The sequence below is a fragment of the Streptococcus huangxiaojuni genome (genome assembly GCF_040930515.1).
GTDB lineage: Bacteria > Bacillota > Bacilli > Lactobacillales > Streptococcaceae > Streptococcus > Streptococcus huangxiaojuni.
In genome coordinates this window covers 1-115,343 of the sequence record NZ_JBFQEG010000002.1, presented here as the reverse complement: position 1 = coordinate 115,343, position 115,343 = coordinate 1, and the positions used below count along the sequence as shown (strand labels likewise).

Below are 115,343 nucleotides of genomic sequence, written 5' to 3'. Positions count from 1 at the left end.
CTAGGACAAAAAAATCTTCCGGCTGTGAATCCTTAACTAAAAACATATCATCATTAAAAAGGACAAAGTGCTCTGCCAAATTCGGTATACGGTGTAAATTGAGTTCGATCGCAGCAGAATTAAAAGTCGGAAGGTATTCCGAAGGTATAAAATCATCGTGCTTAACCAAATTTAATTTAGGATGAGCAGTATTTAACCATTCAGGAAGCTGACCATTGGTGACAAGGTGAATTTTATTAACCCACGGAGCATGCTGCTCTACCATGCGGAACCAATAATAAAAAGTCCCATAATCTCTGTAAAGCTTTGGGTTTTCAGCTGCAGAATCAGCTCCCTGAACCCATCTCGCTTTTTCTTTTAACCAATTATCATCACTGTCATCAACCCATAAAACAACAAAATCAATCTTTTCGATGGCTCCCATACCTCCATTTAGATACAAAGACCGTAAAAAAAGCAAAGCAAAAAGACGGTAAGTCCGAAATCTTCGATTTCGCAGACGCACCTCAGGCAGGTCGGCTAGAAGGGGGCAGTCGGCTAACTGTGAAGTCAGCACTTAAAGGCAAGTCTTTTTGCACAGCTCTTAGGCCGTGTTAGTTTCATTAAGATACAAAAAATTGGGGAGTGAGGGAGCATACAGGCGCTATTAAAGCTCAACATTTCCCACTCTCCAAGTAAAATTCCTTCATCAGACAGGATAGAATTAAAGATACTGACTGCTTATTCTTAAAAAGCTTAAGCTACACTCATCTTTAAAATCTTCAAAAGTTTTTAAGCTGTCTTTATAAGTATATACAAACGCCAGTTTTAACACAGTTTTTTTATGAAGCTAAACTGTATTATCTAAAGCACAAATGAACAAGTTCATAAGAGTTTTAAATAATAATCTGTATAAACTTTATAAAACTTTTTTTAAGTGCTCTTTTAGTTTAACACATAAGTTAACAAAATGTGCGAAAAATATATAATTCCAGCTATAAAGTCTGATGAGGAGTTTTCGGCTGATAGGAAGAGGCGCACTTAGTAAATTAGTCTTATTCTGCTTCAAACGCTGCGATAAGAGCCTTATCTCCTGCTCAAATTCATTTTTAAGAGCATCGAATTTGGGGGATAAAGACAGCTCTGTCAAAAGAGCGAAGTCGGCTCGCTGGCGGTTTAGCTCTGCCCAAGTCATGTAGTCAGCATGTCCTGAATGATTAGCAGCTTCTACGACCATATCCCAAGCCTGTAAAACATCAAATTTTTTTGCTGTAAACGTTGCCGTTAAACCATGGTTGTTGATAAAATAATTGTAAATAATTTTATCAGTCACAACAATTTTTTGAGCGTTTAAAATATATCGAAAAGTTGCTGGAACATCTTCAGCATAGAGGCCTTCAGGAAAAACAACCCCTTCTACCACCTGACGCTTATAAAGTTTATTCCAGACATAATACTCAATAGACTGACTATCTATTTTAAAATACTTTTTGGCGTAAGCTTCCTGTGTCAGCAGTACTTCTTTAGGAGGAGCATCTTGAGACAGTGGACTTTTTTGGGCTGCCCGTCTGATTGCTCCAACGCAAATATCAGCGTCTTTTTCCATTAAAAGCTGTAACATATAAGCATAGGCATCTTTTTCCAGCCAGTCATCAGAGTCTAAAAAAGCAACGTAATCACCGGTAATATGCTGTAAGGCCGTATTTCTGGCAGCACTAAGACCGGCATTTTCTTGATTAATAATGTTGATACGCTTATCTTTTCGAGCAAAACTTTCTGCAATAGCCAATGAGTGATCCTGACTGCCATCATTAACAATAATAATTTCTAAATGCTCATAAGTCTGATTGACCAATGAGTCCAAACAACGTTTGAGATACTCTTCAACATTATAAACAGGAACAATAACACTAATCTTGTGATTCATTGTCTGCCTTTCCTTAGGTTACATCTGTTAAGCGCACTGACTTTATCCTTCTATCTCTGCCTTGCACAAAATCAGCCAGCAGCAAGATTGAAAAAACATTATAATAGGGCTCAATTAAGTGGTGAGCAACCATACTGTTAATGGCAACGGCAATGAGAACAGCTAAAGTATAGTAGTCATTGCTGATTACACTTTGAATAGAACGAACAGTTGTTAAAACAACAAAAAGAATAATAAAAACTGAACCATACAGCAACATTACTTTTAAGTAGGAACTGTCCACAAAATTATAATTTGAAACGGCCTCTGTGCTGCCGCCATTGCCAATAAACTCTATGACTTGGCCAAAAGGTCTAACCCCATATAAATCAAGTGCACTTTTTCCTAAGGACAAGCGCCCGGAAGTCAGGCCATTTATTCGGGCATAAAGCCCCTGTCTGGCATTAAAATGAGTTGTCAGATAGTAAGAAAGATAAGCAAGAAACACTGTCGTTAATGCAGAAAGCGATAAAATCTTATGAAAGCGTCCTTTTTGCAAATAACGAATCGTTACAAAGATGAAAGCCGTAATCAAGATTGTCAGTGCATCCAGACGTGCATCAGAAAATCGAATCAGGAATAAAGCAGTGAGAACACCTATCACTGACATCAGCCAAGGTCTCTTCCATAAGAACAGGTAGACTGAAAACAGGTAAAGATAAAAGATATGGGCTGCAAAATCTGTCGGATAAATGATGCCAAAAGAATTACGGACAGCACCGGTATCCGGCCTGATATACTGTAAATTGGGAATAAGATCAAGTAAAGAAAAGGCAAAAGCCAGAGCAGTTATAAGCCCAGCAATAAGCAAATAAACTGTTATGATTTTTCTAACATCAATCTTGTAAGCCCCCATCATTAAAATAGTTAATACTAAAACACCTGTATCACTTGTTGCATTCCAAACCAATATTCCCGTCAGAGAAAAGACAGCTGACACAAGAAAAAAGTAAACAGACCAAGTCTTCTTAAAGAAGACACTGATGACTGCAAAAATCAAAACAGCCTTCGCCACAGAGTGCAAGAAATAAGGCATTGGAAACATTGTCGTTCCAAACATTTCAATAATTAGGTAAGGGACAAATGACATAAAAAACAACAGTTCATCTGTCCTTAAAAAATCCAGACGTGTTTGTGCATTAACCATTTAACACTTCCTTAACACAAGATACAAAGGCCGTTTAAAGAGCAAAGCAAAAATAGGAAAATTGACGAAGAGTCGCTAAGACTCTAGGAAATTTTATCTTTTTTGCACAGCTCTTAGGCCGTGTTCAGTTCACAAGATATAAAGGCTGTAGAGAAAAAGGGAGTTCAGCTGAAAAACTGTAAGTAAAATCGGGGTACTTCGATGGCTTCAGCAGCTAAAAGCTTTTTCCGTACTTTTCTCCGAAAAATTTAGCCTTCAGGAAAGCTTTTCCTTTTTGAAAGTGATTGATTTTTTCCAAATAGATAAAAGGGACTTCTCTAGGAGTCAGCTGCCTTTTTGCCAGCCAGACATTGAACAGCAATTCGCTGACACGGCCAAACAATCTCGCTTCAAAAGCTGACAGCTGGCTGATATCAATTTTTTGATACAGCTCATCAAGAATAAGAAACAGCCAAGAGAGATAATCATCTACAAATTCCTTCTTCATAATAAACATATTGAACATATAGCCACTTCTTTGCTGCATCACCTGATCAAAAGCTAAAAGGTATTCTGGCGACAGTTGAGAGATGATTTGTCTCGTCAGATCTAAGTGACTGCCATCTAAAGTATGGTCATAATGAGAATACAGCGTCTCAATATAGTATCGGCGTTTTTTAGGAACAATAATCTCACTTTCATCAAGTAGATCATTAACTTCCTCCTGTGACAGAACGACCTCATCAATTTTCAAATCTTCATGATAATGCCGAGTTTTGGCAGTGAAATAGCGCCGATAATGAACAAGGCCCAAATAATCATAGCTAAGATTTTTCCAAGCCCAGTAAAGCCCTGTCAGCTCGGAATAGTAAGGATTCAAATGTGAAATATTGTCACCCGTATCATCCCCCTGATAACCTAAGTCTTCCTTGTCTGCTCGGCCGACATGAAGCGGGAGATAAAGTTCTCTATCAGCAGGCATCTGAAAGGGTTTATGGGTCGCCACAAGAATCTTTATCTGTTTCACAGGCTTCCTCTCTATCTTACTTCTTTTTTCACACACTGTAAGGCAGCAGCAATGACTTGGTGCATATCATAATAGCGATACTGCCCCAAACGGCCGCCAAAGATAACCTGCTGCTCTTTATCCGCTAAAGCTTTATAAGCCTTGTACAGCCTATTGTTACGCTCGTTGTTAACAGGATAATAAGGCTCATCTCCCTGCTTCCAAGTTTTTGGAAATTCCTTAGTAATAACGGTTTTTGATTGAGTGCCGAATTCAAAGTGCTTATGCTCAATAATACGTGTATAAGGTGTTTCAGCATCAGTATAATTGACGACTGCATTTCCCTGATAATTTTCCTTATCCAGAACCTCTGTTTCAAACTGCAAACTTCGATATTCCAATTCACCCAATTGATAATCAAAGAACTGGTCAATCATCCCGGTGAAAATAATTTTAGGAAAATGTTTAAGGTAAGCGGCCTTGTCTGCAAAGAAATCAACATTAACTTCAAGGTCTATATTTTGATGTTCCAGCAGCTTTTCGACAATTTGTGTATAGCCGCCGATTGGAATTCCCTGATAGGTATCATTAAAATAATTATTATCGTAAGTCAGACGAACAGGTAAGCGGCGAATGATGAAAGCTGGAAGGTCACGACAGGCTTTTCCCCATTGTTTTTCTGTATAATCTTTAATCAACTTTTCGTAAATGTCAGTTCCGACAAGAGAAATCGCCTGTTCTTCCAGATTCTCCGGCTTTTTGCCATCAAGCACTGCCCGCTGCTCTTCAATCTTGGCCATCGCCTGCTCGGGAGTTACTACTCCCCACAATCGATTAAACGTGTTCATATTGAAAGGAAGATTGTAAATCTCTCCCTTGTAATTTGCAATAGGTGAGTTAGTGTAGCGGTTAAACTCAGCAAATTGATTAACATAATCCCAAATGGCTTTATCCGATGTATGAAAAATATGAGCACCGTATGTATGCACATGGATATCTTCCACTTTTTCGGTATAGATATTCCCCGCAAGGTGGCTGCGCTTTTCAATAACTTTAACTCTTTTACCCTTAAGTGCTGCCTCATGAGCAAAAACAGCACCAAAAAGACCTGCACCGACAACTAAATAATCATATTGGGACATTTATTCACTGACTCCTTTAAACAAGTTTCAAAGACCGATTCAAATCCATATAAAAAGAGGAAGGACGATGCTAGGCACCGCAAGGGATACTATCTTTTTCACTAAGATTTTAGGTCGTATTTAGGTTATTTTTTCTAAAAAAGAAGTGACAATCTCTGTTGTAAACGCATCTTTCATAAGCAGCAAGAGGATACCATAGACTACAAAGAAACCAAAGGCTGTGCAGACAAGCATTAAAAAGGTACCGACATCAAGCAGTCCTTTTAAAATTAGGGTAAATAGCAAGGCAGATCCTGCACTGACAGCAATTTTACTTAAGCTAATATGTTTAAACATAGGCAAGACCAATTCCCGCAAAAAATAGAGCTGCACTAAAGCGACAGAGAGCTCAGCAGCTGTACTGGCCATCGCTGCCCCGCTGGCTCCCAGCAAAGGGATTAAAAATATATTAAGCAAAATATCAACGACTGCACCCACAATTGTCGAGACCACAACTAATTTTTCTCTATTAGTCGGAACCAATATCTGCATGCCCATCAGATTGGAAAGGCCAATGAATAAGACAGTCGGCAGAATAAGCTGCATAGGCAGTACTGCCGGTAAAAAAGCATCACCTGATAAAAAGAGGATACTTTCTTTAGAAGTGATAATAAAATAAACAACTAAAGGCACCGCAACAACAAATACAAAGTTCAAAGCTTTTTGTACTAGATATTTGAAATCTTCATGACGTTTTTTTTCGAAATAGAAAGATAAACGGGGCAAAAGAACAGCTCCCAAAGATGTCACGATACTGACAAGAATTTGTTTGACCTTAACTGCCGCAGAATAATAACCAACCTCTGTGTCTCCTTTGACAAAACCCAAAATAGTGGTATCAACATTTAAATAGATTGTTGAAGAGACTGTGAGCAAAAAGAAAGATAAGGTTGGCTTAAGATGCTGTTTCAGATCAAGATTCTTCAGCGGCTTTAAATGAACAATTCGGCGAAGATTCAGAAAGTTTAAGAGATTAGACCCTACAGCAGCAAACACAGTCAATCCGCCGTAAATGACATAATTCCCAGAATTTTTCACTAATAAAAACATAAGTATCAGTGAAAGCAACTTAAAAACAATTGAACGAACAGTAATATAAGAATAACGTTCTAAAGCTTTATAAAGCCAATCAACTCCGAGAACGTTAAAAACCAAAGTTGATGACATCAGCAGATAAAGCAGCTTCTCCTGAGACAATTTTGGGACCATCGCTACAGCTATGGTAAGAGCAATTAAGGCTAAGAGCATAACAAGAGCATTTAACAGCATAATCTCTTGTACTGTTTTATCCAGTTTTTCTTCATTATCCCTTACCTTAGCACAGGCCCTGATTCCATAAGTAGGGATACCAAGCATGCCAACCATTGAGAAATATGAGATAATCGATGTTGCAAAGGTGACTGTCCCAACACCGCTGGCTCCGAGTACTCTGGAAACATAAGGGAAGGTGAGCAGAGGAAAAATAAAGTTTGATATTGTTAAAATAAAATTCATCAGAAAATTAAATCTAACAGAATTATAGCGGTTCATTTCATCTCCATTTATGAATTTAAGGAAGATGAAAGTACTTTATTTACTCCCATCTCTCATTAACACGACTTTGAATGTTTTCAAAATAATCTTTATATCCAGCCAAACTGACCAATGTTCAATATAAGCCAAGTCTAAAGCAACCACTTTTTCAAAATCTTTTATATTACTGCGGCCGGACACTTGCCACATACCGGTAATACCAGGCTTCATCGCCAAACGCTTAAAATGGTGAAGTTCGTATTTTTGGTATTCATCAACTGTCGGCGGCCGTGTCCCCACCAAAGACATTTCCCCCTTTAATACATTGATAAACTGGGGCAGCTCATCAATTGACCAGTCCCTAAGTTTACGGCCGAATGGAAAGACTCTGGGGTCATTATCCATTTTAAACATATGAGCCGTAGTCACATTATTAACAGCCAGCAGATCCTTTTTGCGCTCCTCTGCATCTATATACATGCTGCGAAATTTGTAAATCTCAAATATTTTGCCATTCTGCCCGACACGCTTTTGTTTAAAAAACAAAGGTCCTTTAGACTGCTTCTGCACAATCGGATAAATGCACAGAGCTACTGCAGCAGTAAAAACAAGACCAAATAAGGACAAAAGCACATCCAGCATCCTTTTTAAGCATAAAAAACGGTAATCGGCAGAGGTAAACGAATAGGTTAAAATTTTGGGCCAGCTGTAAGGATTAATGGAAACTTTTCTAAAACCGTTTTTTTGCAATTCCAACGCTTCTGCAGAAACCGGCAGACCTAAAATCGTAAAGTACTCCTGCCATAGTAAATAGTCCTGTTTGGCATCACTATCAACATAAACTGCGTTTACTTCATGATGCCGCAAAAAGGTTTTAACAGCTGCAAAATCCTGTAATAGGGGCAAATCAATTTGAGCAGCTCTTTGCTGACGGCTCATATAGGCTGCAACTTGACAATTTTGCCTTTTCAGCAGCGCTTCAGTTTTAGCCTGATCAGTAAAACGAGTTAGTAAAATAATCTTCTTTTCCGTCTGATTGATCTTTTTGCTCAGATAGTGCACAGCTAAACGACAAAAACTTGTCAGCAGAAAAACCAAAAGCAGTAATGTTAAAAGCCAAAAAGGAGACAGTGTGAATGACCGTTCAGGAAGATAAGCCACTGTGAGAACCATTATAAAAGCGAGCAAAAACTCCCCAGTAAACTTAAAAATATAAGGAATTTCCTGAATGCTGCTTCTCTGATGGATATAAGTATAATCATTTGCTAACAGGGAAAATAAGACAGATACAAAAGCTACGACAAAAGGCAGCAGGCCTTTTAAATTGGAAATCGAAACAAAAGAAAACGGCCATGACAGCAAATAAAATGAACCAAGGATACTGACAATATCTGAAATAAAAAACAGAATCTTTGAACCTGATGATTCACTGTACATTAGCCACTCTCCCAATCTTTTACTTTTTTCCCTTTTTAGCCGGCTGTTTTTTGATAGGCTTGCCGTAAGCCCCATATGGGCCATAGCTGTCCGAATCTATCTCCGCTCGATTCAAGACAACACCAAGAAATGCTGAACCGCTTTGTAGCAGTTGATTTTTAGCTTTAATTAAAAAACGCCGTTTAGTGCTGCCTGCTTCTGCAACAAGAATACTGGCATCAGTACTTTGGGCAATAACTGCAGCGTCAAGTCCTAAACCGATGGATGGAGTGTCAATGATGACATAATCATATAAATCACTCACCGCTTCTACCAGCTGACTGAAATCCGCACTTTGCAATAAATCTAAATCCGCCTGATCGGCATTTGGACTGCCTGCCGGAAGAACCACCAAATGCTCAGCATCCGTTTCACAAATAATATCTGACAATTCAGATCTACCTGCAAAAAAATCAACAAGACCTTTATTATCTTCTGCCGGAGAAGAAAAAAAGTTGCTAAAAGCAGAATTTCCTGCATCAGCATCCAGTAAAAGCGTTTGAAAACCTGCTCTGGCAAAAGACAAAGCCAGATTAAGCGAAACTGTTGTTTTCCCTTCGCTCGGCGAAACAGAGGTTACCACAATTGTTTTGCAGTTCCGCCCCTTAAACTGAACAGCCTTGCGAACCCTGTTATAATAGTCTTTAGTCAGCTGAACAGCTTTGGCCTGTGATTTTACCAATTCTAATTGTGCCATTTTAAACTCCTTATATATAAGCCCGTATAGAAATCCGATTTCAATAGAATTTTGACAAATACTCTATGACATCTTGTCTGTATCAGGAATTACCCCAAGCAAAGACATTCCGAGAGCTTCTTCAATATCTTCAGGGCCTTTGACACGATCGCTTAAGAGTTCAAACAAGAGTACACCGACAACTGCCAGAAAGGCGCCGCCAGCAAAACCTAAAACAAGATTGCGCTTAACACTTGGTGAAGACGGTCTTGCCGGTTTCTCTGCTTCTTCCAGCGTTGTCACTTCCTCTACCTTAGTTACACTTTCGATTTTATCAGCTGCCGCTTTGCGGACTGCGTTGGCCAAATCAGCCGTTTCTTTAGCATTATGCCCTTCGACTGAAATAGAAATAACCCGTGTATCGGTAGGAACAGAGACAGAAACCATGCCGGACAGTTCTCCAGGTGTCAGCGAACTGTCTCCTTTTTCAATAGCATCTGCTAAAACATCACGCGATACAATGATTTCTTTGTAATCATTAACAAGATAACCAACTGCCTGAAGGTCGTCCGGAGTTAAACTTTCGCTGCTTTTATTGACGATATAAAAGCGAGTTGTCGCGGTGTAGGTCGGTTCAATTAAGAAAAGTGTTCCCAAAAAAGCAAGTGCCGCACAAAAAAGTGAGACAAAGGTAATAAGGAACTTTCTGCTCCAGAGTTTTTTAAGGAGATAAAAAACATTAATTTCAAAGCCAGTATTTTTATTCGTATCCATTCTTTCTCCTAAGTATAATGTTTTTCAGTCATTGTCTGAGCCAAAATTTCTGCAAGTCAGGGAAATAAACTTAAGCTGCAGGAGCTGTTGTTATTTAAAGCGATCAGGGTTTGTCAGACATGATGTCTTTAATAGCCTGCGAAGCCTTTTCCACACTGGACTGATCTAACTCCAGCATATAAAGATTTGCTGTCGGCATCGCATAAGAAGTCAGCTGACCGGTGGACCCTTCTCCTGTCACTTCTTGCTGAGTAACCGTAAATCGGCTTCCTGAGTCCAGCTGAGTGTTAGCCAAATCCATCATTGTATTTAAGGACATATTAGTCTGCAAAGAATCCTGCAAACTGGAAATAACAGCTGAATAAGCCGACAAAGAGTTTAGACTGGTCAGTTTATTTAAGATAGCTGACACTACTTTCATTTGATTCTTGCCGCGGTCATTGTCGCCGCCATCAAGAGCATAACGTTCCCGTACAAAAGCAAGAGCCTTTTCGGAATCTAAAGTCACATTTCCAACTTCAAAGGTATAGTTACTGTCCGTATAGCTTGTAAAAGCCTGATCATTATACACTGTGATACCGCCGACAGCATCGACAAGATTCATAAAAGAGGTGAAATTAATTCTAGCGTAATAATCAATATCAATATCATAAAGATTTTCAAGAGTCTGCATCGAAGTCTCAACACCGTATATTCCAGCGTGAGTCAGCTTGTCATATTGATTGGCACCGCCATTAGGAATTTGAACATAAGCATCTCTAGGTGTTGTTGTCATCAACACTTTATGGGTTTTCATATTGACAGTCAAAATGATATTCACATCCGAACGGGACACAGTTGAGATAGAACCATAGGTATCAATACCGCTGACATAGATATTGAAAACGTCTGAGTCCGCCGACTGGGCTCTGGAATCTTTAATCTTTGTCTTTATAGTATAACTGTAAACTTCTTTGATATTTTCCTGATAGTTTTCGTCAGTTAACTCCAGCAGGCTCGAATAACTGCTGTTCATCACCATAGCCTGGCTGCTGCCGTCACGTAAATGTTCATAAGCCTCTTGATAAGAAGCCACATTGACAGTGTTTAGAGCAACTCCTTTATCGGACTGAATGTGTGCAAGCAAATCAGCAATGTTTGTCCCATCGCTTTCGGTAGGAGCTTCAACATCGGACAGCTCGCTGACATCCGAGACAGAACTGTCAGCTGGTACAACAACGCTCATCTTAATTTCCGAATAAGCCGCTGAGTTATTCAAATCATCCGCAATATTAATTGCCGACCTGAATCCGTAAAGAATACCGGCTGACAAAAGCGAAAACAGCACCAGGCCCAAACCGGTCAAAATCTTACCCTTTTTTAGAATAATCAATATTAGGCTGGTAGCAAAGACCAAAAGCAGGACCACTGTCAGGATAATATTGATATGGCGAAAAGCTAAAAAATTATGGGAAAACATGGTGAAAACAACCATCCCTGCAAGCAAAGCATACAGGACAGATAAAATAAGATTAACAACAGTCCAAGTACTGTTGTTTGACTTTGAATTTTTTCTTTTACTCGAGCGTGTCGCCATAAAGATTTCTCCTGCTTTCCCAAAAATCATTTATCCTATATAGTATACCATTATTTTGACGTCTTTACAATTTTTCCTGAAAAGAATCCTAACTACTTATAGGGATTCTGCTAGGTTTTGCAATACAAAGTTATCGGATAGTAACTCTATTAAAAAAACAGCAATAGATCACATTTTGGATTAAAGTGCACTGATTTGCTTGCCCGACAGGCGTTTTTGAGCTAAAATAAAGTTATGCGAATTCAACAATTACACTATATTATCAAAATCGTAGAAACGGGAAGCATGAATGAGGCTGCCAAACAGCTTTTCATCACTCAGCCCAGTCTTTCTAACGCTGTCCGGGACTTGGAACGCGAGATGGGAATTGAGATTTTTATCCGTAATCCTAAAGGGATTACTTTAACCAAAGATGGTGTTGAATTTCTCTCCTATGCACGTCAAGTTGTCGAGCAGACGGCTCTTCTTGAGGAACGTTATAAAAATAAAGAGACGTCGCGGGAACTTTTCAGTGTATCGGCACAGCATTATGCCTTTGTGGTCAATGCTTTTGTTTCTTTGCTTAAAGGAACCGATATGACTCAGTACGAACTCTTCCTTCGGGAGACCAGAACCTGGGAAATTATTGATGATGTTAAGAATTTTCGCTCAGAAATCGGCGTTCTCTTTTTGAATAACTATAACCGTGATGTCCTGACAAAATTGCTGGATGACAGCCATTTGCAGTATACTACTCTCTTTAAAACCCGCCCCCATATCTTTGTCAGCAAAACCAATCCGCTGGCCGGCAGAGAAAAAGTAACAATTGAAGATTTGGAAGACTTTCCCTATCTCAGCTACGATCAAGGAATTCATAATTCTTTTTATTATTCTGAGGAAATCATGTCACAAATTCCCCATTCAAAATCTATTGTGGTAAGTGACCGGGCAACCCTTTTTAATCTCTTAATCGGACTTGATGGTTATACTGTTGCTACCGGCATCTTAAACAGTAATTTAAATGGTGATAATATCCTTTCTATTCCTTTGGATGTCGATGATGAAATTGAAATCGTCTATATCAAGCACGAGAAAGCCAACTTATCTAAAATGGGTGAAAAATTTATTGATTACCTTTTGGAAGAAGTACAGTTTGATGGTGTTTCATTGGAAGATGATGAGAGATAGCTTAAGTAATTTTTTGAGATTAGGTAACTGTCCTTGTCTCCTTTTATTAAAATAGTCGAAACGCCCTTAGCCTTGACAGACTAAGGGCGTTTCAGTATTAAAAAAGTTTGGTTTGTGAGGACTTTTTAGGTAAAGACCGCAGCCATAGCCTAATATCAGTCTTCACTGTCAGCAAGCAAGGTTTCCAGTCCTACTGTCATCATGTCAGTAAAAGTTGTCTCACGTTCCTCTGCTGTTGTGTCTTCCTCAGGGTGAACCAGACTGTCAGATATCGTCATAACTGCCAGCGCCTGAACATGGTAACGAGCCGCTAAATAATAGAGAGCAGCTGCTTCCATCTCAATGGCCTTTACCCCGTACTCACCTAACTTCATATTGCGCTCAGGCATGCTCGAATAGAAAACATCTGATGATAAAACAGTCCCCACATGGCTTACCAGTCCTAAATTTTCGGCAATATGGTAAGCCTTATCCAAGAGCGTAAAATCAGCAATTTGCGGAAAATCATATTCAGGCCAGTCATTGCTTATTATGCGAGAATTAGTTGCTGCGGCTTGGGCTAACACCAATTCCCGTACATGGACATTCGGATCGATAGAGCCTGCAGTCCCCACACGGATAAGTTTTTTGACCCCATAATCGCGAATAAGCTCATTAACATAAATGGAAATAGAAGGCATCCCCATCCCTGTACCCATTACAGAGACAGCCTGTCCTTTATAGAAGCCTGTATAACCCAGCATACCTCGGACAGTATTAAAACAAGCTGCTTTCTCTAAAAAGTTTTCGGCAATAAATTTAGCCCTTAATGGATCCCCAGGAAGAAGGATTTTATCCGCAATCTCACCTGATTTTGCTGCAATATGAACTGACATCTGCTTCTCCTATACTATAATTCTACCAAGATTGTTTTAATCAAATTTTTAAAATCGTGTTTAATCTGCTCAGTCACTGCAACCACTTCTTCATGATTAAGCTCAGACTGAAAGCCGGCCGCAAAGTTAGTAATAGCTGAAATTCCCAGCACTTTCAGACCAGAATGGGCAGCTACAATCACTTCCGGTACAGTGGACATACCAACTGCCCCGGCACCTAATGTTTTAAAAGCCAAAATTTCGGCCGGAGTTTCATAAGAAGGGCCGGTAACCCCAAGATAAACCCCCTCAGACAGATTAAGCCCCAGTTTTGCGGCTGCAGCCTGAGCTGTCTGGCGGTACGTCTTGGTATAGGCATTTGACATATCCGGGAAACGCGGACCAAACGAATCAAGATTGGCACCAATCAACGGATTATTCCCAGTCATATTAATGTGATCGGTAATCAGCATCAGGGTTCCCGGGCCATAGCCAATCCCCCCTGCTGCATTAGTCACTACAATGCCTTGACAGCCGAGAGCCTTCATCACCCGAACCGGAAAAGTTACAACTTCTAAACTGTTGCCTTCATAAAAATGAAAACGCCCCTGAAGAGCCAAAATTTTGCGGCCGGACAGGTTGCCATAAACCAACTTCCCAGCGTGCCCAGCTACAGTAGACTGTCCCCAATTAGGAATATCAGAATAATCCAATACAATCTTCTGCTCTATTTCTTCTGCTAAACTTCCCAAGCCAGACCCCAGAATCAATCCAAACTCAGGATTGACCATCCCTTTGGATTCAAGAAAAGCTTGAGTTTCTTTAATCTTTACCAATAATGACATAACTCCTCCATAAGATACAAAGACCGTTTAAAGCTCACAGCAAAAATGGCGGTAAGCCAGAAATCTGTGATTTCGTAGGCGCACCCCTGCCAGAACGACTAGAAAGGTGCGGTCGACTGTTAAGGCGACAAAGCTTTCAGACGTTTATGGCTGCCCAATTTGAAATCAAGTCTAAACTTAGCCTTGTCTTCTTTGCACAGCTCTTAGGCCGCGTTCAATTCACAAGATACAAAGCCCGTTAAAAGCTCACAGCAAAAATAGGAGCCTGACCGCTGAGTCACTAAAGACTCGAGGAAGGGCTATCTTTTTTGCAAAGAGCTTAGAGCGTGTTCAGTTCAACAAGATACAAAGGTCATTAAGTAGTGAAAAACTCTGCCGCTAATCTCTTATTCTGAACTGAACCTGCTGTAAAAAAACTAGATTAAGTTTTTCAAAAACGACTCCCCAATCATTGCCTTTTCAACGCCAAAATTATCTGCAATTGTCGCTGAAATATCTGCAAAATGCCCAATCGGAAGCACTCCGCTTCCTGTTAAAGACGGACTGTAGGCTAAAAGCGGAACGTATTCACGTGTATGGTCTGTGCCGGCATATGTTGGATCATTACCGTGATCAGCCGTAATAAGGAGCAAATCCCCCTCTTTCATTTGATCCATGATTTCAGGAAGACGTTGGTCAAATTCCTGCAAACAATCGCGATAGCCTTCTGGATTACGTCGGTGGCCATAAACCGCATCAAAATCCACCAAATTTGTAAATGAAAAACCTTGTTGGAACTCGGGTAGGGCCATGGTCTTCAGCAGCGTATCAATCCCATGATTGTTTGATTTATTATGTCCCATGTCATAAACAATGCCTGAGCCGTTAAAAATATCATTGATTTTACCCACACCATAAGTCGCTATACCAGCATCAGCCAAGTGGTTAAGAACCGTAGGTGCAAAAGGTGAGACAGCATAATCACGGCGATTAGCAGTACGGGTAAAATGGCCTGGTTCTCCAATATATGGACGTGCAATAATCCTTCCCAGAAGGGCAGGGCGGGTAAGCGTAATAGACCGTGCATACTCACAAATCTTATAGAGCTCTTCCAGAGGGATAAGGTCTTCATGAGCCGCAATTTGTAGAACAGGGTCTGCCGATGTATAAATTATAAGTTCGCCGGTTTTTAACTGCCGCTCGCCAAAATCAGCAATAACTTGTGTTCCAGAATAAGGTTTATTAGCCTCACGGATAACTTTTCGCCCAGAAAAAGCCTCAATCTTAGTCAAAATCTCTTCTGGGAATCCATCCCAAAACGTATCGAACGGTTCAGTAATATTGAGTCCCATAATTTCCCAATGGCCTGTCATTGTATCCTTTCCCAATGACACTTCTTCCAACTTGCTGGCATAGCCGGATGGCTCCTTCTCAGCCGGAACTGTCTTTAAATGCGAAGGACGCGGGATAAGGCCTAAGCCAAGCTTAGCCATGTGCGGAACCTCAAGCCCTGCATTTTCAGAAATATGGCCCAATGTATCTGACTGGCTGTCCGGTGTCCCTGCATTAAAAAAATTGCCTGAGTCCGGAGCTGCACCAATCCCCACAGAATCCAAAACAATAAGATGAATACGCTTAAATTTTGACATTTGATACTTTCTTTCTAATTTTATTTTTTAGGAGCATTTAAATGTTTAATCCCATCTTTACCAGCAACAATGACTTGATCAACCATACCATTAAACAGTCCGTGTTCGACAACACCGACTGTGTGATCAAGACTGTCAGCCAAAGCCTGAGGATTTTCGATCCTTTTTAAATCGAGATCGATAATATAATTTTGCATGTCTGTGACAAAACGCTCGCCCTCATACTCTCGAAAGGCTGGTTGGTAACCTTGATCCTGAAAATGTCGAAAAAGACACTCAGCGCCATACTGAACAACTTCAATCGGCAATTTAAAGGAACCAAGCTTAGTAACAAGCTTTGTCTCGTCCACAACCCAAATATATCTTTTTGTGAGCGTAGCAACTATTTTTTCCATAAGCAAGGCACCGCCGCCACCTTTAATGCCATTGAAATCAGAATCGACCTCATCTGCTCCGTCAACAGTCAAATCAATCGCCCTTACAGTATTGATATCTTTTAAGGGAATCCCTAAACTCTCAGCCTGGGCCGTCGTCTGACTGGATGTAGTTACACCAGTAATTTGAAGACCGTCTTCCTGTACACGACGGCCGATCTCATCGACAAAATGACGAGCTGTTGAGCCGGTCCCAAGACCAATAATCATCCCATCCGAGACATACTGAGCAGCAGCAATACCTGCTTGTTTCTTAAGTTCCTCCATATACCCTCCTTACACCAAGATACAAAGGCCGTTAAAAGAGCAAAGCAAAAATGGCGGTAAGCCAGAAATCTTTGATTTCGTTTGCGCACCCCTGCCAGAACGACTAGAAGGGTGCGGCAGGCTGTAAAGACTGCAAAGCCTTCAGACGTTTACGGCTAGCTAACTTGAAATCAATTCTAAACTTAGCCTTGTCTTTTTTGCAAAGAGCTTAGCCCGTGTTCAATTAACAAGATACAAAGATCATAAAAAGCAAGGCCTTATCATGTATTCAAATGACTCTTTCCCAATAAACTATTATAGCAGGTTATAATGAAATTGAAAACATTTTCTTATTTAAGACATAAGACTCCTAATGATTTTCTCTGCCTTATCAGGTTTACTGTATCCTGTGCAGAACCTATTGCAAATAATTGCGCCTAAATCCAGTTTGCGTTACAATAAACCTATGACTATCACTAATGATTTTGACACAATTGCTGCAATTGCGACTCCTCTAGGGGAGGGAGCCATTTCTATCGTAAGACTTTCTGGCAGTGAAGCACTGCCTGTTGCCAGAAAGGTATTTAAAGGAAAAGATTTAGCTGCCAGTTCTTCTCACACCATCCATTATGGCCATATCGTTGATCCGCAGAATGATGCTGTATTAGATGAAGTTATGGTCACTGTTATGCTGGCGCCAAAGACTTTTACACGTGAAGATGTTATTGAAATCAATACGCATGGCGGTATCGCAGTTACTAATGAAATTTTACAGCTTATTTTACGGCAAGGCGCTCGGCTGGCTGAGCCGGGCGAGTTTACAAAACGCGCCTTTCTGAATGGCCGTGTTGATTTAGCTCAGGCAGAGGCTGTGATGGATTTGATTCGTTCTAAGACAGACAAAGCTATGCATGTAGCGGTAAAACAGCTCGATGGTTCCTTATCCCAGCTTATCAATGACACCCGTCAGGAAATTTTGAATACATTGGCTCAGGTTGAAGTTAACATTGATTATCCAGAATACGATGATGTTGAAGAAGTCACAACCGCCTTGATTCGTGAAAAAACACAAGAATTTCAGCATCTTTTGGAAAATCTGCTGCGGACAGCCCGTCAAGGCAAAATTCTGCGGGAAGGTTTAGCAACGGCCATTATCGGGCGTCCTAATGTTGGGAAATCCAGTCTCTTAAATCAGCTTTTGCGGGAAGATAAGGCTATTGTAACAGATATTGCCGGAACAACCCGAGATGTCATTGAAGAGTATGTCAATATAAAAGGTGTTCCGCTTAAACTAATTGATACTGCAGGCATTCGTGAAACCGACGACTTGGTCGAAAAAATCGGTGTTGAACGTTCGAAGAAAGCTTTGCAAGAAGCTGATTTGGTCCTTCTTGTTCTTAATGCATCGGAAAAACTGACCGACCAGGATCGTATGCTGCTGGATTTGAGCCAAGACAGCAACCGGATTGTTCTGCTCAATAAAACTGACCTCCCTCAGACTATTGAAATAGAGGAACTACCAGCTGATTACCTGCCTATTTCGGTCCTGAAAAACCAAAATACAGAGCAAATTGAAGAACGGATTAGTCAGCTCTTTTTCGATAAAGCTGGGTTTAGCGAACAAGATGCCACTTACCTCTCCAATACCCGCCACATTTCCTTAATTGAAAAAGCACTGGAAAGCCTACAAGCGGTCAATGAGGGATTAGAGATGGAAATGCCGGTTGATTTACTGCAGGTGGATCTGACACGGACCTGGGAAATTTTAGGTGAAATCACAGGAGATGCAGCTCCTGATGAGCTTATCACCCAGCTTTTCAGCCAATTCTGTTTAGGTAAATAAATTAAATCTATACTAAAAAAGCGAGAGGTCTGCCTCTCGCTTTTACATTACAATGCTTTACATTTTTTATCCGGCTGAAAAAATACGGACTGGCCGGACAGCTCATTAATCATTTTTAGATTTTCCGACACGGTTTCTTTTAGATTTTAAGGCCATGCCTAGAGCAAGGCTGACAGCCGCAGTGCCAAAACCAACCAAATAAGCCTGATTCTTTTCTCCTGTTTGAGGCAGAGCTGCCTCCTGCTGAGCAAAGGCTTCTGTCTGGTAATGTACGGGAACAAAACTATTACCTTCTTTCTTAGCAGTCCAAGCAGTTTTTGAAGGATCTGTGTTTGTAGCTATTGCAGCTCCGCTATCTTTTGGAATAGCGACGATTTCAACATAAAAGTCATACTGATCAGTAACCACTTTCAGCAGACGACCTCTACTTGCTTCAACAACCCAGGTAGAAATATCATCTGACAGAGCTGTACTAAAGTCAGAAGATATATCAATAAAGATCCCTCCAGTGCTACTTACCAGCGGCATATAAACATCCTGATCATAATTTCCGGCAATAACTGTAGCGCTGATATTTGCTGCATTCAAGGCCTGAATTGTCGATTCCAGACTTGGCGAATCGTTCAAGTAATCGATATCTTCATCAGTAATTAATATAACAAAACGTCTGGCGTTAGGATCTTCAGACCAGTCATAATTTCCCGGTGTTGCGATATAAGTCAAAGGCACAGTCGCTTCCTCAAACCCACCGGCTGTAGTAATAGCATCTAGAGCAGCGATAAACTGTGCAACATCACTGGTAAAGTATGAGCCACCAAAATCAGCATAATTGATATCTTTGTTATATTCATAATCTGCCAAACCCAGTCTGACTGAAACACTCCTGTTTTGCAGGCCATTTACAAAGTTCCGGACATTTGTCTTAACTTGATCAATGTAAACGTCCATAGAGATAGAATGGTCGATGACAAAAACAATATCAGCATTGGTTGTTTCAGTCTGTCTGATCTGATCAGCCTCTTGAATAAACTCTTCTGTGCTCGTCTTAGTAACTCGTTCATAGATGGTATAGCTGTAATTGTCATCTTCACTGTTCGAAGTTGACTCCGTTACCGTCACACTTGGATTGGGGTCAGCAGGTGTTTCGGCAGGGTCGGCAATACTGGTTGTGCGAACAGTAATCGTGTTTTCAGCTTTACTGACATTACCTTCTTCACTGGCAGTCACGCCGCTCTCTGTGACAGAAACATCAATAACATCTCCGGCAGCAGCGTTTTCTTCTGCCACAACAGGGACTGCTGCTTTTTCAGCAATTTCTGCTGCTGCAGCTTCAACAGCGCCGGTATCAGTTTCTGCAACTACAGATGAAGCAGTTTCTGACACAGCTGTTTCCTCTGCAGCAACCTGTCCCGCTGCTCCAAAAACAAAAGCAACCGTAACTGAAACCAAACCGATTTTCAGCTTTCTAAAAGCAAAACGATTTTGTTTATCCAAAACTTTTTTCATTTTCAACTCCTCTAATCTGTTTTATATAATTTTTATATAAAAATAAGGAAGGGAAACAGCTGAAATATTCAGCTGCAACCTGCATAAGAAAGATAATCTGCTTAAAAAATCACATCTGCAAAGATAAAGAGGGATGTCACCATTTACATTTTGCCAATTGTCATTTAACAGACTCTGTAAAAACTATGCCCTCATTCTAGCACTTAAAAATCAGAAATTCAAGGGCATTTGCGGAATTATTTCAGAAAATACATAAAATTAATAATAGTCTTATTTTTCTGAATACTATTCTCTTAAGTGCACTCCATTTAAAATGAAAAAGAAGGCTTACAGCCTTCTTTTTCACTCTTATTTTATCAATTCATAAATGGCTTCAGCATAAATAGCTGCCGCTCTGTACAGGTCATCAACATTGGCAAATTCATTAGCCTGATGCATAGTATTCTCATAGTCAGGAAACATAGCACCATAAGCTACACCGCGTTCCAAGAGACGTCCGAAAGTTCCGCCCCCGATAATCTGCTCATGTCCCTTGAGACCGGTCTGTTTCTCATAAACTCTAAGCAACGTCTCCACTAAAGGATCTGAAGGCGGCAGATAGTGGGGTTCATGCAGATGTTCACTGACTGTTACAGCTTTCGGACCATCTATCTTAGTTAGCTGCTGATAAATACTTTCTGAACTGACCCCCTGCGGAAAACGGAAATTAAGAGCGATCGTATTGTCATCAGCTGCTTCAGCAAAGCGAAAAACTCCGGGGTTCATGGTCAATGCTCCCATTTTGCTATCTTCATAAGCAAGACCAATCTTTTCACCATAATAATCTAAATGCAAAACCCGACCGGCTGTTTTTAGAAAATCACCGGCCGCTCCGCCAAAGGAAAAACGTGATAGAAAACAAGCCAGATAAGTCGCTCCATTAACACCGGCCTGCGGAGACATTCCGTGTGCAGATTTTCCAATTACAGTTACCATAATCTGATCACCATCTTGACTAAGGTCTGTCTGCAGATTATTTTCGGCAGCAAATTGCTGTAATTCGGACTGAATTTCGGTAAAACTAAGACTTTCTGAAGAAAAAACAGCTCGGGCCGACTCAGGAACCATATTTTCCCGCAGGCCTCCCTCAAAAGAGTGCAGAACAAAACCACTGCCGTTACTGCCGGAAAAATGCAGATACTGTGTGATATTGCCTTTTTCACCATTGATAATTGGAAACTCTGCATCTGGTGAAAAACCAAAGTCCGGCTTTTTTACACCGCTGTGTTTAAAATAATAATCCATATCGGCCCAGCCGGATTCTTCGTCTGTCCCTACAATAAAACGGACTTTTTTCGAAACCGGCAGCCCTAATTCTTTAATTACTTTTAATGCATAATAACAAGCCACAGTCGGCCCTTTATCATCAGAAGCGCCGCGAGCGTAAAGTTTGCCGTCTTTGATTACCGGTTCATATGGATCCGTTTCCCAGCCGCTGCCAGCAGGAACAACATCTAAATGGGCAAAAATTCCTAAGACTTCTTCACCCTGACCGTACTCGAAATGACCGGCATAGTTATCAATGTTGCGACTTGTATAGCCATCGCGCTCCGCCATAGCCAAGAAAGTCTCCAAAGCCCGAACAGGCCCGGGACCAAATGGATGCTGCGCATCAGCCAAACTGTCATCACGTTCGGAATTAATCCGCAGCAAGCTAAATAAGTCTGCCAGCATATCATCGCGCCGCTTTGCTATTTCCGCCTGAAAATCAACTGCCATATCCTTTTTGCCTCTTTCTAACGTTTTTCAATGATTTCATCAACCGGCAAGCGATAGCTGGGCTCCGGCTTAAAGTCACTGTAACCGGCTGTAATCAAAAGTTCAGGGCGAAAGCGCTGATCAATTTCCAAAACAGCCTGAACCTCTTTTTTATCAAAACCAAGAATAATGTTTGATGCAATGCCCTGATCAGTGAGCGCCAGCACCAAATTCATGGCCACAATACCAGCATTGACTGCCAAAAACTCTCCCTTAGTTGCTTGATCAAACTGAGCATAGCGGGCGGGCAGAGATTCCATATAATAGCTGATCATATCATCAGATAAGTTCTTACTGCCGATTCGAGCAATTTTGCGGGCTCGCTGCTGCAAATCGGTATCTGTGAAAAGAGCGATAACACACTGGGCTTCTTCTACTTGTTTTTTATTCAGAGCAGGCAGCTTTTCAGCCAGCTTCTCTTTTTTCTCCTGCACCAAAACAAACTTCCAAGGCTGAATGTTATGGGCACTGGGTGCTAAGGCAGCAATTTCAATGGCCGTCCGCACGTCTTTGATATTGAGTTCCTTGTCATTAAAGGTTTTAATAGCATGACGTTTCTTGTTCAATTCTAAAAATTTCATAAACCGATTTCCTATTCTAAATAATTTACTCTCTTATTTTACCATAAATAAAAGAAAACTAGCTGATTAGTCCAGTAGGAAAATACCACTGCCCATCCTGACAAAAACAGCACCTGCCAAATAACCGAAAGGCAAAAAGAAAGGCAGGACAGGATAACTGTAAAATGTCATCAAACCGCATCTCTATTGGACAGCATCTTTAAAAAATTAAACGACTTGTGTAACAATAGCATCAGTCAGCAGAGACAGCTCTCTCTTGCTTCAATGATTCTTTAATATTTAGGGCAACATTTCTTGGAACACCGCAGTTGACAATGTCATCAAGACTGGCCTGCTGAATATTATGCAGACTTTTAAAATGTTTTAACAGGAGCTGCTTGCGCTTAGGTCCGAGACCGGCAATGCCATCCAGTTTTGATGAAAAAGAATTTTTTGATCGGAGCTGTCTGTGAAAAGTAATGGCAAAGCGGTGAACTTCATCCTGAATACGCTGCAGCAAAAAAAATTCTTCAGAATTTCTCGGCAGTTCAACCACAGCCAAAGGTTCACCAAAAAGCAGTTCGTGTGTTTGGTGTCTGTCATTTTTCTGCAGACCGGCAATCGGGATATCCAATTCCAGCTGATTGGTAATAACATCGCGGGCAACATTAACCTGCCCTTGGCCGCCGTCAATAATAATAAGATCCGGAGGTGTCAGCCCTTCCTTCATAACACGGCTGTACCTGCGATAGATAACCTCCCGCATACTGGCATAATCATCCGGGCCGACAACCGTTTTTATCTTGAACTTACGGTAGTCTTTTTTACTTGGTTTCCCATCTACAAAAACGACCATGGCGGCAACCGGATTGGTTCCCTGAATATTAGAATTATCAAAGGCCTCAATTCGAACAGGTTTAGGAATATTCAGTAAATCCCCAATGTTTTCAACTGCCCCGTGTGTCTTCTTCAAATCTTTTTCCAGCAAATCAAATTTTTGCTGCAGACTGACCCGTGCATTTTTTACAGCTAGGTTAACCAAATGCTTTTTTTCTCCCCGCTGAGGTTTGATGACCTTACTGTCCACAACTGCTTTCACCAGTTCTGAATCAATGTCTGAAGGAATAAAAATTTCTTTGGGAATGAAATGTTTTTTGTCTTGGTAAAACTGCCCAATGTAGGTTAAAAAGTCTTCTTCGGCCTCATTGTAATAAGGAAACATGTTAACATCCCGCTGAATCAGCTTCCCTTGACGGACAAAGAACACCTGAACACACATCCAGCCCTTGTCCACTGCATAGCCGAATATATCGCGGTCTATCATATCCTGACTCATAACACGCTGTTTAGTCCGCAGCGTGGCGACAGCCTGAAGTAAGTCGCGGTACTCAGCCGCCCGTTCAAACTCCATAACTTCTGCTGCTTTTTGCATTTTATCTTTAAGATTATCAACAATCTGGTTGTTATGGCCATTAAGAAAACCTTTAACATCCTGAGCCATATCGAAGAAATACTGCTGACTTCTATGACAGACCGTATGCGCCTGACATTGCCCCAAATGGTAATAAAAACAGACCTTCTCAGGCGGATTCTTGCATTTTTTAAAAGGAAAAATCCTATCCAGGAGACGCTTAATTTCCGTTGCAGCTCCTGAGTCAGGATAAGGGCCGAAATAGAGCCCTCCGTCTTTTTTAACCTGACGGGTAATCAGCAAACGCGGATAGCGCTCATTGACTGTAATTTTGATAAAAGGGTAGGATTTATCATCTTTCAGTCTGATATTGTATTTAGGTTTATTTTTCTGAATCAGATTGATTTCAAGCAAAAGAGCTTCGGTGTTAGAACCTGTTACAATATACTCAAAATCAGCGATTTCAGATATCAGAAGTTCGGTCTTTGTGTTGTGGCTGCCGTGAAAATAGCTGCGCACACGGTTTTTAAGATTCTTAGCCTTTCCCACATAGATAATCGTGCCGTCTTTATCCTTATGAATATAACAGCCGGGACTGTCGGGCAAGAGCTCCAATTTATGCTTTATCAGTTCATTCATAGCTTTATTATACCACCACCCAAAAAAATTATCTAACACTACCTACAATATACTATTATAACAAAGCACTATCCCAAAAATAATTCTTCTTCAAAAAACAACAACTTACTATATATTTTTACTTCTTTCTACATTTTTTGGTTAATTTTTGGTTACTTCATTCCTGAAAATCTAACTCTACTTTACTTAGTTTTTTAATACTATTTTGCTGCATTGTCTGAGTTACATGAGTATAAACACCAACAGTTGTAGTTTCATCGCCATGTCCAACACGCTCCATGATTTCTTTAATGCTAAAACCCAACTCTGTAAGCAAACTAATGTGGCTATGTCTAAATACATGACTGCTCAATCTAAAACTATCCGGTTTACCCATCTTTTGATAATCAAAATACCTTTTTATATAAAGATTAAAAGAATTTAATAATATAAAATCACCATCATCATTACAAAACACCAATCCTTTATCTCCATTTGAAAATCTCTGAAGCCTCTTCAACAACTCCAATACTCGATCTGTAAAATAAACATCTCTATAAGCATGTATCGTTTTTGGTGTTGTAATACGATTCTCTTTTCGTCTCGCCCCTCGAAACAAAGTATGACTAATATGGATTACTTTATTTTCCAAATCAATATCAGACCAGCGTAAAGCCTGTGCTTCGCCTATCCTCAAACCAGTCAAATATAAAAATTCAACTAAAATATTAAAAACCTGATTTCCACCATTTTGATAAAGTTCTTTAAGATAGCATTTCATCTGCTCTTGCGTTAAATACTTCTCCCGTTTCTTTTCCCTTTCTTCATAACTAACTTTCACTCTCGGTAAAACTACTCGATCCATAGGATTATCAGTAATATAGCCAACTGTCAATGCATATTTAAAAAATAATACCAAATATGTTTTGACTAAATTACGGTAAGACGAAGACCACTTCTGATTTATTAAATAACTCTGCAGATCACTTGATTTTACTTTAGCGATATTAAATATACCAAACTTTTTTATAAACGATACTAAAATACCAACTTGCGTTGAAAAGGTACTAGGTTTCAACTCCATCTTACGAATAAGCTGCCACTCATCAAATACCTCTTTCACACTCCCGCTCTTTCTTCGATAAACATTATTATACTTCTCAATTTTGGCCTCTAATCTTCTTTTAGCCTCTGCTTGAGCCGCTCTTGTCTTCGAATTAAGAGTAATCGAAACTTGCTTCCACTTTTCCTCTTGCTTATGCCAATATTTTTCATAATACCGATATTTACCATTATCTAATCTTTTAAAAAACATATATACTCCTATTTCTAGCAAGCATATTTTTTAGTTAATGCCTACATTATATCACTTAAATTTATTCTCTTCACACCATCTTAAATACAAATAAAATCCTTTAACATTTATCATAGTCATCCTTGTAGATGGCCGCAACAAAATGTTCTTAAACTTTTCATTTTTACTTACTAGCAACAAATATTTATTAAGAGTTGCTATTTTAAAATAAGGAAAATAATTTTCAATCAATTCTGTTTTATTCACCATCTTATCCGGAAAGTTATTGATATCTTCTTTCATCCTTTTACTCCTCATTCATACACAAAAAACAGGCACTAATCCAGCACCTGTAAAATTACAATAAACCATACCCTTCATTGCAAAAATGAATTTCATGTCATGATTCCACTTCTTTATCATTTTCTAACAACCACTTTTGTCTCCCTAACTCATAAAGAACGGCAATCCTAAAATCATCAATATCACCAATCCTTTTATCATCTTTCCAAACGGAAAAACAATACCAATAGGCACCATCAGTCGTTATATTTTGCCTATACATTTCTTCAATGGATACAACTTCAACCTCTATTTCACCACCAAGAACCGATCCAGCCGTAGCAGAATGTCTGCCATTATAAACATAAAGTAAATCCAGTTCCTTGTAATAATAGCCATCATGTGTCCTATTCTGTTTAAATCCTGTTTTTCTTACTTTGAAGAAACTATCTATTAATGAATTAGCTTTCCATGTTGCAATATAAGCCCATTCATCTAATAGCATCTTTTTAACTTTACCAGTTTTTTGAGTAGGATAAATCATCTCAGCTCCAATAGCAAATGGATCTGGTAAAAAAAACTCTTCAAAATCTTTTCCCCAAAATGCACTGAGTTTTTTACTGCTCACCAAATCAATTTTAACTAATGTTATATAATAATCAAGAAAGGCTAATTGTTCTTCTTTACTATCTGAAACCAACTTATTACTTCTGGCCATTCCTTCTTCAAAATATCTCATCGCCTTATTATAAGCCATTCGTTGACGAAATAAATCCTTTGTCATTCTTCCATAGGTTGATCTCTTGGATAAATTAATCATAACTTGCAACCACTTTGCCATCAATTTCATGTAAACAGTATAACATATTATTAATGACACCTTCCGTTATTTTACAAAGTTCCAAAATATCTTTCAACAAATGACAGCATTCAATATAGTCTCCAACCTCACTATATATCTTAAAGCGAGTTAAAAAATTAAGATATAATAATGATCTGCCATCTACAGCTGTTTTTTCAACTTCAATATCATCTTTATTTTTTAATAATAACTCATAACAGTTCTTTAAACAGCAAAACGCTTGATTTTGATTATCATTATCAATCACTTCACTTAATTTATCACTAAAAATACTATTCAAATTCATCTTCTTTCCCCCAATATTAAACCTTACAACTAAAAAAGACCTGCACTTCCTACAGGTCTATTCTAATTTTTGTCTATTAAAATAGACATTTTTTATTTTGTCTATTTTCAACCAACTACTTTTTATTGCTCAAACAATGGAAATATTTTAATAATAGCCATTAATCCTATTAGAAATTTCAAAATATCTATCAACATAATCAGTATATTCATGGAATAACTCACTAATATCACCATATCTGATTTCATCCGCAAATACTTCTAAAATTAATTCTTCATTTTCTTTATAAAAAGAATAAGCTTGTATAAAATCCCAATACCAATAATATTCATTTTCATCACATGTATAGATATCACCACTTAAATCAGTTATTGATTTATCATTTTTACAATAAAACCATTTCCTACTATTAATCATACTAAGGATAATATCATCAAATAATCTCAAAGTCCTATGATCACCCTGTAAAATAACATGTTTATCCATTAAATTTCCTCCTACTAGCTATTCATAATTCATTATTTCTTCTTCTCTACAATCATCTAAAAAAAATCCTAAACGATTATAAAACTCAATGCTAAAACGATCTTCATAATTATAAAGCAACTCATCAATATCTTCCGCAACAGTTGGTAAATCTCTGAAATCTTTCATTGAATAGCTTAAAAAATCTAATTGAATAGATTGAATATCTGAAATAAACTCTTCTAATGCCTCTTTATCTTCTTCATCTCCAAAAGAAGATAGAAAATCAAGCACTTTCTTTTGTGTTTCATTTTCCAAACGCCAATTTGTTATCTTCTCCGATAACCATTCAGCTATTGTGTCATTAAATGTACTAGAAACACGATCAACATTACCCTCAAAAACAAGAACAACATCTAAATGCTTATCAAATTTTCTCAAATCTAACCTTGAAACAAAATCAAATTGTACCCGAACGTCCCATAAACGAGTTGTCCGATTATAAAAAACATCATAACTCAAATCATTATACTCTGTTTCATCTACTGCATATTCCGAAATAAAATCCAATAAATCATCATATTTATCATCATTTGCATCAATATAATCAGATAACTCACTGAGAAGATAATCTTCATCAAAGGCAACCGAACGAAGACCATCGTCATATTCATCACTTCCAACCCATTCTTCCCAAGCAGAGATATGATAAACTTTCATTTTTTCTCCTCCAAAATAAAAAAGCCATGATTTCAATCATGACTTCACCCCAATGATAAAACTAATTCACCTTCAAGATAAGGAACTTCACAATCCATGGTAACATCTTCGAATTCATCTCCATCACCCCAAGCAATTGAGTAACCATTATACTGCAAATACACTTTACTAAAGGCACCCTCATCTTTCAAATAATGAAAAGCTTTTATTGTCCTTATATCTTCCTGAACATTATAGATAAATGTTTTACCATCCTCATAAGTAACCTGAATACAATAATTAGCCAAAGCCTTTACTGCAATTGCTCTCACTCTCATATTAAAACCGCCTTTCAAAAATCAGATTGCCACAAAGTTTCTAAATAATCCTGATGGTTTGATAAATATAGCTGCACTTCTTTAAACTGTTTACGAGGCAATTTCCCTCCCGCTAACTGTTCCCCATCAAAAGCAAAAGAATAATCTTCGTCTTTATATAAAACATGAACATGAGGACGATTATGCCCCTTCTCTCTATTATTCATATAAATTCTCAATCCATTATTAAGATATATCGTTGGCACTATTATACCACCTTTCTAAACAAAAAGAAAAGCCATGATAATCCATCATGACATACGTTTATTTTCCTCAATAATTCTTTTATTCTGTGATAAAATAAAATCATATCTAGGCTTACTTAGCTTTTCATCAACAATAGCTATCGTTTCAGGAGTATCTACTATGCCAATTAAATCTCTTAGACACTCAATATCTTCTCTTAAATTAGCAAAAAAATCGAGCTCAGCTATTTTTAAAGATTCTATTCTTTCATCACTCATTTCACGATATTTTGATTCTGACGTCAAAAACAACGCTTTAATTGATTCTAACATTAATCCCTCTCCAAAATCTGCTTACTATAACACTTTATACAAACTAATTAAAGGTAATGAATCTTCACCATCAAAAATTTACTTTAAGAAATTCTTTAAAACTCTTAACCCAAATAGGAATCTCTTTAATTGCAAACCGGTGTAAATCCACTGCCGTCTCAATATTATTAATTGCCTCTACCAATTCATCAACAACACATGAAAGTTCATCACTTATTTCAAATGTTAGTCCTCTTGGATCTAAGGTTTCAAATGCAAAACCCATCATTGAATGATTTTCTAATTCTTTTTCTGTAAAAGCTTTTACAAGTTCTTCATCATAATGACTAAGAATAAACTCTCTGCTTCTTCCTAAAGAATAAATCACTAATTTGATATATAATTGTTCTTTCGTTGCCATTCCTTACCTCACAGATAATCAAGCCTTTATTTTCCTCATTATCTTTTTAAAGAAACCAATAATATTTTCTTTAAAACTCAACCATAAACCAGCCATAAAAACAACTAGACCTAATAAAATTAGTCTCAAACTATCATTTTCTCCTGTCTCCGGAAGCGTCACTTTTTCTCCAGAAAGTGTAGTTGCTGAATAAGTCCCATCTTCATTTGTATCTACTCCCTCAAGCTCAGACATATTAGCTTTTGAGCCATCTCCCAATGTTGCAACACCTGCCTGGATATCCGTAATAGCAAGACCACTAGCTAATACTACTGGCTGATTTACCGTCACGTCTTGCACAATTTGCCCAGTTACCAGAGAAGTTGTACCAACCTGACTAGCGCCTGCATCATAAGCTACTTGAGCACTTACATTAGGATTATTAGTTGGTGTTGTCTTATCAATATCTACAACAATCACCGAACCATCAGTTGTAGGAACTTCAACTGTACCTTCTTGAGATTCTTCCTGTTGCTCAGCCGTTTCTTGCGGTGTTGACGATTCATCATCCTTCCCATCTGTTTCTAAAGGCTCTGATGGCTGAGATGATGAAGTATCAGGCGTCGAAGGTGTATCAACTGTAATTCCCGACTCATCATCAACAGGCGTTGAAGGAAGCCCCTCATTATCTGAACCAATAACTGCACCCGAATCTTCACCGCCTGTTGGCTCAGGTGTGGGTGTCGAAGGAGTATCGACTGAAATACCAGAATCTCCTGTTTCCGTCACCACTTCCGTTTGTGCCTCACCGACAGTCACCTCATCCGCAAAAGCAGTTAAGCCTGTGCCTGATAAAATCAAACTTGAAAGTGTCACCATTGTTAAAATTTTTTGTTTATTCATTATTTTTCTCCTTAAAATTAATATTGTATTCCTGTCGGAATACCGTGTAAACTAGTGATTTCCAACTGTTCCGTCCCCGTCACATAATTGCCAACAAGGGAAAGATTATCTGAACCCGATTTAACCAAATCTACTGTAAACTGATAAACATTATCATTATCACTGGCATAAACCATTACAGTATCCCAATCAACTGTATAACCGGCTAAAAACATAGCTACTACCGTCTGTGCCATAGAACGTTTGGTAATAGCCAACTTATCCTGATAAGTAACAGCAACCTCTGACTGCTTCTTCACCGTCCTTAAATAATCAAATGCTGTGTGCAAAGAAGCCGCCACAGCAGCTGTTTCCTTATCACCCAAAAGACTATCATTCCTTTCCAAAGTTTCCTCTGCCTCATCTCTTGCTGAAAAAAATGATTGTTCATCCGAATTCGATGAAATAACACTAGATTTTTCAGATACCGATGAATCATTTCGCAGTCGTGTTTTTTGTTTGGAACAAGATCTTAAAGCCATAAAACCAATTCCAAGAACTAAAAGTAATAAAGTTACCACTATTTTCTTTCTCATCTTTCCCCCTTTCAGACAAAAATAAAAAAGCCATGATTTCTCATGACTTTCTTCTAGTACTTAAATTCCTATCTTTTCACGAATTTTGTGCTATAACGCCCATTCCAACACAAATTATCACAACACAAACCGATTGTAAAATAGGATTACTAATAAAAACAATAGTAAAAATAAATGACACAAAAATAATTAATGTTAATCCAATAAGCACCCAAAAATCTTCAGCATCATAAATATGTCTCCTCGACTTCCAAAACCAATAAATAAACAATAATCCTATAAGAATTAATATAACAGACCAACCTAAATAATTCCAAGAAGCACCATTTTTATATAGCACAACTTCAATACTGTTTAAACCTTCTAATTCTTGATTGAATTGCTTTAACTTATAATTATGAAAAATAACATCAATAATATATAAAACAGTAAAAATTATTTTCTCGCCCAATTTCAGTAACCCCTGACTTATTTTTTCTCTGAATGTCGTTCTTTACTATATTCTTTCATAAAAAGAAGTTTCTGTTTTGTATTAGCCAATCCATTATAAAGAATAAATAGCAAAATACTTAAACTAATAGCTATTAATAAAAAAATTTTTGATACACCTTTAATGATAATAAATGCTTCAACATCATTATATAACTCAAATGAATGAATTATGACATCATACAAAAATTTCCCTAAAAAACCTAAAGTCGCAATAATTACTCCAACTAAAAAATAGGTTAAAATCTTATTCCATTTACTATATTTTGTTTCCAAATCAACCTTTATGTCAACTAACTCATCATCCGTTTTAGTTTTTAAATAGGCCTTATAATCTTTATAATTTGTTTTACCCATTGCCTTTATCTTAATGAGATTAACCTTCAACCTTTTAACCAAGTAAATTCCTCCATTACTAACTAACAACTAATCAGTCTTGCTTCCAGTTAGCAAATATAATCAATACTTCGTAATACTATCTTACTAAAAACTCATTATATCAACTGTTAAACCAAAAAGCAAAAATACAAACCTCTCACTTAACTGATGAAGCATTACTTACAATGCTATACCCTGCTTGCGATAAATCATAAAATGTCCAGCCACTGCCATACTGACTTGTTGGCACATAGCGATAAGACCATGTATACTTGCCATAACCACCATCTTCACCTGAAAGAGAAGAATAATTTTGTTCAACAACCAAAATATCACCATTTTCAAACACATGAGATACAAGCCCTGTATGCCCAGCACTATTTCCTGCACTGGATGGCGTCTGACTAAAGACCGCACCGGCAGTCGGTGTACTAGATGTTGAACCGCCAAATTGACTAGCCCAATTTCTGGCAACTGCCTCACCATTACCATTTGTCATAGTCGGATGACTCCCATCCTTCTCCCAGATGGCATACATAAGACTAGCCGAAAGATCAGTACACTGACCGCCAGACCAAGCAATAGCATTCCATCCTCCAGCTCCTCTAAATGTTAAACCAACACTAGCAGGATCAAGAGCGTATGACTTCAAATCCTCTGGCAAATCATCACGAGACCAAGCATTATAAGCCCCATAAGACACTATACCGCCATCAGTCGACCATTCACCAGAACCGCCACCAGAAGAACCTGAATGAGAACATTTAGAAGTTTTACTGCTAGTAGAAGTAGAAACAGTCTTATTTTCTGATGAATCACTATTTGAAGAATCTGTAGAACCAGAACCAAAAGCTGCATCAAATTTTTTCTCATCATATGAATAACTTGAACCGTTGAATAAATCATAGGCTGTTTGGGCATCCGTCTGTTTCTGAGACTGATTGATGTGAGCGACACTCCCCCGTTCATAAGCTTGCCAAACTAAAGTAGCCTGTTTCGGATCTGTCATCTGAGCCATTTCCCGGAAACTATGATTGCCACCGGTCAAATCCATAGAAGAATTCCAATCTCCACCTAAAATAGCCTGAGCTACAAAGGTATTTTGAGCATCAACATCAAGCCACTTACTATCGCCCGCAGCCGCAAATTTGGTATATGGAGTGAATTGGTAAATACCTCCCCCACCACCAATAGGAATAACTCCTGCAGAAAGTCCATTTGTCGCAACATCTGAGCCATAATAGCCTTGTGCACGGTCAACTAAAGAAAAACCGCCTTCAGAATTAACCCAGCCCACAATACCAGAAGCAGAAGCTCCACTCAAGCCTTTTGATACCCAAGAATCAAATACAGCTTTAGCATTGTTATAAGCTGTTGAGCCTTCTTTAGTCCAATCACTATCCGAAGCACCAGAACTAACAGTAGATACAGCAGTTGAAGTTGTGCTTTCTGAAACAGAACAACTATTGCTAATTGTGCTATGAAACAACAACGTTGCAACAAGTATAAAAAATACAAATGGCAGCAACAAAACACCAAGACAGCCTATGTATTTTATCTTTTTGAGCTTTTTCTTCTTCCTCATCTATCACCTCATTAAAAAAACACAAGAAGTTTCTATTAAACTTCTCGTGTCTTCACTTGCTTAACCTTTAGCTTGTGAGTACTCAAACGATCAGGTTCGCCTTTCAAAAGACGCTGCTTTCTGATGCTGCTTGAATAGTCTTTATAAGCCTTTTTAGGCGATATACCTTTCTTCTTACTCAAAGCAGATACCTGTTCTTTCACAAACCGATTATTTGTTTCTTGACGTCTCCGTTCCACACCTGCATTTCTCTTAGCAACTTTTTCTAAGTGCTTTTTATGTGCTTCACGCTTAATCTCAGCTCTTTCTAAAGCCTTATTAGGTTTAACAATACGATCTTGATATTTTTGCGAACGATTAGCCAATTCTTCACGAGCCCATGAATCAGGAGCACCTTCAGAAAGTGTTCGATAAGCAGACGCTCTTTTCCGATTAAGATCATTAGCTAATAACCGTTTAGTTTCTTCACGTTTAGCCTTCTTATAATCCGATTCCGCATTAACAAAGGGCCTTGCTTGTTTTTCACTCACACCCCGCTGTTTAGCCAAGCGCTTAGCCTTATAGTTCCTAGCAAACTCTTCCCGTTTACGATTTAAAGACTGCATGCCTTTTCTTATCGCACTATTTCTAGCGCCTAGCATACTTGCTCTAGCTAATGCTAACTTAGATAAACCACGGCCACCAGAAGAGCCTGCTCCTCCTCTTCTCCTTCTGTATGCAGACCACCTTGAACGCATTCTGCTGCCAGCACCAGTCAAATTAAGTCGATCACCTGTAATAATCCCAATAATCTGACCTCGGAAACGATAGGTTAAATATAAAATGACAAGGTTCAGAAAAACAGTCAATATATAATCCGAAGTTTTTTCCATAATAAAATTAGATATAAGTTCATAAATATACATAAAAATAACAGTGAAAAATGTCATAAAACCTGACAGCCCTGTTAAAATTATCGTACGCTTACCAAAATTTATCAAAACACCAGATAATGTTGGAAACAGGCTGATAATCAAATAAAGCCAAGAGAAGGCAAAGATAATCAGCAACATAACATTTAGCACAAAAGCCACTAAGCCAAAGAAATCAATTACTACTCCTAATACCAAAGCATTAACAATTGAACCAAAGGCATAAGAAGCCTTCTCTCCCCAATTGTTTGTAAGATTAATAACTTTAGGATCTTTTTCATCTGCCAATTTATCAATACGATCATCTCCTACTTTAAAACCTCCATCATCTTGTTCATAACCAAGCAGGGTTTTAAGGTCATCATCTGAGAGATTAAGACCTAGACTAGAGCCTTCTGCCGGCTTATCTGTCCTATCCGCATTCATGTAAGCATAAGGCTGCCAGATGACTTTTTCAAAGTAACTATCCAATACAGCATCTTCACCACTGCCATAAACATCTGTAGAACCCGATACATCAGCTGCTATATTAGCAAAAACACTATTAACATTATTGTATGCTCTAGTCAGATAGTAATCACCAGTAGGTGCCTTAGAAAAGAAAATAAAGGTTGCAGCATAAACAACAAGCAGCTTAAAAAGTGTTTTAAAAAAACTGCCACGGCCAGTCGCATAAAGAAAAAAAGCATAAACCACAAACAAACCGCCAATAAAACCTAACATTGCAGTAGACATCAGATTATTGTAAATTTCAGCCGAAGCGTCAATCACAGTCGTAATAGCACCATCTATTGACCCAAAGTCAGATACAGCACTATAAATACTGGCACAAATACCAAAGATAAATTTAGTAACCCAAAAAATACCTTGTATAATGGTGTTAAAAAGATAATTCGTTTCAGACGATAATCCAAAAAAATCATTTTTAAAATAAACCTTAGAGGTGAAATATTTTAAATCATCTTTAAAATTCGCATAAGTCAACTCACGACTAGCAAAATCCTTACCTGATTTTTCTTCAGCAAGCGCCTCAAAAACTGGAGCAGAAAAAGGCTCTAATGACGAATCGATTGCTTCTGAAAGCGCCTTACCTTTTTCCTCTTTTAATTTTTCTTCCTTTGTCTTTTTAGTATTTCCTGATGGTGCTTTAGCAAAAGAATCAACTGTATCTGGAAGTTCCACACTTTCAGTACTCTCTGATGGTACTTGAGCAAAAGAATCAACTGTATTTGGAAGTTTACCAGAACTCGAATCAATAGCTGTCTTTGTATCCCCAAAAATCATAGCAGAAGGAAAAAGCAAAACCAAAACAGATAATACTAAGATAAGCCATAATGTTTTCTTAGCTTTCATATTTTTTCCTCCTTTCTAGCTAAACAGCTTTCAGCTCCGTTTGTACCGTATTAAACAAGACGGTTATTTCATCAAACATACCATCAACAGTGATACGCTCCTTACGGCCAAAAGTATCATAATAAATGCACTGACCCATTGTCATGTTGCCCATCCAGGCACGGGTCGTATCATTCTTTTCAATCCTAATATAATCAAGCACATCATCAATTTCCCGTTCTTCCAAAAAGGCAAAAACCGTACCAAACCCAGTATCATCACTTTCAGTTTGAGTATCATGAACAGACTGCGTACCCAAAATCATAAAGTTATTATAAGCGCGGCCGACACGTTTGATATTGGTAATCAACTCTTCACCTGCAGGAGTACCTTCCAACATCCAACATTCATCAAAGACCGATAACGTTTCAACTGCTGGATTTCTTTCGCCAAATCGCTTACAGAAATATGATAAACCATAGATTACAACCATAGATTTCAACTGACTTTTAGAATATTCCCCTTTTTGAGCGGCCTTAGGTAAATCTAAGCCCAAAACACCTAAAATAGTGATTTTATGATTTAAATCAAGCGCCGGATTACGGCCATCAGAAAAACATAACGATAGTATAGAATTTTGGGATTTACGCCACAGATTACGGCCAGCATTCACAACATTTTTCGATTCAGAATTCATCATATCTTCAAATACATGCAGCATACCAACCTTCTCACCAGCTTCTTTTCGATTCAGAACCCGTTCTATACTAGCAAGATAAGCTTCTTCAATTTCATCTGTATTATTTTTCAACATCAAATCAATCATCGAATCCGCCAAATCAGTTGCTTCCTGCCCATCCAGAAAAACAATTGGATCTAATGCCCCATAGTTTTCTGGAGATTTAGCATCCAAAGTAATATAATTGATAGATTTAATATATTGCTGCAACTCCGGAAAAGTATCTGTTTCTTCCAACTCTTTAAGTATCCTGTGATACTGTACTCGTATTTCATTTTTAGGATCAATATACAAATACTGCCCCTTCAAAAGACTGTGATATGTGAAAAGCAACTTAATCAAATAAGACTTACCTGACCCTGTTTCTCCCATCACACCAGCATGAGGATTACTTGTAACTTTACCTTTAATGCCAGTCTTATTAGCCTGTAAAAGATTCGCCAAAACTAGCTTAGAACTAGATGCAATAGCCGACTTATAATCTCCCTTCCATGATTCAATCTGATTATCCACTCGGCCAATAGGAAAACCAATATCAGTCCCGACCTTGTGAGTGATAAAAAAGAGATTTTCACAAAATCCTTCTAAAGGTAAAGGCTGAATAAAGTTTTTATCTGAACTTGTTAAAACCTCACCAAAACGATTTTTATAAAAAAGATAAAGTTGATCCGCTTGAGCTTTCACCAATTTAACTCCCATAGATTTCAAATGCGTCAGCAACATATCAATCTTATATTTTAAAATATCAATCGTCTCACCTGTAATAATCAAAGTGTGTAGATAAGAAACCAAAGGTTCTCCTTCATCCACCTTTTCTTTCAAATCTTCCAGCAAATAACGACCTCTAGCCACCTTACTGTTCTGACTATCACCAGCGTCCTCAGCTTCTTCCTGCGTATTTTTTAAACGCCGACGACTACGTTTTCCTCTGCTTGGTAAAGAGAAAAATCCAAACTTGCTCGAAAATTGCACTTTAAATCGAGATTCTACAGGAAAATTCAACCCCTGCAAAGCTTCCTCTAAATGCAAATAAGAGACATTTTCAGGAATTTCATCAATTGGAAGACAGGCTACATAAGAACTATCATTATAATTGCTTAATTTAATAACGTTAACATTCTCAAATTCTAAATTAACATCATCAATATTTTCAACAGAGGCCTCAACCGCTCTCACTTCTTCGGCTCTATTAAGAACCATTCCTCTTCTGTATTGCCAAAGATTAATGAAAATATTTTCCTCTGTGCTAATCCTCTCCACATCTAGCAAACCCAAAGAATTGAATAAAATTTCTTCACCACGAGTGTATTTCTCATACCAGTCAACGGGAACTTTTTCGCCCATACCTATAAATGATAAAGTCGTATTCCTTACCGTCCTATAACTTTGCGAAACAACCTCTTTTAAATCCGTAGAAATATGAATAGATTTTAAAGGTACAATCAAATAATAAATATCATCATAAATATCCCCCATAGAAGTATAGAGATGATCTATCATCTGATTAAGCAAATATTCAGCTAAATCTGCCGAATCCGCTGCCCAATCAATATCCTCAGAGAGTTTATTCAACATCTCTGTGAGGTCTTTATCCATAGGTATACGGGCAATTTCAAAATCTTTATATGATTCTAAGCCAGAAAGCACCGAAACTCCCAAACTTTTAAAGTTTTCTTTCTCTTTATCATCAACACTATTAATAATCTCAGAAGGAACTCGATAGATTGCAAAAACACTGCCATCTTTTTTCAAAAACAAGTTTTCCTTAAAATCCCAAAGATTATTCAACATGTTGCTATCAGCAACATTTAACACATCAGATAAACTCATTTAAGCTCCTTTCCTTTTGGCTTCCTGTAAACTTGCCCTTTGTTAATATAAATACTATCCTCACGAAACCCGTAACGAACATAAAATAAAAGGTAATCTTTTAAAAAAAAGATTACCCCTTTTCCATCAATCAGCAGCTCAGACAAAAAATGCCCAGCATACCAACCAACGATCCCACTAAAAACTGTCCGTGCCCCCCATGGAGTAAACGGCAGCAATAATAACAACAACAGCCACAATAATCCACCTACAGCTATACCATACGCAAAGAAAGATAATCTAAAAGCAGAACTAAGTGAAAAGGTATTAGTTAATCGCTGTACCCAATAAGGTTGTGATAAGGCTTGTTTGTAGCTATAAAGTTCTTTATCTTTCTTCTTCAATCATTACCCCCTATTAAAAATCTTTTGAATAACACCGCCTACCTGAGACATCACCTCCGATGGACCATTCGCAAATGTATAAGCTGCCGCTCCAATAATGAGAGTTGTAATAATTTTACCTATCTGCCCTTTAGCAATAGATTTAACAAATTCTATAGCGACATAGCCATAAATACACCAGTTAATAAAATTTTGAACCAAAAAATCCCAAAGATTTTCTAAAGTCATTCTTTCCTCCCAATCTAATCAGCATAATCTGCCGGAATAACATGTTTCAAATCATCAACATAAAAATCACCATCTTTTTGGATCAGCTTCAAAGTAAAATTCTCATTGTGTTTTGCACCAGCAATATCAAACTTCACTTGTACATAAGCCATCATGGCATTATCAGTTTCCTTGTAATAGACATATTCAACCTTCTCAAATACAACGCCTGTAACAGCCCGCAATTGATTGGAAATCAAATCCAAATTTTTCTGACTGGTGGTGTAATTAACGAAAAACAGATTGATGAAATCATCTAATTTAGCACTTTCCGAATCAGAAAATTTATCAGCAGCTGATAATTCCAAGGCCTTATCTGTATCAACATCACTAGCCTTTAAGTCAGAAACAGCTTCAATCCAAGGTAAACCTGCTACATAATAGCCTTTATCTGTTTCACCATAAGGAATCGAAAACTTAACAGTTACTCGGCTCATTTCTTCATAGCCAACATCATATGTAATCTGATAAGCAGCCACATTATCCTTAATAGTCTGCAGTCTTGCAGAAACAAGTGTAGTTGGCTGCTTATCATCAGATGATTCATTTTGTGTTGGAATCACATCATAGTAACCATTCAATGTTTCCAATTCCTCTTTACGTGTCTCATAATCATCAGATACGGTGAAATAAGCCGTAACATAGCCATCTAAAAACTGCTGCAAACGATAATCCACATTATCTGTTCCAAAAACAACAGAACTCTCAACAGATTCCTGACTATCATCAGAAGACCCCACAAGATTAGAAACAATAACAAATAAAGATAGCAGTACAATTCCGGCCAAACCTCCAATAAAAACAGCATTCATTTTGCGTTGACTAACCAAACGCATTTCATTCTTAGATTTCTTATGCTGCTTTTTTAAAAAATGTTTACTTGCCTTTTCTTCCTTACTTTTCCTTTTAAACAATCTTTCCTCCTTTCTTCTAAAGAACAGCGACATCTACATAGAAGCCTCTTTCAGTGTTCAGCAAAAAACCTTGCTCAATATAGTTATTAACCGCATTGACCCAAGTATTTGCCTTCATGAAATACTCAATGACTTCAGCTACATCTACATATCTCAAAACATATTGCATCACCTCCAATTCATCTTTAGAAACAAACTGATAGTAGTGAGAAAAAATGTGAACCAAAGGCTTACGCTGCCTCAGCTGATGAACAACCAAAAAAGCATCACCATCATAGATTTCGGTAATGCAACGTTTAATCCCATAAGCTTCTGATAAGCTAAATTGTGTATCTATCCCCCAATCAGAAAAACCACAAACAAAAAAGGCATCGTCTTCGATACCTCTTTCTGCCATTCTTTCTCTCACTTGCTCCTCAGTAAATTTCATTAAATCTAACTCACAGAGCGGATAACTTCTGCCATCACTGTACACTCTAATACTCGCCAGCATAGCTTCTCCTTTACAACAAACCTCTCAAAACGCTTTCTAAATCTTCAATATAGGTAAATCCCCTGCCTCTTTTCATCTCAACTTCTTCACTTTCGCTATTTACAAAACATTTAGCAAACAATCGCTCAGGAATTTCCTTGCCAAAGTCACTTCCAATATAGTAATCAACAGCTACTGTAAAAGAATTAATAAACCTAGCCATTACGAAAATTGTAGAAGATGCACCAAAATCATCAAATTCAACAACTCTATCATAAGCATTTGTGTTTAAATCAAGCATTCTTCTAACAATATCCATAGAGTTATATTTAACAACATAATCACTGCCGCCTCCATTGCCACCATTACTGACTTTTTCAAATTCCGCAATCCTATTCAATTGTTCCAATTCATTCAAATCAAACAAACCAACAGACCACCTATCAGTCCCATCAATTTCCCGAATTTCAACCATCTCATCATAAGAACCAGAATGACCTATACGTGTTAATTGACCGAAATATAAAGGAAAATCAAACCAAGCCCCTTGTCTAGTAGTAGGATTAACCATATAAGCTCTAACCATCATAATTCCTCCAAAAACAAAAAAGCAGTTAATGCACTTCTACATTAACTGCTCCTCACAGAATCAAAACCATCTAATAATCACACCATTTTCAGCCTTATAGATAAAGCCATCGTCCAATAAAGCTTCAAATATATAATCATCATTCAAAAACATATCTACAGTCGTCCACAAAAATTTAACATCATACAGCCCATAATCATCGTACACTTTCACTATAAAGTCAGCTTTAGAATCATAAAAATGGACATCATCAAAATGACTGACATCTACATAACAACAATATTCAAAAACCGCAGCAGCATATTTTTCACTCACCGAAGCAACTTTTTCCAACTCCTGAGCTATTTTATTTGCTTGTTCAAATGAATATGTAGAACCTTCCTCACCATAATCGCTATACAAGCCCCAACATGTAAAATCATCTTCAGTTCTAGCACGACATTCTCCGAACGCATTTTCAAATGATTGTTTGGCTACTTCAATGGTTAATGGCAATTCAAGAGTTAATTCATTCCAATCAAGCGTATCATGCATAACTGTCTTTAGCACCTTCGTTCCTCCTTAAAAACAAAAAAGCGGTTAATGTACTCTCACATTAACCGCCCTGCTAACTATTAAAGCCACTCAATAACAATACCATTTACAGCCTCTCTGACACTTCCATCTTTAATAACATCATCGAATATGTAATCATCATTTAAAAACATATCTACAGTCGTCCATAAAAATTTAGTATCCCTTAAACCATAAAGTTCATACAAATCATCTAAATAATCCATCCTAGAATCATAAAATCTAATATCATCTAAATTATCAAGATCTTCATAATCACAATACTCAAAAAAAGCAACAGCATATTTTTCACTCATCGAAACAAGACTTTCCAACTTTTTCGCCAAACTATTGGCATAATCTAAAGAAAAAGTCTCTCCATTTTCACCAACATCATACTGGCTAGATAAACCATAGCATTCAAAATCATCCTCATCTCTTGCATGACATTCACCATATCGTTCCTCAAAAATGATTCTAAGCTCATCAAAGTCTACCGGCAAATCAGCAACTACCCTATTGTTATCCTGTTTATTAACAATAGTTGTTTTAAGCACACCCATTTTTAAACTCCTTTAAAATAAAAAAAGCAGCCAAAATAAATTGACTGCTTACTCTTCCTATTTGACTAAATCAACAAAGGTCGCCCCATTCTTACGCAAGCCGCCTTGGAACATCCGCATTTGACGATTATTGTACCAGTAACGCTTCAAGGTCTTTTTGATATCCTCAAACTGCAAATCAGCTAGTTCTTTACCAGTTAAACTCATAAACTCATCGTTTTCTACCTGTTTTTGAAGGCTATTAGCTAATTCATAGGCTGCTTCAAAATCATTAGCCTGCAAGCTTTCACCAAGTTCTGATACTGTTTGTTTCAATTGCTTTGTAAGAGCATTCTTTTCTTCTTTATTCATTCTAATTTCCTCATTTCATTACTTTCATCTTCTAAAATTCAACTACAACAGCCTACATAGTCAACTATCAGTAGGCGATCTAATCCGATTATCAATAACTATCATCATCTACCTCTTCAACGATTTCTTTCTATGATGAGTTTTCTTAAAAACATCATAATCAATGGGTTCAATTTTTGACCTTATATAATCTATAACTTCAAGCAAATCATCAAGACCTATTAACCCACCATGATACATACAATTTGACATAACTTTCCAACGATATATTCATCTGAAAAGTATGATCAGGAAACCAATTTTGGTAAACCGAATCAGTTATCCCAAGCTATGCCAACTGTTTTCCAATAGGAACATTTGTATCTTGTTTGCGTCTTTTCAGCTCACATTCAACCGCTTTAATAATACGATTTTGTGGATTTTCCATCACTCCTCCTCAAATCTTAATATAAACAAACCTATTATTTAACTCGACCACATTCCAAAATAATCAAACAAACCATAAAAACCCATCAAAGCATTCATCACAAAAATCCAATAATGTAAAAGCCAAAATCTATCTCCATTTTTTAAATCAACAATATATATAGGATAATGTGCTACAGCTAAAATGATATTCAATAGACAAAAAAAATTCATTTTTTACACTCCTTTCGACTTTAATACATGTATCTGTATTCGATATTTTTTAATAAAACTCCTTAAAATAACTCGCCTTCTAAATTCACTTTCTAAAAGGATTCCAAAAACCAACAACTTCCTTTTAAGGGTCACAAAATACTCAACTTCATCCTTATATTCTTTTCTTAACTGCTCATAATTTATTGCCGAATACTCATCTAATCTTTTTTTAGCTTCATCTATCAATCCATACATACCTATATTTTGATGAAAAATCGGAAAATAAAAACCAGCAGGAGCAGAGCCATAAAACACTTCATCTGGTATCTCATCTACAACAGCCTTCACAAAAGCCTTTGTCAATTCTTGACTTCTTAAAAAAACAGTCACCTCATCAGCCTTAAAAAATTTCATAATCGATAGACCTCTTTCAATTTCAATACACGCTTCTGCAAATGATTCTCATGGATTAAATTAAAAAGAATTTCACGACGCTTATCCTCTTCCTGCATCATGAGACCAAAAACAAGAAACCGTCTTTTTAAAGTAACTAAATCCAATAGTTCTGCATTATACTCTCTCCACAAACTACCATATACTATCCAACTCTTCCTATCATCTTTACTACGTGCCTCTTCAAGCAAATCATTCAAGTCAACACGATAAGACTTAAAAACATCATTTTCAATATCATCACCATAAAAATAACTTTTAGGCAACATAAATACAATCCGCTCTATCAATTCCTTTGTCATCTCACGTGCAAACAAAAAATCAAGCACCTTCTCGTCTTTAGGCAGTAACATCGTATTCATCATAATCACCTCGTTTAACTTGTACGCTAGAAATCACATCCAATAATATTTTTTCTGCTCGTTCATTAATTTCACCAGATTCCAAAATAAACTTAAAATTATCCTCCCCAACAATTTTATCGAACTCCTTTACCATCGCCAGAGAATCAGAAACTTGATAACGAAGCCATTTAATGGTAGACCTAATATCATATGGTTCCGGCCGCATCGATAAACGCAGAGGTTCAGTTCCACCAAAAAGCCGCTGCCACTTCCGATCAACTAGAAATGCACCAAAGCTATTCACACCATCATAAACAGTCAACCGGCTATTAATAAGACCACGGCCAATTTCAGCCAAATCAACCCCAGCTATATATTCTTCAACTACACTATCTGCCTTCTTATGAGCTAGCCGTATCTCATATCTGTTCCAAATATCAAAAATTTCTAACGATTCTTCTACAGAGATTCTCTCTTGTTTTGCCAACTCATATCGTTTTTCATAAAAATTAAAATACATTTCAGATTGTCTTGACCCAAAATAAAGAGAGATACCTTGCCGTACCTCCTCATAATTATCATCTTCAAATTTCAATGACCCACCGCCAATATAATTCCATGACCGCATCTTTTCAAAATCAAGCTCCTTTTTGTAATATTTAGCAATCAAATCTGATAATTGATAATGCTCATCTTCTCTCTCATAACCCTGATACACTTCATCAATAGCAATATCCAAGCGTGTAACCTTCATACCATTTCCAAAGCTACGAGACATTTCCAAAAGCAACCTCTGCCAAGTCCAACCATAATGCTCCAATAAAACTTCCATCTGACGACAGCCAGCCCCCGAAAGCTGCAAAGTAATCTGATAATTTTTAGTTTCAAATTTATCATGATAATCAAATATCCAAATATCCCCTCTCTTCCATAAATGGTTATACATCATCAACCTCGTTTCATAGGAGCCAAATTCTTTAAAAGGAATTAATAAGTGCTGCCTTGTAAAAACTTCCAAATCCATAACGCTTTTAAATGTAATCCTGAGATAATCAATCATGAATCGCAATCTAGACGGTTCACATTCATCATAGCCAAAAGCTGACTTGATTTTCCTAAAAGTTTCTAAACTCAGAGGCTTCTTCCCAAGTTCATATTGAGACACCATTTGTTGAGATATACCAATACTTGAAGCAAACTCCTTTTGTTTCAAGCCTGTCTTTTTTCTAAACTCTTTCAAATAAATCGGATCCAATAATAACCTCCTGCTTTTATAAAAAATACAACCACTTTTTTGCGAAAATACAACCACCTTCAAAATCTTGTAAACCCTTGATACATATGGAGTTACGGGGGGTGAAAAATGCCATTTTCTCATTTCTTACCCCCCTATTAGAATATAGGGGGTTGATTCTCTTTACCAGGGATGGATAACCGCAGATAACCGTCAATTTGAGGGGGCTACGCCACCTCAAATTGACTATCTGCTATCCATCCCTGGTAAAGAGAGAAAGGCAAAAAACCTTACTCCATAAAATACTTTTCAATAGTTTTCGGCCATGATAAGTCACTCTTCTCCTTATATTCATAAAGGCTTTTCAAAAAATCCAAATCATTTTCAAAAAGCAAAGTTTTATCATTAGCATCCCTACCAAAAGTATGATAACCCTCACTTTCAACAAGTGATAAAACTTTAAAAAGTTGAGGACGAGATACACCTAACACTCCAGAAGCAGCAGTCAAATCATAATGTTGCTCTTCTAAATTATCATCCATAAACCCCTCTCCTTCCTTTTTTTCAACCTTTTCTCTAACCGGAACGACATTACTCAATTTCTCTTTAACAACAGACACACCTTTATCATCATCAACAACACCAGGCAAAACATTCTTATTTTCTGATGGATCAAACTGATTTTTAATACGCTTCAATTTCGCAAAATGATCATAAAACGAAAAGCCTTTTTCCAAAACAGGAGAATAAAATTCACGTGCCACTTCACCCTTAACAGCCGCATAACCTCGACCATAAACACGATAACCAGAAACATACTTTAAAAATTTAAATTCTTTATTCCGATTAACCTCCTCAAACATAATGTTATAACCATCATCATCCAAACGACCAACAACAAGACGAAACATCATACTACTCTGCAGAATAGAAGGCAAATCAAGCCGAGAAGGTTTTTGCATTGCTGGAACAAAAAAGACACCAGCTTGTCTACCCTTAAGAACAATACCTCTTAAAACCACTTCAAAAAGATCTCTATCCTTAATAGACATACTATCAACAACTGATTTAAAAGAATTATACTCATCACAAAACAAAAAACAAGGCTCCAAACCATATTCCCAATAAGTCCTTAACTCTTTATCATCATGACAAACCCGCTCTTTATTCATGTATTTATAGCGATCCCCCATAATATTATGAACCTTCACAAAAGTGTCAATTATCTCTTTAGCATCAAATACTATCCGACCTTTAAACGCCTCCATTTCTGCCATTGTTACAAAATCAGCTTCTTTAGGATCACATATATATACCGTACCTATCCTAGCCAATGCTAAAATCAAAGTACGTAACAAAACAGTTTTACCGCCACCAGTACCACCAGCAACAATCATATGTGGATCAGAATCAAAATCCCAATAAAAATTTTCCATGAGTTTTAATCCTTTACCCTTCACATATTCTACATCGGGCACTTTTATCCGATTCAAAAATGCAGAATAAGCCATAGTATAAGTTTTAAACTTAGCACTATCAACTGTTTCCATATAATCCATAGCTAGACTAGTCTCAAGATCACCGCCAATTTTCTTAAACTTATCCTGAAATTTATTTCCAGCCATCTCAAATGCAATATCCAAATCAAATTTTCGCTGCCTCATATAAATTTTAGGAAAACGATAGGTAGTACCGCCATTCTTACCTTGCTTACGTTTTTCATAAACAAAGCCATGTTCAAACAAAAAACGAGATATAATCCCCAAACGATCAAGTTTCTTTCCAAAAGGCGTACACTCACGGAAAAACCAAGTCAAATAAAAAGAAAAAGCCACAACAAATATTATCAAAATAACTGATAAGCCTATTGTCCATTTATTTAAATCAAGAAAACCCTCATAAATAACTTCAAAATTAAAATAAAGAAATAAAACAACGGGTATTAATAATAAAACAAAAAAAGAGGTAAAAAAAATCACATTCATATACCTCATCCAAGGTCGGACTCTTCTACCTCTATATTCAGGTAATAATTTCATCTACTACCCTTCTTTCTTTTGATGCTCCTGCTTTTGATTATTATGCTGCCCTAACTTACGTACACCAGTCGCAAATACCTTAATACGATCAGAACGCTTACCAATCGAAACATAAGCAAAATTAAGATTATCAAGCTCAATATTCTCTCGGTATTTAATACCTAATTCATTAAAACGCACCTCAGTCATATCTAAAACAGTCACAGCAATCGACTTCTTTAAAAAAGAAGAAGAAACTGACAAAACAAGACCACGAGTCTCACCCGTAGGAATTTGAGGATAAGTACCGTCTTGACGACGAGGCTGAGAAGTGTCGTCCATATAATCCAAATCATCCCCAACCACCTTAATAAACCTTAAATCCCCAAGAATTTCTTTAGGATTAACCAAACCATCATCTAAAACACGATACGAACGATCCGCAAACTGTTTTTTTTCACCAAAATCCAAACCTACTTTAGCCATTATTTATTTCCTCCCACACGTTTTAATTTTTTTGCAAGCACATTCATAGCCGGAGAAACATCTTGACCGTTCCAAGACGTATCTTCCAAAAAGTAACACTCCCCATCAATTTCAACCTCATCATCAAACTGAAAAACTTCAGGAAGAGCAGGTGTAATGATATGAAACACACCATGCCTCTCATTATTTACAATGTGCCTTTGATAAGTGCCAGCAACACCATTTACTCTACGAGGAGCAGTCCCTAACTCTTCATAAAAAACTTTTCCCACAAAATCAGATTTTAACTTCAAATTATCAATAAGTTCCATCTTTATACCTCACATTTTTAAAAATAAAAAAGCTTCCGAACTGTCTTATCGTTTATTTGCTCAGAAGCTAAACACAACTAAGCCTTTTTACGACCTGCCCAGGTCAAAAAATTATTTCTTTTCAAACTTTCGAATACCTAATAAACCAAACAACACCATAAACAGACCAACAACCACACTCAAAATCGTTGCTTCATCTCCTGTTTTTGGCAAGGCTGCCGCCTGAACAACTGGCGCCTCTGGCACTACTTCTGCAGGCACATATCCATCTACTACAACCTCTTCTGGTTCCTCAGGAGTAATAGTTTTAACTTCATTAGATTTCACAGGATATTCAATAATATTCCCATCAACATCCTTAAAAGCAATATTAGTTGTAAAATCATTAAAGACTTCCCCAGCCTTAATACGCACAAAATCAACATCTACACCAACTTGAAAATCACTATCTTTAGCAACACGTGCCAAAAAATCAGAATTCAGATTAACGACAAAACGACCAGTTGATTCATCATAAGTTTGTTGTACAAAGGCCACTAAATCAGCTTGACTTTGAAGAACCGTACCATCTGTAAGTTTAATTGGAACAAATGCATAAACACGATATCCTAAATATTTATCATGCTCAACATCCAAAACATCTACAATTTCATATTTAACAAGCTCATCTTGTCCATTAGCCAAAATAAGAGGCGCTTGTAATGTGTAAGTCGCTGTTTCACCAACACGCAATGTACCATTATCAATAGAAACACCATTTTTAACAACATCTTTCACCGAAACCAGCTCATTCTTAAAAGCATTAAGATAATAAAAAACAGTTACACCAACAGGAGCCGTTGGCAATGGTTTTTCTTCCTCATATGTAGGTGTTACAGGAATTCCAGTTGCCTTCACTCGAGAATTAAATGAAAAAAGTTGATTACTGTCATTTGTCCCTCCAAAAGTAAAGGTTACTTTATCTCCTGTCAATTTAAGAGCACCTGCACCATAATAAGCAAAATCAGAATCCTCTTTATCCCACTGATCTCCTAATATAGCATTATTTGTATCCGAATAAACTGAACCATTATGCATATCTACACTTGAACCGGTAATTTTAATAAACTCTCCACCAGAAATCTGTGAAACATATTCTCGGTAAACTGATGCTTCCGCTGGATCATCACTCGGACTAATTCCTGTACTATCAGAAGAAGCATTTAAAGAACTCAAAGAAATAAGCGCAGAACCTTCTGAAAAATCAACCTTAGAACCATCCGAAAAATAAAATTCTGCTTCAAAGTCATAAGCAGTTTCTCCACCAGCAAAATTAGAACCTAATTTTATTGTATTCGTTGGATCTTTAAAAATATATGCAGTTACCAAATCATTCCTATTAGGCACTTCACGTGCAGTATAAGTATAAATAACTTTAGTAATTTGTCGCCCCATAAAATAACTATTTTCAAGACCATCATAAATAACCGTTACTGGTTGGTCTTTTTTAATAAGGACTTTATAAGACTGTCCTTGATCAGCCCCTTCATTAATAGTATCTGATAAAATAGGGGCAGCAACAAAATCACTTTCAGAAAAATTATTTGAATTTAAATAAAAAATATTTCCAACTTTATCCTGTCCATTAGTCGATCCAACACTTAAATTCGCATACTGACCACTAATTGTAACCGCAGCATTTGTTTCTTTATCAAAAATTAAATCCTGAGCCTCAACACGAGAAAGATATCCATCTTTATCTTTATTACTTTCAGCCTCAGCTAACTGCTGCTTATAAGCCGCTTCCTTCTCAGCATTACGTCGAACAATCGCTTCATTTTCAGCTTCAACTGCCGCTTTCTCAGCTTCATAATTAGCAATCTCTTGCGCCCGAACCTCAACTGCAGAATTAATAACTTCCGCCTGTCCAGCATAATCTTCCTCACCAGCTATACTATCATCAACAATAGCCATCTCTTCTTGAACAACAGTCAATCCCAAACTTTGAGCACTTTCAATCGCAGAGCCCAAACCATCAGTTACCGGAACAACTACCGTCTGAGTAGCCACCTGCTCAGTAGCAACTCCTGTCTCTTCAACATTTCCCACTTCATCAGCTGAAACATGCCCACCCAAAAAAGCAATTCCTAACGCAATACCACAAACTAAACCATATGCTTTCGACTTACGAAAAAAACCATGACCAACAACTTTATTCTGATTCATTAATTTTAACTCCTATTTTTATTTAATTTAAAACAAAAAGACAGCTTTCTAGCTGTCCAAAATAACAACAATCTTCACCTTTAAAACTTGGTGCCCTTACAAAAGTCATCTATCCTCCAAAACACTTCACTCAATCAAGCGGAAAAGCATCAAACAAATACCACCTATCATTCTTGATATTCTTAATAAAAAAATTAACCAAAGGAGTCTGCCAAACACCGCCCAATATTATAAAATCACTATCATCTACATAGCCACTAATCACATCAAAATCACTTCTCTCAACCTTAACTAAATAACATTTTCCTCCTCTATTAGTAAAAACTTCAAAACCAACCTCATCATCTTTATAAAAAAACAAGACAACATCATCAGATGAATCTGGCTTTTTCAAATGAGACAACAACTTCCTTTTCCTAAAAAACAAAACAATCCAACGCCAAAAACTTCCCAATAAATCACCTACCATTAAAAACCTCCTCTATATATTCATTATCTACCATAATCTCACCACCTTCATCATAAGCATAATAACCTATACTAACTTCACCATCCCGAATCATCACAATAGTAGGCGCTTTAACAACACCAAAATGTTCAGCTAAACTCTTACCATCCGCTGTAGTAACATCAACATAAAAAGTAGTTATCAAACTCCCCTTACTCTCTTCAATTATCTTATCTTTAGCCGCTTTACAATACGGACAACTCTTCTTATAAAACACTAAATTAACATTTTGTTTATAGACCACATCATTATATGCAGTAGCAGATAATTCCTTACTATAATCACCAGAACTATTAATTAAAACATAATCACAAAAAAATTTAGCCGATGCTAAAAAACCAAATAAAAAAACAAAAACCAAAACAAAAGATAACAACCTCTTTTTCAAACTTTTTCCATTATCAACTATCAATAGATCAACACCCCTCTATCAAACCAATAATTTCTAAAATTATCCATTTCACTATAATAATGTGCACCATTCCGGTTAATAACATCAATAAACAAATATGTAGCAAAACTAAAACTCCAATTACCAATATTTGTATAAAAATCTAACAACTCCTTACGATAAACCTCTATAAAATCCTCTAAACTTTCAACACTTTCAGAAAAAGGATAAGTAGGTCGCAAACAAAAATCAGATTCATCATCAAAAATCTCAATGCCATAAAAAAAAGACAAAGGTTCCCCTTCTCCAGTAACATGCCATTTCCTAACCACTCTAATCAACCGAATTATAACTCACCTTCTTCCTACTTTCCCCAAAAAACCTAAAACTTTACCAAAAAAACAACCTAAACAAAGACAAAACTAAACCTAGCCAAAAAAAGAAAAAAAGAAAAATTATACTAAAACGTGCCATACCGAAATCATCCAATTCCCCCTTCCTTTTCATCCTCTGAAAAAGAAGACTTCCTTTTCTTCCTTTGTATTTTCTTTTTTCAATCAACATCTTCATATCTAAAAAGGAGCCAAAAACAAGAGGCACCCCTATCAAAATAAGAAAAAGAATACCAGAAAAAAACAAATGATTATAAAGCTCTATCATTTAAAAAACTCCTTTTCATCAACAACTAATTAATCAACCGTTTTAATTTCAGCTGGAATCCACATTTTAGGATTAAAATTAATAATATATTTATAACGGCTCACATCTTTAGTTGTAACATCTTGAACAATATATGATACATTATCAGATAAACCAACTATATGCTTTTGATAACTTTTATTTCCATCTTCCACTAATATTTCCAACTGATTATCTTCCGTATCAGCCTTAATTGACATCCTTCCTGACATTTCAAACATAATATCATTTGTAATAGCATCAATAACTGTTACTTTTCGAACCGTATTAAAATTATCAGCTTCTAAACTCAAATTTTCAGAAACACGATCAGCCTCTGAACAAGCAACTAACAAAACTGTACTCATCACACCAACTAAACCAACAATCAACTTCTTCTTAAATAACATAAATACCCCTTTCAATCTAATAAATCAAATAACAAACCCAAAAACAATAAGTCACAAAAAGAAACAACATACACTCTTCTAAAAAAATCAACAGTTACTTCAAATACAGAACCTGTTCCTAAAAATACAAAAAGTGATACGCAACATACAAAAATAACACTTATAAGAAACGGAACACCTAAAATAATTAAACAAGCAAAAAAATTTTCAACAACCACCTCAAACAATCTCTTCAACAAATCAATCCAATTCCTTAAACTAAAAAACCTCCTCATCCTCTTATTACCTCTTCAAAATGCTCCATAAAAGAAAAAAATGAAGAAAAAATAGAATTAAAAAATAAAAAAACAAGACTAAAAACAATAAGAAAAACACCAAACCAAAAATATTCTCGAGGAATATCTTCATTCCACATTTTCATAACAACAAGAACAATACCTGCAAAAAATAACAGCAAAACTCCCCATAAAACAACATTCCACATTATATTTATCATAAATCTGTCTCCATATCATAAAATTCTTCACATGCTCTTTTATATGCTTCATAAAAATCATCAAAATGATTAGATAAAGGCAACTCTCCATAGTCAATATAGCAATTAATAGCCTCATCAATTGTACTGGAGTTAGTACCTTTAAAAGGAAATGTTAATTCATCAATAGGCAAAATCTCCCGCCTTATTTGATTTACCTGCTCCATCAAACAACGAGCTTCTTTCATTTTTTGATTAAATTCTTTCTTACTAAGCATTTCCCCCCCCATTTTTTATTCAAATCAGAAACAATATCAAAAAATTCACTATCTAAAACAAAACAACCATTAATACAATTCTTTTCAATTACAAAAAATTTATAAAATAATAACCAAAACTATTGACAATAAACCCAATAAAACATAATAATGTACTGGTAAAAAAGAAATCCAATATTTCCCATACATAAAAGCTAATATAAGCTGAATCAAAAAACACGTCCAACCTAAAATTACAGCTAAAATAACACCACCAAAATTAAAAACAATCACTTCATTAATAAAACTCCCCACTAACTAGAAAAGACTTAACTGATGATCTAACTGAAAATTCAACCAAAGCACCTCAGTTCGAAACAAACCGCCTTCTGCTACAGCAGCAAACTCCAAACGCTCCCAATTAGATAAATATCTATTATACAAGTCACTATCATAACCACTTAAAACAATCTTAGCCGAACTTTTATTAATCAACTCCAAAAGCTCTTCATGATCTCTATCAGTCATTTCACAATTATATTGCTTCCTATTTCTTGTAGACAACACATATGGTGGATCAATATACATACAAACATCTGAATAATCAAATCGTTCAATCAACTCTAAAGCCGGCCGATTTTCTATCTGAACTCCCTTCAACCTCATCACATATTCCCAAATAATATCCGGAAGATCATTCCAGTGTTTAACAGCATAAGCCCTTTCACGGCCAATAATATCATTCTTCCATCCAGACTTATCATTAACCCTAAAACCATGAGACATCAAAGATTTTATTAAAAAATTCAACGCCCTATCAACTTCATTCAAAGAAGAATTTTTCCAAGCAACATTATAAACATCTCTACTATAAGGCGTTAAAAATAATTTCTCCTGTAACTCTTTAGAACTAGACTGAATAACCCGAAATAAATTAACAACATCACTATCCAAATCATTCACAGTCTCAATAGGAGCAACCGATTTACTAAACAAAACAGCCCCAGAACCAAAATAAGGTTCCAAATAACTTTTATGCTCAGGCAACAAATCAACAATCTTACTCGATAAATTCCATTTACTGCCTGGATACCTCAATAAAGACTTTACCATTTCACTCTTCCTTAAAACTTCTGTCCTGTAGAATAGAATTTTCATAAGGTAATTCCAACTCTTCCTTAGAAAAATTTACTTTATCTATATCAAAAAAATCATTTAAATCCATTATCATAAATACCATCCTTTTAAAAGTGAAACCTACTATCAGATAATCTCACCTATACTACACCTCTGATAAGTCAAATAAAGAGATATCGTTTATCTCTTCATGCCGTACTTCTGTCTGATAATACTGTCTATAATACTTACCTGCATCTCTAGCTAAGCTCCTATTCATACTCTCAAGCATTAATACTTTCAAACCTAAATCTACTGTTTTCTTCTTAGCTTTACGTTCACAATAGAGTTTACCATCTTTAAAGGAAAATACGCCAATACCTTGCCAATAATATTTAGTTAATAACTCTTTATCACTAGCTTGTACAAACAGCTCATATGGCAACACAAGATAATTATAGTCACCATAAAAGGACAAAAGAGCCTTACTCTTCAAATCAGCTAATGAAGTTTTGACTTCCCAACACTTCAATAAACCAGTTGTTTCATAGGTCATCACATCAACAATTTCTATCTGATCAGTGATTGCTGATTTAGAACGCCAATTGCCAATCATTACTTCAACACAAGCAAAAACACCCATTTTATTATTGTGATTTAAAATAGCTTTCTCAACTGTTTTAGTTAATGTAGTCTTTGTCATTTTAATACCTCATAGACCCACTCCAAAGGAGTTTCAAAATCATAATAACTACTAATTAATAGCGCTCCTCCACTTCCTCTAGGAGAAATAAAAGGTTTATAAAACAAATCACCTAACCATTTTTCATTTTTAGTATCCCAAAATCTAAACTTTGGTATCATCCTTTACCTCCTTCAAAACAACATCTTCAAAAGGCAAAGTAAATAGCCAATAATACCCTTCTTCATGCGGGCGCTCGTTCATTTGCACGTCCCCGTATATCCAATCAATTTTTGTTACAGGGTATGTTTTTCCCTCAAATTTTACATAAGCTTCAAATTTTGGTATCATTTCTTGTTCTCCTTTCAAAATAATTCAACTAACCAAAATATTCTAAAATCTCTTCTAAATCTTCTTCATCAATAACAACATACCTTTTATTCTTTTGATGAAAATCTTCAATAACATCATCCCAATTATCTTCTTTCTCAAGCGACCAAACCCTATTACTATAACTAATTTTATTAATTTTACTAGCCAAACTATCATCAACAATTGCAAAGTAACGCTGATTATAAACAACAGAATATTCCATAACTAAACTTCTCCCATTACCTACCCATAAATCAAATAAACAGCAACTTCCATTTGAGGAAACCCCAAAGCACTCGTATGCCACTCCTTAAACTCATCATCTTTAGGTAACCAATCCTTACTTGCAAAAACACCATATCCATCTGGAGCCTCTTCACCAAAAATACAACTCAAAGCCCCCATCAACGTTAAGCCTTCTTCCATCATTTCAGCAAAATAATCTATCCTTTCTTTAACCTTTACAGGAAAATTATGTTTCGGTGGATTAATTTTTCCACCATCAACACTCCAACCATAAATCCCATCTAACATTACTTTTTCAAAATCATCTCTTTTCATCTTCCACCTCTTCTGCAAATTGCCAAACCCATGAAAGTTCAGAGTTTTTTATCAACTCTTCAGTTAATCCACCCGGAATACGACTATTATGCTGCTTAATCTTATCTTTAGACCGATAATTACGATCACTTAGATACAAATTTCCATCACTTCCCATACAAACCGTTTTATAGCGACCATCTCCAACTGGAATTACCACAACATAAACAAGCTCTTTTTTAAAAGCATACTCTTTAAAAGCATACCCATACAACCAAGCTTTAGCAAACTTTTCACTATTATCAAAAATCCAATCATCTACTTTATCATCAAATACACAAGATACCATAGCTTCATACAAATCCAAACCATTTCTCTTAGCACTTTGAATCCAACTTGCAACAAACTCCGGAATAATTACCTTCCCTATATTTTGATTATCCATTTTCTCAATATAATTAATCAGCGAATCAATAACCATCCGTTCTGCTGAAAGTCTTTTTAAAGACCTAATCAAATCTTCCTTTCTCATCTATCTACCTCCAAATTTATCACTCATCTCACTACATCTCTACTACTCATATAATGCTGCATAACTGTCTGCAACGCCCAAACTCTTAAACCAGGAGTTAAATCACCATTTCTTCTTGCTACTCTATCTAACTTCTCTATCTCCTTACAAACCTCTTTATAGCAACAATCATATAATCCAGAATCCGAATCATAAACAGAAGCATTCCAAACAAATCGATCAACAATCTTCTTATATTCACCCTTATAATAGATATCACTTGCTACCGTATTTAACCCCATAAACATCCTCCTTAAAAAACAAAATCAAATTATAATAACCGCATTCCCTTACATGCTTTAAAAAAGCCATTAAAAAATTTAACAGCCTTTTTAAAACAAAAAAACCAAGAAGTTTTGAACTCCTTGGTCTACATGCTTCAAATTAATCAACGCTATAAAAATTTCATTCTTCAAAAATTAACATTCTCAAAAAATAGCATTCTAAAAAATAACATTCATTAAAATTTACAATAAAAAAAGTTACTTTAAACACAATTTTAAGTACACTGAAAACACCTTGGTTTAAAGCTTTTATGTGCTCATATCATCGCACACTCCATGCTCCCTGTCACCAGAAAGACATATGCTTTCAGTCGACCATAATCAGAGACTACAGTCTTAAGCCAACCCAATCAGGTCAACCCCCGCCATCTGTGCCTTTAAAGCTTATAATATCAGAGCGGTTCTTGTTTTTTCTACATCTGCGGGAAAACATTAGCAACTCCAACCCATTATTTGAATTTTCATTACTAAGAGCAAAGCTCAGCCGAAACCCGAGTACGTTGTTGCAAACTTGTTAGAAACTAGCTAAATATGATATAATTTAGCTATAAACGTTAACAATTCTTTTGTTCTCGTTGCTCTTTGAAATCGATATAAAATAACAAACAACCACCAATATTTTATATCTTCATAAAGAACTGTAACAAAGCATGAGAATTGTTACTATACCAATCAATAATTATTATATTGACGAGGTGTAGGTCTTTTCTCGTGCTTTTTCGTTTGAGCCGTATTATAAATCTATAAAACTAGTCTCAAACAAGTCTGCAACAATAATCAGAATAATATATGGATATTAAAAGGAGAAAAATAAATGCTATTTGAAATATTAACTGAAATTACCTACCACATCATCAAAGGTATACTCAGCATAATAACTTGGCTAGTAATAGAACATCCATTCATCACAACTATAGTAATAGCAGTCATCTTACGTAACACATTCTAATTACTTACCCAACAATCAAACATTTACTTTACTTCCAGTACATAACACACATACTATTAGCTTTTGACAAATCAACCAAAATAACGTACAATTAAATTGCTACATATAACTGTGCGTTGGATTTCAACTGATTGTCAGTAAGAATCTGACGTACTTTTTATTTAATTTTCAAAGGATATAGTAAACTATACCTAAAATCTTTCTCAAAGATACACTTCTTTTTTTTCTTAATCACTTAAGCTTTTTTGGTATCTAATAGAAAGACTGATGCTACCATCAATAGGTATATTGAAATAATTAAAAATTTTAATTACTTCAATATATCTACAGAAAGAAATTTTTATGAAAATTAACGAACAAGAATTTGATTACTATTTCAATAAAATCATTCTATTTTATCAACAAAACTTAATCAACGCCTCTCTATCAGGAAATGAAAATAAACTCTATTCCATTTTTGAAGAAATGTTTTCTGATGGAGATAAAAACGAAACAATCAAAGGCCTTTTAAAATACCTATCTAAAGGAGATACACAAATTCTCGAAAAATTACATAATGCCCGTATCGAACATCACTTCCGCAATAGACTCGCTCGTTGCTTAGATGACAGAGAGCCTGAAGTTGTAAAACTTGTCTTAAAAGACCTTTTCTACGAGTTAGAAGACTTTATTAAAAATTACTAAAACTGTTCATCAAAGATCTCATTTTTTAAAGCTTCTAACTTCTCATTATATTCATTCACAATTTCATTGTAGCGATCTTTATATTTTCTAGGAACCTTTTCCTTAAATGAATCAACCTCTTCCTTAGAAATTAAATCAAAATCTAAATAAAGAATACCATCGAAAAGTTTAGCCTCTCTTTGCTGCTTACAAATACAAGCTGCTAATTGTAAATATTCTGTTTTAGTCATTTTTCTTCTACCTCCACATTAACGAAAGGATTTGACCTACAACAACCATGTTGTTATAATTATTTTACATCATTCTTGTTGTTGTGTCAACAGGTTTCTTTAAAAAAATATGTTTTCTCAAAAATTGAAAGAGCTAAGACTTGAAGCCAACCTATCTCAAAAACAAATCGCTTATGAACTAGGAGTATCTCAACAATCTTATGCCAGATGGGAAACCGGAAAACACGAACCCACTCTCAATACTCTTAAAAAAGTTTCTAAATTTTTCAAAATCCCCATTGAAGAGCTCTTATCTGATAAATCCCTCTCCCTTGAAAGAATACTTTCTAGCGAAACGATTACCTATCAAGATAAAGAATTATCAGATGAAAATCTTCAAGAATTTAAGCAAATTACTAATGAATTCATAAAGTCTATTAGTTAATCCAAAACTCCTTTTATATCGCTTTCGATATTTTAATTTTATATCATTTGCGATATAATGTCAACTATTTTTTTCAAAAAAATAAAAAAATTTTTGAAAGGCATAAACTATGTTTCCAGACAGACTTAAAACTTTACGAAAAGAAGCAAAGCTTACACAAAAACAACTAGCTGAACAAATGCATACTAGTCAACCATCTTATCAAAACTGGGAAAAAGGAATTCGAACACCAACCCAAAAAAATCTCGAAAAACTAGCTGACATTTTTGATGTTTCTACTGATTACCTATTAGGCAAAACAAATATCAAAAACAGCAATGAATTAACCGAAACAGACATCACTAAAATCCTTGATACTGGTGTTGTAAGCTACGATGGAAAACCTATGACCGAACATGATAGAGAAATTTTAACACAAGTCATTAAGGATTATTTCGATGGGAACCTTAAAGAATACGATCAATAAACTTCGTGAAGAACTTGATGCAATTATCATTTATCGCAAAATCGATTACAAAGGACTAGCTATTATTCCCTTAAAAATAGTCATTGTCTGCACTAATCTTTCCAAAAAAGAGGAAGAACAAGTTATCCTTCATGAACTTGAACACATCAAGAAAAACCACGGCAAAAACTCTTATGCTTCTCCCATCCATTATTACAAACAAGAGGCAGAGGCTGAACACGGAAGAATATCTGCAGATATAGAGCACTACATCACCAATACTCCCAAAGAATATTGGAATACTTTTAATTTTCTAGGCTATTTTGGTATTAGTTCTGAATTTGAAAGTTATGTTGACGAACAATTTAATAGATATAAATAATTTTCAACACAAACAAAAAAAGCGACTAGATTTCTCTAGTCGTTATTTTAATTTATATACTTTCTCTTCCCAATTTAATTATCCAAAAATAAACATTTTTCAAGTTTTAAATCTAACAGAAATAATAATTAAATTCCTAATATAAGAAACGATTAATTTTTTCTAGTCACTTTATTCTACCTTATTAAAAACAAATCCCTTATTAATAGGAACTTCACCACGATCGCCCCCCAAACATTCTAACGAAAAATCATCATTAATTTTAAACACTAAATCATATGCATCTAAATTACTTCCTCCAAAATCTAACCTAACTTCTACATCTCCATCAATATATTCTTTATAATCAGCAATGTTCTTTATTTTTTTCATATCTTCAACTTTTTGAGCAATAACATCAACATCATCCACCATATCCACACTATACAAGCCTAAAAAAGTAACCCTATATTCTTCACTTCCCTTATCTATCCCCCTTGCAACTCTCAAAGAATTAGGATGCAACTGTTCATAAGAAAAAGTATCCGATTTTAAATCAAAAGTAACATCACTATTTTCATATCTTCCTATATATTTCTCCTTAAATTCAGTCACTAAAAGTTTTTGAAGTTCTTCATAAGTATCATCATATTTTTCCTTTACTTCCTCTATTTCTTCTTTAGCACTTTTCAAATCTTCAAATAAACTACTATTTTCAAAAACATATTTAGTCGTCGTTTTACCATCTGAAACGGTCAATATTTCTCTTTCTAAATCATAACTAAGTTTCGTATTGCCCGAAACAAGCATCTTATTGTCTACATCAATAGTGCCAGATACTTTATTTTTTCCGCTATTATATTCAAAATAATCATCTTTAAATTCAAAATATTCCTCAGAATCATAACTTATATATAAAGATGAATCAGAATCTTGTTCAACTTCATAATATCTTCCATTTAAAGAATTGCTAGAACAAGCTACTAAAACAAATATAGAAACAAAAGCTAAAAAAACTCCTAATAATTTCTTCTTCATAAAACACCTCTTCTAAAATTAAAATAAATCAGAATGGCTACCAGTTCTCAACAAATTTAAAATCAACTTATCATCATCAATCCAATAGATCAAAAGCCAATCAGGCTGAATATGACATTCTCTGACACCCTTATAATGTTTGCTGACAGTCAACTGATGATCTCTATATTTTTCTGGTAAACCATTTCCCTCTACTAAAATCTCTAAAACTTCTTCTAGCTTAGAGGCCTTAAACCCACGTCTCAAAGCTAATTTATAATCTTTTTTAAACTGATTATGATATTTGATTTTAAGCATCTAAACTCTCCAGCAAACTTTTAACATCAGTAAATTCTTCACTCATATTAACTCCCTTTAATGAATCCTCAATAATAGGCGTTAATTCATCAGCCCTAATAACAAACGGAATGCTGCGGGTAACCAACGATTGCTTCAAAAATAGTCGCAAGGCACTAGACAAATCTAAACCCATTGATTTATATAACTCCGTAGCCTCTTTCTTCATTTTATCATCAACCTTAAATGTAATTGTAGTCATAAACTTTATACCTCTTTTCTATACTAACATTATATCAATAATGTTAATATTTGTCAAGATTTATAATACACAATAAAATGCACTAGCTCCTACTAATGCACTTTATTCTATATCATTAACTAAAAAATACACTGCTTGGTTAATTTTTGGTTAGTTCTTCTACTACGATTATATAAAATGATTCAAAACACCTTTAAATTAAGCATTTATAAATTTATGTTGTTATAGCTTTATTATAACAAAAAGCTGCGCGCTTTTCTGATTTAAGAAACAAAAGGAAATGTTTGGCAGCACTAACTTGGGCTTCTGAATTTCTGGGACAGTATCCCTTACTGCCAGAAAGAACGCCTTCTGATGTCTCTTTCCTCTCTAGCAGGCACCCAGTGGTTTAAGCTGCCGTCCTTGATCATCAAAATTTGTCGGAAGCAGCCATTTTTCAAACTTAGCTTTCATACTGTGCCAATCGTCATCAATCATGGAAAACCAAGCAGTATCTCGGCTTCTTTGTTTGTAAACAGCTGCCTTTCGAAAAGTTCCTTCATACTGAAAGCCTAGACGCTTGGCTGCATGAACTGAAGCATGATTAAGGCTGTCGCATTTCCACTCATAACGCCTGTAGTGCAAAACATCAAATACATAAGCCATAACTAAAAACTGGGCTTCGGTCGCCTGACGCGACTGCTTTAACTGCGGCGAATATAGAACCCAGCCCATTTCTGCAAGGCGGTTCTTAGTATCGATCCGCATAAGAGAAAAGGTTCCTAGCACTTTTTGAGTGGCTTTGTCCTTAATGGCAAGATAATAGGGATCACGTGATGTCTCCATCATTTCAAAGTAAGTTTGAAAAGTTTTGATATCTTTAAACCCATCAATCGGCAAATAAGTCCATTGTTCAGGAACGCTGTCAGGCCCGTAAAAGCGATAAGCATCATCTAAGTGATCTTCAACAGACACCGGCTCAACGATTGTATAATAGCCGGTCAGTCGATCTATTTGAGGATAACTCCCTTGGGTAAAATGGCCGATAGCTTGCTGAAAATCATTATAGGGCATACGGTATTCTCCTTTCTCTGTCTATTAGACAGCGAAGTCAGCACTGCTGTAAAAACAAGTATGTCACAGTCAGCTTTTGAGCAGCTTGAAAGCTGCCTTTTTATCCGACTGTTTGTCTGATACAGAAGCTGAGTTAATTTACGCAATTGAAAAAAAGAGGCCGAGAAAATGAGAAGGCTCTAACAAAAGTCAGCTCATTTCTCGCCTCAAAATGTCAGTTTGTTTTCATTTTTAGTCCCAAAGGATCTTAATTTTTTGGAACGAAGACCACATGTTCATTAACAAAAGCGTTAAAGCCAAGGTGGCTCAGTTCACGGCCGTAACCGGAATTCTTGATACCGCCAAATGGCAGTTCCGGATGAGATGTCCAGCCGGAATTAATGAAACTCATACCCGTTTCAATCTTAGCAGCAACAGCTCTTGCATGATCCAAATCCTTACTGAAGACCGTTCCGCCCAGACCATAGTTGGAATCATTAGCAAGCTCAATAGCCTCTTCTTCAGAAGCCACTTTATAGATGGAGGCAACCGGACCAAAGATTTCTTGATTGTAAATCGGATTATCTTTGGTAATATCAGTCAGGACTGTTGGCATAACAAAATTGCCCGGATGGTCAATAACTTCGTTGCCGTAAGCAACATGAGCTCCATTATCCACTGCCAGCTTAATTTGTTCCAGCACTTCCTCTTTAGCATCAGCCGATGAGAGCGGAGCCAGTGTTGTCTCTGGATCCATAGGGTCTCCCCACTTAGCCGTTTTAAAGGTATCGACAACCATATTGACAAATTTTTCATAGTTATCGTCACCTACTACGATAAAGCGTTTAGAAGAGGTGCAAACTTGTCCAGCATTGTAGAGACGGGCAAAAAATATCGTGTCATTTAAGAGTTCAAAGTCGGCATCTTCCAGAATAATGAAGGCATCGTTACCGCCAAGCTCAAGTGCTGATTTTTTCAGATTTTTGCCAGCTTCTGCTGCAATCGAAGCTCCGCCCCGCTCAGAACCAGTCAGTGCAACTCCCTGTACACGAGGATCAGCAATAGCCTTGCTGACTTGTCCATAAGAAAGGAATAGATTTTTGAAGGAAGCTGCAGGTGCACCGGCTTCCAGTACTAAATCTTCAAAAGCCTGAGCAGAACCTGGGCAAATAGAAGCATGTTTGAGTACTGTAGGGTTGCCGATCATAAAGTTAGGGGCAAATACCCGCATAATTTGATAGAAAGGAAAGTTCCAAGGTTCTACCATAAACAGCACACCGACAGCCTGTTTAAGATAATAAGCGTCTCCATGTATATCTTCCAGCGGTTCAGGCTTTAAAAATTCCTCTGCTTTGTCAGCAAAATAATCTGCAATCTCAGCACATAATTCGACCTCGCCTTTAGCTTCTGTAAAGAGTTTACCCATGTCCTTCGTCATTATTTCAGCATACTTATCTGTATCGCGGCGTAAAATAGCTGCAACATTATGGAGCTGTTCTTTGCGTTCTGCTAAACCTCCTTCGCTGCGCCATTTCTTATACAGAGCATGGCCGTCTGCCAGTGCTTTTTCTAAATCAGCATCTGAGGCATTTGGAAATTCTTGTAAAACTTCATTAGTATAAGGGTAGGTTGTTTTATAGGCCATAATTTCCTCCTTTTTTGATTAAGCTGTCCGAAAAGCCACATAAACTCGCTTCAGGGCAGCAATTATGGTGTCTATATTCATTATAGCACTTTTGAAATCGATTTCAAAAAGAAAATTTGTCTCTAAAAATAAGCATATGGAAAATTGGGCCCTGATATATCCTTGTCTAAAATGGCCTCTAAAAGTTAAGTAAAGATTATGGCTCCCCTGCTAAAAGTCTCCTTCCACCGTGTGCCGCTCTCCCAAACGATAGTCATCAGCATTTTCAAACATTTGACCAAGTGATAAAGGCTGCCGTCCTGTCAGTTTGATAAAATCACTGACCGTTACATCAAGAAAACCTTCTGTAACTGCTGTCCCAAAGCTTACCATACCTTCTGACGTTGCTTGGATAGGACTCTTGCTGAAATCGCCCTCTGTATCTCTGGGCACACCGATAGAATCAAAATAAGCATACAATTCATCATCAGTAAGCTTGGTATAGGTGATAGTATTACCGGTCGCTGCATTAGCAATATCTAAAAATTTTTGATAAGAAATCGGCTCAAGACCATTGATATTAAGCACTGCACGATGCAGTAAATCATTTGCCAATGCACAGCTGGCAGCAAAAGCTGCGTCACGCCTTGAAATGAACCAAACACGGCCATCGCCCATATTTTTTGAAATGGCTTCTTCTTTTGCTTCTGCGGCTCTCAGATAGTCGCTGATAAAGGCTTCAGCAAACAGCGAATGACGCAGAAAAATATAATCGAGCGGTGTGTTTTGGATAATAGCTTCTGTGAAAGCGTGATCCCTGTTTTCGATACTGGGATTAAAAGGATGACTGGCAGAAAGGACAGAAGTATAAATAACTTGTCTGACATTGGCTTTGACGCAGGCCTCAATCACATTTTGGTGAGCCTTCCGCCGACTTTCTCCAACAAAGGGCATCGATATCAAAAGCACCTTATCCGCATTTTCAAACACCTTCACAAGATTATCCTGACTATTAAAATTAAGAACAGCAGTCGCAATTCCAGCATCCTGATAGGCTTTTAGCGCTTCTTCTGCCGGAGCAGTAAAAAACAAATCTTCCTTTGGAAGTAAATCTTGAACAAAGGCAGCCACCTGCGATCCAAAATTCCCATCAACACCATTAACAACAATCTTTGCCATGAGGACCTCCTAATTATCTTTCGAGTGACGCTGACCAACCTGAAAATCTGCTTCATGTTCAAACATGTAACGAACAGTTAAGGCTCTGTCTCCTGTTAGTTTTTCAAAATCATCAGTAAAAACAGCCATCTTGCCTTCACGAATAGCCTGAGCAAAGGTTACCATGCCTTCTGAAGAAAAAGGAGCTTCGGAATCTTCCTTGAATTCCCCATCTGTAGTGCGGGGAACTCCCATGGCATCAAAAACAGCATAATTTTCTTCATCAGTAATCGCCTGATAAGAAAGGTTATTGCCCGTCACTTCGTTGCCGATTTGCACAAATTCTGCCATAGTCAGAAGTTCCGGTCCATTGATATTTTGAATAGAGAAATGCAGATGGTCTGCTAAAAGGGCATGGGCAACAGCTTTTGCACAGTCTTTTCTCGAAATATAAGCCATTTTACCGCTGCCTTGACTGTTAGCCAGAGGAGTTCCGGCGCGGACAAAGGTAAAATAGTTGGTAATCATAGCTTCAGCGTACTGGGAATTTCGCAAAAAGATATAATCTAGGCCAGAATCTTTGATATATTTTTCAGTATAGGCATGGTCAATTTTCTCAACGCTGGGGTTTGTCGGATCAGAAGCATTAACTAAAGAAGTGTAAATAATTTTTTTGACTCCTGCCGCTTTAGCCGCATCAATAACATTTTTATGCGCAGCCTGACGTTTGGCACCGACAAAAGGCATTGAAATCAAGGCCAGCCTGTCTGCACCGGCAAATTTTTCAGCTAAACCTTCAACATGATTAAAATTCATCTGACGTGTTTCTACACCGGCCTGCCTATATTTATTCAATGCTTCCTGACTGTAGCCGCCAAAAATAAGTCTGTCTTTATCCTCAGTCAGCTCCAGCAGATAGTCTGCTGCAAGCCCGCCCAAATTACCATCGACACCAGTTAATAAAAGTTTTGCCATCGCTTTTTCCTCGCTTTTATATATGATAAAGCTATTATAATGTAAACGCTGACAAAAATACAGTTTTTATCTACACTTTATTTTGCAAAGAAAATATTTTTGCTTTTTAAAGCAGCAACTGTCAGTGGCTCAGAATGACCTGAATAGATGAGCACAGACCCGCCATAAGAAAAAATAACATTCTGTATACTCTTCTTTAATTCTAATAGGTCCCCTCCTGGGAAATGCGTCAATCCTAGCCCTCCTTGATAGATGGTATCACCTGCAATCAGTGCTTTATCCCTAGCAGCATAAAAACTAACTGAATCTGGTGAATGGCCTGGTGTATGTCTAATATCAAGATAAAACTGCGGATTGTTTTTTAATAGTATACGGTCAGAACCAAAGGGAAGGACGTTTTGAACGATTCTGTCTCCAACACATTGGCGGGATAGATTAAAATAAGGATCCAGAAGATAGCTCTGTGCTTTTGGATGCGCATAAGCATTAATCCCTAGTTTCTCTCTTAAAAAATCTACAGCTCCAGTATGATCAAAGTGCCCATGTGTCAGCAGTATCTTTTCAATCTGCCACTGCTGCTGCTCAATGACCTGCAGAAGCAGTTCGCCTTGTGCTCCCGGATCAATGATAAAACCTGACTGACTGATTTCATCAATAACAAAATAGGTATTGACGGTGAAAAAATCAGAGACGGAAATTTTTTGAATCATAAGACTAACTCTCTTTTAAGCACTAAATCCGGCAACCTTCTGGTCCGCATGATAAGTTGTCATCAGATTCGGATTCTGAAAGCTCTTCGAGATAAGCTTGACGCAGAGCTGTTTCAAAACCTTGCTGCGATTGTGCTCCGGCAACAGCATAACGATCATCAATGACAAAATAAGGTACTCCCGAGATTCCCAATTGTCTCGCCTCTTCTTGGTCGGCAAGAACTTGTTGCTTAAAACGCTCCCCTTCTAAAAATGTTTCTACGGTTTCCTGATCGAGACCAGCTTGCACAGCAGCAGCTAAAAGAACTTCATAATCAGCTAATTCCTTATTATCAGCAAAATAGGCTTGGAAAAGTGCTGACTTCAGTTCCTCTACCTGCTCTTTGCTGCCAGTTTCCTGAACAAGCTTTGTTAAACGGTGAGCATCCATTGTATTTGTAAATAAAGTAGAGAGATAATTAAAGCTCAAACCTTCCTGTCTGCCTAAGGCAGAAATTTGCTCGATTCGCTGACCTGCTTGCTCATAGGAAATACCATATTTTTGAGCAAAACGCTTTTGAGTAGGCCCAACTGATTGCACAGGTGCATAAGGATCCAACTGGAATGCTTTCATCTCAAAGCTTACAATATTCTCCAGTCCCAGCTTGTTAATCGCTTTTTTTAAGCGTGTTTCGCCGATATAGCAATACGGGCAAGCATAATCAGACCAATAAGTAATTTTCATAAGAATCAATCCTCCCAGTAATAGAACATGTTCTATTACTTTTTCTTGCTATTATAGAACATGTTCGATATAATGTCAATAAAAAAATATCAAGGAGAAAATAATGCCTGCTGGACGACCTTCGAAGCAAACAAACAAGAAAAATAAGGACAGCCGTTCATATCTGGTTGCAGCTGCTTTAGAACTCATTAAAAAGGGAGAACCCCTTAATGTTCGTACTGTCTGCAGTCGATCCGGCTTGTCAACTGGAACTTTCTACTATTATTTTCAGGACAAAGATGACTTACTAGGCTACTGTCTTACCCAGTCTCTTACCAGCAGACCAGTCGAATTCTGTAATGAACTCCCTCTAAGTCAACAAATTTTTACTGTTTATTTGCCCTTACTGCAGCAATATCAAGATTTAGGCAAACCAGTTATGCGGCAGTTCTATACAGGGAGCAACAGTTCATTAGCGCGCTATATGGGAGAAACAAAGGGACAGTTTTTAGAAGGGACAGTCATGTTTGATTCTCAAAAGCTCATAAAAAAAGCAATCCAAACCGGAATGCTGAGCGAAACAACAGATAGCTATAAATTAAGTGCAGACATCTGTATTTTAATCAAAGGCAGCGTTTTCGACTGGTGCTTGTCTGATTATAAAGATAAGCTTATTCCCACAGCTAAACGTTTACTGGAAAACTATTTAGCCGCTTTTTCTTCCCAATCGGTATAGGTACGCCCCCATTGACAAATTTGCCGAAGTAAGGGGATGAGTTCTTCTCCTACCTCTGACAGACTGTATTCGACTTTTGGGGGAACCTGAGCATACTCTTGACGGATAATCAATCCGTCTTTTTCTAATTCTTTCAGCCGGCTTGAAAGCATCTTATGGGTAACTGTCCCAAGTGCTTTTTTTATTTCGCCGTAGCGCATGACGCCATATTCTGACAGCCAAAAAAGGATATGCATTTTCCATCTGCCGCTGATAAGTGATAAAGCACGGTTAAAAGGGCCCATATTGATATTTTTTTCAATAGCTTCATTATTTTTCAACATAATACTCTCCTTTATGATAGTATCTATCTTTTTTGTGCGTTCTTGTCAAAAAGATAGGCATGCTTTAAAATTAAGATATCAAAAATAGAAGGAGAAAGCAAATGCCTCAATATGATTTTTTACAGACCTATACTTTAAAAAAAGGAGCAACCCTCAAAAACCGTGTAGCTATGGCACCTATGACAACAAAGTCCAGTTATTATAATGGTGCACTCACTGACGATGAGATTCGCTATTATAGCATGCGCAGCGGCGGGGTCGGCATGCTGATTACGGGAGCCTTCAGTGTTCATCCTTTAGGAAAGGGTTTTGAAGGCGGTCCGGCAGTTTGGAATGATGCATACCTTTCTCAGCTACAGCGCCTGGCCAGTGCGATTAAAGTCAATGGCACCAAAGCCATTATACAGCTCTTTCATGCCGGACGAAAATCTACTACAAGCATTTTAAGAGGGGAGCAGCCGGTTTCTGCTTCTGCTGTTGCTGCTGAATGGCCTCCAAATTCTGAAGAACCTCGGCCGCTATCTGAAAATGAAATTGACGAAATTATTCAGGATTTTGCTAAAGCAACAAGACGGGCCATCCAAGCTGGTTTTGACGGTGTGGAAATCCACGGAGCCAATACTTATCTTATTCAGCAATTCTTTTCCCCGCACTCCAACCGCCGGACAGACAGCTGGGGCGGCAGCCGCAGAGAGCGGATGCGCTTTGCTGAAGAAATATTAAAGGCGGTTAAAACTGTTATTTCAGAATATGCAAAAACAGATTTTATTCTTGGCTACCGTTTGTCTCCAGAAGAACTGGAAACTCCAGGAATTCGTTTAGAAGACAGTCTTGATTTTGTGGAACACATTCAAAAAGATATTGATTATCTTCACCTCTCCATCGGAAGCTATAACCGTACCAGTTTAAATAATAAGAACGATACTGTACCCTTAGTCAGCCATTTTAAAAAAGTGCTTAATCCGTCTGTGCCTCTCATTACAGTTGGCACAATCAAGTCTCCTGCAGATGCCCAAGCCGCTATGGCATTAGGAGCAGATTTTATTGCACTAGGCCGTTCTTTAATCAATGAACCCAAATGGGATGGGTGCAAAAAGTTGAAACAAACAGTGAAAAATCAATCCGTTATCAATTAAACCCTGTAGATATGGACGATTTAGCTATCCCTGCCGGAATGCAGGACTACCTTCTAACGATCTATAAAGACGCCATTGACTTTACCACTAATACTGTTAAACAGGAATTCGGTCAACAAATGGCTCCCATGGAAGGCTATAAAAAACAGTAAAAGAGGGTAATTATGATTGATATTTATTATTTAGATGACTATAAATTAAAACATCATCTGCATTATAATAGTGAAGATTTATTTGTACAAGAGATGGTTGCCATGTGGCCGCCCTTTCAGGATCATTTCAAAGTGACCAAAATTCTTTATCAAAATCAGGAAATCCCCTATCACGGACAGCTGGGTAATTTGTATCATTTTATGCTGCCGTTTTTAAAAAATAAGCAAAGCTGAAACTTTTTTAAGGTTAATTCTTAATACTTGAGGCAGCATATAAATTCAAAGAAAAGGATGCAATACATCGCAGCCAATTTTTTCAAAGCTTTCTGACTGCAGCTTAAACTTTTTTTATGAGGATACAGAGCCCTACGTGTCCTTTTTATGAAAGACAGCCGTCTGCAAGATGAACTGCAGTTAAGTAAAAATGACAGCAATAAGCTTCTTAAAATTCAAACAGCTATCAATAGATTGTAACTTCAGAGATGTAATCTCATTTTTTAAAAAGTGATGATCGTCTTTTAAGAGCCTTTCACTTAGCCATTCTGTAAAAAGAAGGGCAGGACAACAATCAGCAGACCGTAAGAAATCTGACTTGTCCTGCTCCTCTTTTTTTATTGACAGGCCTCTAGCTTACACAAGATTATAACCTGCTTCTTTTAAAACCTTCTGGGCTTTTTCTGCCTCATCTGATTTAATAAGTATATAATCGGTCTTAAAAGTCGACAGCGCAAAAATACTGATGCCCTCATCTGCTAACAGTCCGGAAAGTCGTGATAAAATCCCAATAAGAGAAAAATCCAGCTCTCCTTCCACACGAAAGGCGATCCAACCGTCCTCACGTTCTGTGGCATTAGCAGGAACATATTCAGTCAGGCAGACCAGCGATTTTTCTTGATCTGTCTGACCGATAAACAAATAGGGCTGTTCCCAATTAACTTGACTGTAATCTGTGACTTTACAAACAGAAAACATTTCAGAAATAAATGTCAGCTGCATAAGTTTCCTCCTATTAACTAAAACCGTAACTTGCTTTTTCACTGTTATTATAACATATGATTTTTACTGAAGTCTGGCTTTTCCGTACTGAATTCAATTGCCTCCGATTCCTGCCTTTTAAGGTAAATCTGATAAAAACAAATCTGACTGTATTGGATTAGGACGCAGTTCGGCACAAAATATAAAGTTGACTTAGGTTCCGCCCCCAAGACCAGTATTGACTGTCGAAGGAAAATACTCGGCAAGCATTGCAAAATGCAGGAAAACAGTACCGCCAATATCATTTATCCAGCTATTATTATCTGTTTTAGCAAAAGGAATGATAAAAGACAAAGACAGCAACCCAAAACCAAATATAACGATACAGACTGAACAAGGTAAATGCCTTTTATTTAAACCGATTGCGGTAGTCTCTCGGAGTCTGCCGGAAAACTGACTTAAACACCTTGTCAAAATAGCTGCGGCTGCTAAATCCGGTTTTTCTGGCGATATCATCAATGCTGTCATCGCTTCCTCTGAGAAAATAACAGGCCTGATTAAGGCGGAATTCTTTGACAATATCAGTAAAACGATGATGGACATACTGTTTCAGGAAACGCATCATAGAACGTTCCGTATAGCCAAAGTGGGAAGCAAGATCCGACAGACTGATACGGCGGCTGTAATTCTCTTGAATAAAGCGCAAAATTTCCGATATATTGGGGGCACCAGCTGATTTTGACTTTATTTTAGCGTCCAGTTTATCTTGATAAAGTCTAGTGAGATGCAATAACAGTGAAGTCATATAGGACACCATTATCATATCATAGTAGGGTTCTTTCAAGATGAATTCTTCAATAATACGGTAAAGACAGGCTATAACATTTTTATCTTTTAAGTGAAAAATTTCAAAGTGGCTTTTAGAAGTGTTGGCATAGAGGGAATTTGTATAAAAGAAAGCCATAAAGTCTGTTTCCTTAAACAGATCCATGAAGTTTCCCATAATAAGCTCCCGTCTGATGAGGAGGTTAAAAATAATGCTCTTTTCATCGGGGATAATGAGCTTATGAACAGACTGAAGATTTAACAGGCACAAATCACCAGCTTGAAGTGTGACTACTGTGCCGTTAATATCTGTTACTGCCGATCCTTGATAAACATAAACCATCTCAAAAAAATCATGACTATGATAAAGACTTTCCCGATAGTGTATTCCTTGCTTTTGATCTTCTTGATTAATCATTTCAAGTTTGATAGTTATATGAGTTCCGGATGTAAATTCAATGTCCTGATAAAGGGGAAGATAGACATCTGATGTATTAAAATACTTTAAAATAGCCTGTAGTTCTTTATTATCAGGATGAATTTCAAGATTAGTCAGGTAAGAATTAACATTATGCTTAGAAAGATAGGTGCTTGTTTTCTCAGCAGCAACCATCTCATCAATAATCTGCGAATGAATCATATAGCCACAACTCCTTTATAAAAATTATAAAGCATTTACGAGAAGCTGTCATTTTTTTACATAAATCTTGTCTGTTTTTTAGATAGCTTTTTAGGACGTATTCTTTTAAAATTGTAAGCGAATACAACTGTAGAAAATACGGGATAAAAGAGGAAATAAATATACCATGTTTGCTTTGCTTTTTTTATGGGCTTTGTATCTTGTGAATCGAACACGCCCTAGGAGCTGTGCAAAAAAGATGGCCCTCCCTTGAGTCTTTAGTGACTCAGCAGTCAGGCTCCTATTTTTGCTTTGCTCTTCTCACGGGCTTTGTATCTTGTGAATCGAACACGGGCTAAACGCTGCGGGGAAAAGATAGCTGCCAGCGTGATGCAAGACATCACTTGCCACCCCTTATTTTCCTTTTGTGTTTATCAGGCCCTTTGTATCTTGTGATAAAGGAGATTATAATGAATTGGAAAAAAATGCCTCAACTGTGGCTAATTGGTTTTGCACTTCTCTTGTCTTTTCATATTGGGACGATTGAGACTGCAAACGCACAAAGCAAAGAAGAACTGACAGAAAACTTTCAAACACCGAGTGCAGATAACAAACCTTTAACGCGCTGGTGGGTCCCGGGGACACAGTTAACAAAGGAGGAAATAAAAAAAGAAATCGAATCTATGGCTAAAGCAGGCTATGGCGGTGCTGAGGTTGTCCCTGTCTCTACAGAAGGCGGAGATGGTGAAGGCAGTATTAATTGGGGTGATGATGCTTGGAAAGATTTAACATCATATATGTTAAAAATAGCTGGAGAAAATAATTTTACCATAGACTTTACAATGACGCCTGCTTGGCCGCTGGCTTTACCAACAGTCACCGATATCAATGATCCTTCACAGGGAGCTCAGATGGAGCTGGATGGAGCGCATACTGATGGGATTACAAAGAAAAAACCTTTCAAAGGAGAACTTCCAACCTCAAAAGAGGTCAAAGAAGACCTAAAAGGAACTAACATCAAACCGACTCTAGCAGCTGTAACTGTTGCTAAATACTCAGATAAAAAGAAAAAAATACTTGATTTTGATTCTGTAGAAACACTGGATTTATCGAAGGATATTACACAGACCGATAAAGGTTACACCGCTTCTTTTACACCCAAGGATGATGGCGAATATGTCCTCTTTGCATGGTATCAGCACCCTTCGGCCAACACAAAATACGGTAATAACCAAATCGATCATTTCAGTAAAAGTGGGACACAGCAAATTATTGATTATTGGAAAAATAATCTGCTGCCTGCTTACGGTGAAGACACAGAGAACATTCGCTCACTCTTTATCGACTCTCTGGAGTTTGAAACGCATTTAGACTGGACATACGGCGTTCTTGAGGGTTTTCAGGCAAAAAAGAACTATAATCTGGCTGCTTATCTTCCTGCGCTATACGATACAGATGCTGTTGGCAATTACATGGGAGAGCCTGAACCTGACTTCACTTTTAACAAAAATACTGAGGCAGTCAAAAATGATTTTAAATCATACATGACAGAACTCTACATTACTAACCATATCCAGCCTTTAAAGGACTTTGCCCAAAAATACGGTTTAAGCCTGCGTTACCAAACATCTTATGGCAAAAATTTGGAGACGGCACAAACAGCCCTTTATCCGGATATTCCAGAAACAGAGACACTTTACGGCAGTGATTTTCTTGATTTTTATCGGCTTCAGGCGGGCGCTGTACATATTACTGATAAAACAATTTATTCAATAGAGTCGGCAGCCGAATGGACCGAGCAGTGGAATGACAAAAATTCTAAAACCGGAGAGTATAATACACGCGGAAACGGTCTGAAAAACTCCGGTAATTATGAGCAGACTTTCCAAAACCATATCTGGCATGATCAACGTGCTTTTGCTGCAGGGGTTAATCAAGTTGTTTTTCATGGCTACGCCTATAATGGTCAATACGATGGAGACGGCAGTGAAAACGGCTATAACAAAGATGTACAGTGGCCGGGATTTGATGGTTTTGGTCCTTCAAGCTGGTCTAATTCCTGGGGAGAACGGCAGCCGAATTGGATATATGCTGGGACTTACTTAGATTTTATTACACGCAATCAGTATGTCCTGCGTCAAGGTCAAGCTAAGGTAGACTTAGCTATCTATGACCACAGCTACTATGAAACAATCGATTTTATTGGTTCTAAAAAGATTTTTAACAGTAAGAAATTAGAACAAAATGGCTATAGCTACGATTTCTTGAGTCCTTCAGCCTTTGAACTTGACAATATGACTGTCAGCAACAAGCGTTTGGATGCCAGCGGAGCCTCCTACAAGGCTCTTATTCTTAACAATCAGAAAGAATTGACAAAAGCTGCAGCAGAAAAAATCTTAGCTTACGCCCGCGATGGTCTGCCAATTATCATTATTGGCGAAAAGGCCAATCGTTCAGCTTATTATAAGGACGGCAGCGTCAAGAAATTGATGGCAGATCTTCAAAAAGAAAAGAGTATTATTTCAGTTGATAAGATCGGCGATCTTGTATCCAGTCTTAAGGAAAACGATATTATAGCAGATGCCAGCTACTCAGCTAAATTATTAGCCAACCACCGCAGCGAAGATAATATTGAATACTATTATCTTTATAATTACGGCGATAACGACAGCTTTCGCAATGTCGCTGAAACCAAACGGCTTCAAACTAAAGTAACTTTGCAAGGGCAAGGCCGTCCCTACCTTTTAAACGCTTGGACTGGACAAATTACTCCGATTGCCGAGTACAGCAAAAAAGAATCTTCCGTAACAGTCAGTGTTGATATAGCAGCTAATGATTCGATTATTATAGCTTTGCTTAAGGATGAAACTGCTAACCCAATCAGCAGTAAGAATGTAGAAGAGGTTGCTTATAACAGCAGCAACCAACTGATTGTTAAGGGCAGCAAATCAGGTGAAGTCACTATAGATGGTCAAACCCAGACAGTCGAATTAGAAAAAGCCGAAAAATCTCAGAATCTGACTAAATGGGATTTGACTGTTGAGAGCTGGACAAAAGGAGAAACACCTTCAGAATCAGCTCTTACAACTATTAATGTCGGAGAATTGGATAAACTTCAGTCTTGGGATAAGATCAAAAAACTCAAAAATGTATCGGGTGTCGGAACTTATAAAACGACGGTGACTTTGAATAAGGGCTGGGCCGAACATCAGGGAGCCGTCCTTGAATACGGACACATCAGAGATGCTTTTGAAATAAAGGTCAACGGCCAGACAGTGCAAACCAGTCAGACCGAGACTCAAGTTGATGTCGGTCCTTACTTAAAGTCCGGAGAAAATACAATTGAAATTACTGTAGCAACTTCTCTGCTTAACGCTGTTTTAAAAGAAAATACAGATGATTTAAGAGATAAAGCCTCATATGGCTTGACAGAAGCCATCACTCTTTCTCCTTACAGTTATCAGGTAATCGCAGAATAAAGAACTCAGGCCTGATTGCTGCTGCTAACCGGAGACAGTGTTTTGCTAAAACGGGCCAAAAGATTTTTTGAGAACAGTTGAAAACCCCTATACTTTAGATATCAAAATCAAAGTACAAGGGGTTGCCTGTTTAAATAGCAAACTTCTATGAAAAGTTCATGAAACTGAATCAGTTTCATTTTTTGCTTCTGCTGATGACGGATTCCAAAAAGCATTATTTTAGGTCTAAACCAGACAAGACTGCTGTTTTAGCTCTTTAATCAAACTGGTAAAGCTGAGGATACTGATCACACTTGGGATTTTTTGGATGACAGATAGTACGGCCGAAAATGATCATGGCCTGATGGGCAGGAAGCCATAGTTCAGGCGGCAAAACATCTGTCACGCGCTTTTCAATTTCTAAGGGCGTAGCCGACTGCCTGACAATCTTATGGTGCTTGCAAATTCTGGAAACATGGGTATCTACTGCAAAAGCCGGGATACCAAAACCTACTGATAAGACGACATTAGCAGTTTTCCGGCCAATACCGGGCAAACTTTCCAGCTCTAATCTGGTTTTGGGAACTTGTCCGTCAAAACGCTCTAAAAGCTGAACGGACAGTTCATGCATAAATCTCGCCTTATTGCGGTACAGTCCCAGCTTAGAAATATACGGTTCAATGTCAGCAGGTCTGGTTTCGGCTGCTTCTTTAGGGCTTGGAAAACGCTCAAAAAGAGCCGGAGTCGCCTTATTGACTGCAGCATCTGTTGTCTGAGCCGACAGCATTACTGCTATCAAAAGCTCATAGTGATTGCGGAAATCTAAACTGGGCTTTGCGTCTGGAAAAAGGGCAATAATCTCTTCGATGACATGACGCGCTCTTTTCTTGGATAACAAATCCATATGTCCCCTCCGATTAATGATACCTTATTATACCAAAATACTCTGATTTTAGCAGATTTAAATGATATGCTCTCTCAATTAACGATATGCAGAAAAATGAGGATTTTTTGCATTATTTACTAATGCAAAAAGCAAGAACACGGTCTCCAAACTTGACTGTTCTCACCTTTTTAAAACAACACTACCTTCTTTGACAAATATGCAGAAAAAAGAATCAGGGAGATTTTATCAAAACCTAAAAACTGAAGAGTGGGGGAAAATGACTGCTGGTTTGTGTTGACTTATTTAAAGAAGAAAACAGTCTTTCAATTCATTTCCTAGATTAGTCAATTCTAGGAGAAGTTAATCGTACCTTAACCATAATTTAAAATAACTCAGAAAATTGAGACGATCAACTTAACAGAACTCTAACAGTAATGATAGATCTTACTCTTAGTCCGGTTGCTGGCCATCATGTGCCTGCCATTTGCAGTCAGTCAGCTCCATGTTTGTAAAATGGGCTGTAAACGAAGAGTTCTCAGGCGAACAAGCATAAAGACCGAAACGGATTGTTCCGCTGCCTTTATGTAAATGGCAGACCCTCATCTGCCGGAAAACAAGACCGTCATCCGAACACTCAATGCAGTAATCGCTCTCTCTGCGGCTCAGCCTGTACCACATCGATTTCACTGAACTGTCAATTTCAGTGCTGGCCCAGTCAGAATAACCCAAATTTGTCACAACACTTCCTAAATGCTGAAAATCAGCATTCTCATATTCAACTGAACCTTTCAGCCAATTCTCAGCATCCAGATAAAGGACAATTCCGCACTGATCAAAGCGTGTATGACTGCCGGAAAAATCTGTTTTTACTGTAAACGAAAAAAAAGGCTCATTGCTTTCCATCTGCAAAACAGGGGCATTATCATTAACAAAATGATAGTAGGTTTTTTGCCATAAATCCGTATGAGGTGCGGTCGTGATAGAGATGCAGTCATCCGTAATTGAAAAATCTTCAGGCTGACGCGTCCACTTTAAATCCTGACTGTTAAATGCTTTCATTCCACTGTTCTCCTTTTTCATCTTTTTTATATTTTATCATAAAAAAGCATAAACTTCTGCCCAGCATAGCCTCGCAGAGATAAAAACAGATCAGCAAGAGATGTAACTAATAAAAAGCAAAAGCCCTCAGAACTTTGCTCTAGGACTCTATTGCTTTTTGATTCAACTTTTCAGGAAACTTATCAGCTGATTCTCCCAAAAGACTTTTTTTAAAAGTCATCCTGCGGCAGGTTTTGCTGCTGCAAATAAAAGAAGATATCGCCATAAGTGCCTGAGTAGTTTAAATCCTGACCTTTATAAGTTAATTTTACAATCTTATAGTAGTCTGCGATTTCTGTTGAGTTCGTCTGCTGTGACTGTTTAAACTCCTCATATGACGGATAGGAAACCGTCCTTTCCTGATTAGCAGCATCTAAATACATTATTTCAATCATTGAAATCCTCAATTCTATTAAGCCTTTAGCTTAAGGGGGGTTACACCATTCTATCACACCAACAAGAAAAAGCCAGTCGAACGACTTATGACTTAAATATGCAAAAGTTATACAGGAAATGTGCGAAAGGCAGCCAATCATAAAGCTGCAGTTTTACAGTTCCCCTTTCAAACGGCATAGCTGTAGTCTTACCCAATCAGGAACTGTCCTGAAATAAGTCAGTAAAGTTCTCCTGATTAGCCCTCCTGCTGGTTTTTAATAAAATTTAATAATAAAGAAAATTTGCTCAGACGCTTCAAAACGATATTATTTATGTAATAAGCTGTTCAAAGCAGCTAAAATAGGATATAATAGCTTAAAAATATCTGGCTTTCCCATCTGAAAGTAAGGGTAAGAGTGTTGCAATGTTGGTCTGGTCTGCAGTCAACGTTAGCAGATGGGGCAAAGAGCACCTAAAGCTGACGGCTGTTCTTGCTTTAGCTATAATCCTTTTTTGCCTTACTTGTCGGCTGATTTAGCATCCCTTTTTCTTGGTTTTAACCGGAAAAAATGAGACTGAAAACCCTAAGAGCAGTAGTTAACGATTTAGAAAGCGAGGCTGAATAGTGTTGTTTCTGATGCATTATAGCTTTTTTTCAATTTTTATACTCTTTCTACTTTTTTTATTTAGTTTTCCTTGGTGCCAGCAGCATAAGGTATTGACCGTGTTTATCTATATTATAAGCTCTATACTCTTCTTTATCCTTTCAATTTATTTAGTGCTACTTGGGGCATATGGTGGTAGTCCTACAGCTGAACGGGTAATCTACTACTTCTTATTTCGTGGAGAACTGACAATTATTCTGTTACTTTGGACTGTGGTCAACGTTAGCAGCTGGGGCAAAGAGCATTTGAAATTGACGGCGGCTGTATTTACTTTAGCTATAATTCCTCTTTCCTTGCTTATCAGCTGCTTTGCTTTTCCTTGGGACTAAATAGCTAAGCTGAAAGTTCAGTTATCAGACATTCAGGAAGGAAAAATCATGAGTGGTTTTTCTATTTAGTTTCCCTTGGTTTCAGCAATACAAGCTAAGCTGCTAATTTCATTTATCGATATTTTAGGTTGTCTATTATTTCTGTTTTACCGCTATCCATCAAGGCCTATGGGATTTCGCGGATGTATCTCTGCTAAAGACACTGGAGAGCGGGACCCCCCCCCCCCGACGATAGAGTCCGTTGTCACGCCCCCACAAAACCTAACAGCCATTAATATAATTATCGTTTCTTTAGACTTTTCACCCTAAATAAAACCTAATAATAATGAATGACCCCACAGCCATTCTTGCTTCAAATTCATCTTGCTCTGATTGTTGCCGGTTTATACTGCTGTTTCTACTCTTGCTATATAAACTAGTGCTCCACAGTTAGAGGAGTTACTTAAAAATAAAACAGCTCCTTCCTTCCCATCGAATTTAAAAAGGACCAAAGAATTTAACGTTCTTTAAATTTTTTATATAAGCAGAATAAAGAAAAATAAATAAGTGAGTATTGGAACAATATATTTTCTTGGATGCTTCCACAATTCCTTTTTTATTTTCCAATTTTCGATATAAAAATATTTTTCCAAAAATAAATATATCACAGATTCAAATATAGTATATAACCAGACCCATATCAAAAATATCCAACTATGAGTAATATAAATATATAAAACCGCAATTGTAGTATTTATTATAAAAAAATAATATAATAAACATCTTAAATACATAATATAAACGATGAGAGACTTAGGGAGAGAGCGTAAATGTGAGTTCAATTGTGGCGTACTAGAAATCAAAGTAGTTAGTGGGGTATTAGTAGAAGCAACTGTTAACAACATTGGAAATTTTAAACTTTCTGGCATATCTTGAAAAGATAAAACAAAAATAAACAGAATTGAAATAACAGAATTGAAATAAAAATATCTCTCCTTTACTATAGCAGTTAAAAAATAATTTTTGAAATTAAAGTAGCCACTTCTGCTTGATATATCATCTAAATAAAAGTAACTACTATCTCTTAAAACAAAAACTAATTCGACAATAAGTAAAAATAAAAGCAAGTAAATTGATTTTATTATGGGAATAATTAATAGTGAGGTAAAAATATAGATTACCACAGAAATCCTAGACACAGTTTTATTTGAACTAGCCCAATACCTAATTAGCCTAAATCCGCTCACAATAACTAAAAATGAATATAGAACAAGTAAGGTTATATTTTGCCAATTTTTTTCTCCAAATAGAATGACTAATAAAAATAATCTCTCAACTACATTAGATATAAAAGCTATACATAAGAATTTTAGATTGAATACTGGTAGTGAAATCGGAAGTTGGTAATAACCTTGAATCCTGTCTGATTTAAAATATGAAAAAAATAGTTGCCACGAACTTATCAAACTAACTAATAGCACTGAAAAGAGTAATATCGTCATATTATAACTATAAGAAAACGAATTTTTTATCATTAAAACTAATATTAATGAAATAAAAAACAGGTAAAACCTTTGTCGTGAAAATATATCTCTACAAATTGCTTTCCAAATCATCACTAGCCCCTTTAGATTTTATCAATTCTAACCATTTAAATAAATTTCCCTGAAATAAATTCAAATTACCATTTTCTAAAATATAAAGACTATCACATACACGAACTACGCTCTCTGCAAAATGAGTACTCATAAGTACTGTTCCGTATTTCTTATATAAAGCAACTCTTTGATATAAATATTCTGTTGCATCAAAATCCAGTCCATCAAATGGTTCATCTAAAATCAGCAAAGGTCGCCTTAGATATAAACCGGTTATTAAGAAAACTTTTTTCTTATTTCCAGTTGAAAGTTCTCGAATCTCTTTTTGATAGTAGTTTTCAAATTTAAATCCTTTAACAAGTTCAAATAGCTTTTCCTCCTCGATAGGAAGTCTATAAAGCTTACAAATCATTTCGATGTACTTTTCAAATGTCCAATTCAAAAAACTTTCGCTTTCCGCAAAAACAGTGTATTTATTGCGTCGATAAAATTCAGAATTTAAGTTTGAAGTTTTACCCAAGAACAAAAAATTATCTAAGCTGTAAATATTTTGGTTAAATACACTACTAAGAGTTTTTAGCAATGTCGTCTTTCCTGATCCATTTTTGCCAACTAAACCATAAACAGTACCCTTATTTAAAGTTAAATCAACTCCCTTGATTACCTGTTGCCCTTTTTTATAAGCTACTTCTAAATCTTGAATTTTAAGTAAGGTTTTCAATTCATTTCACTCCTTTATATACATAGAATCCTCCTACTAATACTAAAACAGGTACATAAGCAAATTCCCCCCTTAAAGCAAACAAAACTGATCCGATTAAAAAGCATATTCCAATAATAGTTCTAAATTTTTTATTCATTATTTAATTTCCTCTCTATGAAAAAAGCTACAAGGTACTCACAAAATAATAGGCATGTACAAACTATAGAGAACGTATTTTGAATCACCATATAGTATATCATTATTGCTGTAAATAAAAATATCACTAAATTATTTATCCTTATCCTTTCGATTTGCTTAGAAAAGTACACCATATTTAGCACTATAAAAAATATAAGCAAATCTATTATCCTAGTTATAGTAACAAAATATAGCAGAATTACCATAAAGAAAAGCTTATATTTTTGAAGTATCAATCTCTGTTTCGAAAACAAATATGCTAAAATAAAAATCAAAATTACGACATTCACTACATAATTCACCTTATATAACATATGGAACGATGATATGTATGAAAAAGTATTTATGTACATCAATATTGTATACATAAAAATATTACTATTGATTAAATAAACAACGTATTGAGCTATTTTATAATTATTCAACTTAAGTTTACTAATCAATCGGAAAACAGTTACGTATTTCCATTCGCATAAAGTAAATAATATTAATAAAAAAATAAAGTTACCAAGATTAATTTCTACACGTAGTGTCAAAAAATTTCTAGCAATATAGAGAGCTAATATGAAAATCATATTGCATAAGAACAATAAAAATACTTTTTTTTTCATTACATCAGCACTTTCCAGTTAAAAGAATCCCATAATTCTGACATATCAGGAACAAATCCTAATAAATCAGTTAGGTAAATACTCTGATCAATCTCCAATTGTAAATTTGAAAGTAATAATAGATATCTTTTTAAAATATTATCTCTGTATAAAACCATATGGTTAAATATCTCTCGATTATCAATTATTATTTCGTAACTTCCATCTAACTCCACGGCTTTATATAAAAAATTTTCATTAGCTATATTGAATACCTTCAAAATAATTAGCAATATACTATATTCATAAAAATCATGTATTCGAATTCGTTTCAATCCAACCCAATGAATTGAATAACTATTTAACTTATTTGGAAAGTAACTACATGTTTTTTTTTCGATAATTTTAGAAGAAAATTTAAAACGAATTACATCATATTTAATCTGCTTTAACATATTTATCAACACGGGCAATTTAAAATCTTCTATTGTATCTATGCTCCCTAGAATTTCATCAACATATTGAACATCGTTTGAATACAATTTCCTCTCTTCGTAAATTGTATTTTTTTCAAGTAAAAAGTCTTGATTATTAAAAGCTAAATTAAATTTTAAATCACTAGTATTTATTGAAAAATTATAATTTGTATATATAAATACAAATGTTATCTTATTACTTTCTGTCATAGCATTAAAAATATTATGATCACTTTCAAAATCGTCAAGCCAAGACTTATTAGACCTAACCCATAAATGTTCTAACAGATGTAAATAGCCATCGAAGATTTTGCCCTTAAACTTAATAATTATCCTTTCAATAATAACATCTCCCATTTTAGAAATAGGATTAATATAAAATGAACTACTCTTCATCGCCTAATCTCCTACTGAGTGATTTTTAAACAAACAAATTTTCTATTGTTAAAAATTTGAATGATATTCTCAAATTTTATCCGATTTGTCAAATCAAGTAATAGTGTTATATCAGTGTTTGGATCTAGTATCTGGTAAGGCAATAGATAGTGCTCAGATTGATACAGAGTTGTCGAAAAAATTATTTCCTTCTTTAATCTCTCCTTTGCCTGTATAAAATCTTTTTCAAAAATTTCTACTTCACTAAACATATTATTTAACTTTCCTAAAAGCTTTTGTGAATAGCTAACTACTATTCCAGTATAAATAATATTCAAGTCCTCATGAAACTTCGATACTGTCGTATAACATAAACCTTGATTTCGAATTTCGGTCAAAATACTAGTTTTTAAATTAAAAATCTCTTCTATTAATTTTACAGATAGTAAATCATTTAGATTCCTTACTGCAATATCACTATTTAAAAAACCAATAAAAGCTAATTCACCGTTACTTACTTTATAATTTTTTTCGATTTTAACCTTATCTTTATTGTAAGACTTTACGTTATAATTTTCCCATTTTTTAAAATGATTATTGAGATGTTTCAGAAAATCTATATTTTGTATACAACTTTGTGCTGTTACTCCAAAACAAGAAATCTCATATCTACTTTGATTATTTCCAGTTTGTTTAAAAAAATAAATTTCTAAATTGTATAATTCATTCACAATTCTGTTAAGCTCTAGTGCAGATAATTTATTATAAGACTTAATGAAGATGATCTCATTACACTTACCATTACATCCTAGAGCAAATATCGAAACAAGAATACCATTTTCAATTCCTTGATTTATCAATTTACTCTTCAATTTTCTATGAATTTCTTTGAGTTTTTGTTTAAAAAATACATTAGGAATATGACGATAGTATATATAGGAAAAAGTATCATTCTTCAATTATCTTACCTTCCTTATATTTTTCCATAAAGCTTTCTAGGTTATTAAAAGTAATCCAAGGGCAATAATTCTCTGACTCTCTATATACATTACTTTCCAAACCTTTCATATAACACCCAAAACAATTGCTATAATTTGGACAAGCTTTTGGACATCCATTTTCAATACTAGGAGGATAAATATTACTAATTTGTTGATATATTTCATTAGAGAAAATTTCTACCATATCTCCATCATTGATATTTTTAAAAATTTTATTCTTAGGAAATATTGGACATGGTCTCAAATTTCCATCCGCACCAATTAAAATAGTATTTGTGCCGGCCCCACAATTTGAAGACGATCTAAGATAATCTTCTGATTCAATAATTGGGATTAAATATCTGTATTTCTCAACTGTTTCACTTAGATATTTCGAATATTTCTTTGAAAAATTCGGTCCACTATTCTTATTAAGCTCTGTTCCTCTTCCAAAATTTTCAACAAAATTATATACAAACATTTCCGCTCCTAGACTAATAGCTAGTTCGGCTAACTTGTCAACTTCCCACATATTTTCATCAAATATAGATGAGGCGACTCTTACATGAATTCCCGATTCAGTTAATCTCTTTATATTCCTACAAGTACTCTTAAATGCTCCCCTCATACCTCTAAATCTATCATGCAAATCTTCTCTCACACTGTCTAAAGAGATACTTACAGCTAATTTATCCTTATTTTTTGTTAATAATTCCAAGCTACTTTTTTTAAGTATCGTTCCATTTGTCAATAGGGCTACTCTACTAAATTCATTAAATGCTAATTCTAAGATTTTATCCGCATCCCTGTTCATGAATACTTCACCACCAGTAATTTCTATACTTAATACATTGTTCGCTTTTAACTTTTTTACTAGTTCTTCAAATTCATGAAAATTAATTGCTGTAGTTTTATTACACGATGCATTTAAATAGCAATGAGCACAATATAAATTACATTTTTCAGTAATTTCAACAGTCACATGTAAAGGTGAAATTAACTTTGAATCTCCATAAATATACAATGGAGGTTGTTCTAATTTTTGCTCTTCCTGTAACAAAAGCGCTCCTCGATTCAGCATATCTATTAGAAATTCTTGAATCCAAGCGCTATCATCATTGACTAAGTTATTATCTAAAATAAAAGATTGTATAAATTCATCCATTTGTTGGAGACCGTCTATGGACTCTAATATTTGTTTACCTGTTTTATTTATAGTGAAATAGTCAAACTGTTTACGTTCATTAGCATCTACTTTTTCAACTATTACATTGTAATCTCCTTTAGTTTGATAAATAGTGACATGATTATCTAGTGTTAAGTACATATTTAATTGCCTCCTTTATCTTAAAAATAAGCAGTAGGCCCTTCTCATTTTTAAATATTTATATGAAATAGAAGTTTATCGTTTCCTAAATTACCCAAAAGCAGTAAATACAGCTGAAATTCCTGCAACTTCAAAATCGGGAACTGGACCATCAGCTAAACAAATTGCACCAATTGCACATACACTGCATCCTTTGTTATTAACGACAGTCGCTTTTTCAATTTTTGCAAGTGCATTATCAGTTTTTACATCCATAATCATGATAATTCCTCCTTGAGAATAAAAAAATATACTAGGCCCACTGCCTAATACCAATTGTAGCACTAACAGTAGACCTAGTTATTTTCATCCCTAATTTGCAATCACTTAAACGCTAATATGTCCTGTAAATAATCTTCCCATCTCTTTGCTAAATCCGAGCTACCCACTGCTTTTAGTAAACCAATACACTTTCTCATTTCTAAAATTTCTTTGGCATTATGGCTTAATCTATAGAAATAACAACTATCTATAAAGTGAAAAATTAATCTTTCGTAAAGTTCAGTTTCGTCAAAAAAAAGCTGATGCAGCTGTTGCCTAAAATAATCTGCGTCAACTATTTGATTTCTCTTGACACTAAGGCTGAAAGCATTTAATAGCATATTCGATATTAGTCTTCTATGACTAGGTAAACTTCTATAAAAATCTGAACGCCTTACCATCTCTTTTGTTAGAATTGTAACACTTGATTGGCTAAATAACTCCATTGTATTTGAAAACAGCTTAAGTTCATACTCACCCCAAGTATCTACATTAAATAAATAGTCAGACATAAATGCAACGTCTTCCTTTTCTAAATGATTTATCCCTTCGATTTCTTGAAGTTTTGCTTTGATTAAAATAACAGCTAATTTATTATTAAGCGTATCTTTTTGATTCTCTAAATAATGGATAAGTAGCTTTTTTAGAGACCTACTATCATTACGATTACAGTATTTTCGCATCTCATCAATCAATTCAGAGAGTCCATCTCTATGAAAACCATGTCCCATATATATAAATTCTCTAATCGAAACATTCAGCACATCTAAAACTGAGAGCAATTTATCAAGTGTAATATCAGTTTCCCCATTTTCAAATCTAGACAACTGAGATTTAGAGATATTATTACCGGCAACATTTGCTAATGAAAGACCTTTTGACTCACGAATTTTTTTCAAAATTAATCCAAATTTTTTCATAAACATCTCCTTGTTTGCAAATTCGGGATAAGTATTTGCTTCTATGTACTATTTTGCTACATCAAAACTTACATCTTCTTGATATTTATACTGGTAAAATACACTGTCATCAGATGATCAGACTTGGAAGTTCTCCGTTGCCCTGAATGTAACGATAATTAGCGACCAACTTTTTATACTTTTACCTATCTTGTTTTTCCGATACACGCATTAAAATAGTTAAAAACAGGATCCTCCTAATAGGGGAAAAATTTTAGAGAAGTTATAGTACTTGTTTCTATTCTACAATAGAGAATCACATTGAAAATTGAGTTTGTCTAGCAGTTTAAGATTTTTCTAACGATTTTAGACAGAATCTAAAATTACTTTAATATAGGAGGATTTCACTGATTTAATAGAATCCTAAAATAAACCGTACCTCCTTTCCTTCAGGTCGCAAGACTTGAAAGAAGAGGAGGTATGTTTTTATACTATTTAATCTAAGATCACACCATTTGATTGGCAGACTTTTTGATACCAATAGAAGGAATCTTTGCGGCTGCGGGAAAAATCGCCTGTCCCATCATCATGCCGGTCAACATAGATAAAGCCGTAACGCTTAGCATACTGGCCAGTACCTGCAGAAACCAAATCAATCGGTCCCCAGGTGGTGTAGCCAATCAGAGGGACACCATCTTCAACAGCCTCATCCATCGCTTTGATGTGCTCTTTGAAATAGGCGATGCGGTAGTCATCATGAATGCTGCCGTCTGCTTCTACCTGATCAAAAGCGCCAAAGCCGTTTTCAACAACCATCAGAGGCGTATCCGGATAGCGGTCATGCAGAAGATTAAGCGTGTAACGAAGACCGTCAGGATCAATCTGCCAGCCCCAGTCAGAAGCTTTCAGATAAGGGTTTTTTGCCCCCATAGACATATTCCCGCCAATTTTTTCGGCAGACTCATCAACTGTGATACAGTTGGTCATATAATAAGAGAAAGTGTAGAAATCAACAGTGCCTTCTTTAAGAATCTCTTTATCTGCTTCAGTGATATAAGAGACATCAATCTGATTATCCTTAAAGTAACGGAAAGCAAAATCAGGGTAAGCACCGCGCACCTGCACATCACCGCATAAATCGTTAGAAATATGCATATTTCTTTGATTTTCCAAAATATCCTTTGGATTAGGTGTCAACGGGTATGTTGTTATATGGGCAATCATATTGCCGATTTTAAAGTCAGGATTGATTTCATGGCCTGCCTGAACAGCTAAAGCTGAAGCCACAAATTGATTATGGAGGGCTTCAAAGCGCATTTGCGGATTGTCTTTCAAGTCAGACAGAGGAATCGGCGTTTCAGAGTTGATATCTTCATCCTGCATTAAACCAAGGCCGTATAAATTACCTAAGCCGCTGTGGCCCCCGCCCATTAAAGGAATATTGATTTCGTTGAAAGTCAGCCAATACTTCACTTTGTCTTTATAACGCTCAAAACAGGTCCTTGCATACTTGGTAAACAGGTCAATCGTTTGCCGGCTGTAGAAACCGTGATACTGGGTTACAATATTCCAAGGAATCTCATAGTGGCAGAGTGTCACAAGAGGTTCAATGCCGTGTTTGTGGCATTCATCAAAAACCTTATCATAAAAAGCCAGTCCCGCTTCATTAGGTTCAGCATCGTCACCATTTGGGAAAATCCGACCCCAGTTAATCGATAAGCGGAAAACACCCCAGCCCATTTCCGCAAACATGGCAATATCTTCTTTATAGTGATGATAAAAGTCAATCGCCTCGTGTGATGGGTAAAAGGCATTGGGATCCGTTTTAGGAAGGAAAGTTCTTGGCGTATCCACATCACCACCCAGCAGCATATCCGGCACAGACAGACCTTTGCCGTCTTCTAAATAGGCTCCTTCACACTGGTTTGCAGCAGTTGCTCCGCCCCACAAAAAGTCTTTAGGAAATGTCATCTTAGTTACCTCCGATTGTTTCTATGCCTATCATACCACTTTTAGGCCGATCTTACCAGAAAAAATGGAAGCCTTTTCATTTTTCTTATCTAAAAACGATTTTAAGAAAAGAAAATAGTATCATTATTTCCTTCCCAGCAAAAGAGCAGATCCGGACAGCCCCATCCAAAATGCTTCTTTTGATGACATGAGCAGGTCTGTTGTATCAATAAGCTGAACATCTTCATAGCCCATAGTTTTTAATTTTGTCATAAAAGCCTGCATGTCTCCGTAACGTTTCTTTGTGATTAAATCGTGAATGGCAAAAACACCGCCCTTTTTTAAGGTACGCAGTGTTTCAAGCAAAATAGCCTGTCGGTCTTTACTGAAAATATTGTGATAAACATAATTACTGGTTACAGCATCGAAGGTTTCATCAGCAAAGTTCAATTTCGTTGCACTGCCTTTGGCAAAAGATACATTAACTGCTCCTTCTGCTTGGGCATTATTATCGCAAAGGTTTTTACTGTAAGACTTATATTCCCCATCCCAAGGGTCAATACCGACCATATGGCCTTGTGGATTACGCTTAGCGCAGGCAATGGTCAGAGCACCGCTGCCGCAGCCAACATCAAGGCCAAGACCTTCCTCCGGCAGGTCTACATAAGCTGCCAATCCTTCAACAATCTGCCGGGAGAGCTGCCTTTTCCCGCTGTAAGAAAAAGCCCGATACATTACAATAAACCATAAACTGGCCACAGCAGAGGCTGAGGTCAAACCAAAAACTACCCATATTACAGTAGTTTTTAAAGGACCATCAGGAAAGACAGAGGTATAAATTACACTCAGTAAAACTGCCAGCATTACAGCAAATCCTATCAAAGCTGTCCAAATCATATGCTTAGGCATCCAGTTTTTATAATTGGCTTTCATAAATCCCTCCCAAAAATGTCACCTCATTTATTACTACGGTTTTCTGATTATAATAGTTTAAAAGTACTATCATGATTCAACTTACCTCCCCTTTTTCAGACCGGATAAATTGTTAATTGTTGCAAAGTTCCATCCATAATCTACTAGCGAAGAAAACCAGTAACGTATACGTCATATATCAATTAAGCTCTTAAGAGCTTAATCCCTCAACTTATTTTAACAATAATTATAATATTAAGACGATATCAGAGCCTTATCCTAATGTATCTCCTCCTTTATCTATTTCAGCTAAATTATTTTCCTCATATATATAAGCTTTATCTAATTTTTTTGAATAAAAGACACCTTGCCGCCTAAGTCTGTATCTGATATCATGTCTTTCCAACGATAAACCATAAAATTCGTTTATACTGTTAATAAAATCATCAAGTTTTACTTCCCCCTCATCTAATAACAAATCTAAAAGAAAATCATCTACATTTTTCTTTTTGTCTCCTTTATAGTACAGCGTAGGGAAACTGCTATTAACAGGCTTTAATTTTCTAGAAATTCCGATAAGCCTATCTAACGTAATCTTTTCAAAACCTTCATTAATTAGATCAGTTGTAAATCCATTATTTATCAAAGATTGAATAGTAAAATATGAATTATCTTCGACTTCATTCTCTACTTTTTCAATAAATCTCTTAAATTTTTTAAAATCAAAACCATATTTCAACAGTTTTTCGGTATTTAGATAGGTATTTTCCGCTATTTTTAAGATTTTAAAGTTTTTTTCCAAAGAGTAAAAAGTTGAATAAAAATCACCAGTTTTAAAAACATCATCTGATGTAATTGTAAATACTTCATTTGCTAATATTGTAGCGGTTAAGGCTTCTTTCGAACTTTTAAACTTATTAGAGATAACCAAATTCCCTCGATCTAAGTATCCTAACTCGTGAATTAGCAAAGGTGTTATATTATCAAGTGAACTATATTTTTTAATAATTTTTGAAAAATCTTTAGCAGTGTAAATATCCTTTGTTAGTATAGGACTCAAACATCCTTTTAGATTAGAATAATCTGATGAATCAATTACTATAATCCCTTTTTGTATATATTCCCCCAACTCCATTGAGAGATAAGAAAATAGAGATTTTTTTCGCAATCCATAATTGGAATTAAGCAGATTTACAAATTCCTCAACAGGTTTTCCATGAAAATTGAGCATTTTTCGAAAAATAAAATCTCTTTTCGAGTTAATTTTCACAATAAATTCCGGATTTCGTCCTAAGTGCATCTCTGTAACTGGAATATTATATATTAAATATAAATTATGCAATTCAGAACCATTAAGTATACCAATGCTCCTCATAAATTCTAAATTATTATTATAAACATAATCCATATGATATGCCCCCGGAGGTAGGACATTAATAATATTCGTTAACCTACGCATTAGCTTATCAGATAAATTAATAGTAAAATATCTGTACCCGCGCCCTTGAGATTTAATAATATTTTGACTATCATCAGCAATACGGTATAAACTTCTTGGATACTTAACTGATAATTTTGGATATTTTTGAACATACTCGTTATATAGATACAGCATTTCTTCAGGAGAAAGGTAGGTTTGTAACGACTGATTTGCTTTCATTATCTCAACCAAAGCATTTTCTTTTGTCATTTCTTTTATTGTGTCAGCAAATTTTACTTTGCGATGCGTATTCAAAAAATAGTCTTTTGCCTTTTGAGAGTAATTGCCATTTATGATTTCATTTGTAACATCCTTCTTACCCTTTTTAAATAACAAATTCAAAAGTTCATAAATTCTTCCATCCGAATTATAAACATACATAAAAATATCTTTACCAATATCGTACTTGGTAAAATAAGCTTTGTAGGTCTGAACTTCTTTTATTTGAGGTAAATTTTTTAATACTCTTGCAATCCGTTGTCTTGTCCTTTCTCTTGTAATACCGGTTCTATCTCCAATTTCTTGCAAGGTTTTTCCCTCAATTCTTTGAATAAATAAATCCTTATCTTTAAAGTCTATCTGGAGTAATTCATCTAAACTTAGTATTTGTGAAGCAGTGACAGGTTCACTTTTGTTAATTTTAGGAATTAACTTCGTGTCAATATTAAAAATTTTTATAAGTTCCGGATAGTATTTTATATTATAGAGATTAAGATACAGTATCCCTTTATCACAACTTATAACTTCTAAATTTTTAAGTTCTTCAACAACTTGTCTATTCAAATGATAGTCAGAAATAGAATTACTATCAATTTTAGGATTTTTCAAAAATATGATAAACGCCTCCCATAATTCCTTTTCTCTTGAGGAAGCAACACTAAGTTCATACTCTTTAATATATTTACTGGCTTTTTTTGAAGCTACGCTTAACCCTTCTTTCACCCAATCGTTAGTCTTTAACAAAGCACTCAATTCAGAAATCGAATTTGTAAAATGATATATTCTGGAATTAAGTGAGGCTCCAACAGAAGTTAGCATGACGATGTCATCATAAATACCATCTTTAAACTTAGGACTCATTAAGCTATTTTCAATTGCACTAAATATTTTTTTCCTGTTTGAATTACTAACGGCTTTTGAATAAATTTTTTCATTGTTTAAAATAAAAAAATCAAGTAGAGTAAAACCTGCAGTTGATAGTTTATGCGCTATAGCATGACTTAACCCAAATTTCTCTAAAAAATAAATAGACATTACTGAAACTCTCCTTTGAAAACTATACTCAATTATATCATATCATAAGCAGCAAGCCGACTGCTAAATTCAGACTGCTTCTATTTAGAAAGCAAATGAAGATTATCATAAAATAAAACTACCATATTAAATGGAGTTAACTAATTTCATAAGCCCTACTTTTTAATAACAAAAAAGCAAGGTAAAGCAGATACAACATCTCAGCTCCCTTGCTTTTTTATTATTCAGATGGGTCTATTTTTATTAATCGGACCATATTTCCTTTGCACGGTTGAAAGCCGACCAAGCCTTAGGCCAACCGACATAAAAGGCAATATGAGTCAGAATCTCTGCAATTTCCTCTTTTGAAACACCATTATCTTTAGCACGCTGTAAATGATGTCCCAATTGTTCCAGATTACCGCCGCTGACTAATGCAGAAACAGTCACAATAGAACGCAGTTTAGGCGAGAGCTCCTGCTCCCGTGACCAAACTTCACCAAAAAGAACATCGTCATTGAATTCAGCAAATTTAGGAGCAAAATCCCCTAAAAGATCATGTCCAGCTGTTTGTCTCTCTGTCATAATAAAACCTCCAACAAGATACAAAGCCCGTTAAAAGCTCACAGCAAAAATGACGGTAAGCCAGAAATCTGTGATTTCGTCTGCGCTCCTCTGCCAAGACGACTAGAAGGGTGCGGTCGGCCGCTAGGACGATATATCCTTCAGACGGCTACGGCTAGCTAACTTGAAATCAATTCTAAACTTAGCCACATCTTTTTCCCGCAGCGTTTAGGCTGTTTACTTATTTCGCGGTCTGATTAGCTTCTTCGTATTGCTGATCATCGACCGCTTCAAACCACTCTGCCTGACCGGCAGTAATCGCTACATGAGAAAACCAAGCATCCTTGGTAGCACCGTGCCAGTGTTTGATACCGTCTTCTGTCAGAACCACATCGCCTGTTTTTAAAAGTTGTGCAGGTTGTCCTTCTTCCTGATAAAGACCTTCACCGCCTGTCACCAAAAGAATCTGATAACCGCCAACATGGGCATGCCAGTTATTGCGGCAGCCAGGTTCAAATGTAACATTGCCGACACCAAAACTGCCGTCCGGTGCCTGAGTCAGCATCTGTAAATAAGACTGCCCTGTAAAAACATTGGCATAAGCCGTATTTTTATCTCCAACTGGGAAAACCGAGCCGTCTTTAAGTTCTTCAAATTTAGCCATTTTATACCCCTTTCGCTGTTTTCTTTATTATACCCCTTTTCAAAGATAAGGCAAATACCTGTTATGAATAGTCATTTATAAATAAAAGGCATAAAAAATACAGCTTATGTCCGCAAATGCCCTATACTTTTTAAAGCAGTCCAACCGTCTGGCCTGTATAGATATGGACAGTGCGAACTTTTCCAAAAAATAAAAGCATTAATCGTTGCGATTCAAAAAATCCGGCAGAGGCAAACGCGGTCTTTCCCAGACGGCCTGTCTAGTATAACCGGCAAAAGCCAGGAAAAATAGGCGGGCAGACTTTAGCAGAAGTGTTTTTTTACGGCTGTCAATAGAATGAAAAGTGGCAACTGCATTAACCAGTTTTCGTCCGGAGGCGGTGTTAAAACTTAAATCATTTAAACTGATAATACCGCTGGTCATAACAGTATCAAACAGTGTATCAAAAAGAATTTTTAACTCCTGATTGCTTAGCTCATTTGTCCATTTTTTAAAAGTTTTTCCCAAATTAAGACTTAAATCCGTCAAACCTTCTGCTGCCGGCAGCAGAAGGTTATTTGCAGTATCGACCTGCCAGTTGGTGACCTTATGCTGCCCAATCCCAAAAGAGGACGAAGCGATAACTGCTGCCTCAACATCCATATCCAGCATCACACCGACAATAGCTTCCTGTGGCTGTATAAGCCGAATTTTACTGCGGATAGCTTGATACCCTTGTGACTGTAAAACACTGCTGTGCAATCCCGGTGCATCAAACATATAAATTGCCGAAATCTTCTGCTGTAAGTCTGCTTTAATATAGGTACTGGCATAAACTGCCAGATTGCCTCCCTTAGAATGCCCGGAAACAGTTATTGGGCCAGGCAAGGCCGCTAATGCTTTAGTCAGATAAACAACTGCTGAGCGGTGAGCCGGAATCTCCCGCATATAGGTCAATTTAAAGTCTTCTTTCCAGCCAATCAAGCTGTCATCAGTCCCGCGAAAGACCAATTGCCTGTAGTGAATGTGCGGAAGCTTAAAAACCATGGCTGAGAATTGTTTTTCAAACTCAGTGTTAATTTCATTGATATAAGCCTCCAGCCGCAAATCGGCAAAACGCTTACCGGAAAGCATCAATCGGAATATATCAATCCGTTCTTTGGTAAAAAGAAAATTATAGGCCAGTTCCTGCCCCTCATGCTTCTTCTGGTAATCTTCCCATAAGTGGTACAGCGTAACTTCCTTAGTAAAATCAAAATCATCTGTCAGCCATTCATCAAAATTTAAATAGCCAATTTCATTTAAAGACAGGACATCGAGCTCATTTAAGGGCAGTTCAGAAAAAGAAGTGTTCTTGTGCTGCTGAAGATAATTAAAAATTGTGGCCATAATTTTGTCCCCTTCTGTTAGTCCCTAATCGGTTTCGATTAGTAAGAAGAGAGCAGCGCTATCCTTCGAGGTTAAAACATTCATATTCTTTCATCAGAGCTGCTTCTTGCTTTGTCCACATTTTACGGTTATTTTTCTTATCAGTCAAGGAAAAATATGGTAAGATAGAAACAGTTTTCCGCCAACTGATTAAGAAAAACACCTCTAAAGGCATTTTAAGTTTAAGCAGAGTTTTTGTCCCCTACATTAACCATTTCTTACTGCTCTAAGCCTTTATTTTTTCTGCGGTTGAGTGAAAAAGATAGGAAAGAGGTTTATTGTCATGTCAAAAACACAGATTTTTCGGCTTTTGGCCGCCGGCTGCGGTATTTGGGGAGTCAGTATCCAGCTGCATCAAGGCGGAGCCGGAATGCTGCTTTATTATACTGTCCTTTCAAATATTCTCACCTTTTCTTTTATGCTCTACCTCGTGTATTATGAAGCCAAACGAGGGACGATCAATTCCAATCCTCATTTGCTGCGCATCAAAGGCGGAGTAACTATGGCTATTGCTATTACTTTTATGATTTACCATTTTCTTTTAGCACCTCGAGTTGAGCCTGAAGATTTCTGGAATATCCGCAATTTTTTGGTCCATTATATCGCTCCTTTCTGTTTGATCTTTGATACACTTATTTTAGACCGCAGAAATAACTACAAATGGCAGGATCCCTTCTATTGGACAGTCATCCCACTGCTGTATTTTGCCTTTGCTATCTTTAACGGGACACTTTTACAGCTTCCGGTTCCCGGCAGCAAAGACAGCCCTTTCCCCTATTTCTTTATCAACACCAGTCGCTATGGCTGGGAAACTGTTGCTAAAAACACCGTCCTTATTGCTATAGCCTACCTGCTTTTCTGCTACGTCTTAGTCTTTCTTAAAAAGAAGATTGGGGTAAAAAATAAATAAGCCAAAGAATACTTTCCCTGTGATTGGAGCTCATTTTACAGCCGTTTAAAAGTTATTAGGCCTTAATAAAAAGGTAAACTTCTAAAACTGAAGTTTACCTTTTTTTACTTATTTTTTCTGAGCATTCAGCCAGTCAAAAATATTACTGTATTCAATGCCGTCAACAGTTGCTTTGCTGGCGCCTCCTCTTGTAGGATCAGTCGCAACGAGACCGGTTAGATCAGACATAGAAGCGACATTTTCCCGGCTTTGTACACCTGTTACCTGATTATTAAAAAAATAAATCCAGGCCCAATGGCCGTTATACACTTGCCCAGGTAAATCAGTCCCCAGAGCACTCTCATAATAAGAAATCCATTTATTCTCCAGACCGGCATCTATCATAGCTTTATAAAAAGGTAAAGCACTCTCTGTCGCAGGTATTGTGGCATCTGACTGAGAATGGATCAGCCACATCGGCTGGTCTTTCAAAGCTGATAAGGTATCGTCCTCCAGACTATAGGATACTTGATTGTCATGCTCATCAGTCTGATAATCATAAGGTGCAGCAATTGGCACAAGAGCAGCAAAATAATCCGGATAATGTATCCCCATTTCTAAGGTCATAGCTCCGCCATTGGAAGCACCAGCTAAATAGATGCGGTCGCTGTCTATATCTGGATTGTTTGCCAGATAAGCATCAATTGTCTCAATCAGAGCTTCACCATATTGCTCATTCCAAGCAGTTGGTGCCTGAGGGACCAAAACATAGGCTCCTGTTTGTTCCCCGCTTCCGCTTGATGTAAACTGACTTTGAATCTCCTCTTGTGTCAAAGCAGCCACCTTATTTGACAAAAGAGGAAAGTTTAAATCGGTTCCTGCTTCACCAATACCATGCAGCCAGACAATCAGAGGTTTTTTCTCACCGGCTGCAGCAGATTCAGGTTGATAGGCTGCATACGACAGGCTGCTGGTCCCTCTGTCTGAAAAACGATCAGCCGAGGGAGTTAGACGGTTTTCAATTGCTTCCTGTTCAGAGCTAACCAATTGAAGCTTCCCAGAGCCGCTTCTTTTCAGTCCGAGTCCGCTGACTTTCACCACATAGCTCTCTACCCAATAATTGCGATAGGTTGATAAATCGAAAGTAAAAGGAGAAGCACTCTGAGCAGGATCTTCGGTATTATAATCAACAGCCAATTCTAAGGTTACGAAGGAACTTTTACTGTACCTATCCAGACGATTGCCCTGAGCATCAGACAAATAAGCGTCATTGATTTGTCTGGCAATTCCTGCTGTGGCTACTGCAGTTTCCGAATTCAGTACAGCTTCACTTAAAGGCTTATCAGTTTCCAGAACAATCTTAGAAACAGCCGGTCCAAACTCATAACTGTCCAAAACAATTTTTGTCTGCACAACTGTAATACTGTTCTTTCCTGCCCGGTCAGACCTGCCCCGGGCCTCAACCTGACTGCCGGCCCAAACAACAAGCACTCCCAATACCAAAATCCCCATTACCTGTAAAATCTTTTTCATCTTAATCTCCTCCTTAAGATACAAAGGCCGTTAAAAACGCAAAAGGAAAATAGGAGACTGACCGATGAATCATAAAGATTCGAGGTCAGACTATCTTTTTCCCGCAGCGTTTAGGCCGTGTTCAATTACCAAGATACAAAGGCCGTTAAAAACGCAAAAGGAAAATGGCGGTAAGCCAGAAATCTTTGATTTCGTAGGCGCACCCCTGCCAAGACGACTAGAAGGCTTTTCTAATCAAGTGCTATTACAAAGCATGGTGTTACCATCTTTTTTACGAGGATTTTTGTTGGAAAAACAGCCTTATGTCCCAAAATAATACCCCCAGTATAGCACTTTACAGCAGAATAGCAAACGCTTGCGAATTAGTGCTTAATTTGCCATAAAAAGCTTTAAAACAAGGTTTTTAAAACTATAAAAAGAAAAAGCTTCTCAAATAACTGAGAAACTTTAATCCCTTTATTATCGCCTTAGCATGGGAAAGTCAGGTGAACTGTATCATATTTTTTACAATTTACCAACAAATCAGTTGCATACAGGCTGAATCAGCCATGCCATCTGAACAAACTATCAGCTGATGCTGTTTCCTTTAGTGATTTCCTAGTTAAAGAATCTGCTCTAGACGTGTTTCCTGAGCTCTCAATCCTTGACGCTCATAAAAACGCAAAGCCCCTTGATTATCGTTCCAAACATTGAGAGTTAGATTATAACAGCCAATTTTTCGGGCATATTTCAAAGCAAACTGATAGAGCTCAGAGCCGATTTTCTGCCCCCGCGCTTCTTCATCGACACAAAGATCATCAATAAAAAGAGTTTTATGAGGGACTGCCGGAGCCTTAGCTTCCTGTATTATTGTGAACAAGTGCCCCAAAATTCGGCCATGCTCATCCTCGTAAACAAAAACCGGACGCTGTTTGTCAAGCACTAAATCTTTTAATTCTTCCCCGCTGTACTTCCCGCCCTCTGAAACAAATAAATCAGGCCTGGCCTGATGGTGGACAGTCAAAATTTGCTGCAAAAGCTTTTCAAGAGCAGGAATATCCTTCAATTGAGCACGTCTTATCGTCATTAGCCCCTCCTTAAACAAGATACAAAACCCATCAGAAAAAAGAGATAATTTGTCTTTCTTTAGCTGGCTTTTTTCTTTCCTTATTGTAGCATAAAAATAGATGAAGCGGTATCTTCTGATGCTTTTCTAATGGGCTGAGACTGTCAATCTGAAATTTTCCAGCTTACTTTCTATAATCCGTTTTTTTCTTTAAATTATGTTTTTTCTATTGACATTAAACGAGAATAGGTATAAAATTTATATATAGAATAATTATATATAAAAATATTATACATAAAGTGAGTGTATGTTATGTATTTTCCTATTTCATCTATCTTAATTGAGTATTTAGTACTTTCTATTATTGAAAAGCAGGATTCTTATGGCTACGAAATCAGCCAAACCATTAAAATTGCCGCTAATATTAAAGAATCCACTCTTTATCCCATTTTGAAGAAATTGGAAAAGGCCGGCTTTCTGACGACTTATTCACAGAAATATCAGGGCCGCAACCGAAAATATTATGCGATAACAGAAGAGGGAAAGGCACAAACTGCCTACCTCAAGCAAGAATGGCAGGATTATAAAGCTGTACTGGACGGTATTATTGAAGGGAGGATTAGGAAATGACACGCAAAGAGTATTTAGAGCAGCTGGAAAAACATCTAAAAAGGCTTCCGCATCAGGATTTTACAGAGGCTATGGATTATTTTTCAGAGTATTTTGATGAAGCCGGACCTGAAAATGAAGCGCAGGTCATTGAGGAATTGGGGAGTCCTAAAGAAGCAGCCAATGAAATTCTTTACCGGCTCTTAGATGAAAAAATGGATCAAAATCCCAAGAGCGCCAAAAGCCATGCTAATCTGCTCTGGATAGCCCTGTTAGCTCTTCTGGCTTCGCCTGTAGCATTTCCGCTGTTTATTGTTGCTGTCAGTCTTTTGTTTACTGCAGTTATCGTTTTTTTCAGCCTGCTTCTTGCAGCAGTCTGTGTTGCCCTTTCCTTTTTGGTTGTCGGTGCAGATCTTATTATCGAGGCATTCATGACAATCTCGTCTGATTTTGCTGCCGCACTGGTAGAATTTGGAATGGGAGGGCTTTTTCTGGGCCTGCCGCTTTTGCTGATTCTGCTTATACTGCAAATCGGCAAATGGTGCAGTCAGCTTACTGTTACAGTGGTAGGCGGAACTGTTTCTGCTATTAGAAAGAGGGGAAAACAATGAAAAGATGGAAAAAAATAGTTCTTATTGTGGGACTCTGTCTCTCATTTTCAGGAGCAATCTTATTGCAAATCGGTTATAAAGTCGGTGGCTTTCAGTCAATTGTAGATAAGAACAAAGGAGACTTTACCCTGCAGGAAGAAAAACTAACTTCTTTCAACAATCTGGAGGCTGATTTAGACAGGCTGGATATCGGCATCAAAGAAACTGATGCTAAACAGGCCTATCTAAGCTATTACAATGTTAAAAATCAATCCCCTCTTGAACTGACTAACCGAAAAGGAAAACTCCGTCTGACCGAAAATACAAAAGTGACTTCAGTTTATAAGAACAGGATTCATCTGTTATCAGTCAGTGATCTTATCCTTTGGTTCCAGCAAAGATTTGAAGATCAGCCAAATCCTTATCAGGTTATCCTCTATCTGCCTAAGGGAAGTGAACTGACCAGCTGTTCTCTGTCGGTCAACAGCGGAGACCTCAAGCTGGCTAACTTATCAGTAGATAACTGCAGTTTGGAAGCTAAAAATGGGGACCTTTCTATTTCGGGCAATTCCTTTAAAAAAAGCGAGGTCCTGATTAGCAATGGTGATTTTAAAGCAGCTGACAGTCAATTTCAAAATGGAACTTTCATTATTTCTAATGGCGACTGCAAGCTGAGCTCCGTTACTATGAAAAACTGTTCACTTGAAAGTGGGAACGGAGATGTTAAGATAAATGAAACTATCGTAACAGACAGCAAACTGCGTTTAAACGATGGAGACTTAAAGGCAGAAAAAGTCAGCTTTAAAGGCATAAATGATATCAGCAACCAAAACGGTGACAGTAAATTTGAACTCGCTTCTTACAATGTCTTTGTAACAGCTCAGTCGCAAAATGGAGACTGTTCAGTCAGCAGCCAGGCAACAGCTGATTACAAAAGTGACAACCGTCTGTCCCTGTTTAGTGTTAACGGTGACTTAAAAGTAAGGTAGGTAAGACATGGCAGCAAAGAGACAAGCCTTTTTCAGCAGGCATATTATTTTCAGCACATTTTTAATTATCTTCGTCATGCTGGCAGCAGGTCTGTTAGCTGGATTTATCTATTTACTGCCCCCAATAAAGGAAAATGAAAACTTGTCCTCTGTCCTCTTTGCCTTGTTCTACTTAAATTTTGCTCTAATCTTTGCCAAACTTCTGGCTGAACACTACTGCCGACTAAGCCTTAAAGACTGCCGCATCCGCTTATCTCGTCCAAAAATCAGCTGGCAAATCGTCGGAATCCTCCTGCCATTAACAGTTTTGGTCGGCCTCCTGCTCATTGGAGGAAAACTGTCTCTCAGCCATCAGCCTTGGGGCAGAATTATTATTGGCACCCTAGCTGCACCGGCAGTAGAAGAAATCTTTTTCCGTGGGCTCTTACTGACTGTTTTTGAAATTAAATATTCCAAATTCACAGCTGTTCTAGTCCCCGCAATAATTTTTGCCCTCCTTCATCTGCTAAATGGTCCTTTAGATTTTTTGACAGTCTGTCAGCTTCTCCTTGCTGGCCTTTCCTTCAGTGCACTTCTTTCTTACAGTGTGTACGAGACCAATTCAGTTACTGACAGTATCCTGATTCATGCCCTTTGGAATTTCTTCACCCTTCTTTTCACTTTCAATGATACTTCCTTCTGGTTTGGCGGTCAATACGGCATTGACATTTCTCCAATTGCTGTCCTTGCTTATCTGTCAGCCCTTTTGATAATTTATCTGCTTAGAACGTCAAACAAAAGAAAGCTTAAATTCAGCCGTTCTAATACTTGAAAGGCTTCTATCAATTTTCAGGAGGCTTTATTATGACACAGACATCATTTCAAGACAGGCTGCTGACACCTCTCACCAGAGCTTGTCTAGTGACACTCACAGCCTTGCTGCCTATTTGTGTAATCGCTATTCCTCTTTTTCTTTTCCAAAGTAATCTCCCCCAAATTTTTTATGAATTTTATGAAATCTCAGTTTGCTTAGCCTATATAGCTTATACCTGGTTTTTTACACGAATAATTGACCGACGCCCTTGGTCAGTTTTGGAATTGAAGCTTGATAAAAATGCCTTAAAGGGGTTTTTGGCCGCTTTATTATTAACAATTGTGATTGTCCTTTTAGGAAGCTGGCTGTCTATTATCTTCTTCCACGACCGTTTTTCTGGTACAGTCCACTTTGGCTTGCCTGAACTCTGGCGTAGCTTTGCACTTTCCTTTTTACTGCAGGGCTTTCCGGAAGAAATGGTTTGGCGTGGTTATCTAGTTCAGACTTTGCAAAAAAAGCCAATGCCAACCTTATTCATATCAAGTGCCCTCTTTGCCTTAGACCATATTGTTCATATTATTCCCTTCTTTGGCGGCAATCCCTACGACAGTGAAGGCTATCTCACTATTTTTTATGCTTTCTGCCTTGGTATTTTATCCTGCTTAATGAAATATCTTTTTCGGACCACCTGGGCTGCCGTTGCCGTTCACAGCGGCATGCATATGACTTTACAAGTCCTGACAGCAGTGATCCCCGGCTTTTATGAAACAAAAACCATGATGCTCCTTACTCCTTGTTTAATGCTAGTGGTATCTGCCTTTATAATCTATTACCAGCGTCAAAGATTAGTATCATGGGAAAAACTCCAGCCACAAACAACTATCGCTTGATAACTGATCCTAAGAAACGACCAAAAATAATGGACAGAGCCTTTGTATCTTTGTTGACTGAACGCACGCCCTAAAATCCTAGCGAAAAGGATGAATAGACTATGTAATTTGAAAGCCGTAGATGTCTGAAGGCTTTGCAAGGATGCGTCTGCGAAAGCAAAGATTTCGGACTTACCGCCATTTTCCTTTTGCGTTTTTAACGGGCTTTGTATCTTAAGGAGGTATGTTATGTCTGTTGCTACAAATAAAAAAAGATTGTTCTCGCCTCTTATTCGGAGTTTTGGGGTAACTGTTTTATATTTGGTTCCAACTTTTCTGATTCTGCTTCCCTACCAGAGCCAGAAATTGTTCCCTCAATTTAGTAAAGCTGTTCCTTTTACCCTGCTTTGCCTAATCTATTTGGCTTATACCTGGTTCTTCACTCGGATTATTGACCGCCGCCCTTGGTCTGTCTTAGAATTAAAGCTTGATAAACACGCTCTGCAGGGATTTATGCTATCACTCCTGCTGACAGCTTTTCTGGTTATTCTCGGCGCAGGGGTGTCTGTTCTGATTTTTCACGATTACTTCTCCGGTAACAGTTTTAGTCTTCCTAATCTCTGGCAGAGTTTTGCTCTTTCTTTTCTGTTGCAGGGCTTTCCGGAAGAAATCGTCTTCCGTGGTTATATGATTCAGACCTTGGAGCGGAAGCCGCTGCCTGCCTTATGGATATCAAGCAGCCTTTTTGCCTTAATGCACATCGTCCACATCTTTCCCTCTTTGGGCGGAAGCATCGCCGGTCTGTTCAATGTCTTTTATGCTTTTTGTTTTGGCCTGTTGGCTTGTCTGCTCAAATACCTTTTTCGGACCACTTGGGCTGCTGTGGCTGTTCACGGCGGCATGCATATGACCAGAGAAATTCTCTCTATGCTGGGACTGACTCCCAGCATGCCCCTCCTCATTAACGGACTGCTTATGCTGTTAACAGCTGCTTGGCTGCTTTATCACTATCGAGACAGGCTAAAATCTTGGGAAAGTATTCAGTCAGCTTCATTTTTTAGATAAAAGAAAAAGAGGCTTCATCCTGCCTCTTTTTTGTGCTTATTGTCTGTACAAAATGTTATCTGCGTAATCCTCTCCTCCGACAAGATCGCTAGTAATATAAAGACGGTCTTTATCATGGTCAGAGGTATCCGTATAGCCTTCGGCAAAATAATCTTCCGGCAGTTCAGATCCAGCCTTGATAAAGTAAAGATCATATACCAGACTGCCGTCTGCTGATGTCAGAGTCGCCAAATAGGTATTATCGTCCAACTGCTGGTAAGGGGTGATGGTGAAATCAACCGTTCCCTGAATGTCACTGCTTTCCAGCCCTTCAGCATTAAAAGTTAAACTGTTGCCATTACTGCTGAGCCAAACACCCGCAGCACTGTTATAATCTTCGTTAGCCAGAGCAGCTATATCTAAAGCTTGATCTGTCTGAGATGTTTCTGTATTCTCACTTGTATCTGATGAACTCATCAGGGTCTGTGCTGTTGAACTGGATGTTGTCGTACTGCTTTCTCTATTATTAATATAGGCCGAAACAGCAAAAATAATCAGTCCTAAAGCCAGTAAAACCACACCTAAAATGAGGAAAATCCTCAAGGTGTTGCTATTATCTGCTTTTTTACGATGACGTGCCATAATGTCAATTCTCCTAAATTCTTATTTCTTTCTATTGTACACAATTATCGACAATAAGAACAGTCTTTTAGCATAAAAGAAAAGAAATCTTAAAGAAATTTAAAAATTTCACGATTCAAACAGGTCAGATATAACAGATTACAAACGGCTGTCCTGCTTTTATAATCCTTAAAAGCAAACAGCCTCGATGGCTTTTGAAACCTCATTCCTTTATCAGCACCTGCTTAAGCGCAGAGGAAGTCTTTTTATGACAAAACGAATATTTTTATTTCATTTCTTTAGCTTTCTACTCAGCTTCTTTAATGAAATTTGCGATATTTTCAGCTGCTTCTTTCTGTGCTGAATTCGAAAATCCATGCCCTTCTCCTTTTAATTTTGTTAAGACAGCATGGGGAAACACTTCACTTGCCCTTTCTGCATAAGAAATAGGGACCAGACTATCGTCAGTTCCGTGAAAGATGCGAACGTCTCCGTCATACTGACTGATTTTATCATAGATATCATAGTCCCAAATATCAGTAAAATAACGGCTTCCAACTGTCAAGCCCATTAGGTTGTAAGTTTCAGGAATGGCTTCGGCAGACTCAAAACGGTTATGAGCATCATCAAAAAGGGAAAAGGCTGGGTAGAGCAGAATTAAGCCCTTAACCGCTTCCGGATTTTCTGCTGCCGCAATACTGGAAACGACACCTCCTTGGCTGCCACCTAAAAGGTAAAGATTATCTTTATCGAAGAACTCTTGATTTTCAAGAGCCACAAGAGCGTCTTTAAGATTCTGAACCTCTGTCAAAACGGACATATCGGTCATCTCACCCTCACTTTTGCCAGAATCATAGCCTGATCCGCCGGCAAAATCAAAAGCATAGACTGCAATACCGCTCGCTGCTAAATTCTCTTGCATGGTCAGCTCTTGTTCATAATTGCCTCCAAACCCATGACAAACGATGATAGTCGGTACAGGCATATCTGTTTGAGGAATGAGTGCACGTCCATAGATGGTATTATCATTGCTTACAAAAGAAATTGTTTTGTTGGTAAATTGATAGCCTTCTCTTGCCGTTTCATCGGTTTGATTTGTTGCATCTTTAGGAGACTGATTATTATTGATTATCCAAAAAACAGCCAGCAAAAAAACAGTCCCTGCAATCAAGGCAGTAATGAAAATAGTCTTTCTTGTCATTTTTCGGGCCTTTCTATCAAAGTACTCTTACTATCATTCAGATTTTGTTGTCCGCCTCCGCACAGCTGATTAAGGGCGCTATTTACCAATCAGCCACTGCGCCAAACGCATAGGTTTAAAAAGTGAAACGAGGCAGGACTTTGTTCCCCTGCCTCTTTAAACACTAGATATTCTTCTTGATAAAAGCTTCAATTTCAGTAAATGGGATTTTATCTTTTTGATCATAGAGATCGCAGTGGTTGGCCCCTGAAACTGTAATCATCTGTTTATTTTCACCTTTTAACTTAGCAAAGGCGTCCTTTCCCATATAATAAGAATGAGCAGCATCGCCGTGAACCAGCAGCACCGCATTGCGGATTTCATCCGTATAATAAAGGAAGCGTGTATTAGCAAAGCTAGTATTGGACTGCACTGCCCAACCGTCATTGGAGTTCACACTGCGGCTGTGATAGCCGCGCGGCTGCTTGTAATAAGCATAATAATCTTTGATAAACTGCGGCGCATCTTCCGGTAAAGGATCAACAACTCCGCCGGCCAGTTTGTAAGTACCAGTTTTATAGTCTTCAGTTCGCTGATTGCTGAGCGCTAACCGTTGCTCATAGCGAGCTGCTTCATTGTCAGCTGCATCATTATAACCATTGCCGGCAACACGGGACATATCATACATTGTCGAAACAACGGTTACCTTGATACGCGAATCGATAGCCGCTGCATTTAAGGCAATGCCGCCCCAGCCACAGACTCCGATAATCCCAATTTTTTCGGAATCTGCCTCATCCAATGTTGACAGGAAATCAACAGCAGCCTGAAAATCTTCAGTGTTAATATCCGGAGACTGCATATATCGCGGAAAACCGCCTGATTCTCCAGTATAAGAAGGATCAAAAGCAATCGTGAGGTAGCCGCGTTCTGCCATTTCCTGAGCATACAGACCGGACGACTGTTCTTTTACAGCACCAAAAGGTCCTGCGACTGCTAAAGCCGGTAATTTCCCCTGAACATTCTTGGGCTTATACATGTCAGCAGCCAAGGTAATGCCGAAGTGATTATGGAAGGTCACCTTTTGGTGGTCGACTTTATCGCTTTTTGGAAAAACTTTATCCCATTCTTGAGTTAACTGTAAATGCTCTTCTGTCATGATGGATTCTCTCTTTCTTTTATTTATTTTTATTATAGACCATCCTAGAGATATAGGCAAATACTTATTTTATATAGGCATTATGCTTAAAAAGCATTTCCTTGCACCTCTTAAAAATAGGCCATTTCTCCTTCTGACTCTAATCCAGCAATTGCGACCTATCAGCTTTTATCAAGCTGACCTGATTTTTCTTTTACAAGTTTTTTTTATTTTGATATGATGTGTGTGAAAGAAGTTCAGCTCCTCTTTCTTTTTGCCTCAAGAGGAATTCTGACCTTTGCAGCATTAAATTTAAAATCTTTTTCAACTTTTCATTGGTCAAGTGACAAAGGATGCACTATGAATTTTGAACAACTTCTCTACGCCGAGATACTTTCTCATTACCAGTCTCTGCAAAAAGCCGCTGAAGTCCTTCATATTAGTAAATCCGGTCTGAGTCTGGCTATTTCTCAGTTAGAAGATGAGCTTGCTATCAAACTCTTTGAACGAACGTCTTTGGGGACATCTCTGACACCAGAAGGTCAAAAATTACTGTCCTCTGTTTCAGACATCCTGCGTGCCAAAAATGCTCTTGAAAATCAGGCGCATTTTATGGCCAGCCCAGACCATTTTCAAAAAATAACAATCCATTATATGAATGTGATGCTGCGCCCTTTTTGGGAAGGGTTTTTACAGCATTATGAAAAAGACTATCAGTATACGACTTTCGATATCAGCTGCCATGAACTGCCTTCTATCATTAGACGGCTACATCATCATGAAATCGATGCCGGCTTCATTGCAACTAATCACATGAATCAAAATGAGCTGCAGGGACTGGAATTTCGCCCGGTTTGCCATACTAAGCTGGTCATGCTTTGTTCTCCAAAAAATCCTCTTTTGGATAAGCAGGAACCCATTACTATTGAAGATATCAAAAAGCAACGATTCAGTCTTTTCAATGACAGTCTGCATGATACACTGTACGAAAATTTGCAGAACATCTGCGGCCCGCTCCCTTTGGTTCTTCGGACAGATGACGCCTGGGCTATGAGCCAAGCCATTCTACAGTTAAATACCGTCTGCTTTGGGCGAATCGCCCAAGAACAGCTGTCAACTAATGAAAATATTAAGGAGCTTGGTCATATTGATATTGGCCACCTTATTGATGATCAGTTTACACTCGGCTGGTTAATCAATCCCAACAAAAAGCTTTCATCACAGACTGAACAGCTGATGGATACCATTACAGATATCATAAAAAGAGAGGCCGAATAGCCTCTCTTTTTATGATATTTTAAAATTTCAGCTGTCTCAGCCTGCCAGTGAGAGCTGATTGGACTCGACCGGCTGATAATCAGCTGCTTTACTGTGTGCCATCGTGTGTCACAACATCGTCAAGCTTTTCATCGACTAATGTTTGGAGATAGTCCATACCTGGCATAGCAAAGTATTCTGCATTAGCTAAGAGGGCCATCAAGCCCGGTGTAAGCTTGGCTGCTGCTACGGATTCTTCATTGAAGGACAGGCTGATTTGATCTTCAAGTCCTTTTTCTAACTTGTGAGCGATCTGCGGATCAATCAAAGTTGGACGTCCGAGGCTGACAATATCAACATAGTTCAGAGCATCCTGCATTTTTTCGACCGTATGAATGCCGCCTGCAATCATCAGTAAGGCTGGAGCCTGCACTTCATCACCCAATAACTGAGCAAAGTTCTTATCAGAGTCAGACGGTGTTTTCGTGTAATCATTAGTTGAGAGGTGAATGTAGTCAAACTCAAATTGTTCTGTCAAAGCTCTTACCAGCTCTTTAGACTCGTGCCAAGTATAACCGATATTTTCACCATGAATTTCTTCGGGGCTGATACGGTAACCGACGATAAAGTCTTTTGGAGCAAACTCATTAACAACTTTAAAGATCTCACGCGCCACTTCGAGTGCAAAATTCATCCGCTTTTCTAAGCTGCCGCCCCAGAAATCGGTGCGTTTATTTGAGAAAGCAGAGAAGAATTCTTGGTGAAGATAGTGATTGGCACCGTGAATTTCAACACCATCAAAACCGCAGTCGATCGCCCGTTTAGCAGCAGCTCCGAAGTCTTTGACAATCCCCCATACCTCATCCTCAGTCAGTTCATAAAGAGGATAATCAATCCAAGGGAAATCAAGCTTAGATGGGACTTCGACCCGCCCTCCGAGTTCATGGCGATAAGCCGCTTCACGACCCGAGTGAACCAACTGAAGCAAGGCTTTATTGCCGTCTTTTTTCAAGACTTCTGCTACTTTTGCCAAGCCCGGCTTAAAATCATCATTGTAAACAGCCAATTGTTCCCGATTAGGCGCCCAAGAGCGCGATGGACCGCCATTGGGACTGACACTGGTATACTCAACAATGACCATACCAGCAGATTGAGAGCGTGCTGCATAGTAATCAATCGTATCCTGAGTCACTTTTTCGTCTAAACCGCTGTTGGTCAGCATAGGCGACTGCGCGGTGCGCGTTTTAATCTCCGCACCATGTCGGAAAGTGACACTGTCTGTTAATTGCTTCATGTGGAAACGCCTCCATATATTTGATATATTAAGTGTATCATTTCACAATCTTCTTGGGAATTTCGAAAAAGTTGATAGACTGTTCAGGTTAGCTTAACAGGCCATCAGTTTTCTCTTATAAGTCACTATTATCTCTCAGTTATAAGTCACTATTATCTCTCAGAATATTGACTTCTTTATTTTTGTAACAGTTCACAATGTAGTTTGCAGTCGTTTAAAAACTTTCTAATAACTTTTGGCTCTTCTTTAAAATATAGATTAATATCTGAACGTCTGGTCGAACTTTGACATTCTAAGCGTGTCCCAGGGTGCTCATTATGAATAATCAGTTTTTCATACTCTGCCAGCTTCCCATTACGGACACCAAATTTTATCACACGATCTCTGCTCAGTCCTTCTTTTTGCCAAGCCTGTAGAATTAAAAGGAAACCAATCAACAAATTCATACCCAAATTTGGGGCTCTTGGAGCTAGTATCAAAACAAAAAATACCCCTGCTAGCAGTAATAGACTGCTTTTAAAAATTGAGCGTTTACTCTTTATAAAAATTTTTTTCATTTGTGTCTGATAATAAATTGTATAACCCAATAAGAGCAAAACTATAAATAAGAACTCCATCTCACTTCCTCCTTAGCACCATCAGTTTACCATTCAGCTATAGTGCCATCATCATTTCTCCAAGATGGATTCGTCCAAACTAAACCTTCTTGAGCAATTTCTTTTACGTAACTTTCATTAATTTCAATGCCTAAGCCCGGTTTATCTGGGATTGACACAAAGCCATCCTTATATTGAAACAAGTCTTTATTGTCTACAAAATCCAGCAAGTCAAAACCCTTATTATAATGAATTCCCAAACTCTGTTCCTGAATAAAAACATTAGGTGTGGAGCTGTCAATCTGTAATGTTGCGGCCAGTGCGACAGGGCCATATGGAGCATGAGGAGCAACCGCCATATCATAAGCTTCAGCCATAGCAGCGATTTTACGAGTTTCCAATATTCCTCCTGCTAAAGCTACATCCGGCTGAATAATGTCAATAGCTCCTGTCTTAAAAATTTCTTTAAATTGCCACCTTGTGTATAGACGTTCGCCTGTTGCCAAAGGAATTGACACCTGACTGGCTATTTCTTTGAAATATTCTTCATTCTCAGGAAGAACAACCTCTTCTAAAAACATAGGGCGGTATGGCTCCAAAGCTTTGGCTAAAACTTTTGCCATCGGTTTATGGACTCGACCGTGAAAATCAATTCCGACAGATAGTTTACTACCAAAATAATCATGAATGGAAGCCAAGCGCTCAACCACAGCATCTATTTTTGTAAAAGAATCAATATAATGCAATTCTTCTGTTGCATTCATTTTAACCGCTGTAAAGCCCCGTTCGACTCTGTCCTTTGCTTGGGCCAAAACATCATCTGGTCGGTCTCCTCCGATCCATGAGTAAACTTTAATTTTATCTCTGGCTGCTCCTCCAAGCAATTCATAAACTGGTACCTCTAAAGCCTTCCCTTTAATATCCCAAAGTGCCATCTCTATGCCTGATACAATTGTCGCATTAATGGGACCACCGCGAAAAAAAGAACGGTGTAGCTCTTGAAAAAGCCGTTCAATCTCAAAAGGGTTTCTTCCTATTATACGTGTTCCCATTTCATAAGCTCCAGCAACAACTGTCTCAGTCTTTGTCCCTGAAATCATCTCACCCCATCCTTCAATACCGTCATCTGTCGTCAATTTGATGAAAATCCAGCGAGGTTTTATTTTGTACACTTTTATATTTGTTATTTTCATACCAATCACGCTTTCTAAAGCCAGCTTATCTTTCATTAAATTGTTTTTTGATTTCGAGAAACAGCTTTCTCAATAAAGAACCAATAAACACCAAAGCCAAACACTAAGAGCGGAATTCCTATTAACGGTTTGGCAGTAAATGCCAAAAAGACTAAATAACTTTGCACCATAGCCGTTGCAGCAAAAGAAGAAATTAAAATAGCGCTTGTTCCCAGCTCAATGCCTACTGATTGAGCGATACTTGTCAAAACTGGAGCTGTAGCAGAGCCACACCATAGTAATGATGCAGTGACAACTAAGCCAATAATAATATTTTTTAAAAGATTACCCCGGGTCAAAGCTACAACCATAGCAACTCGAAAAGGAACAACTGCTAAATCAGCAAAGGGCAATACTCGGTTGCCAGGAAGAACCAAGGCCATGGCTATTGTTAGTGGAATAATTATCAAGGCTGTTGTGATAACATCTTGATTTCCAACAACAACAGCTGCATCTAAGCCGATAAAAACTTTCCGTCCTTTGAGGCGTTTTTGCGACCATTTCTGCGCAGCATCCGATATCGGCATTAGGCCTTCCATAAATAAGGCGGTCATTTTAGGAATTAGCACAAGTACTGCTGACATACTGACACCTAACTGCAGTATAGCTGTCAGATCATAGCCAGCTAACAGTCCTATAGCCAAACCAATAATCCCTCCCATAATCATTTGGTCCCCAAAAAATCCCAAATATTTCTGGGCATCTTTAATTGAGAAAGTAGAATTTTTGATAAAAGGAATCTTATCCAATAACCAATTTATCGGCCAGGCAATGACTAATGATGACAGAGCAGAAACTGTTGGTAAAGATACTCCGGGGATACCAAAGAACTCTTCCACCATCCCTTGTGACCAATCCGAAAATTTAAAAGTAATAACAGCCATAGCTGCACTAGCTCCGGCACCTAGGAAAATGTTTTTTGTCACAAAATAAACCATGACACCGACAATTGCCATATGATGGTAATTCCAAATATCAACATCCATAGTATTCGTTACTTTTAAAATTAGCATAGCAACATTTATCAGTAAAATACTGAAAATCAGCACAGCAATAATAGGAGATGCCCAAGTCACCGCAGCTATTGACCCCCAGCCGACATCAAGAGCATCCAGCTGAACACCGGTTCTTTCTACCATAGCTTTTGCAGCAGGGCCTATATTGGAAGTCATATAATCCAAGATTAATTTAATTCCGGCAAAACCGATAGCTAAGGTTAGACCCGACTGAAATGCTTTTTGTAGTTTTAATCCAAATATTAAACCGATAATGGTAATGATGACTGGCAGCATTACAGTTGCGCCAGCGTTAATAAAGAAATTAAACACATCCATTATTATATTCATTTTTTTATCCTCTTAAGTATATATTCAGGACTTGACAGCCTTCAGTACATCCTCTAATACTTGATCCGCTCCGATACCTGTTAGTATCGGCATAGCTTTAATTTGTGCTACACCATGTGCATCGCCTTCAAACTGGCCTGTTGTGACCAGTAAGTCGTAGTCTGCTACCTTGGAAGGGACCTCCATCAATTTACATTGTGTGATAGTGGTCTGCTCCCCATGTTCTTCCAAAAAATCACGTATTTTTGCTGCTACAACTGTCGATGTTGCAATTCCATTGCCACAAGCTACTAAAATCTTTTTCATGTACTTAACTCCTTTACCAAGATACAAAGCCCGTTAAAAAGCGCATGGAAAAATACCAAAAAAATCTCAATTTCTAGGAGTTTTTTATCTTTTCCTGCAACATTTAGGGCGCATTCAGTCAACAAGAGTAGGACAAAGTCCCAGAACCATAAGGTTCATGCCTTTTAATTTCTAGGCTCAGGATAAAATCACTCACTGAATGATTTCATCCCTTTAATATTTATATCGTATTCAGCCAAAACTTCTTTTTTAAAAACAGACAGTATTCTCTTTTTATTGCTGTTTAAAATAATATCTTTAAGCTGTTTGTTTTGAACCAAAGTGATTATTTTTTGAAGCATTTCAATTTGTCCATGAGGCTCTGAAATCGCTAACATGATAACGATATAAATATCCAGTTTTTGCTCTGGTGATTCCATATTATAAAATACGATTGGTTTTTTTAGTGTTGCCACCGCAATAGAAGTCTGCTTTACCAAGTTATAATCAGCATGGGGGATCGCCACCATAGGTGGCAAAGAAGGCAGTCCTGTGGGATATTCTTTCTCTCTTCTTAAAATAGCTTTTTTATAGTCTTTTTTGACAAAACCTTGTCCTTTTAATGCATCAGCTAAAAGGCTAATCGCCTCTTCCTGACTGTTTAATTCAACCTGTTCAAAAATTAATTCTTCACTAACTCTCACATTAAATGTCATATAGTCACTTCCTTCTTAAATCTATTTTAAGTAAACCTCCAGTAATTCTCGAATAGTAGCTTCACTGACTGTATCAATATTTAAATTTCTAAATATTCCTCCCCCCATTCCGATATACATAGCTCCCTTATTAAAAAAATCTTTGAAATTAACCGCATTGATGCCTCCAACAGCCATCAATGGCAGACTCCCCAAAGGTGATTGTACAGCTTCGAAAAACTGACTACCTACTGTTTCTGCTGGGAAAATTTTGACAATATCAGCTCCCATAGTAAACTGTTCATTAATCTCTGAAGGCGTCATCGCTCCTGGAATCGCAAGAATACCTTCTGCTTTACTATAATCCAGCATGGACTGTGTAAAACCGTGAGGCGACAATAAAAATTGGGCACCAGCTCCAACAGCAGCTTTGGCATCTTCTAAAGTTTTCACAGTACCGGCACCAATAAAAATCTTTTGACCGTATTTTGCTGACAAAAAGCGAAGCATAGGTAAAGAATCCTTTGTATTTAATGCTATTTCAACAGTAAAGTATTGTGCATATTCACGCAAAACATTTATAATTTTATCTGCCTGCTGCAAGTTATAGCCTCTTATGATAACTGTAAACCGCCTGTAATCTTCCAAACGCATTGTATCTCACTTCCTTTCGCAAATCATCTGGTACAGTGTTTGTTTATTTTGTATTGACAATATTTTTTCTATATTATGGTCATCCATGACATACTCGGCAAGTTCTTTAACAGCAAGCAAATGCTTAGTTGTATCAATAATAGCAATCGGAGCGATAATATGTATCTGCTGCCCTTTTGGGAAAACGACTACCTTTTTAAAAACAGTAAATCCTATAATTTCCTGATGCACAAGCTCCTTAGCGTCTATATGAGGGACAGCAGTAGATTTCCCAAAAAAACTATAACTTTGGTTATTTTGATAATCTGCAATAGCCATTTCTGTATAATCCCTCTCTAAACTATGATCAAACAGCATCGGCTTAAAGGCAAAACGTATCGCTTCTTTCCAAGCAAAATGCTCCTCAGTAATTTGCATCCAGTCCGGTTTCATATAATAAGAAAGCTTTGGTAAACAATCATCATTTTGAAGCAGGTTTTTATTCCCGAGACGTAAACCTAACTCTGTCTTCAAAGCGTCCAAATCGTCTATTTTAGCGTATTTTTCAATAGTTTTAACAATGGCATTAACCTTTTGATTGGTATTTAAAAGACCGATATCTTCTAAAACTCTGTAGCGAAGGTGAAGCTGCTCTTCATCAGTCATAATAGGATTTATGATATACTGGTAAATAGTTGTATTTAAAGGGCTGGTTGTAAAAACTAAATCATAATCCGATGAAAACTGTTCAAATTCTCTTATAGATAAGGCTGTTAGAAAATGTATTTCTGGAAATAACCTTTTAAGAAGCTCCAGCATCATTCTCGAAACAATTAAACCATTGGAACAAACCACCACTGCTTTTGCTTTCGGTGAAAGCTCTTTATCTAAGTCATGCAGCTGTGAACCAAAATAAAGAGTCAGTAGTTCCAGTTCATCATCAGGGAAAGACTTACCGATGTAATTTTCAATTGGCTTAATAAGCTCCAAAATCATAATTTTTAAAGTATTATAGCTTTGCCTGTTAACATTGCCATGACCATCCCTGACTGCAATATCATACATTATTCTGAAACAAGCCGGTCTCAAGTGATTGTATAGTCGCATTTCAAATTCTGAGCAATCAGACACTTCAATTAAAGTCATCCTTTGAAACTCGGCAACCATTTTGTGAATTAGTTGAAAGAGCTGGTCATTATTTACATCAAGATGTGATTTTTCAATAATATAAATATCAGATGCCATAAATTTCAAACTAATCCAGCCAATATCAGCTTCGTAAACTGTACCTTGCAACATAAGCAGCAAAGCTTTGTACTCCTTACTCTGTTTTATCTGCTCATTCTCGACTCCTTGTATATGAACCCCTTTTTTCCTAATACGATGGAAAACATACATCAATATGTTAGCTAAAAAATCAAATGATTCATCAGAATAGCTGATATGAAGTCTTTTCTCAATTTCTCTAATCAAATGAATGACTTCATCCTTACGTATAGTGAAATAGTCATCTATAGCTGAAAAGTCTCTTTTAAATTTGATAGTTCTTTCAACAACAGCTTCAATTAAATTACGTATATCACCTTCTGAACCAAGCAAATGGTAACCTTTTGACCTTGAATATTCAATACAAATGTTATAGTTTTCAATAGCTGCATTTGAGTTTTTAATATCATTGACCGCTGTATTTTTACTGACCATCAAAATATCCATTAAGTGATTTAAAGAAACTTCTTCATCACTCAGAGCTAAATAGAGACAAATTAAGTCAACCCGTTCATTTTCAAAATAAAAATTTTCTTTTTCTTTATCTGTTTTTGCATAATCTTGTATAACTTCCTGAGGAACAGTTATCAAACCAGTAGAATCTTTTTTAATAATAGGAAGGTTGGATTCAGCCAATTTCTCATTTAACTGTTTTAATGCATAATTGATCTGCCTTCTGGATAAACCAGTTATTTTTTCCAAGTCGGAAACTTTATAGTTAGGATTTTTAAAAAGCAAATTAATTATTTTACTGATACGGTCATTCATCTTCTGTCCCTCCTAACTAACTGTTTTTATTTCAATTCTATTATAAGAGGCCTTGTCCTTAAAATAAATCTTTTTCCATAACAACTTTTGTACACCTTTCTACAAAGAAATAACATTCTAATTAAACTTTCTTAAACAGATACTGAAAAAGAGGCAACACTATTAAAAAAATTTTGACTCTATCTGCTACCAAATCGAGTAGGGTCTAACTACTAGTAGCCCCTCTCACACCACCGTACGTGCCGTTCGGCATACGGCGGTTCCATTAACTTATCACATGTCGCTTCATGTAATAATCTAAGCAGCTAACCAGTCCTCGTTTTGCAAGGACTGGTTTTGATATAGCACGTTTAAGAACCGATTTGTGAGCAACCAATTGATAGTGGTCACCCCAGCCCGATACCTTATCGGCTAACCACCTAGGAACGCCTAATTTAAGCAATCCCCAACGTCGTT

At 37.1% G+C, this 115,343-nt stretch carries 129 protein-coding genes and 1 pseudogene (1 of these 130 running past the window's edge); 20 read left to right on the top strand and 110 right to left on the bottom strand.

Going from position 1 to position 115,343, the window contains the following annotated elements; translation table 11 throughout:
* The 10 genes from AB3329_RS02060 to cpsA all read right to left on the bottom strand — a co-directional run.
* A protein-coding gene (locus AB3329_RS02060; RefSeq protein ID WP_368394084.1) for a stealth family protein crosses the window boundary here: on the bottom strand, window positions 1-424 show its start. The gene continues 563 nt to the left of window position 1, outside the view; the window shows 424 of its 987 coding nt (coding positions 1-424); its start codon is at window positions 422-424; its stop codon lies beyond the left edge, outside the window.
* Between the two features lie 474 nt (window positions 425-898).
* The gene (locus tag AB3329_RS02055; protein WP_368394083.1) at window positions 899-1,906 is read right to left on the bottom strand and encodes a glycosyltransferase family 2 protein; all 1,008 of its coding nucleotides are present in this window, start codon (window positions 1,904-1,906) and stop codon (window positions 899-901) included.
* A gap of 13 nt (window positions 1,907-1,919) precedes the next feature.
* Window positions 1,920-3,092: a hypothetical protein gene (locus tag AB3329_RS02050; RefSeq protein WP_368394082.1), complete on the bottom strand. Its 1,173-nt coding sequence runs from the start codon at window positions 3,090-3,092 to the stop codon at window positions 1,920-1,922.
* Window positions 3,093-3,306: 214 nt separating this feature from the next.
* Entirely contained in the window at window positions 3,307-4,098 is a 792-nt protein-coding gene (locus tag AB3329_RS02045) for a DUF4422 domain-containing protein (protein WP_368394081.1), read from the bottom strand.
* 11 nt (window positions 4,099-4,109) lie between these two features.
* The gene (glf, locus tag AB3329_RS02040; protein ID WP_368394080.1) at window positions 4,110-5,219 is read right to left on the bottom strand and encodes a UDP-galactopyranose mutase; all 1,110 of its coding nucleotides are present in this window, start codon (window positions 5,217-5,219) and stop codon (window positions 4,110-4,112) included.
* 120 nt (window positions 5,220-5,339) lie between these two features.
* Complete coding sequence (locus AB3329_RS02035; protein ID WP_368394079.1) at window positions 5,340-6,788, bottom strand: flippase; 1,449 nt, start codon at window positions 6,786-6,788, stop codon at window positions 5,340-5,342.
* 39 nt (window positions 6,789-6,827) lie between these two features.
* Complete coding sequence (locus tag AB3329_RS02030; protein WP_368394078.1) at window positions 6,828-8,207, bottom strand: sugar transferase; 1,380 nt, start codon at window positions 8,205-8,207, stop codon at window positions 6,828-6,830.
* A 19-nt stretch (window positions 8,208-8,226) separates the two neighbouring features.
* The gene (locus AB3329_RS02025) at window positions 8,227-8,943 is read right to left on the bottom strand and encodes a polysaccharide biosynthesis tyrosine autokinase (RefSeq protein ID WP_368394077.1); all 717 of its coding nucleotides are present in this window, start codon (window positions 8,941-8,943) and stop codon (window positions 8,227-8,229) included.
* 63 nt (window positions 8,944-9,006) lie between these two features.
* Window positions 9,007-9,696: a Wzz/FepE/Etk N-terminal domain-containing protein gene (locus AB3329_RS02020; RefSeq protein ID WP_368394076.1), complete on the bottom strand. Its 690-nt coding sequence runs from the start codon at window positions 9,694-9,696 to the stop codon at window positions 9,007-9,009.
* A 103-nt stretch (window positions 9,697-9,799) separates the two neighbouring features.
* Window positions 9,800-11,272 (bottom strand): LCP family glycopolymer transferase CpsA, encoded by a 1,473-nt coding sequence (cpsA, locus tag AB3329_RS02015; protein ID WP_368394075.1) that lies wholly within the window; start codon window positions 11,270-11,272, stop codon window positions 9,800-9,802.
* Window positions 11,273-11,506: 234 nt separating this feature from the next.
* Here cpsA and AB3329_RS02010 point away from each other — a divergent pair, with 234 nt between their 5' ends.
* A complete protein-coding gene (locus AB3329_RS02010; protein WP_368394074.1) occupies window positions 11,507-12,439 on the top strand; it encodes a LysR family transcriptional regulator in 933 nt (310 codons plus the stop codon).
* A gap of 155 nt (window positions 12,440-12,594) precedes the next feature.
* On the opposite strand, the gene deoD is transcribed toward AB3329_RS02010, so the two are convergent.
* From deoD to rpiA, 4 genes are all read right to left on the bottom strand, one after another.
* Window positions 12,595-13,314, bottom strand: a complete 720-nt coding sequence (deoD, locus tag AB3329_RS02005) for a purine-nucleoside phosphorylase (RefSeq protein WP_368394073.1) — start codon at window positions 13,312-13,314, stop codon at window positions 12,595-12,597.
* 14 nt (window positions 13,315-13,328) lie between these two features.
* Window positions 13,329-14,138 (bottom strand): purine-nucleoside phosphorylase, encoded by an 810-nt coding sequence (locus AB3329_RS02000; RefSeq protein WP_368394072.1) that lies wholly within the window; start codon window positions 14,136-14,138, stop codon window positions 13,329-13,331.
* Window positions 14,139-14,554: 416 nt separating this feature from the next.
* Window positions 14,555-15,766: a phosphopentomutase gene (locus tag AB3329_RS01995; RefSeq protein ID WP_368394071.1), complete on the bottom strand. Its 1,212-nt coding sequence runs from the start codon at window positions 15,764-15,766 to the stop codon at window positions 14,555-14,557.
* 20 nt (window positions 15,767-15,786) lie between these two features.
* Window positions 15,787-16,467, bottom strand: a complete 681-nt coding sequence (rpiA, locus tag AB3329_RS01990) for a ribose-5-phosphate isomerase RpiA (protein WP_368394070.1) — start codon at window positions 16,465-16,467, stop codon at window positions 15,787-15,789.
* A gap of 445 nt (window positions 16,468-16,912) precedes the next feature.
* Here rpiA and mnmE point away from each other — a divergent pair, with 445 nt between their 5' ends.
* A complete protein-coding gene (mnmE, locus tag AB3329_RS01985) occupies window positions 16,913-18,289 on the top strand; it encodes a tRNA uridine-5-carboxymethylaminomethyl(34) synthesis GTPase MnmE (protein ID WP_368394196.1) in 1,377 nt (458 codons plus the stop codon).
* A gap of 105 nt (window positions 18,290-18,394) precedes the next feature.
* On the opposite strand, the gene AB3329_RS01980 is transcribed toward mnmE, so the two are convergent.
* The 52 genes from AB3329_RS01980 to AB3329_RS01725 form a co-directional block, all read right to left on the bottom strand.
* Window positions 18,395-19,795 carry a VWA domain-containing protein gene (locus AB3329_RS01980; RefSeq protein WP_368394069.1) on the bottom strand — a complete coding sequence of 467 codons (1,401 nt, stop codon included), beginning with the start codon at window positions 19,793-19,795 and terminating at the stop codon, window positions 18,395-18,397.
* A 348-nt stretch (window positions 19,796-20,143) separates the two neighbouring features.
* Window positions 20,144-21,553, bottom strand: a complete 1,410-nt coding sequence (gene pepV, locus AB3329_RS01975) for a dipeptidase PepV (protein ID WP_368394068.1) — start codon at window positions 21,551-21,553, stop codon at window positions 20,144-20,146.
* A 17-nt stretch (window positions 21,554-21,570) separates the two neighbouring features.
* On the bottom strand, window positions 21,571-22,173 hold the full coding sequence (locus tag AB3329_RS01970) for a nitroreductase family protein (RefSeq protein ID WP_067062369.1): 603 nt from the start codon (window positions 22,171-22,173) through the stop codon (window positions 21,571-21,573).
* A 232-nt stretch (window positions 22,174-22,405) separates the two neighbouring features.
* Complete coding sequence (gene uvrC / locus AB3329_RS01965; protein WP_368394067.1) at window positions 22,406-24,202, bottom strand: excinuclease ABC subunit UvrC; 1,797 nt, start codon at window positions 24,200-24,202, stop codon at window positions 22,406-22,408.
* A 157-nt stretch (window positions 24,203-24,359) separates the two neighbouring features.
* Window positions 24,360-25,496: a tyrosine-type recombinase/integrase gene (locus tag AB3329_RS01960; RefSeq protein WP_368394066.1), complete on the bottom strand. Its 1,137-nt coding sequence runs from the start codon at window positions 25,494-25,496 to the stop codon at window positions 24,360-24,362.
* A 51-nt stretch (window positions 25,497-25,547) separates the two neighbouring features.
* Window positions 25,548-25,778, bottom strand: a complete 231-nt coding sequence (locus tag AB3329_RS01955) for an excisionase (protein WP_368394065.1) — start codon at window positions 25,776-25,778, stop codon at window positions 25,548-25,550.
* A gap of 97 nt (window positions 25,779-25,875) precedes the next feature.
* Window positions 25,876-26,598, bottom strand: coding sequence for a DUF6710 family protein (locus AB3329_RS01950; RefSeq protein WP_368394064.1), 723 nt, complete (start codon window positions 26,596-26,598; stop codon window positions 25,876-25,878).
* Window positions 26,570-26,905, bottom strand: coding sequence for a hypothetical protein (locus AB3329_RS01945; protein ID WP_368394063.1), 336 nt, complete (start codon window positions 26,903-26,905; stop codon window positions 26,570-26,572). Before AB3329_RS01945 ends, AB3329_RS01950 begins: the two co-directional genes overlap by 29 nt.
* A gap of 147 nt (window positions 26,906-27,052) precedes the next feature.
* Window positions 27,053-27,391 (bottom strand): hypothetical protein, encoded by a 339-nt coding sequence (locus AB3329_RS01940; RefSeq protein WP_368394062.1) that lies wholly within the window; start codon window positions 27,389-27,391, stop codon window positions 27,053-27,055.
* Between the two features lie 18 nt (window positions 27,392-27,409).
* On the bottom strand, window positions 27,410-28,090 hold the full coding sequence (locus tag AB3329_RS01935; protein WP_368394061.1) for a hypothetical protein: 681 nt from the start codon (window positions 28,088-28,090) through the stop codon (window positions 27,410-27,412).
* Between the two features lie 44 nt (window positions 28,091-28,134).
* Window positions 28,135-28,407: a DUF2442 domain-containing protein gene (locus tag AB3329_RS01930; protein ID WP_368394060.1), complete on the bottom strand. Its 273-nt coding sequence runs from the start codon at window positions 28,405-28,407 to the stop codon at window positions 28,135-28,137.
* A gap of 14 nt (window positions 28,408-28,421) precedes the next feature.
* Window positions 28,422-28,652 (bottom strand): DUF4160 domain-containing protein, encoded by a 231-nt coding sequence (locus AB3329_RS01925; protein WP_116878640.1) that lies wholly within the window; start codon window positions 28,650-28,652, stop codon window positions 28,422-28,424.
* A 45-nt stretch (window positions 28,653-28,697) separates the two neighbouring features.
* A complete protein-coding gene (locus AB3329_RS01920) occupies window positions 28,698-28,964 on the bottom strand; it encodes a hypothetical protein (protein WP_368394059.1) in 267 nt (88 codons plus the stop codon).
* Window positions 28,965-29,034: 70 nt separating this feature from the next.
* Entirely contained in the window at window positions 29,035-29,364 is a 330-nt protein-coding gene (locus tag AB3329_RS01915) for a hypothetical protein (RefSeq protein ID WP_368394058.1), read from the bottom strand.
* Between the two features lie 18 nt (window positions 29,365-29,382).
* Window positions 29,383-30,246, bottom strand: a complete 864-nt coding sequence (locus AB3329_RS01910) for an LPXTG cell wall anchor domain-containing protein (protein WP_368394057.1) — start codon at window positions 30,244-30,246, stop codon at window positions 29,383-29,385.
* A gap of 17 nt (window positions 30,247-30,263) precedes the next feature.
* On the bottom strand, window positions 30,264-30,821 hold the full coding sequence (locus AB3329_RS01905; protein WP_368394056.1) for a hypothetical protein: 558 nt from the start codon (window positions 30,819-30,821) through the stop codon (window positions 30,264-30,266).
* 76 nt (window positions 30,822-30,897) lie between these two features.
* The gene (locus AB3329_RS01900) at window positions 30,898-31,272 is read right to left on the bottom strand and encodes a hypothetical protein (RefSeq protein WP_368394055.1); all 375 of its coding nucleotides are present in this window, start codon (window positions 31,270-31,272) and stop codon (window positions 30,898-30,900) included.
* Between the two features lie 17 nt (window positions 31,273-31,289).
* Window positions 31,290-31,709: a hypothetical protein gene (locus tag AB3329_RS01895; RefSeq protein ID WP_368394054.1), complete on the bottom strand. Its 420-nt coding sequence runs from the start codon at window positions 31,707-31,709 to the stop codon at window positions 31,290-31,292.
* 136 nt (window positions 31,710-31,845) lie between these two features.
* Window positions 31,846-33,273 carry a phage tail tip lysozyme gene (locus AB3329_RS01890; protein ID WP_368394053.1) on the bottom strand — a complete coding sequence of 476 codons (1,428 nt, stop codon included), beginning with the start codon at window positions 33,271-33,273 and terminating at the stop codon, window positions 31,846-31,848.
* Between the two features lie 35 nt (window positions 33,274-33,308).
* The gene (locus AB3329_RS01885; RefSeq protein WP_368394052.1) at window positions 33,309-35,537 is read right to left on the bottom strand and encodes a hypothetical protein; all 2,229 of its coding nucleotides are present in this window, start codon (window positions 35,535-35,537) and stop codon (window positions 33,309-33,311) included.
* A gap of 19 nt (window positions 35,538-35,556) precedes the next feature.
* A complete protein-coding gene (locus AB3329_RS01880; protein WP_368394051.1) occupies window positions 35,557-38,085 on the bottom strand; it encodes an ATP-binding protein in 2,529 nt (842 codons plus the stop codon).
* Window positions 38,082-38,468, bottom strand: a complete 387-nt coding sequence (locus tag AB3329_RS01875) for a TcpE family conjugal transfer membrane protein (protein ID WP_368394050.1) — start codon at window positions 38,466-38,468, stop codon at window positions 38,082-38,084. The genes AB3329_RS01880 and AB3329_RS01875 overlap by 4 nt, the downstream gene beginning before the upstream one ends.
* 3 nt (window positions 38,469-38,471) lie before the next feature.
* Complete coding sequence (locus AB3329_RS01870) at window positions 38,472-38,696, bottom strand: TcpD family membrane protein (protein ID WP_368394049.1); 225 nt, start codon at window positions 38,694-38,696, stop codon at window positions 38,472-38,474.
* A gap of 14 nt (window positions 38,697-38,710) precedes the next feature.
* Complete coding sequence (locus AB3329_RS01865) at window positions 38,711-39,649, bottom strand: conjugal transfer protein (protein ID WP_368394048.1); 939 nt, start codon at window positions 39,647-39,649, stop codon at window positions 38,711-38,713.
* Window positions 39,650-39,665: 16 nt separating this feature from the next.
* On the bottom strand, window positions 39,666-40,142 hold the full coding sequence (locus AB3329_RS01860) for a hypothetical protein (RefSeq protein ID WP_368394047.1): 477 nt from the start codon (window positions 40,140-40,142) through the stop codon (window positions 39,666-39,668).
* A gap of 10 nt (window positions 40,143-40,152) precedes the next feature.
* A complete protein-coding gene (locus AB3329_RS01855; RefSeq protein ID WP_368394046.1) occupies window positions 40,153-40,710 on the bottom strand; it encodes a hypothetical protein in 558 nt (185 codons plus the stop codon).
* Between the two features lie 60 nt (window positions 40,711-40,770).
* Entirely contained in the window at window positions 40,771-41,259 is a 489-nt protein-coding gene (locus AB3329_RS01850; protein WP_368394045.1) for a hypothetical protein, read from the bottom strand.
* 65 nt (window positions 41,260-41,324) lie between these two features.
* Window positions 41,325-41,825: a hypothetical protein gene (locus tag AB3329_RS01845; protein ID WP_368394044.1), complete on the bottom strand. Its 501-nt coding sequence runs from the start codon at window positions 41,823-41,825 to the stop codon at window positions 41,325-41,327.
* A 57-nt stretch (window positions 41,826-41,882) separates the two neighbouring features.
* Window positions 41,883-42,176, bottom strand: coding sequence for a hypothetical protein (locus AB3329_RS01840; RefSeq protein WP_368394043.1), 294 nt, complete (start codon window positions 42,174-42,176; stop codon window positions 41,883-41,885).
* Between the two features lie 642 nt (window positions 42,177-42,818).
* On the bottom strand, window positions 42,819-43,211 hold the full coding sequence (locus AB3329_RS01835) for a hypothetical protein (RefSeq protein ID WP_368394042.1): 393 nt from the start codon (window positions 43,209-43,211) through the stop codon (window positions 42,819-42,821).
* Window positions 43,208-43,615, bottom strand: coding sequence for a hypothetical protein (locus tag AB3329_RS01830; protein ID WP_368394041.1), 408 nt, complete (start codon window positions 43,613-43,615; stop codon window positions 43,208-43,210). The genes AB3329_RS01835 and AB3329_RS01830 overlap by 4 nt, the downstream gene beginning before the upstream one ends.
* On the bottom strand, window positions 43,590-44,849 hold the full coding sequence (locus AB3329_RS01825) for a replication initiation factor domain-containing protein (protein WP_368394040.1): 1,260 nt from the start codon (window positions 44,847-44,849) through the stop codon (window positions 43,590-43,592). The genes AB3329_RS01830 and AB3329_RS01825 overlap by 26 nt, the downstream gene beginning before the upstream one ends.
* A gap of 269 nt (window positions 44,850-45,118) precedes the next feature.
* Window positions 45,119-46,867 carry an FtsK/SpoIIIE domain-containing protein gene (locus AB3329_RS01820; protein ID WP_368394039.1) on the bottom strand — a complete coding sequence of 583 codons (1,749 nt, stop codon included), beginning with the start codon at window positions 46,865-46,867 and terminating at the stop codon, window positions 45,119-45,121.
* A gap of 3 nt (window positions 46,868-46,870) precedes the next feature.
* Window positions 46,871-47,332 (bottom strand): conjugal transfer protein, encoded by a 462-nt coding sequence (locus tag AB3329_RS01815; protein WP_368394038.1) that lies wholly within the window; start codon window positions 47,330-47,332, stop codon window positions 46,871-46,873.
* On the bottom strand, window positions 47,332-47,643 hold the full coding sequence (locus AB3329_RS01810; RefSeq protein ID WP_368394037.1) for a cytoplasmic protein: 312 nt from the start codon (window positions 47,641-47,643) through the stop codon (window positions 47,332-47,334). Before AB3329_RS01810 ends, AB3329_RS01815 begins: the two co-directional genes overlap by 1 nt.
* A gap of 111 nt (window positions 47,644-47,754) precedes the next feature.
* Complete coding sequence (locus tag AB3329_RS01805) at window positions 47,755-49,848, bottom strand: GbpC/Spa domain-containing protein (RefSeq protein WP_368394036.1); 2,094 nt, start codon at window positions 49,846-49,848, stop codon at window positions 47,755-47,757.
* Window positions 49,849-49,978: 130 nt separating this feature from the next.
* A complete protein-coding gene (locus tag AB3329_RS01800) occupies window positions 49,979-50,317 on the bottom strand; it encodes a hypothetical protein (protein WP_368394035.1) in 339 nt (112 codons plus the stop codon).
* Window positions 50,307-50,768, bottom strand: a complete 462-nt coding sequence (locus AB3329_RS01795; RefSeq protein ID WP_368394034.1) for a thioredoxin domain-containing protein — start codon at window positions 50,766-50,768, stop codon at window positions 50,307-50,309. The genes AB3329_RS01800 and AB3329_RS01795 overlap by 11 nt, the downstream gene beginning before the upstream one ends.
* Window positions 50,765-51,088 carry a hypothetical protein gene (locus tag AB3329_RS01790; protein ID WP_368394033.1) on the bottom strand — a complete coding sequence of 108 codons (324 nt, stop codon included), beginning with the start codon at window positions 51,086-51,088 and terminating at the stop codon, window positions 50,765-50,767. Before AB3329_RS01790 ends, AB3329_RS01795 begins: the two co-directional genes overlap by 4 nt.
* Window positions 51,089-51,137: 49 nt before the next feature.
* Window positions 51,138-51,407, bottom strand: a complete 270-nt coding sequence (locus AB3329_RS01785; RefSeq protein WP_368394032.1) for a hypothetical protein — start codon at window positions 51,405-51,407, stop codon at window positions 51,138-51,140.
* A gap of 29 nt (window positions 51,408-51,436) precedes the next feature.
* Window positions 51,437-51,835: a beta-sandwich lipoprotein gene (locus AB3329_RS01780; protein ID WP_368394031.1), complete on the bottom strand. Its 399-nt coding sequence runs from the start codon at window positions 51,833-51,835 to the stop codon at window positions 51,437-51,439.
* A gap of 11 nt (window positions 51,836-51,846) precedes the next feature.
* On the bottom strand, window positions 51,847-52,053 hold the full coding sequence (locus AB3329_RS01775) for a hypothetical protein (RefSeq protein ID WP_368394030.1): 207 nt from the start codon (window positions 52,051-52,053) through the stop codon (window positions 51,847-51,849).
* Between the two features lie 53 nt (window positions 52,054-52,106).
* A complete protein-coding gene (locus tag AB3329_RS01770; RefSeq protein ID WP_368394029.1) occupies window positions 52,107-52,331 on the bottom strand; it encodes a hypothetical protein in 225 nt (74 codons plus the stop codon).
* Window positions 52,328-52,588: a hypothetical protein gene (locus tag AB3329_RS01765; RefSeq protein WP_368394028.1), complete on the bottom strand. Its 261-nt coding sequence runs from the start codon at window positions 52,586-52,588 to the stop codon at window positions 52,328-52,330. The genes AB3329_RS01770 and AB3329_RS01765 overlap by 4 nt, the downstream gene beginning before the upstream one ends.
* A gap of 297 nt (window positions 52,589-52,885) precedes the next feature.
* A complete protein-coding gene (locus tag AB3329_RS01760; protein WP_368394027.1) occupies window positions 52,886-53,680 on the bottom strand; it encodes a DNA adenine methylase in 795 nt (264 codons plus the stop codon).
* 169 nt (window positions 53,681-53,849) lie between these two features.
* On the bottom strand, window positions 53,850-54,386 hold the full coding sequence (locus AB3329_RS01755; RefSeq protein ID WP_368394026.1) for a hypothetical protein: 537 nt from the start codon (window positions 54,384-54,386) through the stop codon (window positions 53,850-53,852).
* The gene (locus AB3329_RS01750; protein WP_368394025.1) at window positions 54,383-54,547 is read right to left on the bottom strand and encodes a hypothetical protein; all 165 of its coding nucleotides are present in this window, start codon (window positions 54,545-54,547) and stop codon (window positions 54,383-54,385) included. The genes AB3329_RS01755 and AB3329_RS01750 overlap by 4 nt, the downstream gene beginning before the upstream one ends.
* Window positions 54,531-54,716: a hypothetical protein gene (locus AB3329_RS01745; RefSeq protein ID WP_368394024.1), complete on the bottom strand. Its 186-nt coding sequence runs from the start codon at window positions 54,714-54,716 to the stop codon at window positions 54,531-54,533. Before AB3329_RS01745 ends, AB3329_RS01750 begins: the two co-directional genes overlap by 17 nt.
* A 28-nt stretch (window positions 54,717-54,744) precedes the next feature.
* The gene (locus tag AB3329_RS01740) at window positions 54,745-54,960 is read right to left on the bottom strand and encodes a hypothetical protein (RefSeq protein WP_368394023.1); all 216 of its coding nucleotides are present in this window, start codon (window positions 54,958-54,960) and stop codon (window positions 54,745-54,747) included.
* Between the two features lie 20 nt (window positions 54,961-54,980).
* Window positions 54,981-55,298 carry a hypothetical protein gene (locus tag AB3329_RS01735; RefSeq protein ID WP_368394022.1) on the bottom strand — a complete coding sequence of 106 codons (318 nt, stop codon included), beginning with the start codon at window positions 55,296-55,298 and terminating at the stop codon, window positions 54,981-54,983.
* Window positions 55,285-55,809 (bottom strand): DUF1642 domain-containing protein, encoded by a 525-nt coding sequence (locus AB3329_RS01730; protein WP_368394021.1) that lies wholly within the window; start codon window positions 55,807-55,809, stop codon window positions 55,285-55,287. Before AB3329_RS01730 ends, AB3329_RS01735 begins: the two co-directional genes overlap by 14 nt.
* A gap of 23 nt (window positions 55,810-55,832) precedes the next feature.
* Complete coding sequence (locus tag AB3329_RS01725) at window positions 55,833-56,090, bottom strand: hypothetical protein (RefSeq protein ID WP_368394020.1); 258 nt, start codon at window positions 56,088-56,090, stop codon at window positions 55,833-55,835.
* A 1,333-nt stretch (window positions 56,091-57,423) separates the two neighbouring features.
* Between AB3329_RS01725 and AB3329_RS01720 the strand changes: the two genes are divergently transcribed.
* Window positions 57,424-57,765 carry a hypothetical protein gene (locus tag AB3329_RS01720; RefSeq protein WP_368394019.1) on the top strand — a complete coding sequence of 114 codons (342 nt, stop codon included), beginning with the start codon at window positions 57,424-57,426 and terminating at the stop codon, window positions 57,763-57,765.
* Here the strand turns inward: AB3329_RS01720 and AB3329_RS01715 are convergent.
* The gene (locus AB3329_RS01715; protein WP_368394018.1) at window positions 57,762-57,995 is read right to left on the bottom strand and encodes a hypothetical protein; all 234 of its coding nucleotides are present in this window, start codon (window positions 57,993-57,995) and stop codon (window positions 57,762-57,764) included. The two genes, AB3329_RS01720 and AB3329_RS01715, sit on opposite strands and share 4 nt — an antisense overlap.
* A gap of 109 nt (window positions 57,996-58,104) precedes the next feature.
* Here AB3329_RS01715 and AB3329_RS01710 point away from each other — a divergent pair, with 109 nt between their 5' ends.
* From AB3329_RS01710 to AB3329_RS01700, 3 genes are all read left to right on the top strand, one after another.
* Window positions 58,105-58,419 carry a helix-turn-helix transcriptional regulator gene (locus tag AB3329_RS01710; protein ID WP_368394017.1) on the top strand — a complete coding sequence of 105 codons (315 nt, stop codon included), beginning with the start codon at window positions 58,105-58,107 and terminating at the stop codon, window positions 58,417-58,419.
* A 109-nt stretch (window positions 58,420-58,528) separates the two neighbouring features.
* A complete protein-coding gene (locus AB3329_RS01705) occupies window positions 58,529-58,885 on the top strand; it encodes a helix-turn-helix domain-containing protein (RefSeq protein WP_368394016.1) in 357 nt (118 codons plus the stop codon).
* Window positions 58,857-59,246: a hypothetical protein gene (locus AB3329_RS01700; RefSeq protein WP_368394015.1), complete on the top strand. Its 390-nt coding sequence runs from the start codon at window positions 58,857-58,859 to the stop codon at window positions 59,244-59,246. The genes AB3329_RS01705 and AB3329_RS01700 overlap by 29 nt, the downstream gene beginning before the upstream one ends.
* A 171-nt stretch (window positions 59,247-59,417) precedes the next feature.
* Here AB3329_RS01700 and AB3329_RS01695 read toward each other — a convergent pair whose 3' ends face one another.
* The 9 genes from AB3329_RS01695 to AB3329_RS01655 form a co-directional block, all read right to left on the bottom strand.
* A complete protein-coding gene (locus tag AB3329_RS01695) occupies window positions 59,418-60,263 on the bottom strand; it encodes a hypothetical protein (protein WP_368394014.1) in 846 nt (281 codons plus the stop codon).
* Window positions 60,264-60,281: 18 nt separating this feature from the next.
* A complete protein-coding gene (locus AB3329_RS01690) occupies window positions 60,282-60,560 on the bottom strand; it encodes a type II toxin-antitoxin system YafQ family toxin (protein ID WP_368394013.1) in 279 nt (92 codons plus the stop codon).
* Complete coding sequence (locus tag AB3329_RS01685; protein WP_368394012.1) at window positions 60,553-60,801, bottom strand: type II toxin-antitoxin system RelB/DinJ family antitoxin; 249 nt, start codon at window positions 60,799-60,801, stop codon at window positions 60,553-60,555. The genes AB3329_RS01690 and AB3329_RS01685 overlap by 8 nt, the downstream gene beginning before the upstream one ends.
* Before the next feature lie 369 nt (window positions 60,802-61,170).
* Window positions 61,171-61,854, bottom strand: a complete 684-nt coding sequence (locus AB3329_RS01680) for a GNAT family N-acetyltransferase (RefSeq protein WP_368394011.1) — start codon at window positions 61,852-61,854, stop codon at window positions 61,171-61,173.
* Between the two features lie 247 nt (window positions 61,855-62,101).
* Window positions 62,102-63,478, bottom strand: coding sequence for an NAD-dependent succinate-semialdehyde dehydrogenase (locus tag AB3329_RS01675; protein WP_368394010.1), 1,377 nt, complete (start codon window positions 63,476-63,478; stop codon window positions 62,102-62,104).
* Window positions 63,479-63,688: 210 nt separating this feature from the next.
* Complete coding sequence (locus AB3329_RS01670) at window positions 63,689-64,636, bottom strand: NAD(P)H-binding protein (protein WP_368394009.1); 948 nt, start codon at window positions 64,634-64,636, stop codon at window positions 63,689-63,691.
* A 9-nt stretch (window positions 64,637-64,645) separates the two neighbouring features.
* Window positions 64,646-65,590: an NmrA family NAD(P)-binding protein gene (locus AB3329_RS01665; RefSeq protein WP_368394008.1), complete on the bottom strand. Its 945-nt coding sequence runs from the start codon at window positions 65,588-65,590 to the stop codon at window positions 64,646-64,648.
* A gap of 77 nt (window positions 65,591-65,667) precedes the next feature.
* A complete protein-coding gene (locus tag AB3329_RS01660) occupies window positions 65,668-66,300 on the bottom strand; it encodes an MBL fold metallo-hydrolase (RefSeq protein WP_368394007.1) in 633 nt (210 codons plus the stop codon).
* Between the two features lie 22 nt (window positions 66,301-66,322).
* Complete coding sequence (locus AB3329_RS01655; RefSeq protein ID WP_368394006.1) at window positions 66,323-67,024, bottom strand: DsbA family oxidoreductase; 702 nt, start codon at window positions 67,022-67,024, stop codon at window positions 66,323-66,325.
* Window positions 67,025-67,127: 103 nt separating this feature from the next.
* Here AB3329_RS01655 and AB3329_RS01650 point away from each other — a divergent pair, with 103 nt between their 5' ends.
* On the top strand, window positions 67,128-67,739 hold the full coding sequence (locus tag AB3329_RS01650) for a TetR/AcrR family transcriptional regulator (RefSeq protein WP_368394005.1): 612 nt from the start codon (window positions 67,128-67,130) through the stop codon (window positions 67,737-67,739).
* On the opposite strand, the gene AB3329_RS01645 is transcribed toward AB3329_RS01650, so the two are convergent.
* Window positions 67,706-68,062 carry a winged helix-turn-helix transcriptional regulator gene (locus AB3329_RS01645; RefSeq protein ID WP_368394004.1) on the bottom strand — a complete coding sequence of 119 codons (357 nt, stop codon included), beginning with the start codon at window positions 68,060-68,062 and terminating at the stop codon, window positions 67,706-67,708. The genes AB3329_RS01650 and AB3329_RS01645 overlap by 34 nt on opposite strands.
* Window positions 68,063-68,163: 101 nt before the next feature.
* Here AB3329_RS01645 and AB3329_RS01640 point away from each other — a divergent pair, with 101 nt between their 5' ends.
* Genes AB3329_RS01640 through AB3329_RS01630 form a run of 3 tightly spaced genes read left to right on the top strand, consistent with a single transcriptional unit; the run spans window position 68,164 to window position 69,584 of the window.
* On the top strand, window positions 68,164-69,198 hold the full coding sequence (locus tag AB3329_RS01640) for an NADH-dependent flavin oxidoreductase (protein ID WP_368394003.1): 1,035 nt from the start codon (window positions 68,164-68,166) through the stop codon (window positions 69,196-69,198).
* Window positions 69,141-69,350, top strand: a complete 210-nt coding sequence (locus AB3329_RS01635; RefSeq protein ID WP_368394002.1) for a hypothetical protein — start codon at window positions 69,141-69,143, stop codon at window positions 69,348-69,350. Before AB3329_RS01640 ends, AB3329_RS01635 begins: the two co-directional genes overlap by 58 nt.
* A gap of 12 nt (window positions 69,351-69,362) precedes the next feature.
* Complete coding sequence (locus AB3329_RS01630) at window positions 69,363-69,584, top strand: DUF4649 family protein (protein WP_368394001.1); 222 nt, start codon at window positions 69,363-69,365, stop codon at window positions 69,582-69,584.
* Between the two features lie 396 nt (window positions 69,585-69,980).
* Here the strand turns inward: AB3329_RS01630 and AB3329_RS01625 are convergent, their stop codons facing one another.
* From AB3329_RS01625 to AB3329_RS01615, 3 genes are all read right to left on the bottom strand, one after another.
* A complete protein-coding gene (locus AB3329_RS01625; RefSeq protein ID WP_368394000.1) occupies window positions 69,981-70,346 on the bottom strand; it encodes an ACT domain-containing protein in 366 nt (121 codons plus the stop codon).
* A gap of 192 nt (window positions 70,347-70,538) precedes the next feature.
* Window positions 70,539-70,679 (bottom strand): hypothetical protein, encoded by a 141-nt coding sequence (locus AB3329_RS01620; RefSeq protein ID WP_368393999.1) that lies wholly within the window; start codon window positions 70,677-70,679, stop codon window positions 70,539-70,541.
* 55 nt (window positions 70,680-70,734) lie between these two features.
* Complete coding sequence (locus tag AB3329_RS01615; RefSeq protein WP_368393998.1) at window positions 70,735-71,790, bottom strand: helix-turn-helix domain-containing protein; 1,056 nt, start codon at window positions 71,788-71,790, stop codon at window positions 70,735-70,737.
* A 449-nt stretch (window positions 71,791-72,239) separates the two neighbouring features.
* On the opposite strand from AB3329_RS01615, the gene AB3329_RS01610 reads away from it, so the two are divergent.
* The gene (locus AB3329_RS01610; protein WP_368393997.1) at window positions 72,240-75,248 is read left to right on the top strand and encodes a glycosyl hydrolase; all 3,009 of its coding nucleotides are present in this window, start codon (window positions 72,240-72,242) and stop codon (window positions 75,246-75,248) included.
* A 256-nt stretch (window positions 75,249-75,504) separates the two neighbouring features.
* Here the strand turns inward: AB3329_RS01610 and nth are convergent, their stop codons facing one another.
* The 16 genes from nth to AB3329_RS01530 form a co-directional block, all read right to left on the bottom strand.
* Window positions 75,505-76,131, bottom strand: a complete 627-nt coding sequence (gene nth / locus AB3329_RS01605) for an endonuclease III (RefSeq protein WP_368393996.1) — start codon at window positions 76,129-76,131, stop codon at window positions 75,505-75,507.
* Window positions 76,132-76,563: 432 nt separating this feature from the next.
* Window positions 76,564-77,172, bottom strand: a complete 609-nt coding sequence (locus tag AB3329_RS01600) for a DUF1349 domain-containing protein (RefSeq protein ID WP_368393995.1) — start codon at window positions 77,170-77,172, stop codon at window positions 76,564-76,566.
* Between the two features lie 209 nt (window positions 77,173-77,381).
* The gene (locus AB3329_RS01595) at window positions 77,382-77,606 is read right to left on the bottom strand and encodes a DUF4649 family protein (protein ID WP_368393994.1); all 225 of its coding nucleotides are present in this window, start codon (window positions 77,604-77,606) and stop codon (window positions 77,382-77,384) included.
* 2,546 nt (window positions 77,607-80,152) lie between these two features.
* Window positions 80,153-80,878 (bottom strand): ATP-binding cassette domain-containing protein, encoded by a 726-nt coding sequence (locus tag AB3329_RS01590; protein WP_368393993.1) that lies wholly within the window; start codon window positions 80,876-80,878, stop codon window positions 80,153-80,155.
* A gap of 1 nt (window position 80,879) precedes the next feature.
* Window positions 80,880-81,017: a hypothetical protein gene (locus tag AB3329_RS01585; protein WP_368393992.1), complete on the bottom strand. Its 138-nt coding sequence runs from the start codon at window positions 81,015-81,017 to the stop codon at window positions 80,880-80,882.
* Window positions 81,018-81,668: 651 nt separating this feature from the next.
* Entirely contained in the window at window positions 81,669-82,520 is an 852-nt protein-coding gene (locus AB3329_RS01580; RefSeq protein ID WP_368393991.1) for a peptidase M16 family protein, read from the bottom strand.
* Window positions 82,521-82,531: 11 nt separating this feature from the next.
* A complete protein-coding gene (locus tag AB3329_RS01575) occupies window positions 82,532-83,458 on the bottom strand; it encodes a hypothetical protein (RefSeq protein WP_368393990.1) in 927 nt (308 codons plus the stop codon).
* Window positions 83,448-84,806, bottom strand: a complete 1,359-nt coding sequence (locus AB3329_RS01570; RefSeq protein WP_368393988.1) for a radical SAM protein — start codon at window positions 84,804-84,806, stop codon at window positions 83,448-83,450. Before AB3329_RS01570 ends, AB3329_RS01575 begins: the two co-directional genes overlap by 11 nt.
* A 90-nt stretch (window positions 84,807-84,896) precedes the next feature.
* Window positions 84,897-85,067 carry a subtilosin A family bacteriocin gene (locus AB3329_RS01565; protein WP_368393987.1) on the bottom strand — a complete coding sequence of 57 codons (171 nt, stop codon included), beginning with the start codon at window positions 85,065-85,067 and terminating at the stop codon, window positions 84,897-84,899.
* Between the two features lie 101 nt (window positions 85,068-85,168).
* Window positions 85,169-86,026, bottom strand: coding sequence for a helix-turn-helix domain-containing protein (locus tag AB3329_RS01560; RefSeq protein WP_368393986.1), 858 nt, complete (start codon window positions 86,024-86,026; stop codon window positions 85,169-85,171).
* A 474-nt stretch (window positions 86,027-86,500) separates the two neighbouring features.
* The gene (locus tag AB3329_RS01555; RefSeq protein ID WP_368393985.1) at window positions 86,501-87,976 is read right to left on the bottom strand and encodes a glycoside hydrolase family 1 protein; all 1,476 of its coding nucleotides are present in this window, start codon (window positions 87,974-87,976) and stop codon (window positions 86,501-86,503) included.
* Window positions 87,977-88,099: 123 nt separating this feature from the next.
* On the bottom strand, window positions 88,100-88,888 hold the full coding sequence (locus tag AB3329_RS01550; protein ID WP_368393984.1) for a class I SAM-dependent methyltransferase: 789 nt from the start codon (window positions 88,886-88,888) through the stop codon (window positions 88,100-88,102).
* Between the two features lie 253 nt (window positions 88,889-89,141).
* Window positions 89,142-91,601, bottom strand: coding sequence for a sigma factor-like helix-turn-helix DNA-binding protein (locus AB3329_RS01545; protein WP_368393983.1), 2,460 nt, complete (start codon window positions 91,599-91,601; stop codon window positions 89,142-89,144).
* 243 nt (window positions 91,602-91,844) lie between these two features.
* Window positions 91,845-92,165, bottom strand: a complete 321-nt coding sequence (locus AB3329_RS01540; protein ID WP_368393982.1) for a carboxymuconolactone decarboxylase family protein — start codon at window positions 92,163-92,165, stop codon at window positions 91,845-91,847.
* A 220-nt stretch (window positions 92,166-92,385) separates the two neighbouring features.
* Complete coding sequence (locus AB3329_RS01535) at window positions 92,386-92,808, bottom strand: cupin domain-containing protein (protein ID WP_368393981.1); 423 nt, start codon at window positions 92,806-92,808, stop codon at window positions 92,386-92,388.
* 198 nt (window positions 92,809-93,006) lie between these two features.
* On the bottom strand, window positions 93,007-94,176 hold the full coding sequence (locus AB3329_RS01530) for an Mbeg1-like protein (RefSeq protein WP_368393980.1): 1,170 nt from the start codon (window positions 94,174-94,176) through the stop codon (window positions 93,007-93,009).
* A gap of 322 nt (window positions 94,177-94,498) precedes the next feature.
* Between AB3329_RS01530 and AB3329_RS01525 the strand changes: the two genes are divergently transcribed.
* On the top strand, window positions 94,499-95,125 hold the full coding sequence (locus tag AB3329_RS01525; RefSeq protein WP_368393979.1) for a Pr6Pr family membrane protein: 627 nt from the start codon (window positions 94,499-94,501) through the stop codon (window positions 95,123-95,125).
* Between the two features lie 108 nt (window positions 95,126-95,233).
* On the opposite strand, the gene AB3329_RS01520 is transcribed toward AB3329_RS01525, so the two are convergent.
* Entirely contained in the window at window positions 95,234-96,637 is a 1,404-nt protein-coding gene (locus AB3329_RS01520) for a prolyl oligopeptidase family serine peptidase (RefSeq protein WP_368393978.1), read from the bottom strand.
* 64 nt (window positions 96,638-96,701) lie between these two features.
* Here AB3329_RS01520 and AB3329_RS01515 point away from each other — a divergent pair, with 64 nt between their 5' ends.
* Window positions 96,702-96,953, top strand: coding sequence for a hypothetical protein (locus tag AB3329_RS01515; RefSeq protein ID WP_368393977.1), 252 nt, complete (start codon window positions 96,702-96,704; stop codon window positions 96,951-96,953).
* 285 nt (window positions 96,954-97,238) lie between these two features.
* Here AB3329_RS01515 and AB3329_RS01510 read toward each other — a convergent pair whose 3' ends face one another.
* On the bottom strand, window positions 97,239-97,703 hold the full coding sequence (locus AB3329_RS01510; RefSeq protein ID WP_368393976.1) for a GNAT family N-acetyltransferase: 465 nt from the start codon (window positions 97,701-97,703) through the stop codon (window positions 97,239-97,241).
* 291 nt (window positions 97,704-97,994) lie between these two features.
* On the opposite strand from AB3329_RS01510, the gene AB3329_RS01505 reads away from it, so the two are divergent.
* From AB3329_RS01505 to AB3329_RS01480, 6 genes are all read left to right on the top strand, one after another.
* Window positions 97,995-98,312, top strand: coding sequence for a PadR family transcriptional regulator (locus tag AB3329_RS01505; RefSeq protein WP_067062493.1), 318 nt, complete (start codon window positions 97,995-97,997; stop codon window positions 98,310-98,312).
* Window positions 98,309-98,902: a DUF1700 domain-containing protein gene (locus AB3329_RS01500; RefSeq protein WP_368393975.1), complete on the top strand. Its 594-nt coding sequence runs from the start codon at window positions 98,309-98,311 to the stop codon at window positions 98,900-98,902. Before AB3329_RS01505 ends, AB3329_RS01500 begins: the two co-directional genes overlap by 4 nt.
* Window positions 98,899-99,870, top strand: coding sequence for a DUF4097 family beta strand repeat-containing protein (locus AB3329_RS01495; RefSeq protein WP_368393974.1), 972 nt, complete (start codon window positions 98,899-98,901; stop codon window positions 99,868-99,870). Before AB3329_RS01500 ends, AB3329_RS01495 begins: the two co-directional genes overlap by 4 nt.
* A gap of 7 nt (window positions 99,871-99,877) precedes the next feature.
* The gene (locus AB3329_RS01490; RefSeq protein WP_368393973.1) at window positions 99,878-100,681 is read left to right on the top strand and encodes a CPBP family intramembrane glutamic endopeptidase; all 804 of its coding nucleotides are present in this window, start codon (window positions 99,878-99,880) and stop codon (window positions 100,679-100,681) included.
* Between the two features lie 32 nt (window positions 100,682-100,713).
* Window positions 100,714-101,553 (top strand): CPBP family intramembrane glutamic endopeptidase, encoded by an 840-nt coding sequence (locus AB3329_RS01485; protein WP_368393972.1) that lies wholly within the window; start codon window positions 100,714-100,716, stop codon window positions 101,551-101,553.
* 228 nt (window positions 101,554-101,781) lie between these two features.
* Complete coding sequence (locus tag AB3329_RS01480) at window positions 101,782-102,597, top strand: CPBP family intramembrane glutamic endopeptidase (RefSeq protein ID WP_368393971.1); 816 nt, start codon at window positions 101,782-101,784, stop codon at window positions 102,595-102,597.
* 36 nt (window positions 102,598-102,633) lie between these two features.
* Here the strand turns inward: AB3329_RS01480 and AB3329_RS01475 are convergent, their stop codons facing one another.
* The 3 genes from AB3329_RS01475 to AB3329_RS01465 form a co-directional block, all read right to left on the bottom strand.
* Window positions 102,634-103,218, bottom strand: a complete 585-nt coding sequence (locus AB3329_RS01475) for a DUF6287 domain-containing protein (RefSeq protein ID WP_368393970.1) — start codon at window positions 103,216-103,218, stop codon at window positions 102,634-102,636.
* Between the two features lie 286 nt (window positions 103,219-103,504).
* Window positions 103,505-104,398 carry an alpha/beta hydrolase family protein gene (locus tag AB3329_RS01470; RefSeq protein WP_368393969.1) on the bottom strand — a complete coding sequence of 298 codons (894 nt, stop codon included), beginning with the start codon at window positions 104,396-104,398 and terminating at the stop codon, window positions 103,505-103,507.
* A 163-nt stretch (window positions 104,399-104,561) separates the two neighbouring features.
* Complete coding sequence (locus AB3329_RS01465; protein ID WP_368393968.1) at window positions 104,562-105,536, bottom strand: alpha/beta hydrolase; 975 nt, start codon at window positions 105,534-105,536, stop codon at window positions 104,562-104,564.
* Window positions 105,537-105,875: 339 nt separating this feature from the next.
* Between AB3329_RS01465 and AB3329_RS01460 the strand changes: the two genes are divergently transcribed.
* The gene (locus AB3329_RS01460) at window positions 105,876-106,793 is read left to right on the top strand and encodes a LysR family transcriptional regulator (protein WP_368393967.1); all 918 of its coding nucleotides are present in this window, start codon (window positions 105,876-105,878) and stop codon (window positions 106,791-106,793) included.
* 88 nt (window positions 106,794-106,881) lie between these two features.
* Here AB3329_RS01460 and AB3329_RS01455 read toward each other — a convergent pair whose 3' ends face one another.
* From AB3329_RS01455 to AB3329_RS01415, 9 genes and pseudogenes are all read right to left on the bottom strand, one after another.
* Window positions 106,882-108,066, bottom strand: a complete 1,185-nt coding sequence (locus AB3329_RS01455) for an oxidoreductase (RefSeq protein ID WP_368393965.1) — start codon at window positions 108,064-108,066, stop codon at window positions 106,882-106,884.
* Between the two features lie 176 nt (window positions 108,067-108,242).
* Complete coding sequence (locus tag AB3329_RS01450; protein WP_368393964.1) at window positions 108,243-108,683, bottom strand: hypothetical protein; 441 nt, start codon at window positions 108,681-108,683, stop codon at window positions 108,243-108,245.
* Between the two features lie 26 nt (window positions 108,684-108,709).
* Window positions 108,710-109,855 carry a galactonate dehydratase gene (gene dgoD, locus AB3329_RS01445; protein WP_067065163.1) on the bottom strand — a complete coding sequence of 382 codons (1,146 nt, stop codon included), beginning with the start codon at window positions 109,853-109,855 and terminating at the stop codon, window positions 108,710-108,712.
* Window positions 109,856-109,890: 35 nt separating this feature from the next.
* On the bottom strand, window positions 109,891-111,240 hold the full coding sequence (locus tag AB3329_RS01440) for a PTS galactitol transporter subunit IIC (RefSeq protein ID WP_368393962.1): 1,350 nt from the start codon (window positions 111,238-111,240) through the stop codon (window positions 109,891-109,893).
* A 24-nt stretch (window positions 111,241-111,264) separates the two neighbouring features.
* Window positions 111,265-111,546, bottom strand: coding sequence for a PTS sugar transporter subunit IIB (locus AB3329_RS01435; protein WP_368393960.1), 282 nt, complete (start codon window positions 111,544-111,546; stop codon window positions 111,265-111,267).
* A 188-nt stretch (window positions 111,547-111,734) separates the two neighbouring features.
* A complete protein-coding gene (locus AB3329_RS01430) occupies window positions 111,735-112,241 on the bottom strand; it encodes a PTS sugar transporter subunit IIA (RefSeq protein WP_368393959.1) in 507 nt (168 codons plus the stop codon).
* Window positions 112,242-112,262: 21 nt separating this feature from the next.
* Window positions 112,263-112,874, bottom strand: coding sequence for a bifunctional 4-hydroxy-2-oxoglutarate aldolase/2-dehydro-3-deoxy-phosphogluconate aldolase (locus tag AB3329_RS01425; RefSeq protein ID WP_368393958.1), 612 nt, complete (start codon window positions 112,872-112,874; stop codon window positions 112,263-112,265).
* A gap of 6 nt (window positions 112,875-112,880) precedes the next feature.
* Window positions 112,881-114,887: a PTS sugar transporter subunit IIA gene (locus AB3329_RS01420; RefSeq protein ID WP_368393957.1), complete on the bottom strand. Its 2,007-nt coding sequence runs from the start codon at window positions 114,885-114,887 to the stop codon at window positions 112,881-112,883.
* A 265-nt stretch (window positions 114,888-115,152) separates the two neighbouring features.
* Window positions 115,153-115,343, bottom strand: a pseudogene (locus AB3329_RS01415) (group II intron reverse transcriptase/maturase); the annotation flags it as partial.

Bases quoted from the DNA above. Each gene is read 5' to 3' on its own strand.
- AB3329_RS02050 (WP_368394082.1), bottom strand. From the start codon at position 3,092: ATGGTTAATGCACAAACACGTCTGGATTTTTTAAGGACAGATGAACTG.
- AB3329_RS01705 (WP_368394016.1), top strand. From the start codon at position 58,529: ATGTTTCCAGACAGACTTAAAACTTTACGAAAAGAAGCAAAGCTTACA.
- AB3329_RS01780 (WP_368394031.1), bottom strand. From the start codon at position 51,835: ATGTTATTTAAGAAGAAGTTGATTGTTGGTTTAGTTGGTGTGATGAGT.
- AB3329_RS01535 (WP_368393981.1), bottom strand. From the start codon at position 92,808: ATGGCTAAATTTGAAGAACTTAAAGACGGCTCGGTTTTCCCAGTTGGA.
- rpiA (WP_368394070.1), bottom strand. From the start codon at position 16,467: ATGGAGGAACTTAAGAAACAAGCAGGTATTGCTGCTGCTCAGTATGTC.
- AB3329_RS01935 (WP_368394061.1), bottom strand. From the start codon at position 28,090: ATGAAAGTTTATCATATCTCTGCTTGGGAAGAATGGGTTGGAAGTGAT.
- AB3329_RS01805 (WP_368394036.1), bottom strand. From the start codon at position 49,848: ATGAATCAGAATAAAGTTGTTGGTCATGGTTTTTTTCGTAAGTCGAAA.
- AB3329_RS01640 (WP_368394003.1), top strand. From the start codon at position 68,164: ATGCCTCAATATGATTTTTTACAGACCTATACTTTAAAAAAAGGAGCA.
- AB3329_RS01800 (WP_368394035.1), bottom strand. From the start codon at position 50,317: ATGGTAGGTGATTTATTGGGAAGTTTTTGGCGTTGGATTGTTTTGTTT.
- AB3329_RS01610 (WP_368393997.1), top strand. From the start codon at position 72,240: ATGAATTGGAAAAAAATGCCTCAACTGTGGCTAATTGGTTTTGCACTT.
- AB3329_RS01860 (WP_368394047.1), bottom strand. From the start codon at position 40,142: ATGCTGGCGAGTATTAGAGTGTACAGTGATGGCAGAAGTTATCCGCTC.
- AB3329_RS01540 (WP_368393982.1), bottom strand. From the start codon at position 92,165: ATGACAGAGAGACAAACAGCTGGACATGATCTTTTAGGGGATTTTGCT.
- AB3329_RS01955 (WP_368394065.1), bottom strand. From the start codon at position 25,778: ATGAAAGAAGATATCAATAACTTTCCGGATAAGATGGTGAATAAAACA.
- AB3329_RS01455 (WP_368393965.1), bottom strand. From the start codon at position 108,066: ATGAAGCAATTAACAGACAGTGTCACTTTCCGACATGGTGCGGAGATT.
- AB3329_RS02000 (WP_368394072.1), bottom strand. From the start codon at position 14,138: ATGTCATTATTGGTAAAGATTAAAGAAACTCAAGCTTTTCTTGAATCC.
- AB3329_RS02025 (WP_368394077.1), bottom strand. From the start codon at position 8,943: ATGGCACAATTAGAATTGGTAAAATCACAGGCCAAAGCTGTTCAGCTG.
- AB3329_RS01960 (WP_368394066.1), bottom strand. From the start codon at position 25,496: ATGTTTTTTAAAAGATTAGATAATGGTAAATATCGGTATTATGAAAAA.
- AB3329_RS02030 (WP_368394078.1), bottom strand. From the start codon at position 8,207: ATGTACAGTGAATCATCAGGTTCAAAGATTCTGTTTTTTATTTCAGAT.
- cpsA (WP_368394075.1), bottom strand. From the start codon at position 11,272: ATGGCGACACGCTCGAGTAAAAGAAAAAATTCAAAGTCAAACAACAGT.
- AB3329_RS01570 (WP_368393988.1), bottom strand. From the start codon at position 84,806: ATGTACTTAACACTAGATAATCATGTCACTATTTATCAAACTAAAGGA.
- AB3329_RS01835 (WP_368394042.1), bottom strand. From the start codon at position 43,211: ATGAAATTTTTTAAGGCTGATGAGGTGACTGTTTTTTTAAGAAGTCAA.
- AB3329_RS01580 (WP_368393991.1), bottom strand. From the start codon at position 82,520: ATGAAGAGTAGTTCATTTTATATTAATCCTATTTCTAAAATGGGAGAT.
- AB3329_RS01490 (WP_368393973.1), top strand. From the start codon at position 99,878: ATGGCAGCAAAGAGACAAGCCTTTTTCAGCAGGCATATTATTTTCAGC.
- AB3329_RS01420 (WP_368393957.1), bottom strand. From the start codon at position 114,887: ATGAATGACCGTATCAGTAAAATAATTAATTTGCTTTTTAAAAATCCT.
- AB3329_RS01560 (WP_368393986.1), bottom strand. From the start codon at position 86,026: ATGAAAAAATTTGGATTAATTTTGAAAAAAATTCGTGAGTCAAAAGGT.
- AB3329_RS01695 (WP_368394014.1), bottom strand. From the start codon at position 60,263: ATGAAGAAGAAATTATTAGGAGTTTTTTTAGCTTTTGTTTCTATATTT.
- AB3329_RS01765 (WP_368394028.1), bottom strand. From the start codon at position 52,588: ATGCTTAGTAAGAAAGAATTTAATCAAAAAATGAAAGAAGCTCGTTGT.
- AB3329_RS01735 (WP_368394022.1), bottom strand. From the start codon at position 55,298: ATGAAAAGAGATGATTTTGAAAAAGTAATGTTAGATGGGATTTATGGT.
- AB3329_RS01905 (WP_368394056.1), bottom strand. From the start codon at position 30,821: ATGAGAAAGAAAATAGTGGTAACTTTATTACTTTTAGTTCTTGGAATT.
- AB3329_RS01720 (WP_368394019.1), top strand. From the start codon at position 57,424: ATGAAAATTAACGAACAAGAATTTGATTACTATTTCAATAAAATCATT.
- deoD (WP_368394073.1), bottom strand. From the start codon at position 13,314: ATGTCAGTTCATATTGCAGCAAAATCAGGTGAGATTGCGGATAAAATC.
- AB3329_RS01725 (WP_368394020.1), bottom strand. From the start codon at position 56,090: ATGGGGTTAAATACGGTAGCAAGTGATATCTATTATAAGGGTGAATAT.
- AB3329_RS01760 (WP_368394027.1), bottom strand. From the start codon at position 53,680: ATGGTAAAGTCTTTATTGAGGTATCCAGGCAGTAAATGGAATTTATCG.
- AB3329_RS01625 (WP_368394000.1), bottom strand. From the start codon at position 70,346: ATGCAGCTGACATTTATTTCTGAAATGTTTTCTGTTTGTAAAGTCACA.
- AB3329_RS01675 (WP_368394010.1), bottom strand. From the start codon at position 63,478: ATGGCCTATAAAACAACCTACCCTTATACTAATGAAGTTTTACAAGAA.
- AB3329_RS01880 (WP_368394051.1), bottom strand. From the start codon at position 38,085: ATGAGTTTATCTGATGTGTTAAATGTTGCTGATAGCAACATGTTGAAT.
- AB3329_RS01550 (WP_368393984.1), bottom strand. From the start codon at position 88,888: ATGAAAGCCAATTATAAAAACTGGATGCCTAAGCATATGATTTGGACA.
- AB3329_RS01650 (WP_368394005.1), top strand. From the start codon at position 67,128: ATGCCTGCTGGACGACCTTCGAAGCAAACAAACAAGAAAAATAAGGAC.
- AB3329_RS01855 (WP_368394046.1), bottom strand. From the start codon at position 40,710: ATGATGGTTAGAGCTTATATGGTTAATCCTACTACTAGACAAGGGGCT.
- AB3329_RS01655 (WP_368394006.1), bottom strand. From the start codon at position 67,024: ATGAAAATTACTTATTGGTCTGATTATGCTTGCCCGTATTGCTATATC.
- AB3329_RS01460 (WP_368393967.1), top strand. From the start codon at position 105,876: ATGAATTTTGAACAACTTCTCTACGCCGAGATACTTTCTCATTACCAG.
- AB3329_RS01820 (WP_368394039.1), bottom strand. From the start codon at position 46,867: ATGAAATTATTACCTGAATATAGAGGTAGAAGAGTCCGACCTTGGATG.
- AB3329_RS01440 (WP_368393962.1), bottom strand. From the start codon at position 111,240: ATGAATATAATAATGGATGTGTTTAATTTCTTTATTAACGCTGGCGCA.
- mnmE (WP_368394196.1), top strand. From the start codon at position 16,913: ATGACTATCACTAATGATTTTGACACAATTGCTGCAATTGCGACTCCT.
- pepV (WP_368394068.1), bottom strand. From the start codon at position 21,553: ATGGCAGTTGATTTTCAGGCGGAAATAGCAAAGCGGCGCGATGATATG.
- AB3329_RS01475 (WP_368393970.1), bottom strand. From the start codon at position 103,218: ATGGCACGTCATCGTAAAAAAGCAGATAATAGCAACACCTTGAGGATT.
- AB3329_RS01615 (WP_368393998.1), bottom strand. From the start codon at position 71,790: ATGATTCATTCGCAGATTATTGATGAGATGGTTGCTGCTGAGAAAACA.
- AB3329_RS01495 (WP_368393974.1), top strand. From the start codon at position 98,899: ATGAAAAGATGGAAAAAAATAGTTCTTATTGTGGGACTCTGTCTCTCA.
- AB3329_RS01715 (WP_368394018.1), bottom strand. From the start codon at position 57,995: ATGACTAAAACAGAATATTTACAATTAGCAGCTTGTATTTGTAAGCAG.
- AB3329_RS01740 (WP_368394023.1), bottom strand. From the start codon at position 54,960: ATGGAATATTCTGTTGTTTATAATCAGCGTTACTTTGCAATTGTTGAT.
- AB3329_RS01510 (WP_368393976.1), bottom strand. From the start codon at position 97,703: ATGACGATAAGACGTGCTCAATTGAAGGATATTCCTGCTCTTGAAAAG.
- AB3329_RS01840 (WP_368394043.1), bottom strand. From the start codon at position 42,176: ATGAATAAAGAAGAAAAGAATGCTCTTACAAAGCAATTGAAACAAACA.
- AB3329_RS01630 (WP_368394001.1), top strand. From the start codon at position 69,363: ATGATTGATATTTATTATTTAGATGACTATAAATTAAAACATCATCTG.
- AB3329_RS01515 (WP_368393977.1), top strand. From the start codon at position 96,702: ATGAATCATAAAGATTCGAGGTCAGACTATCTTTTTCCCGCAGCGTTT.
- AB3329_RS01665 (WP_368394008.1), bottom strand. From the start codon at position 65,590: ATGGCAAAACTTTTATTAACTGGTGTCGATGGTAATTTGGGCGGGCTT.
- AB3329_RS01970 (WP_067062369.1), bottom strand. From the start codon at position 22,173: ATGAAATTTTTAGAATTGAACAAGAAACGTCATGCTATTAAAACCTTT.
- uvrC (WP_368394067.1), bottom strand. From the start codon at position 24,202: ATGAATGAACTGATAAAGCATAAATTGGAGCTCTTGCCCGACAGTCCC.
- AB3329_RS01430 (WP_368393959.1), bottom strand. From the start codon at position 112,241: ATGACATTTAATGTGAGAGTTAGTGAAGAATTAATTTTTGAACAGGTT.
- AB3329_RS01685 (WP_368394012.1), bottom strand. From the start codon at position 60,801: ATGACTACAATTACATTTAAGGTTGATGATAAAATGAAGAAAGAGGCT.
- glf (WP_368394080.1), bottom strand. From the start codon at position 5,219: ATGTCCCAATATGATTATTTAGTTGTCGGTGCAGGTCTTTTTGGTGCT.
- AB3329_RS01980 (WP_368394069.1), bottom strand. From the start codon at position 19,795: ATGAAAAAAGTTTTGGATAAACAAAATCGTTTTGCTTTTAGAAAGCTG.
- AB3329_RS01690 (WP_368394013.1), bottom strand. From the start codon at position 60,560: ATGCTTAAAATCAAATATCATAATCAGTTTAAAAAAGATTATAAATTA.
- AB3329_RS01525 (WP_368393979.1), top strand. From the start codon at position 94,499: ATGTCAAAAACACAGATTTTTCGGCTTTTGGCCGCCGGCTGCGGTATT.
- AB3329_RS01885 (WP_368394052.1), bottom strand. From the start codon at position 35,537: ATGAAAGCTAAGAAAACATTATGGCTTATCTTAGTATTATCTGTTTTG.
- AB3329_RS01595 (WP_368393994.1), bottom strand. From the start codon at position 77,606: ATGATTGAAATAATGTATTTAGATGCTGCTAATCAGGAAAGGACGGTT.
- AB3329_RS01730 (WP_368394021.1), bottom strand. From the start codon at position 55,809: ATGAGAAAGGAAGATTTGATTAGGTCTTTAAAAAGACTTTCAGCAGAA.
- AB3329_RS01915 (WP_368394058.1), bottom strand. From the start codon at position 29,364: ATGGCAACGAAAGAACAATTATATATCAAATTAGTGATTTATTCTTTA.
- AB3329_RS01500 (WP_368393975.1), top strand. From the start codon at position 98,309: ATGACACGCAAAGAGTATTTAGAGCAGCTGGAAAAACATCTAAAAAGG.
- AB3329_RS01930 (WP_368394060.1), bottom strand. From the start codon at position 28,407: ATGAGAGTGAGAGCAATTGCAGTAAAGGCTTTGGCTAATTATTGTATT.
- AB3329_RS01745 (WP_368394024.1), bottom strand. From the start codon at position 54,716: ATGATACCAAAATTTGAAGCTTATGTAAAATTTGAGGGAAAAACATAC.
- AB3329_RS01770 (WP_368394029.1), bottom strand. From the start codon at position 52,331: ATGATAAATATAATGTGGAATGTTGTTTTATGGGGAGTTTTGCTGTTA.
- AB3329_RS01945 (WP_368394063.1), bottom strand. From the start codon at position 26,905: ATGAATTTGAATAGTATTTTTAGTGATAAATTAAGTGAAGTGATTGAT.
- AB3329_RS01600 (WP_368393995.1), bottom strand. From the start codon at position 77,172: ATGAAAGCATTTAACAGTCAGGATTTAAAGTGGACGCGTCAGCCTGAA.
- nth (WP_368393996.1), bottom strand. From the start codon at position 76,131: ATGGATTTGTTATCCAAGAAAAGAGCGCGTCATGTCATCGAAGAGATT.
- AB3329_RS01750 (WP_368394025.1), bottom strand. From the start codon at position 54,547: ATGATACCAAAGTTTAGATTTTGGGATACTAAAAATGAAAAATGGTTA.
- AB3329_RS01710 (WP_368394017.1), top strand. From the start codon at position 58,105: ATGTTTTCTCAAAAATTGAAAGAGCTAAGACTTGAAGCCAACCTATCT.
- AB3329_RS02010 (WP_368394074.1), top strand. From the start codon at position 11,507: ATGCGAATTCAACAATTACACTATATTATCAAAATCGTAGAAACGGGA.
- AB3329_RS01565 (WP_368393987.1), bottom strand. From the start codon at position 85,067: ATGATTATGGATGTAAAAACTGATAATGCACTTGCAAAAATTGAAAAA.
- AB3329_RS01940 (WP_368394062.1), bottom strand. From the start codon at position 27,391: ATGGATAAACATGTTATTTTACAGGGTGATCATAGGACTTTGAGATTA.
- AB3329_RS01645 (WP_368394004.1), bottom strand. From the start codon at position 68,062: ATGTTGAAAAATAATGAAGCTATTGAAAAAAATATCAATATGGGCCCT.
- AB3329_RS01910 (WP_368394057.1), bottom strand. From the start codon at position 30,246: ATGAATAAACAAAAAATTTTAACAATGGTGACACTTTCAAGTTTGATT.
- AB3329_RS01700 (WP_368394015.1), top strand. From the start codon at position 58,857: ATGGGAACCTTAAAGAATACGATCAATAAACTTCGTGAAGAACTTGAT.
- AB3329_RS01480 (WP_368393971.1), top strand. From the start codon at position 101,782: ATGTCTGTTGCTACAAATAAAAAAAGATTGTTCTCGCCTCTTATTCGG.
- AB3329_RS01585 (WP_368393992.1), bottom strand. From the start codon at position 81,017: ATGAATAAAAAATTTAGAACTATTATTGGAATATGCTTTTTAATCGGA.
- AB3329_RS01810 (WP_368394037.1), bottom strand. From the start codon at position 47,643: ATGGAACTTATTGATAATTTGAAGTTAAAATCTGATTTTGTGGGAAAA.
- AB3329_RS02020 (WP_368394076.1), bottom strand. From the start codon at position 9,696: ATGGATACGAATAAAAATACTGGCTTTGAAATTAATGTTTTTTATCTC.
- AB3329_RS01530 (WP_368393980.1), bottom strand. From the start codon at position 94,176: ATGGCCACAATTTTTAATTATCTTCAGCAGCACAAGAACACTTCTTTT.
- AB3329_RS01845 (WP_368394044.1), bottom strand. From the start codon at position 41,825: ATGGGTGTGCTTAAAACAACTATTGTTAATAAACAGGATAACAATAGG.
- AB3329_RS01870 (WP_368394049.1), bottom strand. From the start codon at position 38,696: ATGACTTTAGAAAATCTTTGGGATTTTTTGGTTCAAAATTTTATTAAC.
- AB3329_RS01670 (WP_368394009.1), bottom strand. From the start codon at position 64,636: ATGGCAAAGATTGTTGTTAATGGTGTTGATGGGAATTTTGGATCGCAG.
- AB3329_RS01485 (WP_368393972.1), top strand. From the start codon at position 100,714: ATGACACAGACATCATTTCAAGACAGGCTGCTGACACCTCTCACCAGA.
- AB3329_RS01950 (WP_368394064.1), bottom strand. From the start codon at position 26,598: ATGGCAAAGTGGTTGCAAGTTATGATTAATTTATCCAAGAGATCAACC.
- dgoD (WP_067065163.1), bottom strand. From the start codon at position 109,855: ATGAAAATAACAAATATAAAAGTGTACAAAATAAAACCTCGCTGGATT.
- AB3329_RS01890 (WP_368394053.1), bottom strand. From the start codon at position 33,273: ATGAGGAAGAAGAAAAAGCTCAAAAAGATAAAATACATAGGCTGTCTT.
- AB3329_RS01555 (WP_368393985.1), bottom strand. From the start codon at position 87,976: ATGACATTTCCTAAAGACTTTTTGTGGGGCGGAGCAACTGCTGCAAAC.
- AB3329_RS01425 (WP_368393958.1), bottom strand. From the start codon at position 112,874: ATGCGTTTGGAAGATTACAGGCGGTTTACAGTTATCATAAGAGGCTAT.
- AB3329_RS01660 (WP_368394007.1), bottom strand. From the start codon at position 66,300: ATGATTCAAAAAATTTCCGTCTCTGATTTTTTCACCGTCAATACCTAT.
- AB3329_RS01785 (WP_368394032.1), bottom strand. From the start codon at position 51,407: ATGATAGAGCTTTATAATCATTTGTTTTTTTCTGGTATTCTTTTTCTT.
- AB3329_RS01635 (WP_368394002.1), top strand. From the start codon at position 69,141: ATGGGATGGGTGCAAAAAGTTGAAACAAACAGTGAAAAATCAATCCGT.
- AB3329_RS01815 (WP_368394038.1), bottom strand. From the start codon at position 47,332: ATGGCTAAAGTAGGTTTGGATTTTGGTGAAAAAAAACAGTTTGCGGAT.
- AB3329_RS01995 (WP_368394071.1), bottom strand. From the start codon at position 15,766: ATGTCAAAATTTAAGCGTATTCATCTTATTGTTTTGGATTCTGTGGGG.
- AB3329_RS01450 (WP_368393964.1), bottom strand. From the start codon at position 108,683: ATGGAGTTCTTATTTATAGTTTTGCTCTTATTGGGTTATACAATTTAT.
- AB3329_RS01680 (WP_368394011.1), bottom strand. From the start codon at position 61,854: ATGCCCTATAATGATTTTCAGCAAGCTATCGGCCATTTTACCCAAGGG.
- AB3329_RS01505 (WP_067062493.1), top strand. From the start codon at position 97,995: ATGTATTTTCCTATTTCATCTATCTTAATTGAGTATTTAGTACTTTCT.
- AB3329_RS02035 (WP_368394079.1), bottom strand. From the start codon at position 6,788: ATGAACCGCTATAATTCTGTTAGATTTAATTTTCTGATGAATTTTATT.
- AB3329_RS01435 (WP_368393960.1), bottom strand. From the start codon at position 111,546: ATGAAAAAGATTTTAGTAGCTTGTGGCAATGGAATTGCAACATCGACA.
- AB3329_RS01545 (WP_368393983.1), bottom strand. From the start codon at position 91,601: ATGTCTATTTATTTTTTAGAGAAATTTGGGTTAAGTCATGCTATAGCG.
- AB3329_RS01520 (WP_368393978.1), bottom strand. From the start codon at position 96,637: ATGAAAAAGATTTTACAGGTAATGGGGATTTTGGTATTGGGAGTGCTT.
- AB3329_RS01830 (WP_368394041.1), bottom strand. From the start codon at position 43,615: ATGATGAATACGATGTTACTGCCTAAAGACGAGAAGGTGCTTGATTTT.
- AB3329_RS01920 (WP_368394059.1), bottom strand. From the start codon at position 28,964: ATGTTAGAATCAATTAAAGCGTTGTTTTTGACGTCAGAATCAAAATAT.
- AB3329_RS01755 (WP_368394026.1), bottom strand. From the start codon at position 54,386: ATGACAAAGACTACATTAACTAAAACAGTTGAGAAAGCTATTTTAAAT.
- AB3329_RS02055 (WP_368394083.1), bottom strand. From the start codon at position 1,906: ATGAATCACAAGATTAGTGTTATTGTTCCTGTTTATAATGTTGAAGAG.
- AB3329_RS01470 (WP_368393969.1), bottom strand. From the start codon at position 104,398: ATGACAAGAAAGACTATTTTCATTACTGCCTTGATTGCAGGGACTGTT.
- AB3329_RS01465 (WP_368393968.1), bottom strand. From the start codon at position 105,536: ATGACAGAAGAGCATTTACAGTTAACTCAAGAATGGGATAAAGTTTTT.